The organism is Serratia sp. YC16 (genome assembly GCF_009707615.1).
GTDB classification, from domain to species: Bacteria; Pseudomonadota; Gammaproteobacteria; order Enterobacterales; family Enterobacteriaceae; genus Serratia; species Serratia surfactantfaciens.
This window is the reverse complement of sequence record NZ_WLYN01000010.1, coordinates 1-114,821: the sequence shown is the minus strand read 5'-3', so window position 1 is coordinate 114,821 and position 114,821 is coordinate 1. Positions and strand designations below refer to the sequence as shown.

Sequence of the window (114,821 nt, the reverse complement as noted above, 5' to 3'; positions counted from 1 at the left end):
GTGCTGGTGCTGACCGGCGAACTCGGCACCGACCGGCGCGAATCAGAGATAGCGCAGGCAATGCGTGAGTACGACGTGCTTGGCCCTTACGAAAAACCGGTGCGGCTCCATGTGATCGAAGCCGCACTGCAACGTTGTTTTAATCTTTAGCGGGAAACACCTCGGCCAGCGCGCTCGACAACGCATCCAGCCGGACCGGCTTCATCAGATAGTTGTCGAACAGCGCACGCTGGTCCGCCGTCAGCTGCTCCGGCGTGTAGGCGCTGATGCCGATGATCGGCACATGGCGGTTGGGGCCGCGGCGGTTGCGCAGCTGCCTGGCCAGGGCGGCGCCGTCGATGCCCGGCATCTGCAGATCCAGCAACAGCGCGTCGTAAGGGCGTCTGAGCAGTTTCTGCAGCGCGCGCTCCGGTGAATCGCACAGTTCGTGCTGGTAACCCAGCTTGTCCAGCAGCGCCGCAAAGGCGTCCCCCACCGACTTGTTGTCATCCACCACCAGGACCTGCTGCGGCTTCTGCTGCAAAGAGGCATTGGCGGCGGCGGGCTCGTCGGCGCGCTCTTCTTCACTGATCTGCACCGGAATGCTGACGATAAAGGTGCTGCCCTTCTTGATTTCGCTGTACACCGTGATGGTGCCGTCGAGCAGCGTCACCAGGCCGTGCACGATCGCCAACCCCATCCCGACGCCGGCATACTGCTTGGTATGCGACTGATCCAGCTGGGTAAAGGGTTTGAAAATCTGATCGAGCTGGTCCTTTTCGATACCGATGCCGGTATCGGTCACTTCGATAATCAACGAGCTGCCGCCCGGCTGACGGCGCAGACAGCTGTGCAGCGTAATGCTGCCGCTTTCGGTGTACTTGTAGGCGTTGGTCAGCAGATTGACGATGATCTGCCGGATGCGCAGCGGATCGGAGTGCACCAACAGGTGGCTGCACTCCACTTCGCAGCTCAGTTTGACCTGCTCTTTGCGGGTCAGGGTGGCGATTTCGTTGGCGGTCTCCGCGATCAGCTTCTGCGCGTCGAACGGCACGATGCGCAGCTCCATCATACCGCTGTCGAGGTGCGCGTAGTCGGTCAGATCTTTCATCTGGCTTTCGATTTGCTGCGCGGCGGTTTCCAGCCGTTGGAAGGTGTCCGCATGTTCCGCCGACACCCGGGTGTTCACCAGCACGTCGATGGCCGACATCACGCTCTGCAGTGAAGTGCGCAGCTCGTGGCCGATGGCGCCGAGGAAGGCGTTTTTGGTGCGGGTCGCTTTCTCCGCCTCGATCGCCTTGGCCTGCTGGCGAATGGTCAGCCGCTGCTGACGGAACACGATGAGCGTAATGGCGATCAACGCGATCACCGAGAACATGACGATCACCAGCCCATAGAAAATGATGTGCCGTTTCTCGATGTAGTCCTCATAGGCGGCGGTGCGTTGCTTCACCTCGGCGTGGTCGGTCAGGTTGGCCATTTCGATGGCGTAAGGTTTGATGGCCTTCATGGCCGCGAAAACCTGGCCGAAGTCGATTTTCGGGCTGTCCAGCAGCTTATCGATGCGATCCATCTGCAGGCGCATCTGTTTGACCACTTCCGGGTAGCCCGGTTCGGCGTACAGCGGCTGGGTGGATTCAGAGACGGTTTCCAGCACATAGAAACGCGAATAGAGGATCTCGAACCGCAACCGCAGGTTGTCGCTGTCCACCTGCGGGGCGTGGCTCTGCTGTTCGACCAGCGTGTCGAATTCCGCCAGCTTGATGGAGAACTTGGCGATCGACCAGGAGTAGTTCTCCTGAGTACCGGCGATGGCGTACAGCCCTTTTTTCGACAGCGTGGCGCTGTAGTAATAGAGCGTAACGGTCGAAGCCACCAAAAACAGCGCGGCGAAAATGGCCGGGATCGCCAGCCTGCTGCCGTTCTTAAAGGTCGTCAGTTTCATTTGATCACGATCCGGTCGACTTGCCAGATAAAGCGCGAGTTGTAGAGCGGCGAATTCAGCTCAGGCCCGGCGGCGTCGCGCGGGTAAACCAGGAACAGCGGGCCGAAGTTTCTGAGCTTCAGCATCTCCCCGTCCATCTTGTAGGCCAGGATCATGTTGTACTTCTTGACGTCCGACAGCGGCACGTCGATGTAATAGTCGTTCAGCGCGTAGAAGGTCAGCGTTTCGCCTCTGGCGCCGACGCGCTCCAGAATATCGGCCACCGAAATCCCTTCAAACTTTCTCTGCGGTGTCCAGGAGGTGGAGGTGGTGATGCTGCGCACCGGCATCGCCAACAGTTGCTTATCGGTGAACAGATAGCTTTTGTTGACCGGGTCGGTCACGTTGTCGATCTTGCCCGCCACTTCCAGGGTAAAGCTGAGCGCGCTGCTCTGGGCGATAATCAGGGCCACGCAGGCCATCGCAAGGGTTTTGCATAGTTTGAACAGCATCGGTGTTCTCCAGAGGCGCGGGGAGGTTGTATCAGTCCCGCTAATTTATCAGGCTGAATAATGGCAGAAAAAGCAGGCGGGTGCGAAGGGAATAGTAAACCGCACAAAAAGAACAGGCCGGATAAATACCGGCCTGCGAGTTGGCTAACCGTAGCGGTTAGCGCATGGTGACGAACTCTTCCGCCGCGGTCGGATGGATGGCCACGGTGTTGTCGAAGTCCTTCTTGGTGGCGCCCATCTTCACCGCTACGGCGAAGCCCTGCAGGATCTCGTCCATGCCGAAGCCGATGCCGTGCAGGCCGACGATTTTCTCTTCTTTACCCGCGCACACCAGCTTCATGCGGCACGGCTGGCGGTGCTGCGTCACGGCGCTGTACATGGCGGTGAAGGAGGATTTGTACACCTTCACGTTGTCCGCGCCGAACTTCTCGATGGCTTCCGGCTCGGTCAGGCCAACGGTGCCGATCGGCGGGTGGCTGAACACCACGGTGGCGATGTTGCTGTAGTCCAGATGCTCTTCCGGCTTGTTGTTGAACAGGCGTTCGGACAGGCGGCGGCCGGCGGCCACGGCGACCGGGGTCAGCTCTACCGCGCCGGTGTTGTCGCCCACGGCATAGATGCCTTTGACGTTGGTGTTCTGGAACTTATCGACGTCAATGTAGCCTTGCTCGTTGGTTTTCACCCCGGTGACGCCGAGGTTCAGGTTGTCGGTCGCCGGTTCGCGGCCGATAGCCCAGATCAGGCAGTCGACGGTGAATGCTTTGCCGTTTTCCAGCTGCAGCGTCAGGCTGCCGTCGGCGTTCTTGACGATCGCTTTCGGCACCGATTCGGTGTGCAGGCTCGGCCCTTCGGTGTTCATCACTTCCACCAGGGTTTCGACGATCATCGGATCGAAGCTGCGCAGCGGCGCGTGCTTGCGCACGAACAGGTGCGTTTCGGCGCCCAGCGCGTTCAGCACGCCGGCGATCTCCACGGCGATATAGCCGGCGCCGACTACGGCGACGCGCTTCGGCATGGCGTCCAGCTCAAAGAAGCCGTCGGAGTCGATGCCGTATTCGGCGCCCGGAATAGCCGGATGGCTCGGGCGGCCGCCGGTGGCGATCAGGATGTGGTCGGCGGTGATGGTCTCGCCGTTCACTTCCACGGTGTGAGCATCCACGAAGCGCGCGAAGCCTTTGATCACGTCGACCTTGTTCTTGCCCAGCACGTTATCGTAGGAGTTGTGGATGCGATCGATATAGGCGGTGCGGTTGGCGACCAGCTTTTTCCAGTCGAAGGCGTTGACGGTGGTGTCGAAGCCGTAGTCCGGGCCGTATTGATGGATAGCCTCGGCGATCTGCGCCGCGTGCCACATGACTTTTTTCGGTACACAACCCACGTTTACACAGGTGCCGCCCAGCTCTTTGGCTTCAATCAGCGCACACTTTTGGCCGTACATGGCTGCCCGGTTGATCGATGCGATACCGCCGCTGCCGCCGCCAATTGCTAGATAATCGTAATGTTTCGTCATCTGGGATTTCCATGAGTTGTGAATTTGAAGAGGGTAAGAGTTTAACGCCTGACCGGGGTTTGTCGCAAAGATTGCGTCGATGGCTGCGATAGGTGGAGGCAGGGCGCGGCGAACCGCACCCGGCTGGGGATTATTCCGGTACCACCCAGTTCACCAGATGGTGGCCGATGCCCGACGGCACCAGCACCTTGTGCAGCCACGGCAGCACGTTTTTCATCTGCTGTTCCAGCTTCCACGGCGGGTTGATGACGATCATGCCGGAGGCGGTCATGCCGCGCTGATCGCTGTCGGGCTTCACCGCCAGTTCGATCTGCAGAATGCGGCGAATGCCGGTGGCTTCCAGATCGCGCAGCATGCGTTTGATCTGCTGGCGCATCACGACCGGATACCACAGCGCGTAGGTGCCGGTGGCGAAACGCTTGTAGCCTTCCTGAATGCCTTTGACCACGTCCTGGTAATCGGTCTTCATTTCATACGGCGGGTCCATCAGGATCAGACCGCGGCGCGACAGTGGCGGCAGCTGGGATTTCAGCTGCTGATAGCCGTCGGCGCGCTGCACTTTGGCGCGCTCGTCTTTCTGGAATTCGCTGCGCAGCAGCGGGTAGTCGCTCGGGTGCAGCTCGGTCAGGTGGATTTTGTCCTGCGGGCGCAGCAGCTGGCGGGCGATCAGCGGCGAGCCAGGATAATAGCGCAGCGTGCCGGAACGGTTGAAGTTATGCACCACGCTCATATAGGCCGCCAGCTCTTCCGGCAGATCGTCGCGCTGCCACAGCAAGCCGATGCCTTCCAGGTATTCGCCGGTGCGCTCGGCGTGTTCGCCGCTGAGCTGATAACGACCCGCGCCCGAGTGGGTGTCCAGATACAGGAACGGCTTATCTTTTTCCTTCAGCGACTCGATGATCAGGCTCTGAACGGTGTGCTTGAGCACGTCGGCGTGGTTGCCGGCGTGGAAACTGTGGCGATAACTTAACATGACGGGTGGCGGTTCCTTGTGCTCCGCAGGCGGAGCATTCAATGCAATAAGGCTTATAATCTGCACAGTATAAACTGTCTGGCCGGGAAAAACTGGACTCCGTTGCCGCAGACGTTCACAGAAAGGGACAGGACGATGAGCAAACAGGCGATTTTGGCGAACTACCCCGACGCGGCGCGCTGGGCGTTCGGCGACGGCCCCGAATTGGCCGACGAACTGCTGCAGTTGGTGCTGAGCGGGGAAAAGACCGCCACCTGCAGCTCCTATGCGAGCTATCGCCGGGAGCAAACGCCGATGATCGGCGACGATAATATTATTCTCGACGGCCGTGGCGAACCGGCCTGCGTGATCAAAACCCTGGCGCTGCGTTTGGTGCGCTATGACCGGATGACCGCCGAGATGGCGGCCAAAGAGGGCGAAGGCGACAAAAGCCTGGCGTTTTGGCGCCAGGGGCATCAAGAGTTCTTTACCCGCGAGGGCACTTTTGCGCCGGACATGTGGCTGGTGTTCGAAGAGTTCGAACTGGTTGAAACGCTGTGAATCACAAGGAGAAAGGATGAGCTGCATTTTTTGCGACATCGTGGCGGGCAAGGCACCGTGCCATAAAATCTGGGAAGACGACGACCATCTGGCGTTCCTGTCCATCTTTCCCAACACCGACGGTTTCAGCGTGGTGATCCCCAAGGTGCACCACCCGAGCTACGCGTTTGAGCTGCCGGACGAGGTACTGAGCGCGCTGATGCTGGCGACCAAGCGGGTGGCGAAGCAGCTGGACCGCGCGTTCGACGACGTCGGCCGCTGCGGCATGGTGTTCGAAGGCTACGGCGTCGATCATGTGCACGCCAAACTGATCCCGCTGCACGGCACGGCATCGCTGGAGCAGTGGCGGCCGATCGAATCGACCTCGCCGAAGTTTTTCGAACGCTACGAGGGCTATATCTCCTCCCACGACGCCGCGCGCGCCGACGACGAGCAGCTGGCGGCGCTGGCCGCCCGCATCCGCCAAAGCGCCGTTTAAGGCACGAACGATCAACGCCGGGCATTGATTTTCCTGCTGTCTGGCTCCATGTTAGAGATTCATACGCATTTTAAGGCTCGCCCCCGCGGCGGGCCTCAACGCTAATCAGGACTGCCCTATGACAAATCCGTTGCTGACCCCGTTTTCCCTGCCGCCGTTCTCGGCGATCCGCCCTGAAGATATCGTGCCTGCGGTGCAATCCGCGCTGGCGGACTGCCGCGCCGCGGTAGAGCGCGTGGTCGCGCAGCCGGGGCCGTTCACCTGGGACAATCTGTGTCAGCCGTTGGCGGAGTCGGACGATCGCCTGTCGCGCATCTGGTCGCCGATCGGGCACCTGAACTCGGTGAAAAACAGCCCGGAGCTGCGCGCCGCCTATGAACAGGCGCTGCCGCTGCTGTCCGAGTACGGCACCTGGGTCGGCCAGCACGAAGGGCTGTACCAGGCCTACCGCAGCCTGAAAGAGGGCGCGGCGTTCGAGGCGCTGAGCGTGCCGCAGCGCAAGGCGGTGGACAATGCGCTGCGCGACTTCGAACTGTCGGGCATCGGCCTGTCGGCGGACAAACAGCAGCGCTACGGCGAGATCGTCGCGCGCCTGTCCGAGCTGGGTTCCACCTACAGCAATAACGTGCTCGACGCGACCATGGGCTGGAGCAAGCTGATTACCGACGAAGCGGAACTGAGCGGCCTGCCGGAAAGCGCTCTGGCGCAGGCGCAGGCGATGGCGCAGGCCAAAGAGCAGGACGGCTGGCTGCTGACGCTGGATATGCCGAGCTACCTGCCGGTGCTGACCTACGCCGACAATCGTGCGCTGCGCGAAGAGATGTACCGCGCCTTCGCCACCCGCGCTTCCGATCAGGGGCCGAACGCCGGCAAATGGGACAACAGCAAAGTGATGGCGGAAACGCTGGCGCTGCGCCATGAGCTGGCTCAGCTGCTGGGCTTCGACACCTACGCCGACAAGTCGCTGGCGACCAAGATGGCGGAAAGCCCGGAGCAGGTGATCGGCTTCCTGAGCGATCTGGCCAAGCGCGCCCGTCCGCAGGCCGAGCAGGAGCTGGCGCAGCTGCGCGCCTTCGCCAAACAGCACTATGGCGTGGACGAGCTCGAAGCCTGGGACATCACCTATTACGGCGAAAAACAGAAACAGCACCTGTTCTCCATCAGCGACGAGCAACTGCGCCCGTACTTCCCGGAGCAGCGGGTGGTGGAAGGACTGTTCGAAGTGGTGAAACGTATCTACGGCATCACCGCCAAAGAGCGTAAAGACGTCGAGACCTGGCATCCGGACGTGCGCTTCTTCGATCTGTTCGACGCCGACGGCGAGCTGCGCGGCAGCTTCTACCTCGATCTGTACGCCCGCGAAAACAAACGCGGCGGCGCCTGGATGGACGACTGCGTCGGCAGCCTGCGCAAGGCCGACGGCACGCTGCAAAAACCGGTCGCTTACCTGACCTGCAACTTCAACCGCCCGCTGGGCGATCAGCCGGCGCTGTTCACCCATAACGAAGTGACCACGCTGTTCCACGAATTCGGCCACGGTTTGCATCACATGCTGACGCAGATCGATACCGCCGGCGTCTCCGGCATCAACGGGGTGCCGTGGGATGCGGTCGAGCTGCCGAGCCAGTTTATGGAAAACTGGTGCTGGGAGCCGGAAGCGCTGGCGTTTATCTCCGGCCACTATCAGAGCGGCGAGCCGCTGCCGAAGGAGATGCTCGACAAGCTGCTGGCGGCCAAGAATTACCAGGCGGCGCTGTTTATCCTGCGCCAGCTGGAGTTCGGCCTGTTCGATTTCCGCATGCACTTCGAATACAGCCCGGAAAAAGGGGCGCAGATCCTGCCGACGCTGGCGGAAGTGAAGAAAATGGTGGCGGTGGTGCCTTCGCCGAGCTGGGGCCGCTTCCCGCACGCCTTCAGCCACATCTTCGCCGGCGGTTACGCGGCGGGTTACTACAGCTATCTGTGGGCGGAAGTGCTGTCGGCCGACGCCTACTCGCGCTTCGAAGAAGAGGGGATCTTCAACGCCGAAACCGGCAAATCCTTCCTCGACAACATCCTGTCGCGCGGCGGTTCGGAAGAGCCGATGGCACTGTTCAAACGCTTCCGTGGCCGCGAGCCGCAGCTGGATGCTATGCTGCGCCATTACGGCATTAAAGGATAACCCGACACGTGAGCGTGTGTTTATTGTGTGAAGCAGGCGCCGATCCCGGCGCCTTGTCTGTTTTGGCGCAGCGCTGGCGGCTGGCGTCTGATGACGACGCGCCGATGGCGCTGGTATTGACCCCGCAGCGGCTGGAACTGCGCAAGCGCGACGAGCCGAAGCTCGGCGGGATCTACGTCGATTTTGTCTCCGGCGCCATGGCGCACCGGCGCCGCTTCGGCGGCGGCCGCGGCGAGGCGGTGGCCAAAGCGGTCGGCATCAAGGGCAGCTACCTGCCGGACGTGGTGGACGCCACCGCCGGGCTGGGGCGCGACGCGTTCGTGCTGGCGGCGCTGGGCTGCCGGGTACGGATGCTGGAACGCAATCCGGTGGTGGCGGCGTTGCTGGACGACGGCCTGCAGCGCGGTTATCAGGATGCGGAAATCGGCCCGTGGCTACGCGAGCGCCTGACGCTGCTGCACGCCTCCAGCCTGACGGCGCTGGCGGATCTCAGCCCGCGTCCCGAGGTGGTGTATCTCGATCCGATGTTCCCGCACAAGCAGAAAAGCGCGCTGGTGAAGAAAGAGATGCGGGTGTTTCAATCGCTGGTAGGCAGCGACGATGACGCCGACGGCCTGCTGGAACCGGCGCGCCGTTTGGCGACCAAGCGCGTGGTGGTGAAACGCCCGGACTACGCGCCGCCGCTGGCCGACGTGCCGGCGCACGCCGCCACGCTGACCAAGAGCCACCGCTTCGATATCTACATGCCGCTGTAATCTCTGCCGGGCCCGCGTGTCGGGCCCTCAACGCTGTTCCCGCAAACTTTTCCCTACGCCGCCGCCCGGATGCACCGCCAGCAAGGCGTCCTTGTCATAACCGCTGCGCGCCATCAGGCAGGCGCAGGCGGCGTCGAAGATCGCCAACACCAGCACAATTGAGGTGGTGGCCAGCATGTTCAGCGGATCTATCTCCTTCTGCACCCCGGTAGCGATCGTCAGCTGCGCCGCCTGCGCGATGGCAGAATGCGGATTTTCCGTCACCGCGATCAGCGTCACCCCCTTGGCCTGCAGCGTCGGCAGCAGGCGGGTCAGCTCGTCGGAATTGCCGCCGCGCGAGATCAGGATCAGCAGATCGTCGGCGCGCAGAAAGCCCAGATCGCCATGCGCTGCGCCGGTGGCGTCGAGATAGACCGCCGGCCGCTCCACGCAGGCCAGCATATGGGCTATCTTGCGCGCCGCAATCCCCGAAGTGCCGACGCCAGTGACGGCGATTTTACCGTGGCAGTCGGCCAGCAGCGCCAGCAGGCGCTGCCAGGTGCGCGCGTCGAGGCGCTCGCCCAGCTGCGCCAGCTCCTGGCTGTAGGTTTGCCAGCCCTGCACGGCCTGCCGCCATTCCTGCTGCATCACGCCTCCTCCTGCATCAACCGGCGGTATTTCATGTGGTCGTTGTACAGCTCGTGGAATACCCGGTATTTGCGGTCGTAGTAGCTTTTTATCTGGTTGGTCTGCGGCGTGACCGTCTTGCCGATGCGGCTCATGGCGCTCATCGCCTCCGGCAAGGTGTCGAACACGCCCGCCGCCACGGTGCCCATCATGGCACCGCCCAGCAGCATCGCTTCGCTCTCCTCCGGCAGCAGCATGGCGCAGCCGGTGGCGTTGGCGTGCTCCTGCACGAAGATCGGGTTCTTGGTGCCGCCGCCGCTGGCCATGATGGTGTCGATGCTGTAGCCGCTGTGGTTCATGGTTTCGATGATGTGGCGGGTGCCGAGCGCGATGGCCTGGATGGTGGCCAGGTAGTGCAGCGCCATGTCCTCCGGCGTGCGCGACAGCTTCAGCCCGGTCAGGATGCCGGTCAGCGTCGGATTGGCGCGCGGCGAGCGGTTGCCGTGGAAGTACGGCAGCATATGAATGTCCCGCGTCAGGAAAGCGATGTTCTCCGGCTCACCGGCCATGCGGCGCAGAATGGCGTTCAACACCTCATAAATGGTCTGGCCCTGGGTTTTTGCCTGCGCCAGCAGCTCCGGGTAGCACGGGTGCGACTGGATGACGTGATCGATCAGCGCGCCGGTGGCGGACTGGCCGCCTTCGTTCAGCCAGTATTCCGGCAGGATCGCCGAATAGTACGGCCCCCAGACGCCACCGATAAAGCGCGCGGTGCGCGACATCGCCATATGGCCGGTGGAGGTGCCGCCGATCAGCGCGACACGACGGTTGAAGTCGGCCACTTCACCGGAGACGCCGGTAGCGCCCAGCGTGCCGAGGGTGCCGGCGTGCGCGTCGATAATCGATACGCTCACCGCCGTGCCGGCGATCAGGCCCATTTCGCTGGCGGCGCGCTGGGTCAGGCCGTGGCCCAACGGTTCACCCATCATTTTGACGTCGCTGCCGATCTTGGCCGCGTCGTGTTCCAGCAGGTCTTCCAGCCCGATCTGCTGGAAGTAGCTCTTGTCCCAACGCTGTTCATGGCCGAGATAGGTCCACTTGCACACCGTCGAGCACAGCGAACGGGTGGCGTCCTGGGTGGCGCGCCAGGTGAGGAAGTCCGGCAGATCGAACAGGTAGCCGGCGTTGGCCCAGGTGGTGGGCATGTGCTGTTTCAGCCACAGCAGTTTCGGCGTCTGCATCTCCGGCGAAATGATGCCGCCGACGAAATCCAGCACCCGGTGTTTGGTGGCGTTGATGCGCTCGGCCTGGGCGATCGCCCGGTGATCCATCCACACGATGATGTTCTGCTCGGTGCGGCCTGAAGGGCTGACGGTCAGCGGTTTGCCTTCTTTATCCAGCACCACCAGCGAACAAGTGGCGTCGAAGCCCAACCCTTTAACCTGGATCGGGTTGATGTCGGCCTGGTTGACCGCGTCGCGCACCGCATTGCACACCGCCTGCCAGATGTTATCCGACGACTGCTCGACGAAATCCGCCTTTGGCCGATACAGGTCGATGGCCCGGCTGGCCTGACCGACCATGCGGCCGTTGAGATCGAATACGCCTGCGCGCGCGCTTCCGGTGCCCACATCTACGCCAATAAAATAGCTCGCCATTATCTGTTTTCTCCTAAGCTTTTCGATTCTGTAACGCGATAAACAGGATCAGCACGCCGCCCCACAGAGCCATGGTCAGGTAGCTGCTGACCCCTAGCAAATTGAGGCCGCTTTCCAACATTTGCAGCACGATCAGCGCCAGCACCAGACCCAGAATGCGGCCGAAACCGCCGTCCGGGTTAATGCCGCCCAGCACCGAGGCCAGAATGGTCACCAGCAGATAAGATTCGCCGTAGCCGGCCTTGGCCGAGTTGAACTTGGCCATCATCAGTAGCGCGGCGCCCCAGCCGAGCAGCGCCGACAGGATATACACCGCGATCTGCACCCGCGCGGTGTTCACGCCGCTAAAACGGGTGGCCTGCTCGTTGGAACCGAGCAGGTACAGGCTGCGGCCCAGCGTGGTGTGCTCCAGCAGCAGCCACAGACCGATCGCCACCAGCAGGAACAGGATCAGCGCCACCGGCACGCCGAGCACGGCGCCATTGCCGAGAAATTGAATCGTCGCCGGGAAGCCGGAGATCACGGCGCCGTTGGTCAGCAGGATATTCAGGCCGGTGATCAGGGTCATGGTGCCGAGCGAGGCGAGGATCGGCGACACGCCGATCCAGGCCACCAGCGCGCCGTTGAGCGCGCCGATCGCCACCGCCACCAGCAGGCCGGCCAACAGCGCCAGCACCAGGAACAGCGGCTGGTCGGGATGGCTGACGATGATCGCCGCCATCACCAGCGAACAGGCGTTGGCGCCGGCGATGATCGACAGGTTGATGCCGCCGGTCAGCATGGTGATGCCCATGCCGAGCGCCAGCAGGCCGAGGATCGGCAGTTGCGAAGCGATCGACTGGAAGTTGCCGAGGCTGAAGAAGCGCGATCCGAGCAGCCCGGCGAACAGCAGCGCCACCGCGATGATGATCGCGCCCTGCAGGCGAATGATTCGATCGCTTGGGATCAACCGAGTTAACTGCGTCATGTCAGATCTCCTTGAGCAGCTTGCGTTTTTCGTTCCAGGCGGTGGTGCTGATGCTGATCAAAATGATCGCGCCGCTGAATACCTGGTGCCAATAGGCCGAGACGCTGAGCAGCGTCAGCCCGTTTTGCAGGAAGGCCAGCAGTACCACGCCGAGCAGGGTGCCGGTCAACGACCCGCGGCCGCCGCTCATGCTGGTGCCGCCCAGCACCACCGCCGCCAATACCGTCAGCTCGAAGCCGAGCAGCGAGTTGGGCGCCACCGATTGGGTGATCTGCGCCTGCACCACCGCTGCGACGCCGGCCAGGATGCCCATGTAACCGTAGACGCAGAAGTGCAACCGCAGCAGGTTGAGCCCCAGGCGCGACGCCGCGTCGCGGTTGCCGCCCATGGCGTAGATCTGGCGCCCCAGCCGGGTACGGTTCATCAGCACGCCGGTGACGACGATGGTCGCCAGCAGGCACAGCAGCGGCAGGGTCAGGCCGTAGTCGTAGCCGTCGGCGCCCTGGAACGAGAACCAGTTGATGCCGTTCATGAACCAGTCCGGGAAGCCGTACAGCCAGGTGCCGTTGGTGGCGTACACCAGCAGGCCGTAGAACAGGTTGAGGGTGGCGATGGTGATGATGATCGCCGGCACTTTCAGCCAGTACACCAGAAAACCGTTCACCAGCCCGAGCAGCAGGCCGACGCCGGCAGCCAGGACGAACGCCAGCGGGAAGCTGCCGCCGTGCTGGATCACCCAGCTGGCCATCACATATTGGGCGATGGCGGTGATGGCCGGGAACGAAATGTCGATGCCGCCGGCGATCAGCACCACGAACAGGCCGCAGGCCAGGATGCCGAGAATGGCGTAGCTGGTGGCGACGTCGGTCAGGTTGCCGAGCGTCAGAAACTCGTCGGTGCCGGCGCTCAGGCCGATCGCCAGCAGCAGCACCAGCAGGCCGAGATAAAACTCGTGCCGCCCGGCCAGGCGGGCCAATAATGACTTATCCATTCACCACCTCGGCGATCTGTTGTTCGGTACTCTGGTGCGGCGCGAATTCGGCGATCAGCTCGCCCTTGCGCATCACCATCACCCGATGGCTGTTGTAATAGGCTTCCGGGATCTCGTCGCAGATCATCAGCACCGCCATACCCAGCTGCGCCAGATCGCGGGCGATCTGGTAGATCCCCTCTTTGTTGGCGATGTCTACGCCGACGGTAGGCGAGTCGAGGATCAGGATCTTCGGCTGAGTCGCTACCCATTTGGCGATGGCGATGCGCTGGGCGTTGCCGCCGGACAGGGTCTTCACCGGCAATGCGCTGTCGGACACCTTGATGTTCAAATCGCGGATCAGCCGGTTGACCAGCTCGGTCGCTTTGGCGTGATCCAGCAATCCAAGCGAGGTATGCAGCCGATCGAAGACGGTGACGATGGTGTTGTCGTAGATCGATTGATCCATGATCAGCCCCTGCGTCAGACGATCCTCCGACACATAACCGATGCCGTGGCGCACCGCTTCGCGGTTGTTGTGCAACTGTACCGCCCGGCCCTCGATGCGGATCTCGCCGCTGTCCGGCCGCGTCATGCCGAACAGGCTGAGGCACAGTTCGGTGCGGCCGGCGCCGAGCAGGCCGACGATCGAGACGATCTCGCCGCCGCGCAGCGCCAGATTGACGTTGCGGTATTTCTCGCCGCGGCTGAGGTTGCGCACTTCGAGCAGCGGTGCCTGTTCGGTTGACGGCAGCGGCGGCAGCGGGCTGTAGTGGAAGCGTTGGCCGGTCATCAGGAACGCCAGTTCATGGCTGTCCAGTTCGCTGGCCGGCCAGGTACCCACCAGCTTGCCGTCGCGCATCACGCTGATGCGGTCGGCGACTTCCATCACTTCATCCAATCGGTGGCTGACGAACACCACGCAGATGCCGGCGGCCTTCAGCTCGTTGACCACCCGCAGCAGGCCGTCGACCTCCTGGCGGGTCAGCGAGGCGGTCGGTTCATCCATGATCACCAACCGCGCCTCGGCGGCGATGGCGCGACAAATCGCTACCAGCTGCCGATCGGCGATCGACAGTTTTTCCACTTTTTTATCGGGGTCGATACGCACGCCGACCCGCGCCATGGCGTCCAGCGCCGTCTGGCGCATCAATCGCTGGCGTACCCAGAAGCGGCCGCCGGGCAGGTAGCTGTGGATGGCGATGTTTTCCGCCACCGTCAGGTTAGGGAACAGCGACAGGTCCTGATAGATCACCTGTATGCCGTAATAACCGGACAGCTGCGGCGTCAGGGCGTGGAAAAGTTTGCCTTCCAGCGAAATATTGGCGCCTTTTTCCGGCTGATAGACGCCGGAGATGATTTTAATAATGGTGCTTTTGCCGCAGCCGTTTTGCCCGGCCAGGCAGTGCACTTCGCCTTTATTCAGCGTCAGGTTGATCTGGTCTAATGCCAGCACGCCTGGGAATCGCTTGCTGATATTCTCCAGGGTGATAAATGCGGGGGAGGTTGTCATAACGTTAACCTGTGCTTGCGTAGCGGCCGAAGCCCTGGGCGCAGCAAAGCTGCGCCCCTACGAGGGTTTAACTACTTTCCCGGTGTGGCGAAATTACGCGAAAAATCAGAATCCGAGCGATTGGGCGTTGTCTTTGGTGACTTCCAAAATCTTGTTAAACCGAATCACTTTGTGCTCCATATCGACGTCGGCCTTGCCCAGCCCCTCGATCGACAGATCTTTGTTCACTTCCTTGCCCTGCAGCAGCTGATCGGCCACCGTGACCAGCGCATAACCGGCATCTTTCGGATCCCACAGCAGCGCTTTCTTGATGTCGCCGCGCATCAGGTAAGGGGCGGCCTGCGCCGGCATGGCGATGCCCACCACCGCGATTTTGTCCTTGGCGCGCTTCTTGGCCACCGCCTGGCCGGCACCGATTGGGCCGAGCGAGCCGAAGCCGATGATGCCCTTCATCTGCGGATAGGTTTTCATCAGATCCAGCGTGGTGGCGTAGGATTTGTCGATGCTTTCCGCCACCGGCAACCGCGAGGTGACTTCAAACATGTCCGGGTATTTTTCTTTCTGGTATTTGATGGCGGAATCGGCCCAGGCGTTGTGCAGCGGTACGGTCAGCGAACCGACGTAGATCGCGTAACCGCCTTTGCCGCCCATGTCTTTCGCCAGCTCATCGACGTTGGCCTGCGCGTATTTCTCGCTGTCGATGGTCTCGATGTCCCACTGGCCGATCTGCTGGTCCGGGGATTCATGGGTCAGCACCACGATGCCTTTGTCGCGTGCCTTTTTCAGCACCGGCTCCAGCACCTTGGCGTCGTTCGGCACCACGATGATGGCGTTGACGTTCTTGGCGATCAGATCCTCAATCACCTTGACCTGCGCGGCCGGATCCGGCGTAGCAGGGCCGGTCTGATAGGCGTTGACGTCGAGTTTTTTCGCCGCCTCGTTAACGCCCGTTTCCATGCGGTTGAACCACGGAATGCCGGTCACTTTGGCGACCACGGCGATCTCATATTTATCAGCGGCGAACACAGGTGTTGTCGATAACATGCACGCAGAAACCACACATGCATTTAATAATGCGAGGTTAAATTTCATTAGCTGTACCTTTTTTTATCTGTAGGGGTGGCGGTTTTTCCACCGCTGCAGATTACAAAGGAATGGAAGAGGGGGCGTAGCTGAAGTTAATAAAATGTGATCTGCGCACATTTAAGTAAAATATTGACGGGTTTGTTGTTAAATAAATGTTTAATTATTTGGCAGTGGTAAATTTACTACCGATTAAATGGTAGTTTGAAACCATTTGATAACTTAAGATTAACAAATTGAGATCATTTTGACGGCGTGAGGGCGGAAAAAAATGCCGGCGCAGAGGCCGGCATTGAAGCATTTAATCGATGTGTGAACAAGATCACCTTTGCGGCGATTACAGCACGCCCTGCGCCAGCATGGCGTCGGCGACCTTGACGAAACCGGCGATATTCGCGCCGTGTACGTAGTGAGTTTGCTTGCCTTCGCCGCCGTATTCCACGCAGGCGTGGTGAATATCCGCCATGATATGTTGTAAACGTACATCCACTTTCTCCGCCCGCCAGCCGATGCGCGCGGCGTTTTGCGCCATCTCCAGCCCTGAGGTGGCCACGCCGCCGGCGTTGGCCGCCTTGCCCGGCGCGAACAGCACCCCGGCGTCGAGGAAGGCGTCGGTGGCCTGGATGGTGGTCGGCATGTTGGCGCCTTCCGCCACCGCTTTCACCCCGTTGCGGATCAGCGTCTGCGCCGCGTCGAGATCCAGCTCGTTCTGAGTGGCGCACGGCAGGGCGATATCCACCGGCACGTTCCACGGCTGCTGGCCCGCCAGATAGGTCAGGCCGCGCTCGCGAGCGTAATCCGCCACTCGGCCGTAACGCTGGTTTTTGATCTCCGCCAGGTGCGCCAGCTTCTCGGTGGTGAAACCATCTTCGTCCACCAGGGTGCCGCCGGAATCCGATACGGTGATCACGCGCGCGTCCAGCTCCAGCGCTTTTTCGATGGTGTACTGCGCCACGTTGCCGGAGCCGGATACCGCCACCCGCATGCCTTCAAAGCCCAGGCCGTGGCGTTGCAGCATGGCGTCGGTGAAGTACACCAGGCCATAGCCGGTCGCCTCGGGGCGGATCAGGCTGCCGCCGAAAGAGAGGCCCTTGCCGGTAAACACGCAGGCGGTATTGTTGGACAGCTTCTTCATCATGCCGGTCATAAAGCCGACTTCACGGCCGCCTACGCCGATGTCGCCGGCCGGCACGTCGGTGTCCGGTCCCAGATGGCGATACAGTTCGGTCATCAGCGCCTGGCAGAAGCGCATGATCTCGCCCTGGCTTTTGCCCTTGGGATCGAAATCGGAGCCGCCTTTGCCGCCGCCCATCGGCAAGGTGGTCAGCGCATTCTTGAAGGTCTGCTCAAAGCCGAGAAACTTCAGGATCGACAGGTTTACCGACGGGTGGAAGCGCATGCCGCCCTTGTAAGGGCCGATGGCCGAGTTGAACTGGACGCGGAAGGCGCGGTTGACCTGCACCTGGCCGCGATCGTCCACCCAGCTGACGCGGAACTGAATGACGCGCTCGGGCTCTACCAGGCGCTCCAGCAGCGCCTGTTCGCGATAGCGCGGGTTGCGTTCGATAAACGGCCACAGCGAAGTGAACACTTCGCGCACCGCCTGCAGATATTCCGGCTGGTGGGGGTTATGGCGCTGTAACGAGGACAGGAAAGACTCTACCGATGCGGCATATTCCATGGATAACTCCTTTTAGCATTAAATGTTCCCCCGCTGTTTTTTATAGAAATGGGTTTAGGCGATGCTCGGGGGGAGGATGTTGTGTCTTTAGCGACTATATCATCGGAGGGCGGTTGATTATCAAGCGATTAATCGGTGTGACGGCATGAAAAACGCCCGCATGGCGCGGGCGTTGGGCAGCTTGGTTAGCGGGCGCTTACTTTTTACTCGTCTTCTTCATCGCGCAGCGGCACGATCAGCATGTCGATGTGCACGGTATTGATCAGCTGGCGCGCGGAAGACATCAGCTTGCTCCAGAAGTCCTGGTGGTGGCCGCACAGCACCAGGTCCATATCGTATTTCTTGATGGCGTCCACCAGCACCTGCGCCAGATCGCCGCTGCCGCTCAGGGTCTCGCTGATCGGGTAGCCGGCGTTCTGCGACAGCTCGGTCAGCGCCTGATGGGTTTCCTCGGAGATGCGTTTTTGCATGTCGCCGAGGTTGACGTCGATCAGGCCAGTATAGAGATCGGAATAGTTGACATCGACGTGGATCAGAGAAACTTTAGCGTTGTACGGCCGCGCCATAGAGACGGCTTTCTCTACCAGGATCTTGCTTTCCGGGGATAGGTCTACCGCGATCAATATGTGTTTGTAAGCCATAAGAATACTCCTTCCATAAACATGCCGATTAAAAAGGGTTAGCAGGCGTTCCATGTACCCGCCTGGCGCTTTTGGTTCCATAGTATCATTCGGATAACGCAATGATATGTTGGGGCGATCACACTGCGCCGCATCGAAACGCTCTCCGCCCGATACCTTTCGTTGTACACCCGCGCGGCGTAAAAGCCTATGGGTTATGCGAATGCTGACGGTCTGACCGCTTGAATTATAAGCGTTATTAAACAAAGTATAGCGCTAAATGTGCAATCAGCGTTCCAGATGCGGCTGCAGCAGGCTTTCAAACCACTCGTGAAACACCGCCAGGCGGCGCGAACGCTGGCGGCGATGGGGATAGATCAGCGCGATCGGCATGGAGGCGGGGCGGTAATCGGGCATCACTTCCACCAGTTCGCCGGCGTCGAGCAGATGCTGCACGTCGTAACGCGGGATTTGCATCAACCCCAGCCCGGCACGGCAGCAGGCGATATAGCTTTCGGCGTTGTTGACTACCACCCGGCTGGGCAGTTCGAGCCGCTGCGTGTGGCCGTCGTCGGTCAGGTATTCCCAGGGGGATTCGCGGCCGGTTTTGGGGGAGGCGTAGCCGATGCTCCAGTGTCCTGGCGCGAGATCGCCGGGTTGCTGCGGGTAACCAAATTCGCTCAGGTAGGCGGGGCTGGCGCAGTTGATCTGCGCGATCCGGCCGAGCGGGCGCATCACCAGGCTGCTGTCGTGGAGATCGCCGACGCGCACCGCGCAGTCGACCCCTTCCTGCACCAGATCGATGGCGCGATCGGCGGAGCCGAGCATCAGCTGCAGGTGAGGATGGCGCCGCAGCAGGCCGGGCAGCGCCGGGGCGATCAGCCGGCGGGCGATGCGGCTCGGCACGTCGACGCTGAGCCGCCCGGAGGCCTGGCGCTGGCTGGCCTGAAACGACTGATCGATGTCTTCCACTTCGGCCAGCAGCGGGCGCAGTCGTTCGAGCAGCTGCTCGCCGTCGGCGGTCAGCCGCACCTGCCGCGTGGTGCGGTGCAGCAGGCGCACGCCCAGCTGCGTTTCCAGTTGTTGCACGGCGGCGGACACCGAGGCGCGCGGCACCTCCAGCGCATGGGCCGCCCGGATAAAGCTGCCCATTTCCGCCACCTGCACGAATACGCGGTATTGATTGAATCTGTCCATCTCGTTGACCTGCTGTTCCTTGGCGCCGTTCCCGACAGAAAGTGTAGCCGCATGGCGCGGTTGCGCGCGAGCAGGTGCGGGGGCGATATTTGCCCCCGCCGGGATTATTTGGTGGTGTAGCCGCCGTTGATCAGGATGGTTTGGCCGGTTACCCACCAGCCGTCGCTGACCAGATGGCGGATGAACGGCACCACGTCTTCGATATCGGTCAGGCCGGTTTTGCTGAACGGCGACAGCGCCGCCGCCGTTTTGTGGTAGGCCACGGCGTCCGCGCCTTCCGCCGGGTAGAAGAATGGCGTATCCATCGGGCCGGGGCCGACCGCGGTCACGGAGATGCCGCGTTCGCCGAACTCCTTGGCGGCGGCGCGGGTGAAATGCTCCACCGGCGCCTTGGTGCCGGCGTAAGCGGCGTAGAACGGCGTGAAGGCGCCGAGCAGCGAGGTGACCAGCGTGCAGATTTTACCGTTGTCGTTGAGGTGCTTGCCCGCCTCTTTCAGGAAGAAGAACGCAGTTTTGGCGTTGACCGCCGTCATCTCGTCATACTCGGCTTCGCTGATGTCGACCATCGGTTTTTTCAGCACTTTGCCGACGGTATTGATGGCGATATCCGGCTTGCCGACGGCGGCGATCGCATCGGCGAACAGCTTCTCGACCGCGCCCGCGCTGGTCAGATCGGCCTGCAGCGCGACGCCTTGCGCCCCGGCGGCCTGAATGGCGGCGACGGTTTTCTCCGCCTCGGCTTTGGAAGCGGCGCTGTTGTAGTGGATCACCACCGCTTTGGCGCCTTGTTCAGCCAAATCGCGAGCGATCAGCCCGCCGAGATTTTTGGCGCCGCCAGCGATCAGAACGGTTTTTCCCTTGATTGAATGGTTTGCCATAACAGTTTCCTTGGATGAACGTAACGGAAACCTGAGTCTAGCCAGCGCCGGGGGAAAGATCAGCGGCGTGCGGCGGGATAGACTATCCAGAAAAACCGACTAATTATCGGCCGGCGACAACTCGCTATCTCGCCCCGGCGGGGGGCTTTCGGCGCACGGCGGTAAATTTTATCCACTGATCAGGCCAGTTTGCGTTTCATTAACCTACAATGATGGATATGGGCCTCATCATTTCCCCTCTGAGTAGAACCACGCTGTGCAAGTTTCTCTGTGCGGTGCGGCAACGTCTTCGGAGGCGGTGGGTTATGGGCGTGGCCCGTGCAGGCAAAAAAAGGGGATGAGAGCGGTAAGCTCCAGCAGAGTATCGGGTAATGAGGTAGGGCGGTTGGACCCGGCGGATGGCCGTGGATAACAACGCCTTGAGGGGGTAATCATGATCAGTACCGTCGCGCTGTTTTGGGCCTTATGTGTGGTGTGTGTGGTAAACATGGTGCGGTATTACTCTTCTCTGCGCGCGCTGCTGGTGGTATTGCGCGGCTGTGACCCGTTGCTGTACCAATACGTCGACGGCGGCGGTTTCTTCACCGCCCACGGGCAACCCAGCAAGCAGCTGAGGCTGGTGCGCTATATCTTTGCGCAGCGCTATGTCGAGCACCACGATCCGGAGTTTATTCGCCGCTGCGAGCGGGTGCGCGGGCAGTTTATGCTGACTTCGGCTCTGTGCGGCCTGGTGGTCATCAGCCTGATAGGGCTGATGATCTGGCATTGATGTCTGTCCGTTTCCTTTGATGCAGGCAAAAAAAAGGCGGCCATTCGGCCGCCTTTCTCATGATGCTATCGGTTAGATCAGCTTCAGCGCCACCCAATACAACGCACCGGAAAGCAGAATCGAGATTGGCAGGGTCAGTACCCAGGCCAACAGGATGTTTTTCACGGTTTTGCTCTGCACGCCGCCGCCGTCCACGATCATCGTCCCGGCAACCGCCGAAGAGAGCACGTGGGTGGTGGAGACCGGCATGCCGGTATAGCTCGCTACGCCGATCGACAGCGCCGCGGTCATCTGGGCCGACACGCCCTGGGCGTAGGTCATGCCTTTCTTACCGATCTTCTCGCCGATGGTAGTAGCCACGCGTTTCCAGCCCACCATGGTACCGAGCGACAGCGCCAGCGCGACGGCGACGATGATCCACATCGGCGCATACTCGACGGTCTGCAGCAAATCCTGACGCAGGTTCTTCAGGAAGCGCTGGTCGGCAGATGAGGTTTCCGGCAGCTTGGCGACTTTATCCGCCGTGTCGGTCACGCACATCAGCAGGCGGCGCAGGTGGCTGCGCTGCTCAACCGTCAGCTGATCGTAGCTTTGCAGGTTGGTCAGCATGCCCTGAGCCAGTTCGATCGCCGGCATGGCGCGCGAACTGTCGCAGTGGAACTCGGCCGGCTTGTTAGGTTCGGCTTCGTCATCCGGGCTTGGCACCAGCGGCGTCAACGACACCGCATGCGACAGTGCGTCACCGTGCTGCTGGTAATATTGCTGCAGGTGGGTCACGGCATCACGCGTACGGGTGATGTCATAACCGGTTGCATTCATATTGACCACGAAGCCGGCCGGCGCCACGCCGATCAGCACCAGCATGATTAGGCCGATGCCTTTCTGGCCATCGTTGGCGCCGTGCGAGAAGCTGACGCCAATCGCCGACAGGATCAGTGCGATACGGGTCCAGAACGGCGGCTTGCGTTTGCCGTCGACCTTTTCACGTTCCGCAGGGGTCATGTGGATACGCTGGCGTTTCTTGGTGCCACTCCAATAGCGGCGCAAGGCGAACACCATCACTCCCGCCACCATCATGCCGACCAGCGGCGAGAACAGCAGAGAAAGGAAAATGCCAATCATTTTCGGGACGTTAAGCGCATCCACCACCGAAGTGTGGGTCATCAGGGCGTTGGTTAAACCGACACCGATGATTGCGCCTATCAGCGTATGGGAACTGGAGGCCGGCAGACCGAAATACCAGGTGCCGAGGTTCCAGATGATTGCCGCCAACAGCATGGAGAAGACCATGGCTAATCCGTGTGCTGAACTGACGTTCAACAACAGATCGGTAGGCAACAAGTGGACGATGGCGTAAGCAACACTCAAACCGCCGAGCATTACGCCAAGAAAGTTGAACAAACCTGCCATCACGACCGCAAGTTGCGAGCGCATGGCGCGGGTATAAATAACTGTAGCGACCGCATTGGCCGTATCATGAAAACCGTTGATGGCTTCATAAAACAACACGAACAACAATGCGAGAATTAACATCAGGCCGGTATGGAAATCCAGGCCAGCGAACAAATGCAGCATAAGCGTTACGCCAGTTTGTGGACATGAACGCCGCGCATTATCAGTGACAACCGGGGCCGGGGAAAAGGAAAATATGACGTTTTTTTGATTTGGACATGACGAAACGATGGCGTGTCTATAACAAAAATATGAAATATCAACGCGTTATTCTCCTCTGACCTCTGTAATATTTTCTTACTATGGCGTTGACGGCGCCGGGGCTTTACAATCTGCCGCCGTGAATTTGGCGGTGACCGGCGGCGAAACGGCGTAATATGGCGCTCTTTTGTCGCGATTGTGGTTTTGATAAGAGAGGCTCAGGTGGAACAGTTTGATGTCGTAGTGATTGGGGCGGGCGCTGCCGGCATGTTTTGCGCCGCGCAGGCGGGGCAACTCGGTTGCCGCGTGTTGCTGCTCGACAACGGCAAAAAACCGGGCCGCAAGATCCTGATGTCCGGCGGCGGGCGCTGCAACTTTACCAACATGTATGCCGAACCGGCGGCCTACCTGTCGAACAACCCGCATTTCTGCAAGTCGGCGCTGGCGCGTTATACCCAGTGGGACTTCATCGATCTGATCAACCGCTACGGCATCGCCTACCATGAAAAAACGCTGGGGCAGCTGTTCTGCGACGACTCGGCGCAGCAGGTGGTGGATCTGCTGGTCAAAGAGTGCGAGCTGGGCCAGGTGACGATGCGCCTGCGCAGCGAAGTGCTGGGCGTGGAGAAAACCGCACAGGGTTACGAACTGGCGCTGAATGGTGAAAAAGTGAGTGCTTGCTCACTTGTGGTGGCCAGCGGCGGATTATCCATGCCGGGACTGGGCGCCTCGCCGTTCGGTTACAAGCTGGCGGAGCAATTTGGCCTCAAAGTGCTGCCGACGCGCGCCGGGCTGGTGCCTTTTACCCTGCATAAGCCGCTGTTGGAGCATTTGCAGACGCTATCCGGCGTCTCGGTGCCGGCGGTGATCACCGCCGAGAACGGCGTCAGTTTCCGCGAAAGCATCCTGTTTACCCACCGTGGCCTCTCCGGGCCGGCGGTGCTGCAGCTGTCGAGCTATTGGCAGCCTGGTGAGTATGTGAGCGTTAACTTACTTCCTGAGCTGGATCTGGCAGCTTTCCTCGATGAACAACGCCGGCAACACCCGAACCAAAGCCTGAAAAATACCCTGGCGCTGCAATTGCCGAAGCGGCTGGTGGAATGCTTGCAGACGCTGGGACAACTGCCGGAGGCGACGCTGAAGCAGCTGAATGCCCCGCAGCAGGCGGCGCTGGTGGATCTGTTGCAGAACTGGCGCGTGCAGCCGAACGGCACCGAAGGCTACCGCACGGCGGAAGTGACGCTCGGCGGCGTCGACACCAACGAACTTTCCTCCAAGACGATGGAAGCCCACAAGGCGCCGGGGCTCTACTTCATCGGCGAAGTGGTGGACGTGACCGGGTGGCTGGGCGGTTACAACTTCCAATGGGCCTGGAGCTCGGCCTGGGCCTGCGCCCAGGCGCTGGCGGCGCAGGAACGTTAAAACGCCGCTCAACCTAGAAATGCGCCGGGTCACATTGGCCCGGCATTGAGCTGATTCATTAATTTTGTTTTAGTGTCATCGTCGAGAAAACTCGCCTCCAGCGCCTGCCTGTTACTGCGGTTAAAATCTTCATCGCGCCAGCCGAAGGCGTCGTGCAGCAGCTGATACTCCTTGTTCAGCGTGGTATCGGCGACGGTGCGCGCATCGGTATTCACATTCAGCCGCACCCCCCACTTTTTCAGCCGGTCTATCGGATGATCGTCGATGCTGTCGAACAGATTGCAGGTGAGGTTACAGCTGGGGCAGATCTCGAGCAGCACGCCGGTGGCTATCAGACGCTCGACGAGCGCGGGGTCCTCGATGCTCCGGACGCCGTGGCCGATGCGCGACACCTGCAGCCGATCCAGCGTCTCCCGCACGCTGTCTGCGCCTTTCGCCTCACCGGCGTGGGCGATGACGTTCCCACCGGCCTCACGCACGGCGCGAAAGGCCGCCACATGGTGGGTTAGCGGATAACGCGCCTCGTCGGCGGCCAAATCCAGCGCTACCACGCCACGGCCCAGAAAGTTAACCACGAGCCCGGCGGTTTGCAGGCTGGCGGCCGCATCGAAATGCCGCAGCGTGCACAGGATCAGCCCGGCGGTGATGCCGTAAGTTTGCGCGGCGTCATGCATCGCGGCGAGCACCGTCTCGACCACCGATTCGCCGGTTAATCCCATCCGGGTATGCAGCAGCGGAGCAAAGCGCACTTCCGCATAGATGACGTTATCCGCCGCCAGCTGCGCGAACAAGTCATCGACGGCCAGCGTTATCGCCTGGCATGTCTGCAAGAGGTCTATTTGCGGCGCGATCTTGCTTAAAAAGTCCCCCAGATCGGCGCATCGCTTCGGCGCGATAAATTGCCGATTAAATGCCGCTCTGGTTATTTGCGGGTCGGCCTTCTTTACATAGTGATAGCTTAAACAGGTATCCAAATGGACGTGTAATTCCACCTTGTTTAATTTGCTCGGATCGAAAGTCATGGCGGCCACCTATTTCATTCGCGGTGAGATAACAGCGAGAACAGTTTTTCTTTAAACAGGCCGGGTTTAATGCGGGTAATTACGCGCGCATTGGCCGGTTTGCCGGTTAGGTGGGTGGAATCGATGACGTAATGGCCGTAAGACCCTTCACTTTTATATTCTACCCAGGAATACGCCTCCAGACTGGTCTCGACGATGTCCGGGTAGAGCGCCACCGCCATGGTGGTCGGATCGGGTAAATCAAACCCTATACGCTCGGTGCGCCCGGCGTTAAACGCCATCAGCGTGCGGTTGCAGCGCACGGCAAAGCGCCCCAGCTCGCTGAGATCATTCAATCGAGCTATATCGCGTTGGTCGATAAACGCTTCCCCCATGCCGATCTCCCAGCCGACCAGGGTGAGCGGCAGCCCGGCAGTGAGCACCAGATGCGCGGCTTCGGCGTCGGCGTAAAAATTAAATTCGGCCAGCGGGGTGATATTGCCGGGCATCAGCCCGGAACCGCCCATGACATAAACCCTTTTCACTTGTTCGGCCAGCGCGGGCGCTTTCAGCACCGCCATCGCAAGGTTGGTCAGCGGCCCGAGGGTGACGATTTCCAGCTCGCCATTGAGCCGTGCGGCACAGTCGATGATGGCGTCTACGGCATGAACGGGTTCTGCGCTCAGCTGTGGGTTCGGCAAGGCCATGTCGCCCATGCCGTCTTCGCCGTGAATATGGTGCGAGTGATAGCGCGTGCGGAAGAGCGGTTTCGCCATGCCGGCGTAGACCGGAGGGGCATAGGTTCCCGCTTTTTCCACGCAAATGAGCGCATTTTTGACGCATTGTTCAAGTGGGCAGTTGCCTGCGACGGTGGTGATCGCTTCCACCTTCACGTCGGATTCGCGCAACGCCATCAGCAGCGCGACGGCATCGTCGGAAGCGGTATCGGTGTCTATCAGAATATGTCGCATGGCACTCTCCTTGGGTGGGGTCTGCGGAGAACATACCCAGACGACCCGAGGCAAAAAAGGCCAGATGTCCTTTTTCGTTCTGAAGCGCGCCGGCTATGCTGGGCGCAGCCGAAAAGATAGGATGCAAGACGTTAACGGATAAGCCCCGGGAGTGAATCACCGTGAAAACTGTCGGTGACAGCAAGCTAAAAGAAGCGTTTATCGACGCTCACGATCTGCGAACGGCGCTTTCGCCCCCGTTGCTGGCCGCCTTGCGCCTGGTCAGCGTCGAGGCCGGTGAGCACCTGGTGACGCAAAGCGATCGTTTGAGCCACCTATATTTGCTCGTACAGGGAAAACTGCAGGTGGAGAATTACGACGCGAACGGCATGCACATCGTCTTTTCCTTTGAAACGGATTTTTCCGTAATCGGCGATCTGGAGCTGTTCTCCCAGGCGCAGCGGTCGGTGTTCAGCAGCGTTCAGGCGGTGACGGACGCGCTGATCTTCACGCTGCCCATCGAGGTGATCAGAGAGCGAGCCATGCGCGATCCCGCCTTCCTCACCTTTATGTGTCGGCAGCTGAGCGACAAGCTGCTTAACGCTTCATTGCTGCATGCGAGCGGCGGCTTAACGGCAGAATATAAGTTGCGAAAGTTTCTGTTATTTAAAATAAAAGACGAAGGCGTGCAGATTCAGCTCGAAAATCGGGAGTTGTTGGCGGGCAGATTAGGCATCTCCGTCAGGCAACTGAGCCGCGCACTGGCGCAGCTCGCGGCGGACGGCATGATTCAGTTTAAAAACAAGTCACTGCGGGTGACGGATCGCCAGCGGCTGTCCGGCCTGGAAGACAATCAGAGGGCCTAACCGATCGCCGGCCCCTTCAATTCCACGCGATTGCCGTCCGGATCGCTGAAATAAATGGACGGGCCGTCTCCCTCCGCGCCATAGCGCGATTCGGCGGGATCAACGTCGATCCCCTGCGATCGCAGATAGGCCAACAGCTCGCCCTCGTTGAAAGGATCGATGCGCAGGCAGACGTGATCGACATTTTGCCGGTGAGGATCGGGCGCCGTGCCGCCTTTTTTCCCCAGCACGCCGTTAATGTCCACCAGATCGATCATGGCCGCACCGGCGCGCAGGTGCATCAGCCCCAAATCCGGCCGCTGTTTGGCGATATCACAGCCAACGATCTGGGTATAAAAATGCAGGCTTTTCTGCATATCGCGCACGCGCAGAACCACATGGTCGATAGTCTTCAGGCTGAAAGGGCGCATGATTTTCTCCTGGAATCGCTGCGTTACCCATCAGCATAATCGGCAATGCCCGATTTATCCTGTTTACGCCCTCCTATTGCTGCCAGAGCCGCTGCTTATCTCAGGGCGGCGACGATCGCCGCCAGCTCGGCGCGCTGCTCGTCTGCCAGCGCGGGCTGCGCCTGCGCCGCATTCGCCGCCAGCAAGGTCTGCAGGCCGATCAGCCAGTCATAGATATAAAACGCGGTATTTTTGGTCGGCGTCGGCGCCAGCCGGGTGAGCCGCTGCTGGCCGCTCCAGTCCACTGCCGGCTGCGGCGGCGGGGTAAAGATCGGCTGGCCGGGGTTGACGCGGCTCTCGGGGCGCGTTGCCGCATCGCGCCGCTGGAAGCCGAGCCAGGCGACGAAGTCGCCCAGCAGCGCCAACGCCTGGCTGATCTGCCGATCTTCCCCTTGTTCCGGCAGGCCGCCGGCGCACAGTGCGCGCTGCAGCTCATCATCGAGCTGCAGGCGGCAGGCGGCGCCGATCAGCGCATCGACCAACAGTTCGAGGTGCGGTTTGTCGACGCCGAGCAGGTCCAACAGCTGCCGGTTGTCCGGCAGTGCGCGCAGATGATTGATCCAGTCTGCGAAGATTCGCGCGGCAAAAGGCGATGCCGGCTGTCCGCCCGCCGCCGCGGGTTCTTGCGCGCCGAACAGATCGATATCCAGTCCGAACGGTGAAGGCGTCGCCGTCGGGGTCGGCGCGGCGTGCTGCTGTTGCTGATAGAGCTGGCGCAGCGTATCGCGCTGGGGCAACAATCGTTCCAGCAGTTCGCCGTGGCGGCCGGCCTGCGCCTGCAGCGCGCGCAGCAGCTGTTGGGCGCGTTGTTGGGTCGCGTGCGGATCGGCGGCGGTGAGCCAGTTGCCGAGCAGGCTTTCCGTCAGCTCGCGCTGCAACTCTTCGCGCAGCTCGAGCAAGCGCGCTTGCTTGTGGGACGGGCGCGCCTGTGCGGCCAGGTAGTTCACCATGCGGCGGCAATCCTGCTCATCCAGCGCCAGCAGCGTGGCCCAGCTGTCACCGGGTTCGCCGACCTGGCGCTGAACGGCGTCGTCGGGGCGCGATTTGCCTTCCTGGCGTTGGTCGAACGGCGTGATAGCCCAGATTAAACCGGGCTTGCGGCGCTGGCGCAGCGCCGGGGTTTCCCCCTGGGTGTGGTCGACCCAGCCGGCGAGCGCCTGGCCGATGCGCGCGGCGTCCTGCGGCGTTGCGGCGGCATCGGTCACCAGCAGCAGGCTGGCGTGCAGGCCGTCCGCACAGCGGGTCAGCAAATGGGCGCGCTTCGCCTGCTGCAGGCGCTGCGTTGGCTCTGCCTGCGGGCAGCTGCGGCTGCCGGGCAGGTCGATCAGAGCTACGTCGGCGGGCAGGCCTGCCTGCGCCGCCGGCGGCAGGGCGGTGGTCACTTCAGCGGTCAGCCAGGCCAGATCGCTTAGCCCAATCTCCCGCTCATCGCCTTGTTCGGTCAGCACGGCGAACGCGGCGTTTTCCGGCGCGGTGCTCGCCGTCAGCAGCGCCAGCGCGCGGCGCGGAGCGTGAACCTGCCGGCTGCCGCCGAGGGCCTGCAGCGCGTGCGCCAACTGGCGATAACGCGCCGTCAGCGTCGGATCCTCCCCCCACAGCGGCGCAAACAGGCGCGCGCGATCGTCGATGCTCAACTGCGGCGCCAGCGTCACCGCCTGCGGCCAGAAGTGCCTGTCCAGCGTGTGTTGTGCTTTGCCGCCGTGGCGGCGCAGGCTGTCCCACAGCGCCAGCACATCGTTGCCGTCAAGGCCGTCGACGGCGATCGTCTGGCGATGGCGCGCCAGCGTCTGCAGATGGTCGGCGATCGCGCGGGCGTCCCAGTCCGGGCGGAAGCCGCTCATCGCCGCGGCGTCGAGCGTGATGGCCAGCCACTGCGCTTCATTGAGCAGGGCGAGGGCGATCGGATACTCGGCGGGGCCCGCTTCGGCCGCCGTGCAGTAGCGCACCGCGAGCGAAATGTCCGCGTTGAAGCGCTTTGCGCCCGGCGCCAGCGCCGCCAACAAATGGGCTTTGGCGGCGGCGTTGTGGCCATACAAACCGATGGCGAGCTGTGCAGGCCGGGTGTTTTCCAACCGGGCGGCACGGTTATGGCAACGACGCAGACGCTGTATCAGGCGATCGGCCTCCCGCTCCAGGCGGGGGGATTGGCGGCGTGCGGCGTCTACCCAGTCGATCGCCTGCAATATGCCGGCGCTGAGCGCGTTATTCGGGGCCGCTGGGGCGAAGGTTTGTGTGTTCATCGTGGGTAAATGCTCCCGCTGTCTATCCAGTAGTGGGTCGCACCGGAGGCGCTGGCAGCCAGGGTATTGAGTTTCAGTTGCAGGTGGTGCGCCGGGACGGGGCTGCCGTCGGCCAGCAGCGCCTGCGCGATCTTGACGCTCTCAGCGCCCTGTTCGGCGCTGGCGGTGATGGCCAGCCGCAGACTGATCACCGCGTCGCCGGCCAGCTTGCGCGCCAGCTGGGTGTCATTGATGGTCAGCGTATAGAGCGGCGAGGCCGGCCAGCGTTCGTTGTCCAGCTGGCGGAAGCCCAAACGCAGCGGGCCGCGCAGCTGGAAGCTGCCGGCGGGGTCGAGCGCGAAATCGGCGCGATCCAGATCGATGTCGCGGTAGTAGACGTTATCATCCGCCAGCATGTTGTTGCCGTCCAGCATGCCCAGATAGCGAATGGTGGAATAGGGCTGGAAATCCCCGACGTTGAAGTAAAAGCTTTCCAGCCGTAGATCGATCGCCAGCAGGCACAGCATGGCGCCCACGGCGGCGGTGGATTTGGGATTGTCGATGCGGCCGCGTTTGTTAAACGGATACCAGCTGCGGGTGTGATAGCCCTCAAGCGGCAGAATGCGGCTGGCGGGCAGCGGCTGCAGGTGGCGCAGCAGCGCCTGTACGCCGGGGAAGCGCGCCGGGCGGCCGGTCAGCAGCAGTACGTCGCAGGTATACAGCGCCACCACTTCGGCCAGCAGGCGCAGACAGTGGCCGATGCCGATGCGATCGGACAAGAAGGCGGCGTGCAGGTCGGCCAGACGGATCACCAGCGGCGTGTGCAGGATATCGAAGGCGTCGCTGTCGGCTTCGCGTTGCACTTCGCCGTTGATAAACGCCAGCACCTGCGGCGTCGGCCGTTGCGGCAGCAGATCGCCGAGGCTGGCGGCGATTTCCGCGCGGCTGTCCAGCGGATCGTATTCTTCATAGGCACCGAGCAGCGCGCGCCCGGCAGGCATGAAAATCTGCAGCGCGGCCTGCTGGCGCAGGGTGGAAAGCCCGTCCATGCGCCCTTCGTTGCCGAACAGCTTATCCATCAGCGCCGCTGCGGCGCTCACGCCGGCGGCCTCGAACGCCTGTTGTACGGCGGGCAGGACAAACTGCTGAATGATGTCCAGCAGGATGTCGTCGCCGGCGACCTTAAAGCCCTCGCGGAACAGCAGGCGCGGATTGATTTTTATGTTGCTGCCCACGCCGTCGTCGAGCGAGTAGTGCGTAATCGCCAGATCCGTGGTGCCGCCGCCAATGTCGATAGAGGCGATGCGCAATGTCTTGCCGGCCTGTTCACCCGGCGCCAGCGGCCGATCGGGCCGCGCCATGGCGGCGAAGAAGGCATCGGTGCGGCCGGCGAAGTTCACCTGGGTTTCGTTGTACAGATAGACCATCTGGCCGCAGGTGGCTTCGTCCCACTCGATCTGCACCTGCGGCGCCGGGAAGCGGGTGTGTTCGCCATCGAACGGCGCATCCTGCGGGTGCCAGCCGAGGGCTTTCCACACCAGCCCGATCGCTTCCTGCATTCGGCGGCGGAAGAGTTCGCGCTCCGGCTTTGGCATCGCCGAAGGCAGCGTCAGAATGATGGCGCGCAGACGGCGCGGTGCGGCGGCGTTCGGCATGCGGCTGCGCTGGGCGATGCTGTTGATCTGCATCAGCGCCTGCGCCAACAGCTCGCTCAACATCAGGCTCATCACCGCACTGCGGCTGTAATGGGCGGCGAATACCGGCAGCCGTTGCGCCGTCGGCAGGGCGGACAGCGGTATGCCCTCATCGTTGATCAGCGTGGTCAACGGCGCGGCGGCGGCCATCGGTTCGTGCCGTTCGTTGAAGCGCCAGCCGGGCGCATAGCGCTCCTCATCCCACAGATAGCGGCGCGGGCTGGAGATGCCGGTGGTGCCTTCATGCCCTTCGCGTCGCTGCGCCAATTGCGCGGCTTCGCGGCCGACCCGGGTGATGGAGGGCCATTGGAAGGCGTCGTCGCGCCCGCTCTGGAAAGACAGATGCGGCTTGCCGAAGACGGCCTGAGAAAACTCCACCCGACTCTCGAACAGTTCGTTATAGACGCGATGCGGTTCGGACAGCGATCGCAGCTGCAGCTCATAGGTTTGCTTCAGGCCGTTGCTCTCTTCCGGATGGTCTTCGACCAATACGCCGCAGGTGTGGGAGTTGCCGACGTCCAGCACCAGATCGACGTCGATCGCCGGCTGTTGCAGCGTCGCAGCCGCCATTTTTATCTGCGGCACCGCCAGCTGATGGCCGAGCATGTGCAGCAGGTTGAGGTAGTGCGCCTGGTACTCGAAGGTTTTCAGCCCGGCGTTGATCTCCGCCTCGGCGCGTTGTTCCAGCTCGACGGCGCGCTGGCTGAACGCCTCGCGCAGCCAGCCGTCCACCCAGGTCAGATCGAGAAACTCACCCAGTTCGTGATTGCGGTGCGCCAGCGCGAAGTTAAGGCCGGCGCCGAGATCGCTCTCGCCCGGCGCCAGCGCTTCCTGGGCGGGCGCGGCGGCGCGGGTGTCGAAGGCCAGCACCACGCGCAGCAGGTGACCGTCCTGATCCGGCTCATCCAACTGCACCACCTGCAGGCGCGCCCAGTTATCCGGGCCTGATAAAAACACGCCCGCCGGGGTGTGGCGCAGGAACGGCAACGGCAGCCAGAGCTTATCCAGCAGGCGCAGCGACTGCTGCAGCGGGTAGCTGAACTCCGGCCGTACCACCTCGGCGGCCTGTCCGCCTTCGGCCGGCAACTGGTATTTGCCGCTCTCGGCCTCCCATTGCAGGCGCAGCAACGGGCCACTGGCGGTCTTGCGCACGAATTTGCCGGGAAACTCGGCGTCCAGCAGCGGCGTCAGGGCAAAGTCCAGAAACTGGATGCCGCTGTCCTGAATCAGCGTAATGCCATGTTTGTAGTCCGTAAGAGGTGCCAGCATCATTTACTCTCGCGCTTGAACGTCATGGGATAGGTGGTGTCCGCATCGTAGCGGCCGGTGCACTCCGCCGCCCCGGTCTCGCCCTGGCGGCAGACGATTTCCGGGATCTGGTAGCGGCTGCCGTCGCTGCAGCGTGCCTTGGTTCGGCTGTTGATCACCAGATTGCCGGACTGCATCAGCCCGGCCTCGACCGCCACCCGGCAGCTGACGCCGTCGCCGTAGGCGATGATGGCGTTGCCCTTGCCCGCGTTCAGACGGTATTGCAGGCTGGGGCGTTTGCCGGTGATCGGATCTTTCAGCGCCACCGTGGCGCGCCATTTGCCGTTAAGAAAACGGGTGGAACCGGCCTTTACCGCTTCGGGTGGCAGCACCAGAGCGTTTTTGTCCACCGGCTGCGGGAGGACCGGCGCCGGTGGTGGCGGCATCAGCGTCGCGTGTGCCAGCGGCAAGTGCAGTTTTGGCAACGGTGCGGCCGCCTTCACCGGCGACACCGGCTGCGGTTTTGCGGCCAGCGGTGCCGGCTCTGGCGCAGGCGGGGTCGGCGAACGGCCCAGCCAGCCGGCCAAGGCGCCGCCCAGTAGCAGCATGAGCGGTAACCCTATCCAGATAGCGCGGCGCCGGCGTGGGCGTGCGGCTACCGGGGGCGCGACGGTTTCGGCCGGGGTGGGCACCGGTTCAGGTTCTGCTACCGGAGCCGGTGTTACCGGCTCGGCCATGGCCGGCTTGCGCGGGGCGGCGGCGATCGGCGCCGGTTTTTCCACTTCCGTTTCGGCAGGCCGCAGGCAGGCCAAAGGATCGTCCGGGTTCTGCGCCTGCGGTTTGATAAAGCCCCAAAAGGTCAGCACCGGCCGGTCGTCCACCAGATAGACGTGGTTGGGATCGGGGATATGCATCGCTTTGGCCAGCAGCGCGCCGAACAGGCGGTGGCTGGGGTGATCGGTCGCCTGGGTTTGTTCCGTCAGGCTGCGGAAGGTCGTCAGGCAGTGTTCCAGGTGGCGCACCGCCTGCGCTCGCTGGGCATCGCTCGCCGCCAGCCAGGAGGTGACCTTGCCGGGGAAGGGTGCATACCAGTCGATGCGGGTGCCGCTTTCGTTCGGCTGCGGGATCGCCAGGCAGTCGGCGGCCTGCTGCTGCCGGCGAAGGCGCAGGGTTTCCCGCAGCTGCTGCGCGCAGGCGTAGACCGGTTGCCCGTTCTCGCCTAAAGCCAGCACATCATCCAAACTGCCACTGCGTAAGAAGGGTTTCACCACGGCGCCGCACCTTGTCCTGTTCTACAAAAACGCATAAAAGTCCATGATACCGCGCCGACTGCACCGCCAAACGGCCAAGGACAGCCCGAAAAACGCCCTTCTTTGGCGTTAGCGCCGCGCTTTGCTAACCGGTACAGCGATAATCTCGCTATCTGGACCTGTCTCTGAACCGCTTTATCTGAAAAATAGAACGCAGCCCCGGCAAGCTGCGCTGGGGAACGATGTTCTCTTTCACTTATGGCATCGCCTCGCGGGTTGCCGATTTCGGTATGCCTCAGGCGTGCGGAGCGTTCGCATCATGGACAGCCAGTCTGAAAAAACTCTTGTGGTTACCTCTACCGCTCATCCCGCCGCCGGGCATTCGGCTCAGGGCTGGATGAACGGCTTCATCGGCATGATTATCTTCAGCGGCTCGTTGCCCGCTACCCGGGTGGCAGTGCTGGAGCTCGATCCGCTGTTTTTGACCGCGGTCAGGGCGGCGATCGCCGCCTTGCTGGCCCTGTGCGCACTGCTGCTTACCCGCCAGGCGCGGCCGACGCGGGCCGATTTAGCGCCGCTGCTGTTTGTGGCGCTCGGCGTGGTCATCGGTTTTCCGCTGCTGACGGCGCTGGCGCTGCAGCACACCACCTCGGCGCACTCGCTGGTGTATATCGGCCTGCTGCCGCTGGCGACCGCCGGTTTTGGCGTTTTGCGCGGCGGAGAGCGGCCCAAGCCCGCTTTTTGGGCGTTTTCGGGCGTCGGCGCCGCGCTGGTGGGGGCCTTCGCACTGAGCCAGGGGAGCGGCGGCTCCTGGCTGGGGGATGCGCTGATGGTCGGGGCGGTGCTGCTGTGCGGCCTGGGTTATGCCGAGGGTGCGGTGCTGTCGCGCCGGATCGGCGGCTGGCAGGTGATCTCCTGGGCGCTGGTGGTGGCGTTGCCGTTGACGCTGGCGGCCGCCTGGCTAGCGGCGCCGGCCGGATGGCCCGTGGTCAGCGGCAAGGCGTGGCTGTCGTTGGTTTATGTCTCGGTGTTCAGCATGTGGATCGGGTTTATCTTCTGGTATCGCGGCCTGGCGCAGGGCGGCATCGCCGCGGTTGGCCAGCTGCAGCTGCTGCAGCCGTTTTTCGGCCTGGCGCTGGCGGGCTGGCTGCTGCATGAGACCGTTCAGCCGATGATGATCGCCGTGATGGCCGGCGTGGTAGTTTGCGTGTTCGGCGCCAAACGTTTTTCCCGCTAGGCACCGTTGCGGGCGCATGTTCGGATCACCTCTGCGAGCCGCTCCACCGCCTGTTGTACCTGGCGATCGGCATAACCGCCCAACCCCAGCACCAGCCCCGGTTCGCCGTTGCCGGGTGCATACATCGGCGATACCGCCCGCAGCGCCAGCCCGGCTTGGTTGGCGCGCAGGGCGATCTGTGCGTCGTCGAGATCTTTCCTCAGCCACAGCACCATATGCATGCCCTGATCGCAGGGCTGCACCATCGCCAACTCGGCCGGGATATGCGCGTTGATCGCCTCGATCAGCACCCGGCGTTTCTCGGCGTAGACGCCGCGCATTTTGCGGATATGCCGGTCGAGATACCCTTCGGCGATAAAGGCGGCCAGCACGTGTTGATCTGCGCTGGGCGGATGGCGATCCATCAGGATCCTGGCGCCGCAAAATGCGTCGACCAGCGGCGGCGGCACGATGGCGTAACCCAGCCGCAATGACGGGAACAGCACCTTGCTGAAGGTGCCGAGATAGAGCGTCCGTTCGGGTGCCAGCCCTTGCAGCGAGGGGAACGGATGACCGGCATAGCGCATCTCGCTGTCGTAATCATCCTCCACGATCCAGGCCTGCCGCTCTCTGGCCCAGGCCAGCAGGGCGCTTCTTTTCGCCATGCTCATCGGCATGCCCAGCGGATATTGATGCGACGGCGTGACAAAGGCGGCGCGGGCGTCGGCGGCCAGACGGATGCCCGCGGCGACGTCGATGCCGTCGTCGGCGACGGGCACCCTGACCATGCGGCGGTCGCGAAACAGGCTGTCGAAAATGGCGGTAATGCCGGCGTAGGCGGGGTCTTCCACCCAGGCGCTGTCGCCGGCGTCCAGCAGGATCTGCGCGGCCAGATACAACCCCTGCTGGGTGCCGGAGGTAATGAGGATTTGCTGCGGCGTGCAGTTCACGGAGCGGGAACGCCGCACATAGTCGCAGATGGCTTCGCGCAGCGGCAATGCGCCCAGAGGATCGCCATAGCCCGAAGGTGCGCCGGGGCCGCGTGCCCGGATGCGGTTGCCGAGCCGCCGCCAGACATCGTCGGGCGCGGTATCGCCGATCGGCACCGAGACGGTGAACGGCACCGGCGGCAGCGCCCGCGCCTGAGCGGCAAAGCGCGCCAGATGCTGCGCCTGTGAAGAAAGCGGCATCGCCGGCGGCGGACTGGCCTGTACGGTGGCGTGGGGCAGGCGGCGCGGTGCCTGATAGTGAGCGACCCGGGTGCCGGAGCCGGGCTGCGGTTCGAGAAAACCTTCCGCCGTCAACTGGGCGAACGCCTCCAACACCGTGCCGCGCGCCAGATTCAGCGCCGCCGACAGCCGGCGCGTCGAGGGCAGCAGATCGCCCGCTTTCAGATCGCCGCGGTGGATGGCCTGACGCAGAGCCTGCGCCAGCTGGTGGCTAAGCTGACCCGCCTGGCGATCGAGCTCGCCGAGGGCGGGAACGTCAACGACTTTGGCTGTTCTGGGCATGAATTCCGGTTCGCTTTACGGTGTGAAAATAGACATTCAGAGTAAACCGCTTTTGCCCTGTGCGCTATGCGCCATGCAAGATTGAAAAAAGAACGCGCGCCCGGCGCTGCGGCGCTTATGCTTTTGGCTACGACGACGTTTTTTGCACGGAGATCGCGCGTATGCACCTCATTCTTGCACCGAGCAATCTGGGCCTGCGGCCGTTGCGGCCCGGCCATGTGCCCGGCGTCTGGCGGGCGCCGCAGGCGCTGATGGCGCAGCGGCTGGTGGAAAGGCTGGCGGCGAGCGCGGTCAGCACCTTGCCGCAACGGCCTTATTCGCCGCTGGCGCAGCCCGGCACTCGCATCCGCAATGGGCATGCTATCCGCGCCTTCAATCTACAGTTGGCGGAGGTGGTTGCTGCTGTGCAGGGGCAAGGAGACTTGCCGTTGGTTGTCGGCGGCGACTGTTCGATCCTGTTGGGGGCGCTGGCCGGGGCGCGCCGGGCGGGGCCACTGTCGCTGGTGCATATCGATGGTCACAGCGACTTTCGCCACCCCGGCAACTACGATACCGCACAGCTGCTGGGGGCGGCGGCAGGGATGGATTTGGCGCTGGCGAGCGGTCGCGGCGAGCCCCTGCTGACGACCTGGCCCGGCATCGCGCCGCCGCTGGTGCCGGAACGGCAAATTGTGCAGCTGGGGGAGCGCGAAAACCGAGATGCAGACTTCGCCTGGCCGGATATTGCGCAGACGGCGATCGAGCGCATCGACGTTTTTACCGCCCATCAGATCGGCGAGGCGGAAATTGTCCGGCGTATCGAGCGGGTATTGGCCGCGCAGCCGCAGTGGCGTTTCTGGCTGCATTTCGACGTGGACGTGCTCGACCAAACAGTGATGCCGGCGGTCGATTCGCCGGGGTCACCCGGCATCGATCGGCAATGGCTGGAGAATATCGGCGCGCGTCTGCTGCAAAATCCGCTGTGCTGCGGCATGACGGTGACGGTATTCGATCCCGATCTCGACCCCGCCGGCCATTATGCGGCGCTGCTTGTCGATATGTTGGCGGCGATGTTTCGGCAATCTGACGCATAATGGTGTGTTATCGCCCTCAACCCAAACCCCGCTGATTGAGCAGCACCTTATTCAACTCGCTGTTTTTACGCACGTTCAGCTTGCGCATCGCCGAGCGTTTATGGGCGCTGATGGTTTTCTGGCTGCGTTGCAGCAGGCCGGCGATGCTGCAGGCGGACATGCCGCTGCTCATCAAACCCAGCACCTTTTTCTCGCAGTGGCTGAGCGCGGCGATGCGGCAAGCCTGGCATTTCCACGTGCCGGCGGCGTGCAGCGCCACCCACGGGTGCTGGATGAACTTTTCCAACGCCATTTGCAGCTTGAGGCGGATGGCGTAGGCCGAATCGCGCCGATGAATGCTGAACAGCGGCGGTGAATTTTTTACCTGTTGCTGGGTCGCGTCGTCGAGGATCAGCAGGGTCAGCTGCCGTTGGCGCGGGGTGCCGTAGGGGCTTTGATAGCAGCTGGCGCAGCCCCAGCGCTCTTCCGGCGTGCGAAGCACGATTTCGATGTTATCCAATGCCTGCAGCGCCAGCGGCGAGAACTGCGGGTACAGGCGATGGCATTCGTTCAGGGAGTGCAGATAGTCCTGCAGCAGCAGACGCAGCCCCTGCTGGTAGAAGTTATCGCTGTCGAACAGCGTGAAGCGAATATCTGGCATGGGTGCCTCCTTAAAAGGCCGCGCCGGAGCGAACGGTGACGGCCAATCGCCGGCGATTGCGCGCCGGTCGTTTTCCTGATTTCCCTGGGAAGGTGCGGGGCTTATTGGTACGCCAGCACAAAATTGGCGACGGACGTGAATTCGCCTTCGGTAATGCTTTGGTTTTGAATCGCGCTGGGCCTCCCCTGCACATAGGCGGTGAAGTTCAGGCTGTTGGGGCCGTTTTGCAGTGCGACGGCGCTGGTGGCCTTGTTCAAATCGATGTCCGCGCCCTGATGATCGAACAGGGCGATGGCGGCGCCGTTCGCGCCGTTGTTGATCGCCAGCTTGCCCGGCAGTTCTCCGTCTTCGGTGCCGCTGAAGGTCACGCTGACGGATTTGAACACCGTGGTCTTGCAGTCGGTCAGCTTGATGCTGAACGGCACCGGCGTGGTATGGCCGTAGCGGTACAGGGTTTTGACGATCACCGTGCCCATCTCCACCAGTTGATCGGCGGACTGCGGTTCGATATTGCACGGGCGGCTCACCACGGTACCGTGGAACTGCACCGGCGCGCCGATAAGCTCGGTGTTCGCCGCTGCCGGCATGACGGCAACCCACCAGGGCGCGCAGACCAGCAGCGTTAAAGCGCGTAGACGCATTTTTTTGTTCCTCCCTCGGTTACTGGAATGCCGCCACGATGGTGGCCGACGCGTTGAATTCCCCTTCACCGATCTCCGCGCCGCCGTTGGCGAACGGCGCCGCCACCAGGTTCCAGGAACCGCCGTTGCCGATGTTCGGCACCGGATAAAACTCATTCGGGATGACCAGCTGGCCGTTGTGGGTCAGCCGGATGCCGAGATCGTTCTTGTCGGTTTTGAACACCTCGTTGCTGAAGGAGGCCGCCGTACCCGACACCGCCAGCTTGATGTTCAGCGTGCCGTCCTCGAAGCTGCCGCCCTCGCACTGGAAACGCACCGGGATGCTTTGCGGGTAGTTCGAGCCGTTGAGATCGCTGCCGCCGATCTCGCCGAACTCCACGTTGATCAGCTGGCCTTCGTTCACCACGCATTTATCCGGCACATAAAGGATCGCGGACTGGATAAACACCTGCGCCATCGGATTAGGGCCGAAGCCGCCGTCGGTCGAGCCGAGACGGCCGTACATCTCGATGATCTGCCGATCGTTAATCTCGACGCCGTTGATGATCTTCTTGCGCACCCGGAAGGTGATCTTGCCTTTGGAGCCGCTGCCGTAGTTGTTGACCTGCAGGTACGGTGGGCGGCAGCTGTGTTGGCTCAGCAAATTCGATTCGTTGTAAAAGGGCACGGTGACGTAGGCGTTCTTGTTGCCGGCGATCCACACCTCGGCCTTTAAATCCAGAAAGTCATTCAGCTTTAAATAGCCGTTGCCGTAGTCGGAAGGAGGCAAGGCTGAATCCGATTTGTAAAAGTGTGGGCTGGTGGGGATAGGGGTATCGCAATACACCTTGCCGGTATAGGTTCCGCCGAGATCATAAGGAAATAGTTTGGTGAACCCCACCTGGTTGGTGATGTTGCTTTCATTCAGATCGATATAGAACTGTTTCGGCCCGCCGTCCGGCGTGACATAGCCGTTGGCCCAGGCGGCGGGGGCCGCCAGCGCGATCGCCAGCGGCAGGCAGAGTTTGGTCAGTTGAGTTTTCATTGCGTTCTCGAACCTCACAGGTAAATCACCTGAATATGCGCCACGGCGGCGAACCCGGCCGCCATCACCGCCCGCTGGGTGGATTCCACGCTGGCGCTGAACCACAGGGTGTTGCTGCCGGGCTGCAGAATGTAGGGGCGGCTGCGCTGATTCAGTTCCAGCGCGCGGCCCTGCTGATCTTGCAGCCGCAGGCCGATGCCTTGCACGCCGCCGTTCAGCTTCAGCAGCGACGGATTGTCGACGTCGCTTTCGCCGAGGAACACCAGCGTGGCGGCCTGCTCACCCTGCAGGTAGAGGCGGCCGGCGTCGCCGTTGCGCGGGCCGGCCGGGTTATCCGCCAGCGCTCGCGCGCCCAGCAGGCAGTTGCGGAACGAGAGGCGAAAACGCACCGGCGCACTGCGATCGCCGGTGTTTCGGAAGTCGCGTGCGCTGACGTCGCCCAGATCGACGGCCTGATCCCGGCTATCCGGCGTCAGGCTGCAGGGAGAGCTGAGCAGGCCGCCGTGAAAGCTGACGGTGCCGGTCGTGCCTTCGATCACGCCCAGCGGCGTTGCCGCCAGCGCGCTGCCGCCGCACAGCAGCGCGCCGAACAGCAGCGGACGCAGTCGATCGGTGAATTCAGCCATGCTGGACCTCCTTATTTTTTCTCGGGCACGGCGGTGCAAACGCTGCCGTTGCAGGCGAAGCGCAGCTCGGGGTGGCCGCCGTAGTCGTTGATGTAGGTGATGACGAAGCTGTTCATGCCGGTGTCGTGCAGCTTGAGGCTTTCGCTGGATTTCGGCTTCAGCATCAGCGGTTGAAAACCGCCAATCGCGCCGCCGCCCTGTTTTTGCGTTTGCCGCGTCATGCCGGTCAGGGTGATGTAAAACGGCGTCGGGTTGTCGACGGTGATGGCGCCGCCGCTTTTACGGAACACCAGCTTTTCCTGCCACACTTCACCCTTGGGCGCGACAATCGCCTTCGGCCGGTAGAACAGCTTGATCTGCGTTTGCAGCGCCAGCTGCATCACGTTGGTTTTGGTGCTTTTCGGCGGGATCTCGCGCAGGTTGAAGTAGAACACCGACTCGCGATCCTGCGGCAGACGATCCGCCTCCGGCGTTTTGGTGATGCGCACTACGCTGCGCTCGCTCGGCTCCACGCGCTGCAACGGCGGCAGCACCACCAGCGGCGAGGTGATTTTCTGGTGCTGCTCGTTCTCCAGCCAGGACTGCGCCAGGAAGGGCAGCTCTTTGTTTTCGTTGACGATATTCAGGCTGATCGATTTGGCGTCGCTCACATAGACGGCGCGCGTGCGATCCAGCGATATCGCCGCGTCGGCGGTGGGCAGTACGGCGCTCAAGGCCAGGCCGGCGGCGGTCAGTAGCGTTATCGGGTGTTTGTTCATGTCATCATTTCTCAGCGTTACGGATTACAGGGTGGCGCACGGCAGCAGCAGCTGGTCCAGCGGCTTGGCGGCGCCCGGGATCACGATGCGGCAGCGGCGTTGGCCTTCCCAGGCGACGTCCAATTTTTCCTCCGGCTGCACGCCGGTCAGGTAGACCGAGCCGCCGTCGTTGACCACCGCGACCTCGCGGCCTTTCTCGCTCAGCACCGCAGCGCCGAACGGCGGTTCGCTGCCGTCCGCAAGGCGAATGGTGGCCAGCAGCTTGCTGCCTTTCACCACCTCGAAGTGGCGGTAGCCGATGGCGCCTTCGGTCAGCGTGCCTTGCACTACTGCGCGGGTGGCCTCGACGTCGTCCGCCAGCTTGTTGACGTCGATGCGGGTGTCGGTGTTGTAGTAGCTGGTGATGTCGGAAATCACCGCCAGCCCGAAACGGTTGCTGTAGGCGCGGCCGTTGTTGATCGGCACGCCGGCGATGCCGTCGGTGTCGAGCATCATGCGGCTGCCGCCGTTGCTCGAGTTCTGGTGCGCCGCGATGCCGTACCGGGTAGCGGTGAGGCCGCCGCGGAACGAACCGCCGATCGACGAGTAGCTGTCCTGCTGATAAGAGGCGCTGGCGTTCAGCGAGCCGAACGAGGCGTTGTGGGTGTAGTACCCGCGCGCCAGCGATTTGCCGGACTGATTAAAGCCGCCGCTGACCTGCCAGGTATTGTCCGGATCGCTGTAGTCGTTGTACGACGCGGTCTGCGTAACATCGCCATTGTTGGTTTGCAGCGCATAGCCGACACGGCGGCGATCGCCGATCGGCACGGTGAAGTTGAGCATCACGCTATCGTCGGTGCGGCCCTGGTAATAGGTGCGGTAAGCCGACAGCGAGGCGGTGATGTTGCTGATATCGCCGATGCTGAACAGCTTGCTGGCCGACAGGCCATAACGATCCTGAGTTCGCGCGTCCCAATAGGTCTGGTGCGAGTAGGTCAGGTAGGCGGTGATCGCCTTGGTGGTGTCTTCCGCCATAAAGGTTTTGCTGGCGGTGATGGTGTACAGCTCTTTCTGTCGGCCGTTGTAATTCTTGTCGTAATCACCGTAACGCTCCTGCAGATATTGCGACATGTTCATGAACTTGCGCTGTGAGAAGCGGTAGCCGGCGAAGGTGATCTGGCTGTTCAGCTCGTCGAAGCGTTTGGCGTAGTTGAGCTTGAACGACATGCCGCTGGCGGTTGGCTCGCCGGGCAGACGGGCGATCGACTGGGTGACGTCCAGCGACATGGCGCCGAACACGTTCAGATCGCGGCCGAGGCCGAGCGCCCAGGCGTTATAGTCGCCGCCGAGCAGCGCGCCGCCATACAGCGACCAGGCGTTGCTTAACCCCCAGGAGAAGTCGCTGGCGGAAAACAGCGGCCCCTGAGTGCGGTGGTCGTAGGCCGAGGTCTTGCCCAGCGCCACGTTGTAGCGTACGTAGCCCGGCCGGGTCAGGTACGGAATGGTGGCGGTGTCCACCTGGAAGGTCGAGACGGTGCCGTCCTGCTCTTCCACTTTGACGTCCAGCTTGCCGCGTACCGAGCTGTTGAGATCTTGAATGGCGAACGGCCCGGCGGGCACGGTGGTTTCGTACAGCGTGCGGCCTTCCTGCGAGACGGTGATCTTGGCGTTGCTCTTGGCGATGCCGCGCACTTCCGGCGCATAGCCCTGCAGATTAGGCGGCAGCATGCGCTCGTCGCTGGCCAGGTTGAGGCCGGTGAAGCGATAGGCGTCGAACACCCCGGAGTCGAGATAGATCTCGCCCACCGTCAGCTTGGCGGCCTGCATCGGCAGCGCGCGGTAGGCGTAGATCTGGTTCCAGTCGAAACCGGTGCTGCGATCGCCGGCCTGCTGGTTGTAATTGGACTGGAAGTCCGCGCGCAGACGCCAGGCGCCCAGGTTGGCGCCCAAGGTGCCGTAGCTGCTCAGGTTCTGGGCGGTGTTGTTGTTATGGCTCTGTTTGCCTAGCTGGCCGCTGATGTTGTAATCCAGCAGCAGGCCGGGAATGCCGTCATCCCACTGTTCGGGCGGCGTCCAGTCGGGATCGGAGTATTTCATCCATGCCTGCGGGATGGTGATCGCCAGCACGCCGCCGCCGATGCGATCGGAGACGGTCGCACCTTTGATCGCGCGAATGTCGGCGCACTGGTTGTCGTGCCACAGGGTGACTTTCTTGGCCGCCTCTTCCTTCAACGCCATTTTTTCCACCAGGTCGGGCGGCAGGCACACCTGGCTGCCGCTCTTGTTATCCGGTGACGGTAAATACTGAATGCTGCGCTGAGGCAGCGTTTTCTGGTTGATCTTGATATCCAGCAAATAAGCGCCGGGCATGACGTAGTCGGCGTCGGAGAAGCGCGAAAGATCCACTTTGCTGCGCTCGCCGATATCCAGGACGTCGGTATTGAATTCCGTGGCGGAAAATGCCGGACGCACCCAGAGGAAAGACAGAATGACGAGGAGAGGTAGGTGTTTCCGTGTCAGTAATGACGTCATAACATAATCACTCATGGCAAGTCCGCGCCCAATAGCAGGTCATCCGTACGACCTGAATACGTAATGCTGTGCAGCGCCCGCCGGCGCTAGAGATAAGACAGGGTGAATTTGGCCAGAGAGCTGAAGCCGCCCGCCCGCGCCTTATCGGGATGTATGCGCAGCTGTGCGCCGAAACGCAGCGTGTTGTCGCCGGCAACGATCTGATAATCCGCCGTCGTGCTGCCGAGCGGGATCGGGGCGCCGGCATCGGTCAACAGCTCGATAGCCACGCCTTGCGCCTCGCCATACACGCCCAACAGGGAAGGATCTCGGCTGTCGGCGGTGCCGTCGAACGTGACGTTGGCCGCGCGATAGATAAAGTCGGGCTTCACCTGGCTGGCCAGTTCGCAATTCACCAGTTTGATCGTGAAATGGCGACGGCTGCCGATCAGCACCGATTGCCCGTCCTGTGAGGCGTCGGTCATGGAAATCAGACCGAAATCGACGGTTTGATCCAGGCTGTCGCTGGCGATGCCGCACGGTGTTTCGACGATGGTGCCGCCCAGGCTGACTTTGCCGTGGCCCTGATTTTTCGCTGCCGCCGCGTTGCCTACGCTGAGCGCGATGAGCAACAGACCGCAAAGGCGGATAGTCATGCTGGCGTCTCCCTGTCTTTCCCTGTTCCCTTGCCGCTCTCGTCGGCATGCAATAAAGCGGGGGATGCCCTGCGGCATCCCCTGTGGGGTATTACAGGTAAGCCAGGGTGAAGTTCGCCACGCTGGTGAAGTCGCCCGGCACCACGGCGGCGGAGGCGCTGCTGCCCTGCAGGTAAGCGGCGAATTTCAGCGAGTTGTCGCCGTCGTTCAGGCCCTGACCGTCGGTCGCCGTGCCCAGTTCCACTTCTTTGGAGTGCAGGTTGTCGTAGATCACGATGCCGGCGCCGGTTGCCGTGCCGCTCAGAGCCAGCAATTTGTTGTTGACCGGATCAGGCGTGCCGGTAAAGGTCACTTTGACGTTTTTCATGGTGGAGATGGAGCAATCTTTCAGTTCGATGTTGAAAGGCTGCATGCTGGATTTACCCTGGTTGGCCAGGATGCGGCTGCTGATCTGGCCCATTGGCACGGTTTGGTCAACGGATTCCGGTGCGACGCTGCATGGCGCATCGATAATTTCGCCGGTAAAGGTGACTTTACCGCTGCCCTGATTAGATGCGGCATGAGCAACAGATGCGGAAGCGAAAGCAATCACGGTTGCCAGCATTAATTTATTCAGTTTCATTTCTCAAGTTCCTGTAGAGAGTTTTTAAATAAAAAGAACAGCACATCTAAATCCCCCGCAGCGGCGGCAACGCCATGTCGCCGGCCGTACGGCTGGAGCCAGATCCTTTTGCTCTGGGCAATACGCCAACATCCGTTATTTATGAGAAATAACGAGATTTTGGAAATCAGCAATGGATTTCTTGGTAAATAAAATACGAGTTTTAAGTGTGACGTGTTGCTGGGAATATTCTTGCAAATAATAGTATTGCTTGGAAATAGATTTTATTAAATTAAGTCAAATTCAGAATATAAAACCAAAAGGAAAAAGAAATATATTTGCTTTAAAATCAATAGATCGTATACAAATATTATCCAGTATAAATCACTATATAAATAACGATATGCGAGATATTAGATCGGGGGAAATAGGGTGGCACCTACAATTCACAATATTGTTTTGCTAATATCGCCCTTAGGCAGCAGAGGCTGAATTTCCTTACTGAAACAAAATATAAAACATAATTTATTGTTTTTATTGCTATTTCATGGTTGTTTGTGCATGAGGGAGTGGGGTTTCTTATTCGCGTTTAGCCAGCGTTTAGACCTAATTGGTTAACAATTAAATAACAATTGCACCGGTAGTGAATTATTCTATCGCATTGCGTGATAGGGATTTTTCGCTGCCTAACCCATTTTGATTAATCAAATTAAGGCATGCGTTGCTGCCGTTCGCTACATAATGATGACTTGCGTGACAATTAAAGGATTATAAACGGAATGATAACGATGATTAATGCTTGCGGCGGACGCCGCGCGGTGGGTTTGGCCATATTTTTGTTTTCTGTTATGGCGCTTTCTGGCTGTGCAGGCGGTAGCAAGACAAACCTGAATTCCGTGAAAAAACTTTCACAGAACAATCCTAATGATAAATCTGATGAACAGCGCATCGCGCTTTGTCAGCAACGGGTTAATTCCTTAAAGAATATTAATCCGCAAAGCTATCAAAAACGCATCGCCTATTTTAACGGCCTGCTTTCCAACGCCTCCGGATATGCCGGGGTGCGCGGCAACGTAGATGAAAGCACCCGCAAAGCTATTGATGCGCTTTATCAATATAAAACCGAGAAATTCTGCGCCGACGTCGAACATGAGCTGATGTCCGATCTGTCTGACCGGGTCGAGAATCTGTAGCCGTGAAGCGCAGTGCGCAAGGATGGGGGATAGGGATCCTGCTGTTGGCGGTGAGCGGGACCGTTTGCGCCGATGACGACGGCATTCCTGCCCTGTTGAAGTTTGCCGAACAGCGGCAGGCGCCGCCGGCCGCGCCCAGGGACAATGCCGAGCGCAAACCGGCGTCCGCACCGGCCGCTAAACCGGCCGCCGTCGCAGGCGCAGATGGTGCTCGTTTAACTGCACTGACGCACTCTTTGCAACAGCAGGCGGAGAAAATCCGTCAGTTGGAGTTGCAGTTGGCGGCGGCTCAGGCCGCTGCGGCGCCGAAAAGGGAGCCGGTCGGCGTCGATATTCGGCCGCTTATCAATGCGTTGAAAGGGGGGAAGCAGGCCATTGCGCCGGTGCCTGAGGTGGGCGTGCTGGTCGCCTCGCTGACGCGAGCCGAACAGCGCAGCGCAAGTTTGATCGCGCAGCTGGCGCAGCAACGGCAGCGGATAGAAACCTTGCTGACAGAACGGCGGCAGGCGGCGCAAGCGCCACCGCTGGCCAGCGATGCGGACAAGCAGGCCTATGCCGCCGGCGTATCGCTGGGGCGCGACATTTTGCATCTGCAGCAGGAGAACCAACGGGCAGGGCTGGAGGCGGACAGGCAGCTTTTGCTGGCGGGCATCGCCGATACCCTGGCCGGTCGGTTGCGGTTGGATGACGCCGCCATCGACAGCGCGCTGCGCACGGCGCAGCAGCGTTTGCAGCAGGCGCAGACTCCCCCTGCGGACGGCAAGGCCTACCTGGCCGATTTCGCCCGACAGGAGGGGGTGAAGCGGGATGCGCTCGGCTTCTACTACCGGGTCGACTATGCCGGCAGCGGCGCGATTGGCACCGACGATCGGGTGGACATCGTGGTGCGCGAGAGTTTGCCCGACGGCCGGGTGGTCAAAGATATGGAGCTGGCGGGAACGGTGATCTCGCAGCCGTTGACGCGCTATCCGCCGCTGTTTCGCGCCGCTATCGAGAAGCTGCAGCGCCACGGCTCGATCACCCTGGTGGTGCCGCCTGCGCTGGCATACGGCAAGCAGGGCAGCCCGCCGGCGATCCCCCCGAACGCCACCATGATTTACACCCTGCGCATCGCGGACGTGCAGCCGTGAGCGGGGTGCTCAGCAGTAACCACTCAGGAGGAATGCTATGGCCAAGGTGCCGAATACGTTTGAAAGCAGAAAATCGCTGATGCTGAATGTGTTGCAAGGATTGTGCAGGGATCGTGTGGAAGGGTCAGGGGGCCATCATCCCCCGCCGGAGCAGTGGCCGAAGACGCGCGAGCTGGCAGATAAATGCGGTGAAAACATCTATACCACCCGCACCCTGCTGCTGGCGTTGGAAAAGGAGGGCAAGGTGCGCTGCACCCACCGCAGCATCAATAATTCTCTACGCTGGTACAGCTGCGAAGAACAGGCAGCGATGAAAAAAGAGTGATTCGGCCCTGGCGGTCGCTTTTGACTATTCCTACAGCTAAGCATTAATTAATCTTATCATTTGGCGGGGCTTTCCGCTCCGCCAATCCTCCTTTGCGTTCCCCGCCCGCCGCGCAGGCATTGCTAAGATGTTTTTTGCGGCCATATACTTATCGCTCAGACGGAAACAGGTGTAGGGAGCCGGCATCGTAATGAAGGAAAAGAAAGACATACTGAGATTGGATGATATTCATTATCAAATAGACAACCAGGTGATCCTGGACTCGGTCTCTTTCACCCTGGGTGAAGGCGAGTTCAAGCTGATCACCGGACCTTCCGGCTGCGGGAAAAGCACCCTGCTGAAAATCATCTCTTCCTTAATGGATCCGACCCGCGGAAATATCTATTTCGACGGCCGGGCGATCGCCGAGATGTCGCCGGAGGCGTACCGCAAGCAGGTCTCTTATTGTTTCCAGACGCCGGCGCTGTTCGGCAATACGGTTTACGACAATCTGGCGCTGCCCTATCAAATCCGCCAACAGTCGCCGGACACGGCGAAAATGAAGGCCGATTTGGCGCGTTTCGGGTTGCCGGAGGCGATGCTGACCAAAGGCATCAATGAACTTTCCGGCGGGGAAAAACAGCGCGTGTCCCTGATCCGCAACCTGCAGTTTATGCCGCGGGTGCTGTTGCTCGATGAGATCACCAGCGCGCTGGACGAGGAAAACAAGCGCAACGTCAACGAAATCGTTCATCAGCTGGTGGCGGAGCATCGGCTGGCGGTGCTGTGGGTAACGCACGATACCGAAGAGATAGCGCATGCGGACGAGGTGATCACCCTGCGCGCGCACCGCGCCGAGCAACAGGAGCAACAGCATGAATCAGCATAACATCACCAACGAATCCTTGGGCTTGTCGATGATCCTGGTGGTGGTCGCCATTCTGATCAGCCATCGGGAAAAGCTGGCGCTGGAAAAGGACATTATCTGGAGCATCTGCCGCGCGGTGGTGCAACTGATCATCGTCGGCTATGTGCTGAAGTATATTTTCGACCTGGATAACGCCGTTCTCACCGTGCTGATGGTGCTGTTCATCTGCTTTAACGCAGCCTACAACGCCAAGAAACGCAGCAAGTACGTCGAACACGCCTTCGTGACGTCGTTTATCGCCATCACCACCGGTGCAGTGCTGACGCTGGCGGTGCTGGTGTTGACCGGGTCTATCGAATTTACGCCGATGCAGGTGATCCCGATCTCCGGGATGATCGCCGGCAACGCCATGGTGGCGGTGGGGCTGTGTTACACCAACCTCGGCCAGCGTTTCAAAAGCGAGCAGCAGAAGATTCAGGAGATGCTCAGCCTGGGGGCGACGCCCAAGTTCGCTTCGGCGGCGCTGATCCGCGACAGCATCCGCGCTTCGCTGATCCCGACCGTGGACTCGGCGAAAACCGTCGGGCTGGTCAGCCTGCCGGGCATGATGTCCGGGCTGATCTTCGCCGGCATCGATCCGGTGAAAGCGATCAAATACCAGATTATGGTGACCTTCATGCTGCTTTCCACCGCCAGCCTGTCGACCATAATCGCCTGCTATCTGGCCTACCGTAAGTTTTATAACCAGCGTCACCAGCTGGTGGTCGGCAACCTGAAGTAACGCCATGAAAAACGGCCTCCGCGGAGGCCGTTTTTTTTACCCTTGCAGCAGGGCGATGCTCTGGCGGATTTCCCGTTCGATATCCGCCTCACTCCAGCTGTCCAGCTGGGAAGAGAAAGGTTCGAAGGCATAGATGCCGGCGTAGCCCAGGCGTTCCAGGTTCTGCACCTGACGGCGGCTCTCCAGCCGATCGCCCTCGCTCAGCATGATGCGCTCTTCGTCGCTCAACGCGCCTTTCTCCCGCGCGTCTTCCACGCCGGACAGATGCACCAGGCCGATCTGCGCCACCTGGATTTGGGCGTCGAAATCGGCCTGCGTCACGCCGCTCAGATAGTGGTGGAAAGTATCGAGCACGATGCGGTACGGCGCGCCGGCATCGCGGATGATCGCCTGGGTCAGCAGCGACGATCGCAGCGAACTGATGCCGAAACCCAGCGGTTCGACGTATCCCTGTACGCCATAGCGGGCAAACAGCGGCGCCAGCAGCCGCAATGCGGCGAGGGTGTCATCCCGTTTTTGCTGCTCGCTGCGCTGGTCATCGGCGCTGCAGTGCGGGCACAGTACCAGCGCCCGGCTGTGGATGGCCTGGGCCTGCGCCAGCAGCGCTTCGGCGCGTTGCAGAAGCGCCGCCGGGTCGTCCACCCGGTTGAACATGCCAAGGGCGTTGATCGTGACGATGTCGATGCCGTATTGTGCGGCAAGCGCGCTGAGCTGCGCGTCGCTCAGATCGTCGGTCACCTTGCCGCTGGGCATGTCGTTGCGCAGCTCAACCTTGCTGAGCCCGCAACGTTGCACCAGGCGGAAAAAACTGTCCAGATCGAGATTCGGCGCGATCTTGCGGTTAATGCAGAAGCGGTCCAGCGCAATGGTCATGAGGCATTACTCCAGCGGTCAGGGTGAGAGATCAGGATTTGCCGTTTTCCAGCGGCAGCGGCTTGCCGTCGGGCAGAGGATGGCGGTGGCGTTTGGCCAGCACCACCTGCTCCATTTTTTCCAGTGAGACGCCTTTGGTTTCCGGGATATAACGGCCGATAAACCAGTAGCTGAACAGGCAGCAGGCGGCGAAGATCCACATCGGGAAGGCACCGTGGAAATGCGAGAACAGGTAAGGATGATCGTTGATCATCGGGAATGACTGCGATACCGCGAAGTTGGCGACCCACATGCAGCCGACGGCGATGCTCATCCCCTGCGCGCGCATGCGGTTCGGGAAGATCTCCGACACCAGCACCCAGGCGCCGACGCCCCAGGACAGCGCATAAAACACCATGAAGAACAGCATGCCGAACAGCGCGAAATAGCCGGTGGCCTGGGTGTAGAGCGCGTACGAGGTGAGCAGCAGGCCGGCGATGGCGCCCAGCGTACCGTAACGCATCAGCGGAATACGGCCCATGCGATCCATCAGCATGGCGCCGATCACCGAACCGACCAGCTGCAGCACGCCGATCCAGATGGTCTGGAACAGTGCTTCCTGCGCGTTTTCGGTGACGGTTTTCAACACCACCGGCGCGTAGTACATCATCACGTTGACGCCGGTCACCTGTTGCAGCATGGCGATCATGCAGCCGACGAACAGGATGAACCGCACCCGCACGTCGCCGTAATTCAGTTTCCGGTGTTGTTGCTGCCGATCCTGCTGCAGCGAGTCTTTGATTTCTTTCAGCAGATTCTGCGCGTGGGCAGCGTTGGAGACCTTGGTCAACATCGCCAGCGCCTGATCGTCGCGGCCCATCATCACGTTCCAGCGCGGCGATTCAGGGATAACGAACACCAGGATGCAGAACAGGATGCAGGGGATCACGCCCGAGGCGAACATCCAGCGCCAGCCCATTTCCACCAGCCAGGCTTCGCTGGCGAGGCTGGCGATTTTGAAGTTGACGTAGAAAATCACGATCTGGCCGAACACGATGGCGAACTGCTGCATGCTGAGCGCCCGCCCGCGCATGTCTTTCGGCGACACTTCCGACATGTACATTGGCGACACGGTGGCGGCGATGCCGACCGCCAGGCCGCCGATGATGCGGTAGATGACGAACCAGGTGAAGGTCGGTGCCAATGCCGCGCCGACGGCGGACACGGTGAACAGCAGCGCCGCCAGCATCAGCGCCTTTTTACGGCCCCAGCGCGCCGCCAGCGGCCCGGCGGCGAAGGCGCCGACCACGCAACCGATCACCACGTTGGAGACCGCCCAGCCGGTTTCGGCCGGGCTGAGGCTGAAATAGGTTTTCAGCGCTTCGATGGCGCCGGAGATCACGGCGGTGTCGTAGCCGAACAGAATGCCGCCCAGGGCGGCGATGCCGCAAATTCGCAAGATGTAGCCGGTATTGTGCTTACGCTGATATGACATGTGTTGCTCCGATTTTTATCCTGGCTTCCGTCCGCACGGTTGGGTTATCGGAAAGAGGGCGAGCGGAAGGGTGTGAACCGTGCCTGTCATCAAGGCGATGTCGTCGATAAATGCTGGAACAAACAAGAACATTTATTTCATAATTAGTGAATAATGGAATATTGATTTTTAGATCCAGTTCAAAAAAAACCGTCGCGAGTGGCCCGGACGCTTTGAGCGTTCGGCGCTGGGCGATAGCGACGGCAGGGCAGGTGCAGTGCGGATTTTCTGTAGCAAAGTCAGCGTGCATCACCCACGGTTTCTCTCTCGTCGCGGTATCTGCCCTGGCACGACAATGAAAGCGTCGACCGATCGACACCGCAAAATTGCGACCTCACGCACTAAAAACAAATTTTCCAAAACAATTTATTTGAAACTTTTTTTTCAATGAAATAGAGTTTGCTGCATCCGGTCAGGATTTAGCCGGCTTGCCGACGGAGTGCGGCGAGCGGGACGATTAACGCCGCTGCCGCCTGCGTGTGGCCAGGCGGCAGCGGACTTGAAAAGAGGGCGTGACATGAAAACCGTGGGTAACTTTATTGACGGGCAGGTGTGCCTGAGCAGCAGCAATCAAACCGTCGACGTGCATAACCCGGCCAGCGGGCAGGTTGAGCGGCGCGTCACGCAGAGCACCGCCGCCGAAGTCAAACAGGCCATCGACGTGGCCCATCGGGCGTTCGCCGACTGGTCGCGCACCACGCCGCTGCGTCGCGCGCGCATCATGTTCAATTTCAAGGCGTTGCTGGAACAGCACCGCGACGAGCTGGCCGAGCTTATCGTCAGCGAGCACGGCAAAGTGTATTCGGATGCGCTGGGCGAACTGACGCGCGGCATGGAAGTGGTCGAATTCGCCTGCGGCATCCCACATCTGATCAAGGGCGAGTATTCAGCGGACGTCGGCAGCGGCGTCGACAGCTTCTCGCTGATGCAGCCGCTGGGCGTGGTGGCGGGCATCACCCCGTTCAACTTCCCGGCAATGGTGCCGATGTGGATGTTCCCTATCGCGCTGGCCTGCGGCAATACCTTTATCCTCAAGCCGCCGGCGCTGGTGCCTTCGGCCTCGGTGCGCCTGGCGGAGCTGCTGAAAGAAGCCGGCCTGCCGGACGGCGTGTTCAACGTGGTGCACTGCGCCAATGAAGACGCGGCGCAGCTGTGCACCGATCCGCGCATTCAGGCGGTGAGCTTCGTCGGTTCCTCCACCGTGGCGGAACATATCTACACCACCGCCAGCGCGCACGGCAAGCGAGTACAGGCCTTCGGCGCGGCGAAAAACCAGGCGATCGTCATGCCGGACGCCGATCTGGACGCCACGGTCAACGCGTTGATGGGCGGCGCGTTCGGCTCCGCCGGAGAACGCTGCATGGCGTTGCCGATCGCCGTCGTGGTCGGCGATGATACCGCCGACAAGCTGATCGCCAAACTGAAGCCGCTGATCGCGCAGCTGCGCGTCGGCCCTGGCTTGCAGCAGGGCGGCGAAGAGAATGAAATGGGGCCGCTGGTGTCGTCCGCTCACCAGAAGAAGGTGCTGGGCTACATCGATCTGGGGGTGGAAGAAGGCGCGACCCTGGTGGCCGACGGCCGCAATTATCAGGTGCCGGGCTATCCTGAAGGCTATTACGTTGGTGGCACGCTGTTCGATCACGTGAAGCCGAACATGCGCATTTACCGCGAAGAGATCTTCGGGCCGGTGCTGGGCATCGTGCGGGTGCCGGACTACCGCACCGCCATCGATACGGTCAACGGCCATGAGTTTGGCAACGGCAGCGCCATCTTTACCGGCAGCGGCCACTACGCGCGCCAGTTCGTGCAAGAAGTGCAGGCCGGGATGGTCGGCGTCAACGTGCCGGTGCCGGTGCCGATGGCGTTCCACAGCTTCGGCGGCTGGAAGCGCTCGGTGTTTGGTGCGCTGAACGTGCACGGCACCGATGGCGTGCGTTTCTACACGCGCATGAAGACCGCCACCGCGCGCTGGCCGGCCGGGCAACAGACGGTGTCCGAATTCAGCATGCCAACGCTGGGTTAAGCGATCGCAGAGTATGAGCGGGCCGTTGTTCCTTTGGGGCAGCGGCCTTTGCACGGGGTGTTAACAGGAGAATCGAGATGTCTTCACTGCTTGCCAAATGTCAGACGCCGAACGCCGAGGGGCGTATCCAGCACGTGACGCCGGAAAATGCCGGTTGGCGCTATGTCGGCTTTGACGTTTACCGCCTGGCCGCCGGGCAGTCGCTGCAGTTGGAATGCGGCGACAACGAGCTGTGTCTGGTGCTGGTCGCCGGTATCGCCTCCGTGGCCACGCTGCGCGCCGAATACCCGCATATCGGTAAGCGCATGAGCCCGTTCGAACGCACGCCGCCTTATGCGGTGTATGTGCCGCACCACGATCGCATCGAGGTGCGGGCGGAGACCGAGCTGGAGCTGGCGGTGTGCAGTGCCCCCGGCGGCGGCCACCTGCCTTCACGGCTGATTACGCCGGCGGATATCGGCGTGGAGCGGCGCGGCAAGGGGCGTAACCAGCGGTTGGTGCACAACATTCTGCCGGACAGCGAGCCGGCCGACAGCCTGCTGGTGGTGGAAGTGTATACCGACGAGGGCAACACCAGCTCCTACCCGAGCCACAAGCACGATCGGGAAGACTCGCCGGACGAAACCTATCTGGAAGAGACCTACTATCACCGCATTCAGCCGGAGCAAGGGTTCTGCATGCAGCGCGTCTATACCGACGATCGCACGCTCGACGAGTGCATGCCGGTCTACAATCGCGACGTGGTGAAAGTACCGCGCGGTTATCACCCGGTGGCGACCCTGGCGGGCTACGACAACTATTATCTCAACGTGATGGCCGGGCCGGTGCGGCAGTGGAAGTTCACCTGGGAAAAAGACCACGCCTGGATTAACGGCGAAGGTTACCCCGCCGCGCAATAAGCGCTTGAGGCCCGGCTTGCCGGGCCTTCTCTTTATCAGGGTATAAATTTGCCCTCCATCTTGCTCAAATGATAACCTGTCGGCACGCGTTCGCTCTCTGACTGAGTGAATCCCAATAACCGCTGTGATACAGCGTGATTGCCTATGCGCAGGAGGAACAACCATGACGACCACCATGTCCCAAAAAGCGGCGCGCGAAGGATTAGGTTCGCCCGACCTGTTTGAAGGCGGGGTCTATGTCACAAAAAATGGTGTCGCTGAGCTATTTGTGCAAACGGCGGCTGAGAGAGAGGCCGAAATTCGGGAACGCAATCTCGAGCGCCAGTCCAATGCGTTGTTGAAACTGACTATGATGGCGAAGCAAGAGATTAAGAATCAGCGCGGTCTGTCGCCCGAAGAAACCTTGCAGCGGCTGCGTGACGCGCGGAAATAGGCCCAGGTGCAGGATGCCCCAGGAAATACGTTTTACCGTCGCGCCGGCGGCGGAATGGAGCCTGAAAGACATCGAGTCTTACAAGAGCGGAACGATAGGGGCCGCCGCAGCCGGGGTGTTCGTGGATAACCTGCTGTTATCGTCCCTTGCGGCAATTGCCGACGATCCCGCCCGCTACCGCTTCAACGCCGTGCTGGCGGGCATGGGGGTGCGGTTGCACGAACGATTGGATCCCGACAGCGAATACCGTGTCATCTATGACTACGACGGCCAGACGGTGGAGATTCTGCTTTTCATCAGCATGAAGCAGGATCTGGAAAGCGTGCTCTACCGTTATTTATTGCTGCAATAATCCCGCCGCGCCCGAGCCTGTCTCGGGCGCTTTCGTCAGACGTGCCGCTTACTCGTCCCGGGCGTTATTCAGCGCCAACGAGACCGCCAGCGTCTGCGCCAGGCACATCGAGGCCACCTGCGAACGGAACCCGTCCACCTGCGCTTCGCGCACCACGAAACAGACGTCGCTGAAGGCGGCAAGCGGGCTGACCTGGCTGTCGGTGATGGCGATCTGCTGAGCGCCGCGCTTGGCGCCCAACTCCACCAGTTCCACCGCCTCGCGGGCGTATGGCGAATAGCTGATGGCGATCACCACGTCTTTCGGTTTCACCATGCTCAGCTGTTCGGTGAACATCCCACCCAGCCCGTCGATCAGAAACGCGCGGCGCTCCAGATGGCGCAGCGCATAGGTGAGGTAGGAGGCGACGCTGAACGAGCGGCGCAGGCCGATCACGTAGATGTTTTCGGCGTTGTTGAGCAGATCCACGGCGCGATCCAACTGCTCGGGAGCGATTTGCATCGCCAGCTGCTGCAGCGCCTGCGCGTTGACCATGGTGAATACGTTGAGGATTTCGGCCGGTTTCTCCGGCGCGACGTTGTCGTCGGTGGAGGTCTGGCGGAACAGGCGCGCGCGCTCGGTATAGTTCACCGTCTCTTCCATCAGATGCTGACGGAACACCTGCTTCATTTCGTTGAAGCCGCTGAAGCCAAAGGCGTTGGCGAAACGGATCAGGGTGGAGGGCGGCACGCTGGCCTGTGCGGCGATGGAGGCAACGGTATCGAAAGCGATGCTGTTACTGTTATCCAAAATATAGCGCGCCACCTGCTTCAAACGCTTGCTCAGCGTTTCATAACGGTGGCGGATCTCGTCCTGTAACAGCGAAAGTTGAGTTGGGTTGTTCATCCATTCGGCTCGCAGTGGGGTGAAGGCGCATTGGCCTGACGCCTGACATATTGACAGGGTATTTTAACAGACGGAGTGGAAATTTCATTTCCTCAAAAAGCGATTTATTCGATCGCACGTTGCGCGACTTCACAGAAAATGGGCAAAAAAATCCCCTTAAAGCGGCGAAATGGCCTTAAGGGGACGTGAACTCGCTTCTCGCTGTCAGTGAGCGCCGCTCGTCTGCGGGCGGTACTGGCGCCAGAAATCGATCAGCGTCAGGTATTTTTGTTTCACCTGCTCGATCAGCGCCGCATCGTCGAGTTCCCCCTGCAGCCAACGGCGCGAAGGTTGACCGAAGATGGTGCGGCCGACGGCGAAACCTTTCACCCAACGCGCATCTGCGGCGGCGGCAAAGCCCGCCTTCAGCACCGCCTCAGGGGAGTCGAGCCCCAGGATCAGCACGCCGCGGCAGAAGGGATCGTAGCTGTCGATCAGCGCGCCGACCCGTCGCCAGTTTTCCGCGCTCAGCGGCGGCAGTTTCCACCAGTCCGGCTGAATGCCCAACTGGTAGAAATGCTCAATCATCTCCAGGTAATAACGTTCGTCCTTGTCGGCGTTGCTGTCCGGCAGGATCACCTCCAGCAGCAGCTCATGGCCGGATTTGCAGCAGCCGCGGTAGACGTCGGCGATCAGCTCATCCTGTTCGCGGCGCAGTTCCGCAGCGTCATGCGGGTGATAAAACACCAGGCACTTCACCACGTGCTCCTGCGGCCAGTCGATCAACTGCGAGCCGATATTGCCGTGCTCCAGACGCAGCGGGCGCGAGCTGGGCAGCTCTACCGGCCGGCCGATCCACCATCCCTGGCCGGTGATTTCGTTCAGCGCCGCCTGCCCGTAGGTGGTGTCGGCCAGAATGCCGCTGTTGCCGTTGAGGCCGGCCTGTGCGGCAGCCTGTTGCGCGGCGGTGAGCAGCAGGGTTTTCAGATACGGAATGCGTTCCTCGCCGACGCCGGCCTCGCGCGCCATGTCCGCCAACTGTTTGCGGTGATCGAAGGCGAACACGCACAGTTCCGGCCACTGTTGCTTGCGGGTGGTGACCCGGTGCAGGTGGTTCAGACGCGCATCGCGATCCGGGCGCGTGACCTGCTGTTCACGCTGCAGATAGTCGTCCAGCTCCCGTTTGGTCGGCATGGCCGGCGCGCAGCCGTGGCGCGAGACCACCAATGCGCCGCAGGCGTTGGCGTAACGGCAGGCCTGATCCCAGCCCTCATCGTTCAGATAGCCGCGCAGCAGGCCGGACATAAACGCGTCGCCGGCCCCCAGTACGTTCAGCACCTCAACCCGCACGCCGGCGTGCAGCTTCACCTGCGCCCAGCTGTCGGCTATCTCGCCCTCGAATACGGAGCATCCCTGCGCGCCGCGCTTGCACACCAGCGTGGCTGCCGTGGTGCGGCGCACGTTTTTCAATGCCGTCAGCGTATCAGTGCTGCCGCCGGCGATATGAAATTCCTCTTCGGTGCCGACGATCAGATCGAAATGGTGCAACACCTCTTGCAGCTCGCGGGTCACCTGTTGCGATTCCACAAAGCGGGTTTCGCCGTCGCCCAGCGACGTCAGCCCCCACAGCACCGGGCGATAATCGATGTCCAGCACGGTGCGCAGGCCGTGGCGGCGCGCGTATTCCAGCGCCTTCAGCACGGCGGCGCGGGTGTTCGGGTGCGACAGGTGCGTGCCGGTAATGGCCAGCGCGCGCGAAGAGGCGATGTAGGATTCGTCGATGTCGCTCGGCGTCAGCGCCATGTCCGCGCAGTTTTCGCGATAGAAGATCAGCGGGAAGGTTTCCTGATCCTTGATGCCGAGGATCACCAGGCCGGTTAACCGCTGTTTATCGGTGATCAAGCAGCGGGTATCGGCTCCGACGCGCTGCAGCTCTTCGCGCAAAAAGCGGCCCATGTGCTCGTCGCCGACGCGCGCCAGCATGCCGGATTTTAACCCCTGAATGGCGGTGCCGTAGGCCACGTTGCCGGAAGAGCCGCCGAGGTATTTGGCGAATGTGCCGGCGTCTTCCAGACGCGCGCCGATCTGCTGAGCATAGAAATCGACGGCGATGCGCCCGAGACAAATGACATCAAGCTGTTTTTCTTGTGTAGCCATACCCGTTTCCTTCTGTTTAAGCAAAACTCCGGCGGCGGCCCGAGCGTGGCGCCCTGCTGGAAGCATGTGGACAGTATGGGGAATGAAAATTTCAATTTCAATATAGAATGAAATTTACACCCCAAAAATGTGATGAGTTTAAAACATCGACAAAGGAGAGGAAAAAGCCGATGAAGCGGCTGTGAAACGGCGGCCAGGGGCGCGCGGAAAAGGGGCGTGACGGCAGGATAAAAGGCTGTCGCCTTGCGCGTCGATGGCTTTACCGGCTGATACGCGGCGTGAAGCCGGTGAAGGCCAAGCCACGAGATGAAACGGGCTTTTCATGCAATATGCGATCTTTATCGCAAAATGAAATGTTTCTTCTGTAATGTGATTTTATGAAAAATATATTTGTTTATAATCGCTTCACGTTTCAGGTTGTCGACTTCGTGAGCAGCGGGCATCGCCTGCTCAAGATAATAGCTGCCGCCGCGTAACACAAACACGGGATTGTCGGCTCGGCGCGAGCCCTTTCCGGGGCGGCCCTCAATCTAAAGGGTGAGTAAATGGGCAAGATCAGGCTAACCATGGCGCAGGCGCTCGTCAGATTTCTCGATAACCAGTATCTGCTGGCCGACGGGGTGGAAACCAAATTCGTCGCGGGCATTTTCGCGATTTTCGGCCACGGCAACGTGCTGGGGCTGGGGCAAGCGCTGGAGCAGGATAGCGGTGAACTGCGGGTGCATCAGGGCCGCAACGAACAGGGCATGGCCCACGCGGCGATCGGCTTCGCCAAGCAGAAACTGCGCCGGCAGATCTACGCCTGCACCTCATCGGTCGGCCCCGGCGCCGCCAATATGATCACCGCCGCGGCCACCGCCACTGCCAACCGCATTCCTTTATTGCTGCTGCCGGGCGACGTTTACGCTTCCCGCCAGCCGGACCCGGTGTTGCAGCAAATCGAACAGCCTTACGATCTCAGCATCAGCACCAACGACGCGTTCCGTGCGGTGAGCAAGTATTGGGACCGCATCGTGCGGCCGGAACAGCTGATGAGCGCCTGCATCAACGCGATGCGCGTACTGACCGATCCGGCGGAAACCGGCGCGGTAACGCTGTGTCTGCCGCAGGACGTGCAGGGGGAAGCCTACGACTATCCCGACTATTTCTTCCAAAAGCGGGTGCACCGGCTCGATCGCCGTCCGGCGACCGACGGCATGTTGGCGGACGCGCTGGCGCTGCTGACGGCCAAACGCAAACCCTTGCTGGTGTGCGGCGGCGGCGTGAAGTACTCGCAGGCCGGGCGGGCGCTGCGCGAATTCGCCGAGCGCTTCGGCTTTCCGTTCGCCGAGACCCAGGCCGGCAAAGGCACGGTGCCGAGCGACCATGAATTCAACCTCGGCGGCATCGGCGAAACCGGCTGCCTGGCGGCCAACACGCTGGCCCGGCAGGCCGATCTGGTGATTGGCGTCGGCACCCGTTACACCGATTTCACCACCTCGTCCAAATGGCTGTTCCAACACCCGGACGTCAGCTTCCTCAATATCAACGTCAGCGCCTTCGACGCCGGCAAGCTCGACGGCGTGCAGGTGTTGGCGGACGCCCGCGAGGCCCTGAACGCGCTGGGCGCGCTGCTGGCACAGGCCGATTATCGCGCCGGCTGGGGCGATGCCATCGCCGCGGCGCGCGGTGCCCAGCGCGAAGAGAGCGAGCGTGTTTACTCGGTGGAATACAGCGGTACAGGCTTTGTGCCGGAGATAGACGATCACCTCGACCGTGAGCGGGTGTTCGCCGAATTTATCGCCCAGACCGACTCGGCTCTGACCCAGAGCCGAGTGCTGGGAGTGCTGAACCGCGAACTGCCGCCGGACAGCGTGATCGTCGCCGCCGCCGGCAGCCTGCCGGGCGATCTGCAGCGGGTCTGGCACAACCACGGCGAGCATGGTTACCACGTGGAATACGGCTACTCCTGCATGGGGTACGAGGTCAACGCCGCATTGGGGGTCAAGCTGGCCGAGCCGCAGCGCGAGGTGTACGCGATGGTGGGCGATGGCGCCTTCATGATGCTGCATTCCGAACTGGTCACTTCGATTCAGGAAGGCTGCAAGATCAACGTGGTGCTGTTCGACAACATGACCAACGGTTGCATCAACAATCTGCAGATGGAACACGGCATGGACAGCTATACCACCGAGTTCCGCTTCCGCAATCCACAGGGCGGCAAGCTCGACGGCAAACTGGTGCCGGTCGATTTCGCCATGCTGGCGGCAGCTTACGGTTGTAAAACCTATCGCGTCACCACCGAACAGCAGCTGCTCGACGCGCTGGCCGACGCCCGCAGGCAAACCGTATCCACGCTGCTGGATATCAAGGTGCTGCCGAAGACCATGGTGCACAAGTATCTCAGCTGGTGGCGCGTGGGCGGCGCTCAGGTGGCCGACAGCGAGAAAATCGTCGCAGTGGCGCGCAAGCTGCAGGAAAACATCGATAAGGCGCGCGATTACTGATTCGTTTTCATACATAAATCTCGAGGGTAGCGAAAATGACATTGAACATTGGGGTTATCGGCACCGGCGCCATCGGCCGCGATCATATCCGTCGCTGCAGCAAAGTGTTGCAGGGCGCTCGCGTGGTGGCGGTCAACGACATCAATCGCGACAACGCCGCCAAGGTGGTGAGCGATCTGCAGCTGGATGCGCGGGTGTATGACAACGGACACGATCTCATTAAGGCCGCCGACGTACAGGCGGTGCTGGTCACCTCCTGGGGGCCGAGTCATGAAGAGTTCGTGTTGGCGGCCATCGCTGCCGGCAAACCGGTGTTCTGCGAGAAACCGCTGGCGGTGACCGCGCAGGGCTGCAAAAACATTGTCGACGCCGAAGCGAAGCACGGCAAGCGGCTGGTGCAGGTCGGCTTCATGCGCCCCTATGACCAGGGCTATCGCGCGCTGAAACAGGTGCTGACCAGCGGCCAGATCGGCGAGCCGCTGATGCTGCACTGCGCGCACCGCAACCCGACGGTCGGCGAGGCCTACACCACCGATATGGCGATCACCGACACCCTGATCCACGAAATCGACGTGCTGCGCTGGCTGCTTGACGACGACTACGTGTCGGTGCAGGTGGTGTTCCCGCGCAAGAGCCCGAAGGCGTTTCCGCACCTGAAAGATCCGCAGATTGTGCTGTTTGAAACCGCCAAGGGTACGCGCATCGACGTCGAAATCTTCGTCAACTGCCAGTACGGCTACGACATTCAGTGTGAAGTGGTGGGGGAAACCGGCATCGCCAAGCTGCCGGAACCGTCCTCGGTGCAGATGCGCAGCGGCGCCCGCCTGTCGACCGAAATTCTGACCGACTGGAAGGATCGCTTTATCGATGCCTATGACGTCGAACTGCAGGGTTTCATCAACGACGTGGCCGCGGGCAAGTTGACCGGGCCTTCCGCCTGGGACGGCTACGCCGCCGCGGTGACCGCCGACGCCTGCGTGGCGGCCCAGCTCAGCGGCGAGATCGTGCCGGTGACCCTGCCGGCGCGCCCGGCGTTTTACGGTAAATAACCGCTCGCAGCGCGTAACCACGATTGCAGAGGAGTGACCATGAAGATCGCTTTTGATGTCGACGTTATCCGGGATTTGGGCGTGACCAAAATGGTTCAGCAGGTGGCGGACTGGGGCTATAAGTACATTGAGCAGTCGCCGCACCCGCAGATCAACCCGTTTTACAAACATCCGAAGGCCAGCCGCGAAATCATGGCGGAGTATAAAAACGCCTTGAAAGCGACCGGCGTGGAGATCTCCTCATTTATCGTGGTGTATCGCTGGTCCGGGCCGGGAGAAGATCGCCGCCAGGCGGCGGTCAAAAACTGGCGGCGGATGATCGAAATCGCGGTGGAGATGGGCGTGCAGGTGATCAACACCGAACTGGCGGGCAACCCCAATGAGCCGGAGATCTGCGAGGAGCTGTGGTATCGCTCGATGGAGGAGCTATTGCCGATCGTCGAGCGCGAGGGCATCCGCATGGAGATCCAGTCGCACCCTTGGGATTTCTGCGAGCTGAGCAACGAAACCGCCGATCTGGTGAAGTCGCTGCGCAGCGATCACGTCAAATACCTCTACAGCGTGCCGCACACCTTCTACTACGACAAGGGGCAAGGCGACGTGGCCGGCATGCTGCAGTACGCCGGGGACGATCTGTCCCACGTGCTGATCGCCGACACCATGAACCACACCAAGCATTGCCGCTATATCGTCAACCCGCCGGGCGTTGACGCCGCCGTGCACCAGCACGTCGGCATCGGCGAAGGCGAGGTGGACTTCGATGCCCTGTTCCAGACGCTGCGCGACATGGAATTCGCCAACCGCAGCTTCAAGGCCGGCGGCGAATCGATTATCTGCACCTCGCTGTTCGGCTACCCGGAAAAGATGCCGAGCCAGGCGGTGGCGACCAGAGAACGCATCGAGAGAGAGCTGTTGGGCAAATAATCTTATTCGGCTCGCCGGTGGCGTGTGCACCGGCGGCCCTCCAAGGACCGAGGCAGACCATGAATAAAGACAACGTGAAATTGGCCATTGCGCCGATCGGCTGGACCAACGACGACATGCCCGATCTGGGCAAGGAAAACACCTTCCAGCAGTGCGTCAGCGAAATGGCGCTGGCCGGCTTCACCGGCAGCGAAGTGGGCAGCAAATACCCGCGCGATCCGGCGGTGCTGAAACCGATGCTGGATATTCGCGGCATCCAGATTTGCAACGCCTGGTTCAGCACCTTTTTCGCCGACGGTCAGAAAGACAAAACCATCGATGAATTTATCAACCACATGAATTTCCTGCATGCCATGGGCGCCAGGGTGATCGGCTGTTCCGAGCAGAGCAAGAGCATTCAGGGCACCACCAAAGGGGTGTTCGAAGAGAAGCCTTACTTCAGCGATGAAGAGTGGCAGCGCGTGGCCGACGGTTACAACGAGTTGGCGAAGATCGCCGCTGGCAAAGGCATGCAGGTCTGTCTGCACCACCATATGGGCACCGGCATTCAGACCACGGCCGAAATCGACCGTTACATGAGCATGGTCAACGACGACGTCTACCTGCTGTTCGATACCGGCCACGCCTACTATTCGGAAGGCAGCCAGCAGGCGATGATGGCGATCCTGGAGAAGTATCTGCCGCGCATCAACCATGTCCATCTGAAGGACGTGCGCGATGAGGTGGTAGCGGAAGTGAAGGCCAACAAGCTGAGCTTCCTAGACGGCGTGAAGAAGGGCACCTTCACCGTGCCGGGTGATGGAGTGATCGACTTCAGACCGGTGTTCAAGCTGCTGGACGAGCGCGGTTACAAGGGATGGATGGTGGTGGAGGCCGAGCAGGATCCGGCGCTGGCCAACCCATTCGAGTATGCGGTGAAGGCACGCCGCTATATTCGGGAAACCGCCGGGATTTAAGCGGTGAGGGTCAATAACGATTAAGGGGCGCCGCTGGCGCCCCTTGTTTTATGGCGGCGTGTTAACCGCCGAGCGTTTGCCAGGTTACGACCTGGCTGCCCGGCCATGGCGTGGCGGCATGCACGCCACGGGCGATCGCCCGAGCCAGCGTATCCGCTGCCAGAGCGCCGATTTGCAGCACCGCCAGTTCACGGCTGCCCTGTACCTCGCGCTGGCCGGTGGACAAGGCGAACACCACGTCGCCGTCAAACGGGCTATGCAGCGGGCGGATGGCGCGCGCCATGCCGTCTTGCGCCATGATGGCCACCCGTTTCAACTCCACTCTCGTCAGCGCCAGATCGGTGGCGATGCAGGCCAGAGTGGTGTTTTTTCTGCCGCCCTGCGGCTCTTGCGCCATCCAGTCTTCGCCCTGAGCGCGCAGTTGCGCCAGTGCCGCCGCACCGCCGTTGCCGAATTCACCGTCGATCTCATAGGGTGTCGCCCAGAAGGCGCGGGTGCCGGGCGCCACCACCGAGCCCAGACTGTTGACCGCGACCAGCGCGCCGACGGTAGCGCCGTTGGCGGCGACGATCGACGCCGAGCCGAGGCCGCCTTTCAGCTTGCCCATGCCGGTCATGGCGCCATAGCCGGCACCGACGGTGCCCAGCGGAAAGTCCAATCCGGCCTTGCCGACCGCATCGATGCCCAACTGGCGATACGGCGGCGTGAGCTGCCAGTTTTTGTCGCCGCCGTTGGCCAGATCGTACAGGCAGGCGGTGGGCACGATAGGGGAGACCGGCACGCCAGGCGCCGGGCGCAGCGCGTAGCCCCGGCCCTGTTGCCCCAACCAGGCCGCGACGCCGTCCGCCGCCGCCAGGCCGTAAACCGAACCGCCGCTGAATGTCAGCGCATCGACGGTTTGCACCAGATTGTCTTCACCCAGCGCGTCGGTTTCCCGGGTGGCGGGGCCACCGCCGCGCACATCCACGGCGGCGATCGCCGGGCTATCCGGCAGGATCACCGTCGCGCCAGTGCGTACCCGGCTGTCTTGCGCCACGCCGACCTTCAGGCCCGGCACATCGGTAATCAGGTTGCGGGCGCCTGGGCGCCCGGCGGCGGAAGTTGGCATAGCGGCACCTAATGGGGTGAGAGGAGAGAATATGCCGGCGGCAGCGGTCAGGCCGGCCAGCGCCTGTAAAAAGGTTCGGCGGTTGATATTCAGGGGCCGCTGCAGCGGCCCCTGCCAGTGGGTGAGATCACGCATCGCCGCGCGGCTGCCCGGTGCGAAAACGCGCCATATGGTAGGCGTCGACCAGTACGCCGTCGCGCATGGCATAGGCGCGGCTGGTGCCCTCTATCTCGAAACCGAATTTGCGGTACAGCCCGATGGCCGCCGGGTTGTCGGTGAACACCGTGAGTTCGATGCGCTCGATGGCCGCCCAGTTGTCGCACAGGTCGATCATCGCCTGCATCAGACGGCTGCCGACGCCCTTGCCGTGGTAGCGCGGATCGACGCCGATGCCGAAGGTGGCCACGTGGCGGCGGCGCACGCGCTGATTCAGCATCACCACCAACTGGCCGGCAAGCTGCCCGTCGATGATGGCCGCCAGGTTATGCGTGCCCGGTTCGGGATTGGCGAGGCGTTTCTGCCAGGACTCGACGGACGGTAGCGGGAGCTGCAGCGTATCGCGATAGACGGGCGTCTGAGAATAAAGATGATGCAGGGCTTGTGCATCGGTTGTTTCCACGTGGCGTATCACGATCTCGCTCATGTCGCTGCTCCTGTCGCTTACCGGTTGAATAACCTCTGAATTTATCCGTTTACTGCCTTGAGTCAATATTATTTCAATGGGTCAAAAAAAACGCTTTACAGGTGCGAATGATAATGATTATTATTGCGATGCGTTCCGGGGAGGGCATCAACCCTTGATACTCTCACTGCGAAGGCACGACATTGCTCACATTGCTTCCAGTGTTTACTTAGCCAGCTCGGGTGCTGGCTTTTTTTTTGCCCTTTTTTCAGCCGCTTCCGCCTTCAACAAATCCGCTGCCCTTCCGCTGTTTCATTCCATCGAAATTTTTGAACAGAGGCATGAGTTTTTTACGCTTTCTTATTCTGCTGGCAGGACTAGACTGTAAAAAAACATTGAGGAGAGTTGAATATGATTTATGTACGTAAAGCGGAAGACCGCGGCCACGCCAATCATGGCTGGCTGGATAGCTGGCACACCTTCTCATTTGCCGACTACTACGATCCGAACTTTATGGGGTTCTCGGCGCTGCGGGTGATCAACGAAGACATGATCGACGCAGGGCAGGGTTTCGGTACTCACCCGCATAAAGACATGGAAATCTTGACCTACGTGCTGAGTGGCACGGTGGAACATCAGGACAGCATGGGTAATAAGGAGCAGATCCAGGCTGGCGAATTCCAGATCATGAGTGCGGGCACCGGGGTGCGTCACTCAGAGTACAACGCCAACCAGGATCGCCCGCTGCATCTGTACCAGATTTGGATCATTCCGGATCAGGTCGGGCTGGAGCCGCGCTACGAGCAGCGCATGTTCGACGCGCCGCAAGGTCGTCAGCTGGTGCTGTCGCCGGATGCGCGCGACGGTTCGCTGAAGGTGTTCCAGGATATGACGCTGTCGCGTTGGGCGCTGAATAAAGGCGAACAGGCGGAATACGCGATCGACGCCGGCCGCCGCATTTGGATCCAGGTGGTGCGCGGCAAGGTCTCGGTCAACGGCCAGGCCGCCGGCATCAGCGATGCATTTGCGGTTTGGGATGAATCAACGCTGTCGATTCAGGCCGACGAAGAGAGCGAAATCCTGCTGTTCGATCTGCCGCCGGTGTGATTTAGCGGTAAATATCAAGGGCTCACGATGTGAGCCCTTTTTGCGTTGGCCGTCGCATAACCGACAATATCGGCCCGCCGTTTTTTTTGCTAAAATGGCTGCCCATTCACGGTTAGTCAGTTCATTGATAATGAAGAAAAAACGGCCGGTACTCCAGGATGTGGCGGACAAGGTGGGCGTGACCAAGATGACGGTGAGCCGTTATCTGCGCAATCCCGACCAGGTTTCCGCTGCCCTGCAGCAAAAAATCGCCGTCGCGCTGGATGAGCTGGGTTACATCCCCAACCGCGCGCCGGACATTCTCTCCAACGCCACCAGCCGGGCGATTGGCGTGCTGTTGCCGTCGCTGACCAACCAGGTGTTCGCCGAAGTGCTGCGCGGCATCGAAAGCGTGACCGACGCGCACAACTACCAGACCATGCTGGCGCACTACGGCTATCTGCCGGAGCGCGAAGAAGAGCGTCTGACCTCGCTGCTTTCTTACAATATCGACGGCCTGATCCTGTCCGAGCGCCATCACACGGCGCGCACCCTGAAAATGATCGAGGTGGCGGGCATTCCGGTGGTGGAGCTGATGGACTGCGTTTCGCCGTGCATCGATCTGGCGGTGGGCTTCAACAACTTCGAGGCGGCGCGCCAGATGACCCAGCAGATCATCGCGCACGGCCACCGCCACGTGGTCTATTTCGGCGCCCGTCAGGATGAGCGTACGATCATCAAACAGCAGGGGTATGAGCAGGCGATGCGTGAATCCGGCCTGGAGCCGTACAGCATCATGACCGCCCGCTCTTCTTCCTATTCCGCCGGCGGCGAGCTGCTGCGCCAGGCGCAGCGCGACCACCCGCAGATCGACAGTATCTTCTGCACCAACGATGACCTGGCGATCGGCGCGGCCTTCGAGTGCCAGCGGCAAGGGCTGTCGATCCCGCAGGACATGGCGATCGCCGGTTTCCACGGCCATGACATCGGCCAGGTGATGGTGCCGAAACTGGCCAGCGTGCTGACGCCGCGCGAACGCATGGGCCAGATCGGCGCCGAGCGTCTGCTGGCCCGGCTGCGCGGCGAAACGGTGTGCCCGCGCATGGTGGACGTCGGTTTCACCGTGATCCCCGGCGGCAGCATCTGAGCCATTTTAACGCTCTGTTTTAACTCTCTTTCTTTTTGCAGCGCGCCCTGAGGCGCGCTGGTTATCCCGCCTGTAAGCCCGCTGCTCGTTGCCGGCATAAGTTTGATCTCTGTCCCAGAACGCGAATTTTAGCCGTTTACCCGGTTCCGAGGATTATGTTGTTACCGGTATCATGATACCGGTAACAATGAGCGTGCGGTCACCTTGCTGCAAGACTGAACCTCTGACTTAACAACACCTACAGCTCTTCTTAAACACCGGGAAAGAGCCTAAAAATAAAACAACCGCACGCTTTACGCCTATCGTAAAGAGAGTCGCGATAAAAGGTTGGAGAAAAATTATGCCATTAGTGATTGTTGCAGGCGGCGTAGCGCTGCTGCTGCTGCTGATGATCCGCTTCAAGCTGAACGGCTTTATCTCTCTGGTTCTGGTTGCTCTGGCGGTCGGGATTGCACAGGGTATGCCGGTCGATAAGGTTATCGGTTCCATCAAGGCCGGTGTGGGCGGCACGCTGGGCAGCCTGGCGCTGATCATGGGTTTCGGCGCCATGCTCGGCAAGCTGCTGGCGGACTGCGGCGGCGCGCAGCGCATCGCCACCACGCTGATCGACAAGTTCGGCAGAAAACACATTCAATGGGCGGTGGTGCTGACCGGTTTCACCGTCGGCTTCGCGCTGTTCTACGAAGTGGGCTTCGTGCTGTTGCTGCCGCTGGTATTCACCATCGCCGCCTCTGCACGCATTCCGCTGCTGTACGTCGGCGTGCCGATGGCCGCCGCGCTGTCGGTGACCCACGGTTTCCTGCCGCCGCACCCGGGCCCTACGGCCATCGCCACCATCTTCCATGCCGACATGGGTAAAACCCTGCTGTACGGCACGCTGCTGGCGATCCCGACGGTTATTCTGGCCGGCCCGGTCTATGCCCGCTTCCTGAAAGGCATCGACAAACCGGTACCGGAAGGCCTGTACAACCCGAAAACCTTTACCGATGCGGAGATGCCGAGCTTTGGCGTCAGCGTCGCCACGTCGCTGGTGCCGGTGATCCTGATGGCGCTGCGCGCGGTCGCTGAAATGGTGCTGCCGAAGGGCCATAGCCTGCTGCGCTTCGCCGAGTTCTTCGGCGACCCGGTGATGGCGACCCTGATCGCCGTACTGATCGCCATCTTCACCTTTGGCCTGAACCGTGGTCGCACCATGGATGAAGTGATGGGCACCATCACCGACTCGATTAAAATCATCGCCATGATGCTGTTGATCATCGGCGGCGGCGGCGCCTTCAAACAGGTGCTGGTGGACAGCGGCGTCGAACAGTACATCGCCGGCCTGATGGAAGGCAGCAACGTTTCGCCGATTCTGATGGCTTGGTCGATCGCCGCTGCGCTGCGTCTGGCATTGGGTTCCGCCACCGTGGCGGCGATCACCGCCGGTGGCATCGTGGCGCCGCTTATCGCCACTACCGGCGTCAGCCCTGAGCTGATGGTGATTGCGGTCGGTTCCGGCAGCGTCATCTTCTCGCACGTTAACGATCCGGGCTTCTGGCTGTTCAAGGAGTATTTCAATCTGAGCATCATGGAAACCATCAAATCCTGGTCGGTGCTGGAAACCATCATCTCGGTGTGCGGCCTGGTGGGCTGCCTGCTGCTGGCGACGGTTGTATAATCTTTATCCGGCGCCCTGCGGGGCGTCGGCGTTTATCAGTTGGGACGCGTTTGGCGCGCTCGCGCCAGTTCCCATAAGGGCATGATTATGAGTAATCCGCAGCATCACGTATTTGTTTTGATGGGCGTTTCCGGCAGCGGCAAGTCCGCCGTGGCCAGCGCCGTCGCTCACGAGGCCAACGCCGCCATGCTGGATGGCGACTACCTGCACCCGCGCGCCAACATCATCAAAATGTCCTCCGGGCATGCGTTGGACGACAACGATCGCGCACCGTGGCTGGCGGCCCTGAACGACGCCATCTTCGCCATGCAGCGCACCAACGACGTGTCGCTGCTGGTGTGCTCGGCGCTGAAGAAAAGCTATCGCGATCGCCTGCGCGACGGCAATCTCAACCTGCATTTCCTGTATCTGAAAGGCGATCAGTCGGTGATTGAGGAGCGTCTGAAGCAACGCAAGGGCCATTTCTTCAAGCCGCAGATGTTGATTTCCCAGTTCGCCACGCTGGAAGAGCCGGGCGAGCAGGAGCCGGATGTGCAAGCGATCGACATCAACCAGCCGCTGGACGGCGTGGTTGCCGATACGCTCGCCTATATTCGCCGCGTTACCGCCCGCTAAGCGCGGGCCGTTGTCGGCGCCGCCAGGCGCCTACAGCTTCATGTAAGCCCGCACGCCATCCAGGAACATCTGGGTCGACAGCATCACCAGAATCAGCCCCATCAACCGCTCCAGCGCGCTGACGCCCTTGCTGCCCAGCAGGCGCAGGAACAGGTTCGACATCAGCAAAATAGCCGCGGAGAGGCCCTAGGCGATCAACAGCGCCGCCACCAGATGCGGCAGCTGATGTGGATACTGGTGCGACAGCAGCATCAGCGCCGCTAGAATCGATGGCCCGGCCACCAGTGGGATCGCCAGCGGCACCAGGAACGGCTCCTCGCCGGCGGAGAGCCCGGAGCTGTTCCCCTCCTGCGAAGGGAAAATCATCTTGATGGCGATCAGAAACAGGATGATGCCGCCGGAAATGGAGACGGTTTCGGTGCGCAGGTTGAGGAACGCCAGAATTTTCTCGCCGGCGAACAGGAAGATCAGCATCAGCAACAGGGCGATCAGCAGCTCGCGGATCAGCACCACCCGGCGGCGGCGCGGCTCCAGGTGCTTGAGCACCGACATGAAAATCGGCAGATTGCCCAGCGGATCCATAATTAAAAACAGCAATACCGTAGCGGAAATCATCTCTGTCATGGTGACCTCGTGATCGGGAAAACGCCTCGGCCTTTTCGGCCGCGTCCTTGCCTATAAGAAGGATTGCTGAGAAATCCTCAGCCATCGAATAAATTCACTTTGCGCCCGCGCCGACATTTTGTAAGGTGAGGAGATATTGCACACAACTCGTTATCACCTAATAAGCCCTTATCCGGGCGGGACACAGATATTATGAAAAACGTTGGTTTCATCGGTTGGCGCGGAATGGTTGGCTCGGTTCTCATGCAGCGCATGACGGAAGAGCGCGATTTCGACGCCATTCGCCCGGTCTTTTTCTCCACCTCGCAGCACGGTTCCGCCGCGCCGGCCTTCGGCGGCCAGCAGGGCACGCTGCAGGATGCGTATGACGTCGACGCGCTGAGCGCGCTCGATATCATTATTACCTGTCAGGGCGGCGATTATACCAACGAAGTTTATCCTAAGCTGCGCGCCAGCGGTTGGCAGGGTTACTGGATCGACGCGGCCTCTTCGCTGCGCATGCAGGACGATGCCATCATTATCCTGGATCCGGTCAACCACGCGGTGATTCAGCAGGGCCTGGACAAAGGCATCAAAACCTTCGTCGGCGGCAACTGCACCGTCAGCCTGATGCTGATGTCGCTCGGCGGCCTGTTCGCCAACGATCTGGTGGAGTGGGCGTCGGTCGCCACCTACCAGGCGGCCTCCGGTGGCGGCGCGCGCCACATGCGCGAACTGCTGACACAAATGGGCATGCTGCACGCCGACGTGGCGAAAGAGCTGCAGGATCCGGCCTCCGCGATTCTGGATATCGAACGCAAGGTGACCGAGGCCACCCGCAGCGGCAAACTGCCGACCGATAATTTCGGCGTGCCGTTGGCCGGCAGCCTGATCCCGTGGATCGACAAGCAGCTCGACAACGGCCAAAGCCGCGAAGAGTGGAAAGGCCAGGCGGAAACCAACAAAATTCTGAACACCGGCAGTGTGATCCCGGTCGATGGCCTGTGCGTGCGCGTCGGCGCGCTGCGCTGCCACAGCCAGGCGTTCACCCTGAAGTTGAAAAAAGACGTGTCGCTGCCGGAAATCGAGCAGATGCTGGCGACGCACAACGACTGGGTGCGCGTGATCCCGAACGATCGCGAGCTGACCATGCGCGAACTGACGCCTGCGGCGGTCACCGGCACGTTGAATACGCCGGTCGGTCGTCTGCGCAAGCTGAATATGGGGCCGGAGTACCTGTCGGCGTTCACCGTGGGCGACCAGCTGCTGTGGGGCGCGGCTGAGCCGCTGCGTCGCATGCTGCGCATCCTGCTGTAAACCTGCACTTCCCGGGGGCTGACCGCGTTCGGCCCCCTAAAGCCTCATTTTCCGCTTTTTTGTTCGCCACGCCCCACGTCGGGCAAGGTCATCGCAAGCCCTGCTTCCATGGGCTGTACCCCGCATCTCTCCTCGTCGGCCGCCGCAGGCACGCGCTATCGGGCTGGCAGTTTTCTTAATGAAGAATTTTCCTGAGCAATGCTGAGCAGTTTTTAACAGACATTGGCTATGCTTAACGCATTGGCGAGCAATTTTTCACCATGACTGAAATATTTCAAAAAATAAGCATAAAGAGCGAAATTCAGGTCGGCAGAGTAAAGATTGGTCAATAACCGACCGCAATCACGCTTTAGATACCGAATGCATTGCATGATGACCAAAACGGCCAAGGATTAACCAACAAGCCGTGCTTAGATCATGCTGTTAATCTAAGGAAGAAGACTATGCCTGTACTTCCCGATCGTGACGTGATTGATCAGATCATCGCCGGCCATTACGCCGATCCCTTCGCTCTGCTTGGCATGCATGCGACCGATAACGGTCTGCAGGTGCGGGCGCTGCTGCCGGACGCCAGCGAAGTCTGGCTGGTGGAGCAGCAAACCGGCCGGCGGCTGGCGCAGCTGAACTGCGACGATCCGCGCGGTTTCTTCAGCGCAGTGGTACCGCGGCGCAAAAATCCTTTCCGCTATCAGCTGCAGGTCAGCTGGCGCAATCATCAACAGATTGTCGACGATCCCTACCGATTCGGCCCGCTGCTGCAGGACATCGATAGCTGGCTGCTGGCCGAGGGCACGCACCGGCGTCCTTACGAACGCTTGGGCGCCCATCTTGTTACTCTGGATGGCGTCGACGGCGTCAGCTTTGCGGTCTGGGCGCCCAACGCCCAGCGCGTCTCGGTAGTGGGTGAATTCAACTTCTGGGACGGCCGTCGCCATCCGATGCGTCTGCGGCGCGAGAACGGCATCTGGGAACTGTTCTTGCCCGGCGTGCGGGCCGGCCAGCTGTACAAATATGAAATCGTCGATTGCTACGGCAACACCCAGCTGAAAGCCGATCCTTACGCCTTCGAGGCGCAGATGCGCCCGGACACCGCCTCGCTGGTGGCGCCGCTGCCGGAGGTGGTGCCGTCGACGCAGGCGCGCCGCCGCGCCAACGATTTTGATCGGCCGATCGCCATCTACGAGGTACATCTCGGCTCATGGCGCCGTCACACCGACAACCACTTCTGGCTCAGCTACGGCGAGCTGGCGGTGCAGCTTATCGACTACGTGAAGGATATGGGGTTCACCCATATAGAGCTGCTGCCGGTCAACGAGCATCCGTTCGACGGCAGCTGGGGCTATCAGCCGCTGGGGCTGTATGCGCCGACCCGGCGCTTCGGCACGCCGGCCGACTTCAGGGCGTTTGTGGCGGCGGCGCACCAGGCGGGCATCAACGTGATCCTCGACTGGGTGCCTGGGCACTTCCCCAGCGACGCCTACGGCCTGGCGAATTTCGACGGCACCGCGCTGTATGAATACGCCGATCCGCGCGAAGGCTTCCATCAGGACTGGAATACGCTGATCTACAACTACGGCCGCCACGAGGTGCGCAACTACCTGGCGGGCAACGCGCTGTATTGGCTGGAGCGCTTCGGCATCGACGCGCTGCGGGTCGATGCGGTGGCGTCGATGATCTATCGCGACTACAGCCGCGCCGACGGCGAGTGGGTGCCGAATTATTACGGCGGCAACGAGAACCTAGAGGCGATCGCCTTCCTGCGTTACACCAATCAGACCCTCGGCAAGGCGCAGCCGGGGGCGGTGACCCTGGCAGAGGAATCCACCGACTATCCTGGCGTCACCTTGCCGCCGGACGCCAACGGCCTGGGGTTCCACTACAAATGGAACCTCGGCTGGATGCACGACACGCTCAATTACATGAAGTGCGATCCGGTACACCGCAAGTATCACCACAACCAGATGACCTTCGGCATGCTGTACGCCTATACCGAGAACTTCGTGCTGCCGATATCGCACGATGAAGTGGTGCACGGTAAAAAATCGATCCTCGACCGCATGCCGGGCGACGCCTGGCAGAAGTTCGCCAACCTGCGCGCCTATTACGGTTTTATGTGGGCGCATCCGGGTAAAAAGCTGCTGTTTATGGGCTGCGAATTCGCGCAGGGGCGCGAGTGGAATTTCGATACCAGCCTAGACTGGCATTTATTGGAAGGGCTGGATAACTGGCATAACGGCGTGCAGCGGCTGGTGCGCGATCTGAACCACTGTTACCGGCAGCAGGCGCCGCTGTATGAGCGCGACTACTTCCCGGATGGCTTCGAGTGGCTGGTGGTCGACGATCACGACAACTCGGTGTTCGCCTTTGCGCGCTACGACTCGCAGGGCAATGAGCTGATCGCCATCAGCAACTTTACCCCGGTGCCGCGCTATCGCTACCGCATCGGCATTTCCCGCGCCGGTGACTATCGCGAGATCCTCAATACCGATTCGCACCACTATCACGGCAGCAACGCCGGCAATCAGGGGCGGGTCTCTTCCGAAACGGTCGGCAGCCATGGGCGCGATTTCTCTATCAGCGTGACGTTGCCGCCATTGTCGACCATATATCTGCTGCGGGAGGCGCCATGACCGAGCTGACGGCTGGCCTCGCCGCGCCGCTGGGCGCGCATTACGACGGCGAAGGCATCAATTTTACCCTGTACTCGGCGCATGCCGAGCGGGTGGAGCTGTGCCTGTTCGACGGCCAGCAGCGCGAAGTGCGCCTGCCGCTGCCGGCGCGTAGCGGCGACATCTGGCATGGCTATCTGCCGGGCGGCAAACCGGGGCAGCGTTATGGCTACCGGGTCTACGGCCCGTTTGACCCGGCGAACGGGCAGCGTTTCAACCCCAACAAGCTGGCGCTCGATCCGGCCGCACGCGCGGTGGAAGGGCCGGTGGCGGACCACCCGCACCTGCACGGCGGTTACGAGCAGCCGGATCCGCACGACAGCGCCGAGCTGATGCCGAAATGCGTGGTGGTGGACGAACAGTATGACTGGCAGGACGACCGCCCGCCCGCCACGCCCTGGGGTCAGACGGTGATTTACGAGGCGCATGTGCGCGGCCTGACCCTGCTGCACCCGAAAATCCCGCCGGCGCTGCGCGGCAGCTTTGCCGCGCTGGGGCATCCGGTGATGATCGCCCACTTCAAACGCCTCGGCATCACCGCGCTGGAACTGTTGCCGGTGCAACAGCATACCTCCGAACCGCGTCTGCAGCGGCTGGGGCTGATCAACTACTGGGGCTATAACGTGCTGGCGCCCTATGCGCCGGACAACCGCTACGCCAGCCTGAGCACCGACGGCACGCCGCTGAACGAATTGCGCGATGCGGTCAAGGCGCTGCACAAAGCCGGCATTGAGGTGATCCTTGACGTGGTGTTCAACCACAGCGCCGAGCTGGACAGGGATGGGCCGATGCTGTCGCTGAGCGGCATCGATAACCAGGGCTACTACTGGCTGACACCCGAAGGGGACTACGTCAACGACACCGGCTGCGGCAACACCCTGCGGTTGGATCAGCCGCAGGGCGTGGCCTGGGTGATGGATTGCCTGCATTTTTGGGTGCGCGAGTGTCACATTGACGGCTTCCGCTTCGATCTGGGCAGCGTGCTGGGCCGCACGCCGGGGTTCGATCGCGATGCGCCGCTGTTTCAGGCGATGCTGGCGGACGACCTGCTGTCGCGCTGCAAGCTGATCGCCGAACCCTGGGATGTTGGCCCCGGCGGTTATCAGGTGGGGGCGTTTCCCGGGCGTTTCGCCGAATGGAACGACCATTACCGCGATGACATGCGCCGCTTCTGGCTGCAGAACGGCGTATCGCTCGGCCAATTCGCCCGGCGTTTTGCCGCTTCCAGCGATCTGTACGATCAGCGCGGGCGAGCGCCTTACGCCACCGTCAACATGCTGACCGCCCATGACGGTTTTACTCTGCAAGACGTGGTCAGCTTCAACGAGAAACACAACCAGCTGAACGGCGAAGGCAACCGCGACGGCAGCGATCGCAATTTCAGCAACAACCACGGCGTGGAAGGCCTGGTCGCCGACGACGCCATTGTGCAACGCCGCAGGGCCAGCCAGCGGGCGATGCTCGCCACGCTGTTGTTGTCCCAGGGCACGCCGATGCTGCTGGCCGGCGATGAACAGGGACACAGCCAGCAGGGGAACAACAACGCCTATTGTCAGGACAACGCCACCACCTGGCTCGATTGGGCCACGGCGGACGATGCGCTGACCGATTACGTCGCGGCGCTGATCGCGCTGCGCCGCCAGATCCCCGCTCTGCAGCAGGACTGCTGGTGGCGGCAGGATGACGGCAGCGTGCAGTGGCTGAACGCGCAAGGCCAGCCGCTCGACGCGCAGCAGTGGGAGCAGGGCGAGCTGCTCATGCAGATCCTGCTGTCGCAGCGCTGGTTGGTGCTGGTCAACGCCACGCCGCAAACGACGGAGATGAGGCTGCCGGAAGGCGATTGGCAGGTTGTCGCCCCGTTCACTCAGGAAGACTCACGGGCGGTATTGCCCGCCTGGCACCAGGCCGCGCGCTCGGTTTGCGTACTGGTACAGAAATAATAAAAGGAGTCCGCTATGGTTAGGTTTGAAAATAAAGACCCCCTGATGTTGGCGCGCCAGCTGCCGATTAAATCCGTAGCGCTGATCCTGGCCGGCGGCCGCGGCTCACGTCTGAAAGATTTGACCTCCACCCGCGCCAAGCCCGCCGTCCACTTTGGCGGCAAGTTCCGCATCATCGATTTCGCCTTGTCGAACTGCCTGAACTCCGGCATTCGCCGCATCGGCGTGATCACGCAATACCAGTCGCACACGCTGGTGCAGCACATTCAGCGCGGCTGGTCGTTCCTTAACGAGGAGATGAATGAGTTCGTCGATCTGCTGCCGGCTCAGCAGCGCCTCAGCACCGAACATTGGTACAAGGGTACGGCCGACGCGGTGTACCAGAACCTGGACATCATTCGCCGTTATGAAGCCGAATACGTGGTGATCCTGGCGGGCGATCACATCTACAAGATGGATTACTCGCGCATGCTGATCGATCACGTCGAGAAGGGCGCTCAGTGCACCGTGGCCTGTCTGCCGGTGCCGCGCAGCGAAGCCAGCGAATTCGGCGTGATGAAGGTGGATGAAAGCGACCGCATCATCGAGTTTCTGGAAAAGCCCGCCGATCCACCGGCGATGCCGGGTAACCCGGATATGTCGCTGGCCAGCATGGGCATCTATATTTTTAATGCCGCCTATCTGTTCCAACTGCTGGAAGAGGATATGTCGACCCCCGGTTCCAGCCACGATTTCGGCAAGGATCTGATCCCGAAAATCACCGCGCAGCAGGCGGCGTGGGCGCATCCGTTTACCTTGTCCTGCGTGACGTCCAACCCCGACCTGCCGCCTTACTGGCGCGACGTGGGTACGCTGGACGCCTACTGGCGCGCTAACCTCGATCTGGCGTCGGTGACGCCGGAGCTGGACATGTATGACCGCGCCTGGCCGATCCGCACCCACATGGAGCCGCTGCCACCGGCCAAGTTCGTGCAGGATCGCTCCGGCAGCCACGGCATGACCATGAACTCGCTGGTGTCCGGCGGCTGCATCGTGTCCGGATCGGTGGTGGTGCATTCGGTGCTGTTCCCGCGTGTGCGAGTGAACTCGTTCTGCACCATCGACTCTACCGTATTGTTGCCGGACGTGAACGTCGGCCGTTCCTGCCGCCTGCGGCGCTGCATCATCGACCGCGCCTGCCATATTCCGGAAGGCATGGTGATCGGGGAAAACGCCGATGAGGACAGCAAGCGTTTTTATCGCTCGGAAGGCGGCATCGTGCTGGTGACGCGCGAAATGTTGTCAAAATTGTGAGTTAACGTGGGTGGCGGAACGATAGCCTGCCACCCGATGAACGGTTCGATGGCTTGCGCAACGCGGCACGCATAACAGCGGCAAGCCTGCTTTATTTCTTATCCAGAGGCCTTCGGCCGACTTTCAGGAGTGATAATGCAGGTCTTACACGTATGTTCTGAAATGTTCCCCCTGCTGAAAACAGGGGGGCTCGCAGACGTGGTTGGCGCACTGCCGGCGGCGCAAATCGCCGAAGGCGCCGATGTTCGGGTGCTATTGCCCGCTTTCCCTGACGTACGCAACGGCATTCCGGACACCGTGCTGGTGGCGGAAATCGACTCGTTCGCCGGCCGCGTTGGCCTGCGCTACGGCACCTACCATGGCGTGGGCATTTATCTGATCGACGCGCCCTGGCTGTATGACCGGCCGGGCAGCCCGTACCACGATCAATCCATGTACGCCTACCCCGACAACCACCGCCGCTTTGCGTTGCTGGGTTGGATGGCCTGCGAGCTGGCCAAGGGGCTGGACCGCTACTGGCGCCCGCAGCTGGTGCATGCCCATGACTGGCACGCCGGCCTGACCTGCGCCTATCTGGCCGCCAACGGCCATCCGGCACGTTCGGTGTTCACGGTGCATAACCTGGCCTATCAGGGCCTGTTCTCCGCCCATCACGTGACCGAACTGTGGCTGCCGGCGTCGTTTTACGACGTCTACGGCCTGGAGTTCTACGGCCAGATGTCGTTCCTCAAGGCCGGGCTGTTTTATGCCGACCACGTGACCGCCGTCAGCCCGACCTATGCGCGCGAAATCACCCGGCCGGAGTTCGGCTACGGCATGGAGGGGCTGCTGCAGGAGCGGCAGCGGCAGGGCAGGTTGAGCGGTATCCTCAATGGCGTCGACGACAAGATTTGGCATCCGGCCCACGATCCGCGGCTGACCGCCCGCTATGACGCCGACGATCTGAAAAGCAAGGTCAAAAACAAGCTGCATCTGCAAAAGACCATGGGGCTGAAGGTGGACGAATCGCTGCCGGTATTCGCGGTGGTGAGCCGTTTGACCAGCCAGAAAGGCCTGGACCTGGTGTTGCAGGCGTTGCCCGAACTGCTGGCGCAGGGCGGGCAGCTGGCGCTGCTGGGCGCCGGCGACGCGGTGCTGCAACAGGCGTTTCTGGCCGCCGCCGCCGACTATCCTGAACAGGTTGGCGTGCAGATTGGTTACCACGAATCCTTCTCCCACCGCATCATCGGCGGCGCCGACGTGATTCTGGTGCCGAGCCGCTTCGAGCCCTGTGGGCTGACGCAGCTCTACGGCCTGAAATACGGCACGCTGCCGCTGGTGCGCCGCACCGGCGGGCTGGCGGACACGGTGGTGGACTGCGCGCTGGAAAACCTGGCCGACGGCACCGCCAGCGGATTCGTGTTCGACGATTGCGACGCCGTCGCGCTCGGCAATGCCATTCGCCGCGCCATGGTGCTGTGGAGCCGGCCGAAACATTGGCGCCACGTTCAGCGTCACGCCATGAGCGTGGACTTCGGCTGGCCGGTGGCGGCGAAAGAGTATCTGTCGCTTTATCAACGCTTGTAGCCCGCGTTTCGCGTCTCGGGTTGACGCGCGGCGGGCAGCCGTTTGGGTTGATTGTCGGGGCGCGGCGTGCCGCGTCCATGTTCAGCGGGGCCAGCTATTCCGCGGCGGATGGCTGGGCTCCCTACAAGGGATTAAAAAGCCATGACTTCACCGTTTAGTTACACCTCACCTACGGTCAGTGTGGAAGCGCTGAAACACTCCATCGCCTATAAGCTGATGTTTATCGTCGGCAAGGATCCGGCCATCGCCAACCGGCACGACTGGCTGAACGCCGTGCTGTTCGCGGTGCGCGATCGCATGGTGGAGCGCTGGCTGCGCTCCAACCGCGCCCAGCTGTCGCAAGACGTGCGGCAGGTGTATTACCTGTCGATGGAGTTCCTGATCGGCCGCACCCTGTCGAACGCGCTGCTGTCGATGGGCATCTATCAGGACATCGACAACGCGCTGAACGAAATGGGCCTGAGTTTGGCGGAACTGCTGGAAGAAGAGAACGACCCCGGCCTCGGCAACGGCGGTCTGGGGCGCCTGGCGGCCTGCTTCCTCGATTCGCTGGCGACGCTGGCGCTGCCGGGGCGCGGCTATGGCATTCGCTACGAGTACGGCATGTTCAAGCAAAACATCGTCAACGGCCAGCAGATGGAATCGCCCGACTACTGGCTGGAATACGGCAATCCGTGGGAGTTTCCGCGCCACAACACCCGCTACAAGGTGCGCTTCGGCGGCCGCGTGCAGCAGGAGGGCGCCAAGGCGCGCTGGCTGGAGACCGAAGAGATCGTGGCCATCGCCTACGATCAGGTAATCCCCGGTTTCGACACCGACGCCACCAACACCCTGCGGCTGTGGAGCGCGCAGGCCAGTAACGAGATCAACCTCGGCAAATTCAACCAGGGCGACTACTTCGCGGCGGTGGAAGATAAAAACCACTCGGAAAACGTGTCGCGCGTGTTGTATCCGGACGACTCGACCTCTTCCGGGCGAGAGCTGCGGCTGCGGCAGGAGTATTTCCTGGTGTCGGCCACGGTGCAGGATATTCTCAACCGCCATTGGTTGATGCACAAAACCTTCGACAACCTGGCGGACAAGATCGCCATTCACCTCAACGACACCCACCCGGTGCTGTCGATTCCCGAGCTGATGCACCGGCTGATCGACGAACACAAATTCCAGTGGCTCGACGCCTGGGAAGTGGTGGAGCAGGTGTTCTCTTACACCAACCACACGTTGATGAGCGAGGCGCTGGAGACCTGGCCGGTGGATATGCTGGGCCGCATCCTGCCGCGCCATCTGCAGCTGATTTTCGAAATCAACGATCACTTCCTCAAGATGGTGCAGGAAGTGGCGCCGGGCGACAACGATCTGCTGGCGCGCGTCTCGATCATCGACGAAACCAACGGCCGCCGGGTGCGCATGGCGTGGCTGGCGGTAGTGGCCAGCCATAAGGTCAACGGCGTTTCCGCCCTGCATTCCGAACTGATGGTGCAGTCGCTGTTCGCCGACTTCGCCCGGCTGTTCCCCAATCGTTTCTGCAACAAAACCAACGGGGTGACGCCGCGCCGTTGGCTGGCGCTGGCCAACCCGCCGCTGGCGGCGGTGCTGGACGACTGCATCGGCCATAATTGGCGCACCGATCTCAGCCAACTGAGCGAGATCAAAGCCAACATCGATTACCCGAGCTTCCTGCAGGCGGTGCAGCGCGCCAAGCGGCAGAACAAGGAGCGGTTGGCGCTGCATATCGCCAAAACGCTCAACGTGGTGGTCAATCCGGATGCGCTGTTCGACGTGCAGATCAAGCGTATCCACGAGTACAAACGCCAGTTGCTCAACGTGCTGCACGTCATCACGCTGTATAACCGTTTGCTGGACGATCCGGAAATCGAGCGCGTGCCGCGGGTGGTGATCTTCGCCGGTAAGGCTGCCTCGGCCTACTATGCCGCCAAACAAATTATCCGCTTGATCAACGACGTGGCCAAAGTGATCAACAACGATCCGCGCGTGCATACTCAGCTGAAGGTGGTGTTCATTCCGAACTACGGCGTCAGCCTGGCGCAGATCATCATTCCGGCGGCGGATCTGTCGGAACAGATCTCGCTGGCGGGCACCGAAGCCTCGGGCACCAGCAACATGAAGTTCGCGCTGAACGGCGCGCTGACCATCGGTACGCTGGACGGCGCCAACGTCGAGATGCGCGAGCACGTGGGGGAGGAGAACATCTTTATCTTCGGCAATACCGCCGAGCAGGTCGAGGAACTGCGCCGCAACGGTTACAACCCGCGCCAGTACTATGAGCAAGACCCTGAGCTGCATCAGGCGCTGACGCAGATCGCCACCGGCGTGTTCAGCCCGGAGGAGCCGAAACGCTATGGCAATTTGTTCGACTCATTGGTGAACCTCGGCGACCACTATCAGCTGTTGGCGGATTACCGCAGCTATGTGGACACGCAGGACAAGGTGGACGAGGTGTATCTCAATCAGGACGAGTGGACGCGGCGTGCGGTGCTGAATATCGCCAATATGGGCTACTTCTCATCCGATCGCACCATTCAGGAGTACGCGGATGAAATCTGGCACATTCAGCCGGTGAAACTGTAAAGCGTGAGAGCAAAAGAAAAGGGCCGGATAACCGGCCCTTTTTTGTGACGCTGCGGCTCAGGAAGCCAGAGACAGCGCTTTCGTTTTCGCGTGTTCCGCCAGCCAGGCTTTCACGCGCGCCTGCTGCGCCTCGTCCAGCCACATGCCCAGCTTGGTGCGGCGCCAGATAGCGTCGTCCAGTTCTACGACCCACTCTTTCTCGGTCAGGTAACGCAGCTCGGCTTCATACAGACCGTGGCCGAAATCTTCGCCCAGATCGGCGAGGCCATTAGCGCCGGCCAGGATCAGCTCGCTCTGGCTGCCGTAGGTGCGGGCATAGCGACGCGCCAGGGCTTCCGGCAGCCAGCCGTGCGCGCGGCGCAGTTTGGCCGCGTAGCTGTCGCGGTCACCGTCGATGTCACCGCCCGGCAGCGTGGCGTTTTTGGTCCACGCCGGGCCGCAGCCTGGGTAGTAATGCGCCAGTTTTTCCATCGCATGTTCGGCCAGCTTGCGGTAGGTGGTCAGCTTGCCGCCGAAGACCGACAGCAGCGGCGCCTTGCCTTGTTCGTCGTGCACGTCCAGCGTGTAATCGCGGGTGATCGCCTGCGGTGAGTCGGATTCGTCATCGCACAGCGGACGCACGCCGGAATAGGTCCAGACGATGTCGTCGCGGCCCAGCTGCTTCTTGAAGTGGTCGTTGTACACTTTCAGCAGATAAGCGATTTCGTTCTCGTCGATCTTCACGTCTTTCGGATCGCCTTTGTACTCCACGTCGGTGGTGCCGATGATGGAGAACTCGTCATTCCACGGGATCACGAACACGATGCGGTGGTCTTCATTCTGCAGAATGTAAGACTGCGGCTGATCGTGCACGCGCGGCACCACGATGTGGCTGCCTTTGATCAGGCGGATGCCGTAAGGCGATTTCAGCTTCAGGCCGTCGTCGAAGAAGTTTTTCACCCACGGGCCGGTGGCGTTCACCAGGCCTTTGGCGCGCCAGGTGAAGGTTTTGCCGCTGTCGATATCGACCGCTTCCACCATCCACAGGCCGTTTTCACGCCATGCGCGGGTCACTTTGGTGCGGGTGCGCACTTCGCCGCCGCGTTTTTCCACTTCCTGCGCGTTCAGCACCACCAGGCGAGCATCGTCAACCCAGCAGTCGGAATATTCGAAACCGCGCTTCAGTTCAGGCTTCAGCACTGACTCTGGTCCAAAGCGCAAGCCCTTGCTGCCCGGCAGGCTGGTGCGTTTGCCCAGGTGATCGTACAGGAACAGGCCGATGCGGATCATCCAGGCCGGACGCAGGTGCGGCTGGTGCGGCAGGCGGAAACGCATCGGGAACGCGATGTGCGGCGCCAGCTTCAGCAGCACTTCACGCTCGGCCAGCGCTTCGCTCACCAGACGGAATTCGTAGTGTTCCAGGTAGCGCAGGCCACCGTGGATCAGTTTGGAACTGGCGGAAGACGTAGCACAGGCCAAGTCTTGCGCTTCCAGTAGCAGTACCGACAGCCCGCGCCCGGCAGCATCCGCCGCGATGCCGGCACCGTTGATGCCGCCACCGATAACGATCAAGTCTTTGGTTTCCACGTCATCTTCCTCCAGATGTTCGAAATAGCTCTTTCATGTTCGTTTTCGCTCATGATTGTAATCAAAAACCAACAAGCAAGCCAAGAGTTAACCAAACAAAAACATTTAGGCGTGATAGAGGTAACAGTTTGGTGATGATAGTCACATAATTGATGTGGATATGGCGCGGGCGCGCAGGCAGCGCTGGGCAAGGCGAGTAGAGGGGCGTGAAACGGGGCGGCGGTGCGCCCCGCAGGTTAAGACCGGATCAGCACAGCTCCAGCTGCACGTCGTACTGCTCGATGATTTTCATCACGCTCGGCGGCGGTAACTGATCGGTAAACAGGTAGTCGATCAGGTTCATGTTGCCCAGGTTGACCATGGCGTTGCGGCCGAATTTGGAGTGGTCGGTCACCAGCATCACACAGCGGGAATTTTCGATAATCGCGCGTTTGGTGCGCACTTCGTGATAGTCGAATTCGAGCAGCGAGCCGTCCATATCGATACCGCTGATGCCGAGAATGCCGTAATCGAGGCGGAATTGGGAGATGAAGTCCAGGGTGGCTTCGCCCATGATGCCGCCGTCGCGGGTGCGCACTTCACCGCCGGCCAGGATCAGGCGGAAGTCTTCCTTGGCGGTCAGCAGGGTGGCGACGTTGAGGTTGTTGGTGACCACGCGCAGGTTCTTGTGGTTCATCAGCGCATGGGCCACCGCCTCCGGCGTGGTGCCGATATCGATGAACAGCGTGGCGCCATCCGGGATTTGGCTGGCGACGCGCTGCGCGATGCGGGCTTTCTCTTCCGACCACATCACCTTGCGATCGTTATAGGCAGCGTTGACCGAGCTGGAAGGCAGCGCCGCGCCGCCGTGGTGACGCTGGATCTTGTTCTGGTCGGCCAGGTCATTCAAATCGCGGCGAATCGTTTGCGGGCTGACGTCAAAATGTTCGACCAGCTCTTCCGTGCTGACGTAACCCTGCAGGCGCACCAGCTCGATAATTGCGTCATGACGCTGTGTTTGCTTCACGATAATCCCCTAAAACGCCCGCTATGCCCGCTGGGGCATAGCTCCCGGCTGTTATTGTTCGTTGTGTGCGCGATGACGCGTATCCCAAAATGCCATCAATAACCCTAACACTAAACCGGCTACGTGTGCCGCGTTGGCGATCGACATTCCTAACATATCGAAATATCCGGCCACCAGCCACAGCACCGAGAACGCCATCAGGCCGCGCGGCAGCATCAGGCCGCGCTCCGGCGCCCGTTCGCCCGAGAGCCAGACATAGCCCATCAGCGCATAGACCACGCCCGACAGCCCGCCGAACAGCGCGCCGCTGAACAGCGATTGCGCCCAGCCGCTGAAGAAGGCCGACACCACCGCCAGCACGAACAGCTTGCCGGCGCCGAGGCGTTTTTCCATCTGGCCGCCGAGATACCACCACCACATCAGGTTAAACAGAATATGCAGCAGGGAGAAATGCAGGAATGCATGGCTGATCCAGCGCCACAGCTGTAAATACTGGCTGCTGTCTTGCGGCCAGGAAAGCCAGTACATCACGGTGTCGTCGCCCAGCACCTGCATCAGGATATAGACCGCGATGCACAGCACCATCACGCCGAGCGTCAGCGGCCCGGCCTTGCTGCGCAGGGTGTGCAGGTAGGATTCGCTCTGATAATGCAGGCCGGCGTCGGTATGGCCGGTCTGCCAGCTGGCTGCCTGATAACGGCGGTTGAGCGGATCGGCCAGAAACTGCTGCAGCTCGTGTTGCACCTGCTCGAGGTGGCCGTCGTCGGCCAACCAGATTTCCGCCGCTTCGCCGCTGTTGCGCAGCTCAAGCCGGATGCCCTGGGTCGCCATATAGTCGACAAAGGCCAGCGCCAGGCGCGGGTTGGATATGGCGATTACTCTAACCATTGCTCTTCCGTCGTAAGTGAATGATTTTGGCCGCGGCTTGCGCGCCGGCGACCCTGACGGCCGATTATAACGTCGAAATCCTGAGCGCTGGCAAACGGATCTGCGAAAAACCCGCGAAAACGCTCACAAAAACGCAGGGGAAGCCCGCCGATGCACGGCGGGCGGAGGGAATCAGGCGGAGGTTTCCACGTCTTGCGGATACTGACGGGCCCAGGCCTCGAAGCCGCCATCGATGCTGTAGACCGCGTCGAACCCCTGGTGCAGCAGGTATTGCGCCGCGCTGCGGCTGCTGTTGCCGTGGTAGCACATCACCATCACCGGCCGCTCGAAGTCGTTTTGCTGCATGAAAGCCGACAGGGTGGCGTTGGTGAGGTGAAAGGCGCCCGGCGTATGCCCGGCTTCAAAACTTTGCGGATCGCGGATGTCGACCAGGGCGGCGCTGCCCTCTTTCCAGCGGGCGTAGGCCTGCTCAACGTTGATCGCTTCGAACTGTTCCATACTGCTGACTGCCTCGTTATTGGGGGACGCCGCTATTGTAACCAACTCTGCGGCGTTTAAGACCAGAGCAAGGTTGTGGTTTTGTCACACCAGCAGCACTTCAACGCCTTGCTGACGCAGTTGCTCAACGATCGCGGGATCGGCGGCGCGGCCGGTGATCACCATGGCGATTTGCTCGGTGCGGCTAAACAGCATGCCGGCGCGTTGGCCGACTTTACTGCTGTCGACCAGCACTACCAGTTTGCCGACGTAGTTGAGCATCTTCTGTTCTGCCATCGCGGTCAGCATATCGGTTTTATACAGACCGTCAGCGGTGAGGCCGATACCGCTGGTGAACATCCAGTGGCCGGCGTACAGGGTTGCGTCGCCTTCCTGAGGCGCCAGCGTAATCGACTGAGTTTTGTTGTACTGGCCTCCCATGATCACCACGCTGTCGTGATCCTGATCGATCAGGTAATTGGCCAAGGGCAGATAATTGGTGATCACCTGAACCTGCTTACCGCAAATTTCACGCCCCAGCAGAAATGCGGTGGAGCCGCAGTTGATCACCACGCTTTCACCCGGCTGGCAGAGCTGCGCCGCCGCCGCCGCGATGCGCATTTTCTCGTCCAGATGCTGGGTCTGGTGAATATTGAGCGGCGTCCAGGCCGGACGAGGGGTTTGCGTGGCTTCAGCGCCGTTGCGCACTTTGCGCAATTTGCCGATTTCATTCAGTTTGTTGATGTCCCGGCGCGCCGTGGCCGGAGAGATGTCAAACGCCGCGATGACGTCCGCCACGGAGATTTGCCCCTTGCGCTGCAAGAGATTGAGAATGGCATTGTGGCGTTGGGACTCAGTCATGCGGGCTCCATCGGAAAGAGGGGGAACATAGTAGCGTTGATTATATGCGCGCCGTTTGACGATTTGAATCATTGCCGTTCAAAAGCGCGCATCGTTGTGCGGGGTTGCTTCAGCCCGCCGATTACAGGAAGGATTTGAAAGGCAGGTCGGGCTCGATGGTGAAGCAGTCGTCAAAGCCGCGCGGGTAGTGATATTCCAGATTGTCTTTGTCCTGCGGCCAGATGAACTTGCCGCCAACCTGCCAGATAAACGGTTTGAAACCGTACTTGAGCCGGTCCTTTTTCATCTCCCACAACACGCGGATCTCCTGCGGGTCTGCCTGGAAATTCGACCAAATATCGTGGTGGAAGGGGATCACGACCTTGGCGTTCAGCGATTCCGCCATGCGCAAGATGTCTGCGCTGGTCATCTTGTCGGTAATGCCGCGTGGGTTCTCGCCGTAGGAGCCGAGGGCGACATCGATCTGGTGATCGTTGCCGTGCTTGGCGTAATAGTTGGAGTAGTGAGAATCGCCGCTGTGATAAAGGTTACCGCCCGGCGTTTTGAACAGGTAGTTGACCGCCCGCAGATCCATGCCGTCCGGCAGTACGCCCGCGGCCTTCTGTTCCACCGGCAGCGTGATCAGCGCCGTACGATCGAAAGCATCCAGCGCATGGATTTCGACGTCCTTGATTTTTATCACGTCGCCAGGTTTGACGGTGATGCAACGCTCCGGCGGCACGCCCCAGCCAATCCAGATATCCACGCAGCTTTTCGGTCCGATAAACGGGACGGTGGGGGCGCAGTTCTGCAGCACTGCCGCCGCGACGTTCACATCGATATGATCATTGTGATCGTGAGTGGCCAATACGGCGTCTATCTGGGTAATGGCGAACGGATCGAGCACGAATGGGGTAGTGCGCAGGTTCGGTTGCAGTTTCCGCACCCCGGCCATGCGCTGCATTTGGTGGCCGGTTTTCATCAGCGGGTTGCCGTGACTCTGCTTGCCGGTGCCGCACCAGAAATCGACGCACAGGTTGGCGCCCTCTTCGGACTTGAGCCAGATGCCGGTGCAGCCCAGCCACCACATGGCGAAAGTGCCGGGCGCGACGTTCTCCTGCTCTATCTCTTCGTTCAGCCAGGTGCCCCATTCGGGAAAGGTGTTCAATATCCAGGACTCGCGGGTGATGTCGTTGACTTTACTCATGATGCGCTCCTCGTTGGCAGTGATTTCCTGTGTGATAAAATCACAAATAATCAAATAAAGATTTTTTGTGATCTATTTTGACGAAATCTAGCACCGTTCGTTGACGCTGGCAACGATCGAAATCGCGCATTCTCTCCCTTCACTGGCGCTTGCTCGGACGTTTTATGCCGTATTGTCTGGGCTGAAGGCTCAACTCGGTCTCCGCGGCAAAACGAAATGGTTAATGTGTAATACATTGAAAATAAGTGATATTTGTTTTTATCTTGCGAGCTTGCTCACAAATGGTCATGTTTAATCTTTTTGTGATTATTGGTGATTGGTATGGTGGATGCGTTACCTGCATGCCAACCTTTCCGGGAGAGCCGTATGGAAACTCTTTACACCATCTTCACCGTCTTTTTTAACCAGGTGATGACCAATGCACCGCTGCTGTTGGGGCTGGTTACGCTGTTGGGTTACACGTTGCTGCGCAAAAGCGCGGCGGTCATTATCAAAGGCACGATCAAGACCATTATCGGTTTCATGTTATTGCAGGCAGGTTCCGGCATCCTGACCGGCACGTTCAAACCGGTCGTGGCGAAGCTGTCCGAGGTGTACGGCATCAACGGAGCCATTTCGGATACCTACGCCTCGATGATGGCCACCATCGAGCGCATGGGGGATGCCTATAGTTGGGTCGGCTACGCGGTATTGCTGGCGTTGGCGCTGAACATTGTTTACGTGTTGCTAAGGCGCATTACCGGCATTCGCACCATCATGCTCACCGGCCACATCATGTTTCAGCAAGTTGGGTTGATCGCGGTATTTTTCTACATTCTGGGCTACGGCATGTGGACGACGGTATTGTGCAGCGCGCTGTTGGCTTCACTGTACTGGGGCATCACGTCCAACATGATGTTCAAGCCGACGCAGGCGGTGACGGAAAACAGCGGTTTCTCCATCGGGCACCAACAGCAGTTCGCTTCGTGGCTGGCCTACAAGGCCGCGCCGTACCTCGGTAAAAAAGAGGACAGCGTGGAAGATCTGAAGCTGCCCGGGTGGCTGAACATTTTTCATGACAATATCGTGTCCACCGCCATCGTGATGACGCTGTTCTTCGGCATCATTCTTTGTTCGTTCGGCCTGGACACCCTGCAGGCGATGGCCGGTAAAACCCACTGGAGCATCTATATCCTGCAAACCGGGCTGATGTTTGCGGTGGCGATTTTCATCATCGTGCAAGGCGTGCGCATGTTCGTCGCCGAATTGACCGAGGCCTTCAACGGTATTTCCCAACGTCTGATCCCCGGCGCGGTACTGGCCATCGATTGTGCCGCCATTTACAGCTTCGCGCCCAACGCCGTGGTGTGGGGGTTTATGTGGGGCACCATCGGCCAGCTGATCGCCGTCGGCATACTGTTGGCGCTCGGTTCTTCCATCATGATCATTCCCGGTTTCATTCCCATGTTCTTCTCTAACGCCACCATCGGCGTATTCGCTAACCACTTTGGCGGCTGGCGCGCGGCGATGAAGATCTGTCTGGTGATGGGGATGATAGAGATCTTCGGCTGCGTGTGGGCCATCAAACTGACCGGGTTGAGCGCCTGGATGGGAATGGCGGATTGGTCGATTCTGGCGCCGCCGCTGATGCAAGGGCTGAGCCTCGGCCTGTGGTTTATGGGCGTGGTTATCGTTATCGCGCTGCTCTACATGTTCTTCGCCGGGCGTACGCTGCGTGCAGAAGAAGATGCTGAAAAACAATCGGTTGAACCAGCGTCACGTTAATAGGAGTGCAGATTATGACGGTACGAATCCTGGCGGTATGCGGGTGCGGGCAAGGCAGCTCCATGATCATGAAAATGAAAGTCGACCAATTTTTAACGCAGCAAGGCGTAGATCATTCGGTCAACAGCTGTGCGGTGGGGGAATACAAATCCGAGTTGAACGGAGCCGACATCATCATCGCTTCTACCCACGTCGCGGATGAGATCGTCGTCAGCGGCAACAAATACGTAGTCGGGGTGCGCAATATGCTCTCGGCGGCGGACTTTGGCCCGAAGTTGATGGAAGTCATCGGTGCGCATTTTCCGCAAGATTTGAAGCCGTGAGGAGCGAGTGATGAAACTGAGCGATTCGTTGGCGCAGAACAACGCTATCCAACTGCAGGCTGAAGCTGCCGACTGGCGGCAGGCGGTGCGGCTGGGCGTCGATCTGCTGGTGGCTGCCGGGGTGGTGGAACCGCGTTATTACGACGCCATCCTGGCCGGCGTCGAACGGCATGGCCCTTACTTCGTGTTGGCGCCGGGTCTGGCGATGCCGCACGGTCGGCCGGAGGAAGGGGTGCTGAAAACCGGCTTCGCCTTGGTCACCTTGAAAACGCCGGTGTGTTTCGGCGATGAGGACAACGATCCGATAGACATCTTGATCACCATGGCGGCGGTGGACGCCAAAACGCATCAGGAGGTGGGCATCATGCAGGTAGTGAACCTGTTCGAAGATGAGGCGAACTTCGATCGCTTGCGGGCCTGCCGTCGCGCGAGCGAGGTACTGGCGTTGATCGACAAAACGTCCGCTGCGGCGGCGAATTGAGGGAGACAAGCAATGAACACGCATTTACCGATGTTGCAGGTGGCGCTGGATAACCTGTCGATGGCGGAAGCATACAAGACGACCCGCCTGATCGCGGCGGAAGTCGACATTATCGAGGTGGGCACCATTTTGTGTGTGGCGGAAGGCGTGCGAGCCGTGCGCGATCTGAAAGCGCTGTATCCGGATCGCATCGTGTTGGCGGACGCGAAAATCGCCGACGCGGGCCAGATTCTGGCGCGCATGTGCTTTGAAGCACACGCCGATTGGATCACGGTGATCTGCTGTGCCGACATCAATACGACCAAGGGGGCCCTGCAGGTGGCGCATGAGTTCGGTGGCGACGTGCAGATCGAACTGACGGGATTTTGGACCTGGGAACAGGCGCAGGCGTGGCGTGAGGCGGGGATTGAACAAGTGGTGTATCACCGCAGCCGCGACGCGCAGGCCGCAGGCGTCGCCTGGAGCGATGACGATATCCGCGCGGTACGTCGCCTGAGCGAGATGGGTTTCAAGGTGACGGTCACCGGCGGTTTGGCGCTGGAAGACTTGCCACTGTTCCAGGGTATTCCCATCCATGTCTTTATCGCCGGGCGCAGTATTCGCGATGCCGCCGATCCTGTCGCCGCGGCGCGGGAATTCAAATCCGTCATTGCCCAGCTGTGGGGCTGAGGAGCGGTTATGTTGCACAAATCCGTGCCGTTAGGCATCTATGAGAAAGCGTTGCCGCCGGGTGAAGACTGGCTGGCGCGCCTGCAACTGGCGGGTGAATTGGGATTCGATTTCGTTGAAATGTCGATCGATGAAAGCGACGGCCGCCTGGCGCGGCTGGACTGGAGCGCCGAACAGCGGCTCGCGTTGGTCAACGCCGTTGCGGCGAGCGGCGTGCGGGTGCCTTCACTGTGCCTCAGCGCCCACCGGCGTTTTCCGTTGGGCAGCGAAGACGACGCGGTGCGCGACCGGGGACTGGAGATCGTGCGAAAAGCGATTCGGCTGGCGCAGGATACCGGCATCCGGGTGATCCAACTGGCCGGGTATGACGTTTATTACCAGCGGTCTACTGAGCAGACCCGTGCCCGGTTCCGCGCCGGATTGGTGCAGGCGGTAGAGATGGCCAGTCGCGCTCAGGTCATGCTGGCGATGGAAATCATGGACTATCCGCTGATGAATTCGATCAGCAAGGCGCTGGGCTATGCCCACTACCTGAATAACCCGTGGTTTCAGCTGTACCCGGACATCGGCAATTTGTCTGCCTGGGACAACGATGTGCAGATGGAGCTCATGGCCGGACGCGGGCACATCGTGGCGGTGCACGTTAAGGATACGCGGCCGGGAGAATTTAAGAATGTGCCGTTCGGCGAAGGCGTGGTCGATTTCACGCGCTGCTTCGAAACGCTGCTTGCGAGCGGCTATCGCGGCCCCTATCTGCTCGAAATGTGGAGCGAGAAGGCACCCGATCCGCGGCAAGCGGTGCGGGAGGCGCGCGCTTGGGTGGTTGCACGCATGGCCGCGGCCGGATTGGAAATAGGGGGGGAGCATGCTGGAACAACTGAAATTGCAGGTCTACAAAGCCAATATGGCGTTGCCTGAACACGGGCTGGTGACCTATACCTGGGGCAATGTCAGCGGCATCGATCGGGCCGGCAAGCTAGTGGTGATCAAACCCAGCGGCGTCCCTTATGAAACGATGCGGGCTGAGGATATGGTGGTGGTGAATCTGCGAGGAGAGGTTGTTGAGGGGCAACTGCGTCCTTCATCCGATACGCCGACCCATTTGGCGCTATACCGGGCATTTCCTCAACTCGGCGGTGTCGTGCATACGCATTCCACCCATGCCACTGCCTGGGCCCAGGCGGGGGCGGCGATACCGGCGTTCGGCACCACCCACGCCGACTATTTTTCCGGCGACATTCCTTGTACCCGTGCGCTGACGGCGGAAGAGGTGGCGCGGGAATATGAACTGAACACCGGTAGGGTGATCATCGAAACCTTGAAAGGACTCGAACCGTTGCACATTCCCGGCATCCTGGCATATCAGCATGGCCCGTTCAGTTGGGGCAGCTCGCCGGATGAGGCGGTGCATAATGCGGTGGTGCTGGAGGAGGTGGCGAAAATGGCGTGGATCAGCCGGGGTATTAACCCCGGCCTGAGGCGGATCGATGAACACCTGTTAGCGAAGCATTTCAGCCGCAAACATGGTGCCGGCGCTTATTACGGCCAGCGTTGACTATCAGGCACCGTACCCCATCATCTTCAACAGCTGCTGCGCCTGCTGCACCGCTTCCTGGCGATGGGCCACGCCCAGTTTCTGGTACAGATTGCGGATGTGCGTCTTGATGGTGGTGGCCGCCACGTCCAACTCGCCGGCGATCTGGTCGTTGCTGTAACCGGAATAGATCAGCCCCAGCACCTGCCATTCGCGTTGGGTCAGCGGGCTGGTGCGGATAAGTTCCGGCACCTGCGGATGGGTCAGCAGTTTATCGACGAAGTTCTCGTCAAAATGCGCGAACTTGTGCCGATGATGCTGGTTGATGTCGCGCAGGATGCGCTGGGCGCGATGCTGCTCCAGCTCCGGCAGCGTGTTGAGCTGGATCAGCTGACGCAGCTGCTGCGCCATCGCTTCGCCCTCGATGACGAAGTGGCTGATAAAGCCGGTGCGGTTGGCCAGCGATAGCGCTTCGATCAACGCCTGCTGCGCTTCGCCTTTGCGCTCTTGCAGCCAGTAAAGCTGGTTGCTGAGCAGCAGGTTGCGGTTGAGATCGCTCACCAGTCGCAAGCGGCGAGCGTTTTCGTTCAGTTCATCCAGCACCACCCCTGCCTCTTCATACTGGCCGAGCAGGATCTGCACCCGCGCGATGTTGCGCCATTGGCCCTGCGTGAAGTGGTTGTCCGCCATGCCGGGTTTTTCGGTGTGGCGCAGCCACTGGGCGGCGGCGGCGGTGTCGCCGGTCATCTGCCAGTGGATCACCCGCGATTTGTCGGTATTGGTCAGCCAGTCGCGATGGTAGTGGGCGCCGTGCAGCAAGGTTTCGCAGCGCTGCAGGTGGGTGTTGGCGTTGTCCAGATCGCCGCGCGCCAGCGAGCATTTGGCTAACATGGCAATGCACTGCAGCTGCTGTTGCGGCTGGTAGTTCGCCAGGATTTTCAACCCGCTGCGCGCCGCGTCTTCAGCCTCGTCCAGCCGCGACCACGACCACAGGATCTGCGCGCGGATGCGCAGCAGGAACTCGTGCATCGGCAGCTGTTCCAGGTGCTGCTCGCGGATCAGTTCGAACGCCTTGTCCTGGGTTTCGTAAGCGGCCTGCAGAAAGCCTTGGGCGATAAGAATTTCGCTCTGCTGCAGCAGCGCCCAGAGCGCGTAATGGTTCGCCTGATGGCGTCGCGCCATCTGCTCGGTCTGCTGCATCATCGGCAGCGCGCGCGCCAGTTCGCCCTTGCAGTGGTGCACTTCGCCGGTCACCGAGGTGGCGACGATGCGGCTGTAATAGCTCGACAGCGGCAGGAATTTCAACGCTTCGGTCGCCAGCCGTTCGGCTTCTTCCGGTTTGCCGGCGTTGATCGCCACCTGGGCGCGCAAGGCGTCGAACTCGGCGTGCAGCGTTTGGTCTATCTCGATTTTCTGTTCGCGCATGGTGCGCTCGGCGCGCTCCAGCAGGGTGTTGACCTCACTGTAGCGGTGCTGGCTCTGCGCCAGCCAGGCCTGCAGCAGCGCCAGCTTGGGGTTTTGAATCAGGCGCTCATAAGGCAGCGCGTTGAGGCACTCCTCCAGCAAAGCCAGTTCGCTGTGGTGGAACAGCGACCAGGCGTGTTGCAGCAGGATATCGCGCAGCATGCTGACGTCGCTGGCCGCCAGCGCGTGGTGAATGGCCTCCGCCGGATACCCCAGCGCCAGCCAGCCTTCGGCGGCGGCACGGTGCAAGCCCGGCAGCTCCAGCGCCAGTTCCCACTGGCAGCGCTGGCGCAGGAAAGAGGCGAACAGCGGGTGGAAGTTGAACCACTCGCCGGTGTCGTCCATGCGGTGGATAAACAGCCCCTGGCGCTCCAGCTCCTCCAACCGTTGCTGGCCGTTGTCTTCGCCGGTCAGCCGCACGATCAGCGCATCGTTCATCGAGCGCAGCACCGAACAGCGCAGCAGGAAGGCGCGCGCATCGGCATCGACGTGGTCCAGCACTTCATCCACCAGGTAGTCGGACAGATGGCTGGCGTTCAGCCCCGCCAGCCGCTTGGCCGACAGTTGGGCCGACGAGGCGGATTGGCGGGCCGACAGCGCGATCAGCTGCAGCGCGGTGGCCCAGCCTTCGACTTCATCGCACAGACGGCTGCTGTCCTGCTGTTCCATCGGCGCCGCCAGGCGGCAATCGAAGAACTGTTTGGCTTCCTGGTGGGTGAACGCCAACTGTTGCGTCCCCATTTCCAGCAGTTGATCGCGCACCCGCAGATTGGCGATACCGAGCGGCGGCAGGGTGCGCGAGAGCAGGATCAGCGTCAGGTTCTCCGGCTGATGGCGCAGGAAAAAGCGCATGGCTTCGTGGATGGCGTCGTTGGTGATCAGGTGGTAGTCGTCAATGACCAGATACAGCGGCTGGTGCCAGTCGGCCAGCTCGATAAACAGCTGGGCGAACAGCGCCGACAGGCTGGCGTACTGGTGTTTCTGGCTCAGCGCCTCGCTCTTGACGCAGCGGCCGCCGCTGGCCTGCTGCAGCGCGGCGATCAGGTAGCTGGCGAAGCGCTCCGGCTGGTTGTCGCTCTCATCCAGGGAATACCAGCCCAGATCGGCTTTGCCGGCCGCCCATTGGGCGATCAGCGTGGTTTTCCCGTATCCCGCCGGGCAATTGACCAGTGTCAGGCGATAGTTGCCCGCGCTGGCCAGTTTGGCCAGCAGGCGATCGCGGATCACGGTATTTTGCAGCCGTACCGGGCGGCTCAGTTTTGATGGGATCAGCATAGTATTCCAGGGTATAAATCGCGGTTCCCGCCGGGATTGGAGTGGCGCTAATTATTTTATGGTTCGTAATTAATAGCTCCCCCTAACTTCTGCCAACCCTAAACGTATTGCAACAAGCTTCCGCATCGGCTTGGAGTTAAGTTGCTGCCGATCACACTTTTTTACGTTTGGCGCCGGCGCGCGGCGATGCGATGGCGGATCGCATTTCCGGCCATGGACAAAACTTCAGCAGCGCGAATACTTGTGCTAACGTCATGGTTAACGTTCTCAGTGCTCGCCGCACGCGTTGGCGGGCTTTTTTGCATCGTTGCAAGGGAGTCAAAAAGTGCCTGAGATCACAATTCCAGCTACGCCCCAATCCTCCTCCCCAGCTAATCCCCAGGCGGGATGATGCCGTCAGGCTTTCTCACCGGCACGATAGCGGCAATTTGACCCACTTACTGGATAGAGAGTTTTCCTTATGTCACAGCCTACGCTCAAGAAGGATGCTTTTCTGGCGGCGCTTGCCCGCCAGTGGCAACGGTTCGGCCTCAGTTCCGCACAGCAGATGACGCAACATCAATGGTGGGAAGCCGTCAGCGCGGCACTGGCCGAGCAGTTGGCCACACAGCCGGCGCCGCGTAAAAGCGCCAAGCCGCTGCGCCACGTGAACTACATCTCGATGGAGTTTCTGATCGGCCGATTGACGGCGAACAACCTGATCAACCTGGGCTGGTACGACACCGTCGAGCAGGCGCTGGCGGAGCAGAACATCAAGCTGGCGGACCTGCTGGAACAGGAAACCGATCCGGCGCTGGGCAACGGCGGGCTGGGGCGCTTGGCGGCCTGTTTCCTCGATTCGATGGCTACGGTGGAACAACCGGCCACCGGCTATGGGCTGAATTATCAGTATGGGCTGTTCCGCCAGTCGTTCCGCGATGGGCAGCAGCAAGAGGCGCCGGATAACTGGCAGCGCGAGAGCTATCCGTGGTTCCGCCACAACGCCGCGCTGGCGGTGGACGTGGGCATCGGTGGCAAGCTGGAAAAGCAGGCCGACGGCCGCGAACTGTGGCGTCCGGCCTTCACCCTGCGCGGCGAAGCCTGGGATCTGCCGGTTCTGGGGTATCGCAACGGCGTGGCGCAGCCGCTGCGCCTGTGGCAGGCGACTCATCAGCATCCGTTCAACCTGAGCGATTTCAACGACGGCAAGTTCCTGCAGGCTGAGAAGCAGGGCGTAGAAGCCGACAAGCTGACCAAGGTGCTCTACCCGAACGACAACCATCAGGCCGGCAAACGCCTGCGCCTGATGCAGCAGTATTTCCAGTGTGCCTGCTCGGTGGCAGATATTTTACGCAAGCACCATCAGGCCGGCCGCAAGATTGAAGAACTGCCGAAGTATGAAGTGATCCAACTGAACGACACCCACCCGACCATCGCCATTCCGGAAATGCTGCGCATTCTGCTGGACGAGCACCAGTTGGAGTGGGAGGCGGCTTGGGCAATCACCAGCAACACCTTCGCCTATACCAACCATACCCTGATGCCGGAAGCGTTGGAGTGCTGGGATGAGAAATTGGTGCGCAGCCTGCTGCCGCGCCATTTCTCTATCATCAAACAGATCAACGTCAGGTTCAAAAAGCGGGTGGATAAGCACTGGCCGGGCGACGAGGCGGTGTGGGCCAAGCTGGCGGTGCACCATAACAAGCAGGTGCGCATGGCCAACCTGTGCGTGGTCAGCGGCTTTGCGGTCAACGGCGTGGCGCAGCTGCATTCGGATCTGGTGGTGAAAGATCTGTTCCCGGAATACCACCAGCTGTGGCCGAATAAATTCCATAACGTCACCAACGGCATCACGCCGCGCCGCTGGCTGAAACAGTGCAACCCGGCGCTGTCGGGCTTGATCGACGAGACGTTGAAGCTGGAGTGGGCGAACGATCTTGACGCGCTGCGCGGGCTGGAGAAATTCGCCGACGACGCGGCGTTCCGCCAGCGTTATCAGCAGATCAAACGCGACAACAAGGTGGCGCTGGCCCATTACGTGCACGACGTGATGGGGCTGACGCTCGACCCGGATGCGATCTTCGATGTGCAGATTAAGCGTTTGCACGAGTACAAACGCCAGCACCTGAACCTGCTGCACATCCTGTCGCTGTATCGCCAGCTGCGCGACAACCCGAATCTGGACATCGTGCCGCGCGTCTTCCTGTTCGGCGCCAAGGCGGCGCCGGGCTACTACCTGGCGAAGAACATTATCTACGCCATTAACCAGGCGGCCGAGAAGATCAATCACGATCCGCTGGTGAAAGATCGCCTGAAAGTGGCGTTTATTCCCGACTACCGCGTGTCGGTAGCCGAACTGATGATCCCGGCGGCGGATATCTCCGAGCAGATCTCCACCGCCGGTAAAGAGGCCTCCGGCACCGGCAACATGAAGCTGGCGCTGAACGGCGCGCTGACGGTGGGGACACTGGACGGCGCCAACGTCGAAATCGCCGAGCAGGTGGGCGAAGACAATATCTTCATCTTCGGCAATACCGTGGAGCAGGTGAAGGCGATATTGGCGAAGGGCTACGATCCGCTCAGCTATCGCAAGAAAGACAAGCACCTGAAGGCGATTCTGGACGAACTGGCGAGCGGCGCGTTCAGCCACGGCGACAAGCACGCGTTCGACATGATGCTGCACAGTCTGCTGGAAGGCGGCGATCCCTATCTGGTGCTGGCGGATTTCGCCTCGTACTGCCAGGCGCAGAGCCGGGTCGATGAACTGTACCGCGATCGGGATGAATGGACGCGGCGGACTATCCTTAACACCGCGCGCGTCGGCATGTTCAGTTCGGATCGCTCGATTCGCGATTACCAGCAGCGCATCTGGCAAGCCAAACGTTAAGGAGAGCGAATGGATCGCAAGCGTATCGATCAGGCGGCAGCGCAGGCGGGGATCGCTGCCGATTTCATCAATGCCCACGGCAAGCGGCAGGCGATTGAACCGGAGACCAAGCGCAAGCTATTGGCGGCCATGAACTGGGGCGCTGCCGAGCGGGAAAGCGCGCCGCCGCCGTTACCGGCGGTCAAGGTGTTCTATCAGGGCGCGCCGTTGGCGCTGACGCCGGCGGGCGAAGGCGAATATCTGTGGGCGCTGCAGCGTGAAGACGGCGAATGCTTGCAGGGCCGCGCCGGCGCGCGCAAGACCCTGACGCTGCCCGGCGATCTGCCGGCGGGTTACCACCAGTTGACGTTGAGCCAGGGCGCCCAGCAGTGGTCATGCCGGGTGATCGTCGCGCCGAGGCGCTGCTTTGAGCCGGACGCCTTGCTGACCGGCAAAAAACTGTGGGGCGCCTGCGTTCAGCTGTATACGCTGCGTTCCGATCGCAACTGGGGCATCGGCGATTTCGGCGATCTGCGCCTGATGGTAGAAGAGGTGGGCGAGCGCGGCGGCGCTTTTGTCGGTCTCAATCCGATCCATGCGCTGTACCCGGCCAACCCGGAGAGCGCCAGCCCCTACAGCCCCTCGTCGCGCCGCTGGCTGAATCTGGCGTACATCGATGTTAATGCCGTGGAGGATTTCCAACGCAGCGAAGCGGCGCAGCGCTGGTGGCAGAAGCCGGCGACGCAGAAGCTGCTGGCCAAGGCGCGCGCCACGGAGTGGGTGGATTATACCGCCGTGATGCAGCTGAAACTGGCGGCGCTGAAGCTGGCGTTCCCGCTGTTTCAGGCGCGCAAGCCGAACGACGCGCAGCGTCAGGCGTTCGAGCTGTTCGTGACGGACGGCAGCGACAGCCTGTATCAGCAGGCGGCGTTCGACGCGCTGCATGCCCATTTGGCGGCGGAGGACGTCAGTCAGTGGGGGTGGCCGGCCTGGCCCGAGCGTTATCGGCAGGGGGATGGCGAAGCGGTGCGGCAGTTCTGCGCCGAACATCAGGAGGCGGTCCGTTTTTACCTGTGGCTGCAATGGGTGGCGGCCACGCAGTTCGCGCAGTGTTTTGAGCAGAGTCAGCAGCAGCAGATGCCGATCGGCCTGTATCGCGATCTGGCGGTCGGCGTGGCGGAAGGCGGAGCGGAAACCTGGTGCGACCGCGAGCTGTACTGCCTGAAAGCGTCGGTCGGTGCGCCGCCGGATATTCTGGGGCCGCTGGGGCAAAACTGGGGCCTGCCGCCGATGGATCCGCACGTGATGGCGGCGCGCGGCTATCAGCCGTTTATCGATCTGCTGCGTGCCAACATGACCAGCTGCGGCGCGCTGCGTATCGATCACGTGATGGCGCTGCTGCGGTTGTGGTGGATCCCTTATGGCGAAACCGCCGATCGCGGCGCCTACGTCAAATACCCGGTGGACGATCTGCTGGCGGTGCTGGCGCTGGAAAGCCAGCGTCATCGCTGCATGGTGATCGGCGAGGATCTTGGCACGGTGCCGGTGGAGATCGTCGGCAAGCTGCGCGACAGCGGCGTCTACTCTTACAAAGTGCTCTATTTCGAAAGCGACGGCGAGCACCATTTCCGCGCACCGCAGGCCTATCCGGTGCAGGCGATGGCGACCATCACCACCCACGATTTGCCGACGCTGCGCGGCTATTGGCAAAGCGACGATCTGACTCTCGGCAACCGGCTGGGGCTTTATCCGGACGCGGCAATACTGCGGGAGCTGTTCGCCGACCGGGAACGCGCCAAGCAGGGGTTGCTGGATGGGTTGCATCACTACGGCTGCGTGCCGCAGAAGGTGGGCAAAAGGGCGGCGCTGCTCGGCATGAGCCCGCTGCTCAATCGCGGCCTGCAACGTTATGTCGCCGACAGCGCCAGCGCCTTGCTCGGCCTGCAGCCGGAAGACTGGCTGGACATGGCCGATCCGGTCAACATTCCCGGCACCAGCGATCAATACCCTAACTGGCGGCGCAAGTTGACCCAGACGCTGGAGGAGATGTTCGCCGATCCGCGGATAAACCGGCTGCTGAAGGATTTGGATAAACGGCGCCGCAAGGTGTCGGTGGGCTGAAAACGACAATGCCGGAACGGGTTCCCCCTTCCGGCATTGTGTTATCTATCGTGGCGCGAGCGCCGGGTATCAGTAGTAAGAGTGCTCACCGCGCTGGTGCTCGGTGAGATCACGCACGCCTTTCAGTTCCGGGAACTTCTGCAGCAGCTCTTTCTCGATGCCTTCTTTCAACGTGACGTCCACCATCGAACAGCCGTTGCAACCGCCGCCGAACTGCAGGATGGCCATGTTGTCGTCGGTGATCTCCATCAGCGTTACGCGGCCGCCGTGGCCCGCCAGCTGCGGGTTGATCTGCGATTGCAGCACGTATTCCACGCGCTCCATCAGCGGTGCGTCGTCATCGACCTTGCGCATCTTGGCATTCGGCGCTTTCAGCGTCAGCTGAGAACCCAGCTGGTCGGTCACGAAGTCGATTTCGGCGTCTTCCAGATACGGCGCGCTCAGCTCATCGACATAGGCGGACAGCTTGTCGAACTTCAGTTCGGTATCCGTCGCTTCTACCGCGTCCGGCGGGCAATAAGAGACACCGCATTCGGCCGTCGGCGTGCCCGGGTTGATCACGAATACGCGGATTTGGGTGCCTTCTTCTTGATTTGCCAGCAGTTTGGCAAAGTGTTCCTGTGCAGCATCTGTTATACGGATCATAGCATTAGCTCAATAGTTGACTTCTATAGTCGGTTATAATACGCCCATTGCCGTGGCACTACAACGTGCGGCAAACGCACCATATCTGCACCGAGGCGGCGCCTTGCCGCCGCAGCAGCGCCGCGATCGCCGAGACGGTGCTGCCGGTGGTCACCACGTCATCCACCAGGGCGATATGCCGGCCGGCGACCGGCACGGTACAGGCGAACGCGCGCTGCAGATTGCACCTGCGGGCCGAGGCGCTCAGCCGCTGTTGCAGGGCGGTTTTGCGTACCCGGCGCAAGGCGGTGGGCCGATAGGCACAACCCAGCCAGCGCGCCAGCCGCCGGGCCAACAGATCGCTCTGGTTATAACCCCGGCGCCAGCAGCGCGTTGCATGCAAAGGTACCGCTAAAATCAGGTCGGGTCTGTTCAGATACTGCTCTGCGCGCGCCTGCCGCCACCGCAGCAGCATCAGGCGCGCCAACGCCGGCGCCAATTCGGGCGCACGGTGAAATTTGAACCTTTTTACCAGCAGGCTGAGCGGCGTCACGTAGTCGCCGACGAACACCAGCCGCTGCCAGGGCGGCGGCCGTTGCAGGCAGCGGCCGCAGGGCGTTTGCGTATCACCGGCGGGCAGCCCGCAGCACGGGCAACACGGCGGCCTGGCCGGCAGATGGCGCAAACAGCAGCTGCAGATGCCATGACGCATCAGGCTTAATGGCTGCCGGCATAGCCAACAGCGGCCGCGGGTTGATAGCATAGCGTCTCCGAGACGAATAGGCATGAAAGGACAATAACCAATGACAGCGCTGTACTGGCAAACGATAGGTGAAGGCGAACGCGATCTTGTGCTGCTGCACGGTTGGGGATTGAACGCTGAAGTGTGGAGTTGCATTCAGGCGCGACTGACGCCGCATTTTCGCCTGCATCTGGTCGACCTGCCGGGATACGGCCGCAGCCAGGGATTCGGCGCTCTGTCGCTGGAGCAGATGACGGAGATTGTGCTGGCGGCCGCCCCGCCGCAGGCCTGGTGGCTCGGCTGGTCGCTCGGTGGGCTGGTGGCCAGCCAGGCGGCGTTGATGCAGCCGCAGCGGGTCAATGGGCTTATCACCGTGGCTTCCTCGCCATGCTTTGCCGCTCGCGATGAGTGGCCGGGGATCCGTCCGGACGTGCTGAGCGGTTTCCAGCACCAGCTGAGCCTGGATTTCCAACGCACCGTCGAGCGTTTTCTGGCGCTGCAGACGCTGGGCACCGAAAGCGCGCGTCAGGATGCGCGCCAGCTGAAAGCGGTGGTGCTCAACCAGCCGACGCCGAGCGTCGAGGTGCTGAACGGCGGGCTGGAGATCCTGCGCACCGCCGATCTGCGTGCGCCTCTGGCGGCGCTGGATCTGCCGCTGCTGCGGATCTATGGCTATCTGGACGGGCTGGTGCCACGCAAGGTCGCCGAGCTGCTCGATACCGCCTGGCCGAACTCCACGTCGCAGATGGTGGCTAAGGCCGCTCATGCGCCGTTTATCTCTCATCCCGACGAATTTGTGACGACGATCGAAGCGTTTATTGCAGCACATTGAATGCGGCGGCAAAACGCACAATAAGGTGCGAAAAAAAACACCGCCGGGTGGATAAAAGACAAAGCTGTTCGATACTTAGTGAGTCAATGCGTTGGCTGCAAAATGAAAAGACCGTACGCGGCGCTTTTCATTTTGGCGTTTCGTCTCTGGGAAACAGGCACCGTCAGGGAAAGCAACGGAGCCTGAGGATGTCGCGGCAGCCTGATGTACTACGCATGGATTCTTGACGGCTTTCATAACAGATAAATTATCCATTGAGAGGTTAGTGTCATGAAATCATTGAAGATGATTATTGCAGCGGCAGTGCTGGGTTCGGTGTCTTTCGGCTCCATGGCGGCAACCCTGCTGACCAAGGAGGATCTGGATAAAAACCCGGGTAAATACGAGAAGATCGGCACCGTGACCACCACGGCGCAGACCACGTCGCCGATGGATGCCAAGGAAGAGCTGTCCAAACTGGCGGACGAAAAGGGCGGGCAATATTACGTGGTTCTGGCGGGTCGCGAACACGGTAAATTCAGCGCTATCGCCGAAGTTTACAAAGACAAGAAATAAGCCTTCAACGGCAAAGGGGCGCCCGCCGTGGCGCCCCCGATCTTCAGGCCTTCAACCGGTAGGTAACCGTGCCGCACCCCTGGCCCTGCGGGCAGCTTTTGCAGCTGCCGCTCAGACAGGCGCCCTCATCCTGTTCGATACGCTCCACTTTCCCCATCGCCGCCAAACGGTCCAGCATCGCCTGCACCAGCGGCAGCGGCGTCGCCAGCGATTGGCTGAGCTGCTGCGCCTGGGCGCTGCCGAGCAGCGCCAGCGCATCGCGCACCTGCAGCAGCCCGGCCATCAGTGGCAATTCCCTTTGGCGCCCTGGCAGCAGGCCGCCGGCGTGGCGTTGCCCAGGCGTACCGTGACGCGACTGCGCGCCCGGCGCAGGCCGAACAGTACCAGCAGATTCACCGCCACCACGGCCAGGATCGCCGTCAGGCTGTACTGCGGGTGTTGGTTGAAGGTCGCCGCCTGATAGAACAGCGTTGCCAGCGAATAGGCGACGTTCAGCCCCCACAGGATGGAGAATGTCATCCAACCGCGGCTCGATTCACGGGCGATGGCGCCCATCACCGAGACGCAAGGCACATATAGCAGCACGAAGATCAGGTAGCTGTAGGCGGAGATGCCCGAGCCGAATTTGCTGCTCATCACCCCCATCGAGCCGACGCCCATCTCGCCGTCGCCCTTGCTGGCTTCGATCGGGTTGGAGAGCACGCTCAGGCTGAAGGTGTTTTTCAGGCCGTCCCAGGTTTCCTGCAGCGCGCCGCCCAGCTCATCGAGCAGATTGAAGTTGGCGGCGTCGAACGCTTCTTTGTTGATATGCTCGGCGGTATACAGCGTATTCAGCGTGCCGACCACCACTTCTTTTGCCATCGCGCCGGTCACCAGCCCGACGGTGGCCTGCCAGTTGTCGCTGTGGACGCCCATCGGTTGCAGCAGCGGCGTCAGCACCTTGGAGACCGAGGCCAGCGCGGAGTCGTTGATGTTATCGACCGTCTTGCCGCTGAACGAGAAGCTGTTCAGGCCGCCGATAAATATGCTGGCCACCACGATCACCTTACCGGCGCGCAGCACGAAACCTTTCAACCGCTGCCAGGTTTGCAGCAGCAGGCTTTTCAGGTGCGGCACGTGATAGACCGGCAGCTCCATCACGAACGGCGAGGCTTCGCCGCGCATGATGGTGTATTTCAGCACCAGGCCGGTGAGAATCGCCACCGCGATGCCGAGCAGGTACAGCGAGAACACTACCCCGGCGCCGTCCTGGCCGAAGAAGGCGGCGGCGAAGACCGCGAAGATAGCCAGACGCGCGCCACAGGACATGAACGGCGCCATCATGATGGTGATCAGCCGCTCTCGCTGGGCGTCCAGCGTGCGGGCGCCCATGATGGACGGCACGTTGCAGCCGAAGCCGACGATCAGCGGCACGAAGGATTTGCCCGGCAGCCCGAGCGCCTGCATCAGGCGGTCCATCACGAACGCCGCGCGTGCCATATAGCCGGAATCCTCCAGGAACGACAGGAACAGGTACATCATGCCGATCTGCGGCACCAGCGGCAGCACGGTGTTGATGCCGCCGCCGACGCCCTGCGCCAGGAAGACGGTCAGCCAGTCGGGGAAGTGCAGGGTATAACCCAGCCACTGAATGCCCTGGATGAAGATCGCCGCCGAGCCGATATCGAAGATCGGCTGCAGCGCGCCGCCGATGTTGATCGCCAGCAGGAACATCAGGTACATCACCAGCAGGAAGATCGGCACGCCCAGCCAGCGGTTGAGGATCACTTTATCCAGCAGCTCGGTCAGGCGGTTGGGCATCGCCTGCTGCGAGTTGCTGACCGCGTCGCACAGGGTGGCGATAGACTGGTAGCGCGCGTCGGCGATCACCAGTGCCGGGTCTTCTTGCTGCTGCTGTTGCAATGCCTGGGTAGCCGCAGGCAGCAACGCGACGGCGGGGCCGGCCAGCCGGTGGCTGTAAATGTCGCCTTCCAGCATCTGCAGCGCCAGCCAGCGGCGCTGCGCCGCCGGCAGCGTTTGCGGCATGGCGTCGCTCAGCGTGGCGACCTCTTTCAGCAACAGCGGCGGGTAGTTCACCAGCGCCTGCTGCTCGTTGATGTGATGATTGTCGATCATCTGCTTCAGCACGCCGATGCCGTCGGCGCGGGTGGAGACCATCGGCACCACCGGGCAGCCGAGGCGTGCCGACAGCGCGGCGACGTCGATATCGATATGCTGGCTTTTGGCGATGTCGAGCATGTTCAGCGCCACGATGCAGGGAATGCCCAGCTCCAGCAGCTGCAGCGTCAGATAGAGATTGCGCTCCAGGTTGGAGGCGTCGACCACGTTGATCAGCAGATCGGCGTCGCCGCTCAAAATGTAGTGGCAGGCGATCTGCTCATCGAGCGAGGTCTGTTCCGAGATGGTGGTGAGGGAGTAGGTGCCGGGCAGATCGACCAGCCGCACGTCGGACTGCGGGGTAGTGAAATGGCCTTCTTTGCGTTCGACCGTCACGCCCGCCCAGTTGCCGACCCGTTGGCGCGCGCCGGTCAGCTGGTTGAACAGCGTGGTTTTGCCGGAGTTCGGGTTACCGATTAAACCGATGGTGAGTTTTTTCATAGTTCAGCGTGTCGTCTTCAAGGAGAACAGCGCCGGCGCAAAGGCGCGTCGGCAAACGGAGGGCGCGCCGGCTCAGGACTGACCGTCGAGTTGCAGCAGCGCCAGATCCTTCCTGCGCAGCACCAGGCTGACGCGGCGAGTTTTAATTTCTATCGGATCGCCCAGCGGTGCGACGCGCACCACTTCGAATGAAGAGCCGGGCAGCATGCCGAGCGATAACAGTTTCTGGCGATAGGCCGGCGCAATTTCACTGGAAAAGCCGGCGATTTTATACGTGTGTTTAGGTTGAAGCTGCATGTGATTAACCTTCCGGGTGCCGATGAACATCGGGCTGATAATAATTGGACGTTGCCGGCGAAAATGCCACGCCGTCGGCGCTATTCATCCATAAGGTCATGCAATAAATTGAGCGCAAATAATAGTAATTATCATTATCGCGTTCAATACAAAAAGTAAGGGTATTGTAACCAATTATTATGGCGGCGGCAGTTTTTGGTTGTGTCGCTTTGATAAGCCCCGTTTTACCACTGCTTTTACTCGGCGACAAATGAGAATGGTGAGTTAAATCAGTTGCGTATTTGTAGCCGAATTTTCTCGTTTGCAAATATTGATGGCGTTTTTCCCTTATTTATTTCTGATGAAAGGCAATTCAATAACATTATTCCGCCGTAATACGAGCGGTAACCATTTGTGTTTCGCTCACAATTCGCAAAATGAAAAATGCGTGTTAACGACGTTGTTAATAAACGGCTACAGAAGGGATTTTTGCCGCTTTAACAATGGGAGGGCGGTCACGCAGCAACGGGAAATAAAAAGATGAAGGTTTATTGAGTCGGGTCAAAAAATGCCGCAAGTTTTCTTTCTCGGCAAGGGCGGAGCAGGCTCCGCCCTGACGGTTCTGGCTTAGCGTTTCTTACCGAACGCCGCGGCCAGCGCGTCGCCCATGGCGCTGTTGCCGGCCGGCGCCGCGTTGCGCGGTTTGGCCTTGTTGCCGCCCGCCGAACGATTGGCGTTGTCGCGCGTTTGCGCCGGCGCATTGCCGCCGCGGCGCGGCGAACCTTCGCCCGGTTGCTCATCCAGCCGCATGCTCAGCGCGATGCGTTTGCGTTGCAGATCGACTTCCATCACCTTCACTTTGACGATGTCGCCGGCCTTCACCACGGTATGCGGATCTTCAACGAACTTGTCCGCCAGCGAGGAGATGTGCACCAGGCCGTCCTGATGCACGCCGATATCCACGAAGGCGCCGAAGTTGGTGACGTTGGTGACCGATCCTTCGAGGATCATGCCCACCTGCAGATCGTTGAGGGTTTCCACGCCTTCGGCAAAGGTCGCGGTTTTGAACTCCGGACGCGGATCGCGGCCCGGTTTCTCCAGCTCTTTCAGGATGTCGGTAACCGTCGGCACGCCGAACTTGTCGTCGGTGAAATCGACCGCTTTGAGACTGCGCACCGCCGAAGCGTTGCCCATCAGGTCCTGCAGCGCCTGCTCGGTAGCGGCCAGAATGCGTTGCACCACCGGGTAGGCTTCCGGGTGAACGGTCGAAGCGTCCAGCGGATTGTCGCCGTGGTTGATGCGCAGGAAGCCGGCGCACTGTTCGAAGGCCTTCGGCCCCAGACGGCTGACCTTCAGCAGCTGTTCACGGTTGCTGAAGCGGCCGTTCTCGTCGCGCCAGTTGACGATGTTCTGGGCCATCATGCGCGTCAGGCCGGCCACGCGGGTCAGCAACGGCACCGACGCAGTGTTCAGGTCGACGCCGACGGCGTTCACGCAGTCTTCCACCACCGAGTCCAGCTTCTTCGCCAGCTGGCTCTGGCTGACGTCATGCTGATACTGGCCGACGCCGATGGATTTCGGGTCGATCTTCACCAGCTCCGCCAGCGGATCCTGCAGGCGACGGGCAATGGATACCGCGCCACGCAGCGACACGTCGAGATCCGGGAATTCCTGCGCCGCCAGTTCGGACGCGGAATACACCGACGCACCCGCTTCGCTGACGATCACTTTCTGCGCCCGGACGTCGCTGAACTGCTTTTGCAGGTCGAGATAGAAACGCTCGGTTTCACGCGAAGCGGTGCCGTTGCCGATCGCCACCAGTTCCACGTGGTGTTTGATGCACAGCGCCGCGACGATGGTGGCGGCTTTGGCCGCTTGCCCGGTGTGCGGGTAGACGGTGTCGGTGGCCACCAGCTTGCCGGTCGCGTCGACCACGGCGACTTTCACCCCGGTGCGCAGGCCAGGATCGAGGCCCATGGTGGCGCGCATGCCGGCCGGTGCGGCCATCAACAGATCATGCATGTTGCGGGCGAAAACGTTGATCGCTTCGTCTTCCGCGCGTTCGCGCACCGTGCCCATCAGCTCGGTTTCCAGGTGCAGCAGCACCTTGATGCGCCAGGTCCAGTTGACCACCGCCTTGCGCCAGGCGTCGGCCGGGGCGTTGTTCAGACGCAGGTTGAGGTGGTTGATGATGATCAGCTCCGCCTGGCTTTCGCGCGGCGCTTCCTCAAACTGCGGATCGGCGTTCAGCGCCAGCTGCAGCACGCCTTCGTTGCGGCCGCGGAACATCGCCAGCGCTCGGTGCGAAGGCACCTGAGAAATCGGTTCGTGGTGATCGAAGTAGTCGCGGAACTTGGCGCCTTCTTCTTCCTTGCCTTCGACCACTTTGGACACCAGATGGGCGTTTTTCCACAGGTAGTCGCGCACCTTGGCCAGCAGCGCGGCGTCTTCGGCGAAGCGCTCCATCAGGATATAGCGCGCGCCGTCGAGGGCGGCTTTGACGTCCGCCACGCCCTTGTCGGCGTCGACGTAGCGTTCGGCCAACTGCTCCGGCTGCTGCTGGGGATCTTGCCACAGCGTGTCCGCCAGCGGTTCCAGACCGGCTTCGATGGCGATCTGGCCGCGGGTGCGGCGCTTCGGTTTGTACGGCAGGTAGAGGTCTTCGAGTTCGGTCTTGCTCAGCGTGGCGTTGATCGCCCCCGCCAGTTGTTCGGTCAGTTTGCCCTGTTCATCGATCGACTTCAGGATAGTCTGGCGACGATCTTCCAGTTCACGCAGATAACCCAGGCGGGTCTCCAGCTGGCGCAGTTGGGTGTCGTCCAGGCCCCCGGTGACTTCCTTACGATAGCGTGCAATAAAGGGCACGGTATTACCTTCATCCAGCAGACGGATGGCGGAGTCGACTTGCTCCGGCCGGGCCTGCAGTTCTGTTGCAATAATGCGGCTCAGTGGGTCATTCATAGGTCTGGTATCTGTATTGAGAACGGTGAATAAACAGGGGACAGTTATACGGATTGATCGGGGAAAATGCCAGCGGAGCGGGCCGCCGCCGCGCGGCCGCGGCGTAGAGAACTGCGCAGGCGGCGGCGTTGGCGGCGGTTCGGAAAAAGCTGAAAGCTTACTTCGGGTAGTCTATCTCGTTAACGTACCACTGCGCTTCGCCCAGCGGGGTATTGACGGTGGCGATGTCCCCGACCTCTTTTTTCAGCAGGGCGCGCGCCATCGGCGCGTCGATGGAGATGTAATCCTTGCGGCCGAAAATCTCGTCGTAACCGACGATGCGAAAGCGTTTGATCTCGCCGTCGTCGTTCTCCACTTCTACCCAGGCGCCGAAGAACACCTTGCCTTCCTGCTGCGGGGAGTAATCGACGATCTTCAACTGCTCCAGGCATTTGGTCAGATAGCGGACGCGGCGGTCTATTTCGCGCAGCCGCTTCTTGTTGTATTGGTAGTCGGCGTTTTCGCTTCTGTCGCCCAGGCTGGCGGCCCAGGTCACTTTCTTGGTCACCTCGGGGCGTTCTTCGCGCCAGAGGTAATCCAGCTCTTGTTTGAGCTTGTCATACCCTTCACGGGTTATCAGTTGAGTTCTCATCGTGATTTATCTTTATGGGGCCACCGCCACAGTGTACGTGAATGCGGAAGGCTTTAAAAATGGCGCGCGGGCCTGCGCCTTGTCGCACGGTTTTTATTCAGTTTGCGCAGCTTTTAACAATCGGGAGTATGCTTAGCGATAGCGGAAAAGGAATGTGACGAAAGGAGGATATCTGGCGAGAGAGACAAGGAATTTTGGCGCACAACCCAACACATTGAAGGTATTACCGCATGGAATTTAAAGATTACTACGCAACGATGGGCGTCGAGCCCAACGCCGATCTGAAAACCATCAAAACGGCCTACCGCCGGCTGGCGCGTAAATATCACCCTGACGTGAGCACCGAAGAAGACGCCGAGAGCAAGTTCAAGGAGCTGGCCGAAGCCTATGAGGTACTGAAGGACGAAGAGCGCCGCGCCGAGTACGATCAGATCCGGCTGCACCGCAACGATCCGAACTTTGGCCGCCAGGCGCGCGGCGACCACGGTGGCTATCAGCAGAGCGCTTCATGGCACGGTGGCGGCGACGCACAAGACTTCTCCGATTTCTTCGAGAGCATGTTCGGCGGCCGGACGGCGGGCAGCCACCGTTCCTCTGCGCATTCGCACGGCGGGCACGGCTTCCGCGGCCAGGATCTGGAGATGGAAGTGCCGCTGTTTCTCGAGGAAACGCTGCATGGCCAAAGCCGCGAGATTTCCTACAAGCTGCCGGTGTACGACGAGCTGGGGCGGCAGGTGAGCGAAGCCAGCAAAACGCTGAACGTGAAAATCCCGGCGGGCGTCGGCGACGGCGAACGCATTCGCCTCAAGGGGCAGGGTGTCGCCGGTGTGGGCGGCGGCCAGAACGGCGATCTGTATCTGGTCATCCGCCTCGCGCCGCATCCGCTGTTTGAGATCGACGGCCACAACCTGAGCATCGTGGCGCCGCTCGCACCGTGGGAAGCGGCGCTCGGCGCCAGCATCGAGGTGCCGACGCTGACCGGCAAGATCGCGCTGACCGTGCCGGCCGGCAGCCAGAGCGGCAAACGGCTGCGGGTCAAAGGCAAAGGGCTGGCGGGCAAGAAAGAGCCCGGCGATCTGTACGTCATTCTCAAGGTGGTGATGCCGCCGAAACCCAACGAGAAAGCCAGCGCCCTGTGGCGAGAACTGGCCGAGCAGGCGCCGTTCAACCCACGCGCGGAATGGGAGTAAAGCACATGATGAAGAAAGAGATCACCTTCACCGTGGTGGAATTGTGCCAACGGGTGGAAATTTCAGAGGATGAGCTGGTCGAGATCGTCGGCCTGGGCGTGATCGTGCCGCTGGAGCCGGCGCAGCCGAGTTGGGTGTTCGATTATCCGGCGCTGAGCCATCTGCAGCGTGCGCGCAGGCTGCGGGCCGAACTGGATCTGGACTGGCCGGGGATCGCCATGGCGCTGACGCTGCTCGACCGGGTGGATGCGTTGCAGCAAGAAAACCGTCAGCTGCGTAGGCAGCTGGCGCGTTTCCTGCAGACTTCCTGACCCGATATCAAAACGCCACCGTGCGGTTCGCCGGTGGCGAAATTGCGTAAAATTGGGCCGCTGCCCCACATTGCGCCGATAAAGGGCGAAATTTTGACGAACCCCCGTCGACATTCGATGAAAATTGTTGATAAATGGGGAAAAGAATAAGCTTTGTAACAATTTCGTCTAGAATACATACCATTAAACGCTGTCTCAAATGGCAAGGTTTTCTAACAATATTCGAGTCAGGCAATAAAGCCTTTGGGAGTAATACCATGCAAGAGAATCATAAGATCCTGGTTGTCGATGATGACATGCGCCTGCGCGCGCTTTTAGAACGTTATTTAACCGAGCAGGGCTTCCAGGTTCGCAGCGTTGCCAACGCTGAGCAAATGGATCGCTTGCTGACCCGTGAATCCTTCCATCTGATGGTGCTCGATCTGATGTTGCCGGGCGAAGACGGTCTGTCCATTTGCCGCCGCCTGCGCAGCCAGAGCAACCCGATGCCGATCATTATGGTCACCGCCAAAGGCGAAGAGGTCGATCGCATCGTGGGGCTGGAAATCGGCGCCGACGACTACATTCCTAAACCGTTCAACCCGCGTGAGCTGTTGGCTCGCATCCGCGCGGTGCTGCGCCGTCAGGCTAACGAACTGCCGGGCGCGCCTTCGCAGGAAGAGGCGGTGATCGCGTTCGGCAAATTCAAACTGAACCTCGGCACCCGCGAGATGTTCCGCGAAGACGAGCCGATGCCGTTGACCAGCGGCGAGTTCGCGGTCCTGAAGGCACTGGTCAGCCACCCGCGTGAACCGCTGTCGCGCGATAAGCTGATGAACCTGGCGCGTGGCCGTGAATACAGCGCCATGGAACGTTCCATCGACGTGCAGATCTCTCGTCTGCGCCGCATGGTTGAAGAAGATCCGGCGCATCCGCGTTATATCCAGACCGTTTGGGGTCTCGGCTACGTGTTCGTTCCGGACGGCAGCAAGGCATGAGGCGATTGCGCTTTTCACCGCGTAGCTCGTTTGCCCGAACCCTGTTGTTGATCGTCACCTTGCTGTTCGTCAGCCTGGTGACGACCTATCTGGTGGTGCTGAACTTCGCCATCCTGCCCAGCCTGCAGCAGTTCAACAAGGTGTTGGCTTACGAAGTGCGTATGCTGATGACCGATCGGCTGCAGCTGGAGGATGGCACGTTGCTGGAAGTGCCGCCGGCGTTCCGTCGTGAGATCTACCGCGAGCTGGGCATCTCTCTCTACACCAATTCGGCGGCGGAAGAGAGCGGCCTGCGCTGGGCGCAGCACTACCAGTTCCTCAGCCAGCAGATGGCGCAGCAGCTTGGCGGGCCGACCGATGTGCGGGTGGAGGTGAACAAGAACTCCCCGGTGGTGTGGCTGAAAACCTGGTTGCAGCCCGATATCTGGGTACGCGTGCCGCTGACGGAAATCCATCAGGGCGACTTCTCTCCGCTGTTCCGCTATACGCTGGCGATCATGCTGCTGGCGATCGGCGGCGCCTGGCTGTTTATCCGTATTCAAAACCGCCCGCTGGTGGAGCTGGAACATGCGGCGCTGCAGGTGGGCAAGGGCATTATTCCACCGCCGCTGCGCGAATATGGCGCTTCCGAAGTGCGCTCGGTGACTCGTGCGTTCAATCAGATGGCGTCGGGCGTCAAGCAGCTGGCGGACGATCGCACCTTGCTGATGGCCGGGGTCAGCCACGACCTGCGCACGCCGTTGACGCGCATCCGGCTGGCGACGGAGATGATGAGCGCCGAAGACGGCTATCTGGCCGAGTCGATCAATAAAGACATCGAAGAGTGCAACGCCATCATCGAACAGTTCATCGATTATCTGCGCACCGGGCAGGAAATGCCGACCGAAAGCAGCGATCTGAACGCCATTTTGGGCGAGGTGGTCGCGGCGGAGAGCGGTTATGAGCGGGTGATTGAAACCGCGCTGTCGCCGGGCGAGCTGATGATGAACGTACACCCGCTGTCGATTAAGCGGGCGGCGGTGAATATGGTGGTGAATGCGGCGCGTTACGGCAACGGCTGGATCAAAGTCAGCAGCGGCCGCGAGCTGCAGCGCGGCTGGTTCCAGGTCGAGGATGACGGCCCGGGCATCAAGCCGGAAGAGTTGAAGCACCTGCTGCAGCCGTTCGTACGCGGCGACAGCGCGCGCAGTACCAGCGGCACCGGTCTGGGGCTGGCGATCGTGCAGCGTATTATCGATGCGCACGACGGGGCGCTGGATATCGGCACCAGCGAACGCGGCGGGTTGTTGATCCGCGCGTATATCCCGCTGCCGATGGAGAAAAAAGAGTCGGCCAACGGCCATCAAACGGCCAGGGAAAACGCCTGACCCTCCTGGCGCGGGCTGCCTCGCTGCGGCCCCGTCAGGACTTCCTGCTCATCACGTAATATTCCGCCGCATCCTCATGCAACCGACGGCCGGTCGGCGCCTGCCACGGATCGATGAGCTCGATGCCGCAGTGGAGGAAGGCTTTGGTATTGCGGGTGGCCAGGACGGCACCGTAATGCAGGCAGGTGGCGGCGATTTGGGTATCCGGCATGCTCATCGCTTTACCCAGAAGCCGATTCTTTGCCGTCAATTCCGCGTATTGCATCGCGCACAACCCATCAAACGGCAATATCTGCCCCTCGAACTTCAATTCAATCGCGTCCGCCAATTTGAGCTTGAGATCCCGCTGGCGCTTGCCGTCAGGCATGCAGGCGACGCCGCTGAACAGTTCGGCCAGGACAATGGCGCTCAGATAGAGCTCGTCATTGTCCTTTTCATTTAACCAGTTAATGACGTTGTAGTACGGACTGGGGCGCAGTGTTTCTGAAATGACGTTGGTGTCGAGAATAATCATGCGTTGTCATCTTCATCGTCAAAGGTGACGATGCGCGGTGGCACGGCGTCACGCGGTGGGATCTCCAGCTCGACGCCACCGAACTCGGCGAAGTGCTGATGCATCCAGGTACCCAATCCATAGCGTGGCGGCTTTTTCACCAGCGCCTGCTTCAGGATCATGCGCGCTTCCTCTTCCATGGAATGGCCGTTTTTCGCCGCTGAAATACGCAGCAGTTCTTTGATTTCGTCGTCCAGATTTCTGACGGTGATAGTAGCCATTGAAACCTCCTTTGCTATCAATGATTGCATTGACTTATTTTCTCGTCTCGCTGGTTAAAAAGCAATCACGGAAAATGAAAAAAGGCGCGGGATCCGCGCCTTAGCTGAAGAGGTAATGCTACCGAATTACAGCTTCGGGCCGGCGCTGACCAGCGCGGCGCCTGCAGGCGTATCGGTGTATTTGTCGAAGTTGGTGATGAAACGCTCGGCCAGATCCTGCGCTTTTTCCTGCCACTGCTCGAGGCTGGCGTAGGTATTGCGCGGATCGAGGATCTCCGGATTCACGCCAGGCAGCGCGGTCGGCATCGCCAGATCGAAGATCGGCAGGGTTACGGTTTCCGCCTTGTCGATCTCACCGCTCAGGATGGCGTCGATGATGCCACGCGTGTCTTTGATTGAGATGCGCTTGCCGGTGCCGTTCCAGCCGGTGTTGNCAGGAACGCGGCGCCGAAGCAGGCGGAGAAGGTTGGCGTCGGCTCGGTCACGCCGCGCTCGGTGCCGGCCAGCTTGGCGGTGAAGCCGGACAGGAAGTGGTACTGCGTCTGGTTGGCGGTCAGGCGCGATACCGGCGGCAGCACGCCGAAGGCGTCGGCGGTCAGGAAGATCACCTTGGTGGCGTGACCTGCCTTGGACACCGGTTTGACGATGTTCTGGATATGGTAGATCGGATAAGAAACGCGGGTGTTCTCGGTTTTAGAACCGTCGTTGAAGTCGATGGTGCCATCGGCCAGCACGGTGACGTTT

Annotated in this window: 99 protein-coding genes and 2 pseudogenes (1 of these 101 running past the window's edge); 47 read left to right on the top strand and 54 right to left on the bottom strand. The window is 61.0% G+C overall.

Annotated features, from left to right (window positions below; all coding sequences use genetic code 11):
• Positions 1–150: the final stretch of a helix-turn-helix domain-containing protein gene (locus GKN89_RS20815; protein ID WP_019455248.1), read on the top strand. Its footprint begins 702 nt before the window's first position; only the last 150 of its 852 coding nucleotides appear in the window; the start codon falls outside the window, past its left edge; it ends in the stop codon at positions 148–150.
• Here the strand turns inward: GKN89_RS20815 and GKN89_RS20810 are convergent.
• The 4 genes from GKN89_RS20810 to GKN89_RS20795 form a co-directional block, all read right to left on the bottom strand.
• Positions 140–1,924: an ATP-binding protein gene (locus GKN89_RS20810; protein ID WP_063918348.1), complete on the bottom strand. Its 1,785-nt coding sequence runs from the start codon at positions 1,922–1,924 to the stop codon at positions 140–142. The two genes, GKN89_RS20815 and GKN89_RS20810, sit on opposite strands and share 11 nt — an antisense overlap.
• Entirely contained in the window at positions 1,921–2,415 is a 495-nt protein-coding gene (locus GKN89_RS20805) for a molybdopterin-dependent oxidoreductase (RefSeq protein ID WP_063918349.1), read from the bottom strand. Before GKN89_RS20805 ends, GKN89_RS20810 begins: the two co-directional genes overlap by 4 nt.
• Positions 2,416–2,572: 157 nt before the next feature.
• Positions 2,573–3,925 carry a glutathione-disulfide reductase gene (gorA, locus tag GKN89_RS20800; RefSeq protein ID WP_019455245.1) on the bottom strand — a complete coding sequence of 451 codons (1,353 nt, stop codon included), beginning with the start codon at positions 3,923–3,925 and terminating at the stop codon, positions 2,573–2,575.
• A gap of 130 nt (positions 3,926–4,055) precedes the next feature.
• On the bottom strand, positions 4,056–4,898 hold the full coding sequence (locus GKN89_RS20795) for a 23S rRNA (adenine(2030)-N(6))-methyltransferase RlmJ (RefSeq protein WP_154747669.1): 843 nt from the start codon (positions 4,896–4,898) through the stop codon (positions 4,056–4,058).
• Positions 4,899–5,033: 135 nt separating this feature from the next.
• On the opposite strand from GKN89_RS20795, the gene GKN89_RS20790 reads away from it, so the two are divergent.
• The 4 genes from GKN89_RS20790 (at position 5,034) to rsmJ (ending at position 8,832) form a co-directional block, all read left to right on the top strand.
• Positions 5,034–5,438, top strand: a complete 405-nt coding sequence (locus GKN89_RS20790; protein WP_019455244.1) for an ASCH domain-containing protein — start codon at positions 5,034–5,036, stop codon at positions 5,436–5,438.
• Positions 5,439–5,454: 16 nt separating this feature from the next.
• Positions 5,455–5,916 carry an HIT family protein gene (locus tag GKN89_RS20785; protein ID WP_154747668.1) on the top strand — a complete coding sequence of 154 codons (462 nt, stop codon included), beginning with the start codon at positions 5,455–5,457 and terminating at the stop codon, positions 5,914–5,916.
• Between the two features lie 118 nt (positions 5,917–6,034).
• Positions 6,035–8,077 (top strand): oligopeptidase A, encoded by a 2,043-nt coding sequence (gene prlC, locus GKN89_RS20780; protein ID WP_154747667.1) that lies wholly within the window; start codon positions 6,035–6,037, stop codon positions 8,075–8,077.
• 8 nt (positions 8,078–8,085) lie between these two features.
• Entirely contained in the window at positions 8,086–8,832 is a 747-nt protein-coding gene (rsmJ, locus tag GKN89_RS20775; RefSeq protein ID WP_004931005.1) for a 16S rRNA (guanine(1516)-N(2))-methyltransferase RsmJ, read from the top strand.
• A gap of 27 nt (positions 8,833–8,859) precedes the next feature.
• On the opposite strand, the gene GKN89_RS20770 is transcribed toward rsmJ, so the two are convergent.
• The 10 genes from GKN89_RS20770 to GKN89_RS20725 all read right to left on the bottom strand — a co-directional run bounded on the left by GKN89_RS20770 (position 8,860) and on the right by GKN89_RS20725 (position 20,005).
• Positions 8,860–9,459: an SIS domain-containing protein gene (locus GKN89_RS20770; protein WP_154747666.1), complete on the bottom strand. Its 600-nt coding sequence runs from the start codon at positions 9,457–9,459 to the stop codon at positions 8,860–8,862.
• Positions 9,459–11,096, bottom strand: a complete 1,638-nt coding sequence (locus GKN89_RS20765) for an FGGY-family carbohydrate kinase (RefSeq protein ID WP_154747665.1) — start codon at positions 11,094–11,096, stop codon at positions 9,459–9,461. Before GKN89_RS20765 ends, GKN89_RS20770 begins: the two co-directional genes overlap by 1 nt.
• 13 nt (positions 11,097–11,109) lie before the next feature.
• Positions 11,110–12,063: an ABC transporter permease gene (locus GKN89_RS20760; RefSeq protein ID WP_019455238.1), complete on the bottom strand. Its 954-nt coding sequence runs from the start codon at positions 12,061–12,063 to the stop codon at positions 11,110–11,112.
• A gap of 1 nt (position 12,064) precedes the next feature.
• Positions 12,065–13,054 carry an ABC transporter permease gene (locus GKN89_RS20755; protein WP_154747664.1) on the bottom strand — a complete coding sequence of 330 codons (990 nt, stop codon included), beginning with the start codon at positions 13,052–13,054 and terminating at the stop codon, positions 12,065–12,067.
• Positions 13,047–14,546 (bottom strand): sugar ABC transporter ATP-binding protein, encoded by a 1,500-nt coding sequence (locus tag GKN89_RS20750; RefSeq protein WP_025159884.1) that lies wholly within the window; start codon positions 14,544–14,546, stop codon positions 13,047–13,049. The genes GKN89_RS20755 and GKN89_RS20750 overlap by 8 nt, the downstream gene beginning before the upstream one ends.
• Positions 14,547–14,651: 105 nt before the next feature.
• Positions 14,652–15,638, bottom strand: coding sequence for an autoinducer 2 ABC transporter substrate-binding protein (locus GKN89_RS20745; protein ID WP_025159885.1), 987 nt, complete (start codon positions 15,636–15,638; stop codon positions 14,652–14,654).
• A gap of 328 nt (positions 15,639–15,966) precedes the next feature.
• Positions 15,967–17,310: an NADP-specific glutamate dehydrogenase gene (gene gdhA, locus GKN89_RS20740; protein ID WP_019455234.1), complete on the bottom strand. Its 1,344-nt coding sequence runs from the start codon at positions 17,308–17,310 to the stop codon at positions 15,967–15,969.
• A gap of 203 nt (positions 17,311–17,513) precedes the next feature.
• Positions 17,514–17,951, bottom strand: coding sequence for a universal stress protein UspA (uspA, locus tag GKN89_RS20735; protein WP_019455233.1), 438 nt, complete (start codon positions 17,949–17,951; stop codon positions 17,514–17,516).
• Between the two features lie 267 nt (positions 17,952–18,218).
• Positions 18,219–19,127 carry a LysR family transcriptional regulator gene (locus GKN89_RS20730; RefSeq protein ID WP_019455232.1) on the bottom strand — a complete coding sequence of 303 codons (909 nt, stop codon included), beginning with the start codon at positions 19,125–19,127 and terminating at the stop codon, positions 18,219–18,221.
• Positions 19,128–19,231: 104 nt separating this feature from the next.
• Positions 19,232–20,005 (bottom strand): SDR family oxidoreductase, encoded by a 774-nt coding sequence (locus GKN89_RS20725; protein WP_019455231.1) that lies wholly within the window; start codon positions 20,003–20,005, stop codon positions 19,232–19,234.
• A gap of 433 nt (positions 20,006–20,438) precedes the next feature.
• Here GKN89_RS20725 and uspB point away from each other — a divergent pair, with 433 nt between their 5' ends.
• Positions 20,439–20,774, top strand: a complete 336-nt coding sequence (gene uspB / locus GKN89_RS20720; protein WP_019455230.1) for a universal stress protein UspB — start codon at positions 20,439–20,441, stop codon at positions 20,772–20,774.
• A 72-nt stretch (positions 20,775–20,846) separates the two neighbouring features.
• Here the strand turns inward: uspB and pitA are convergent, their stop codons facing one another.
• Entirely contained in the window at positions 20,847–22,349 is a 1,503-nt protein-coding gene (gene pitA, locus GKN89_RS20715; protein WP_019455229.1) for an inorganic phosphate transporter PitA, read from the bottom strand.
• Positions 22,350–22,649: 300 nt separating this feature from the next.
• On the opposite strand from pitA, the gene GKN89_RS20710 reads away from it, so the two are divergent.
• Positions 22,650–23,849 (top strand): NAD(P)/FAD-dependent oxidoreductase, encoded by a 1,200-nt coding sequence (locus GKN89_RS20710; protein ID WP_198637099.1) that lies wholly within the window; start codon positions 22,650–22,652, stop codon positions 23,847–23,849.
• 29 nt (positions 23,850–23,878) lie between these two features.
• On the opposite strand, the gene add is transcribed toward GKN89_RS20710, so the two are convergent.
• Positions 23,879–24,871 carry an adenosine deaminase gene (gene add, locus GKN89_RS20705; protein ID WP_154747663.1) on the bottom strand — a complete coding sequence of 331 codons (993 nt, stop codon included), beginning with the start codon at positions 24,869–24,871 and terminating at the stop codon, positions 23,879–23,881.
• Between the two features lie 14 nt (positions 24,872–24,885).
• On the bottom strand, positions 24,886–25,821 hold the full coding sequence (locus tag GKN89_RS20700) for a nucleoside hydrolase (protein WP_154747662.1): 936 nt from the start codon (positions 25,819–25,821) through the stop codon (positions 24,886–24,888).
• Positions 25,822–26,060: 239 nt separating this feature from the next.
• Here GKN89_RS20700 and GKN89_RS20695 point away from each other — a divergent pair, with 239 nt between their 5' ends.
• Positions 26,061–26,666 (top strand): Crp/Fnr family transcriptional regulator, encoded by a 606-nt coding sequence (locus tag GKN89_RS20695; RefSeq protein WP_230329017.1) that lies wholly within the window; start codon positions 26,061–26,063, stop codon positions 26,664–26,666.
• Here the strand turns inward: GKN89_RS20695 and GKN89_RS20690 are convergent.
• The 4 genes from GKN89_RS20690 to GKN89_RS20675 form a co-directional block, all read right to left on the bottom strand.
• Positions 26,663–27,076: a VOC family protein gene (locus GKN89_RS20690; RefSeq protein WP_154747661.1), complete on the bottom strand. Its 414-nt coding sequence runs from the start codon at positions 27,074–27,076 to the stop codon at positions 26,663–26,665. The genes GKN89_RS20695 and GKN89_RS20690 overlap by 4 nt on opposite strands.
• Before the next feature lie 95 nt (positions 27,077–27,171).
• Positions 27,172–29,355 carry a virulence factor SrfC family protein gene (locus GKN89_RS20685; protein WP_154747660.1) on the bottom strand — a complete coding sequence of 728 codons (2,184 nt, stop codon included), beginning with the start codon at positions 29,353–29,355 and terminating at the stop codon, positions 27,172–27,174.
• Complete coding sequence (locus GKN89_RS20680) at positions 29,352–32,297, bottom strand: virulence factor SrfB (RefSeq protein ID WP_063918423.1); 2,946 nt, start codon at positions 32,295–32,297, stop codon at positions 29,352–29,354. Before GKN89_RS20680 ends, GKN89_RS20685 begins: the two co-directional genes overlap by 4 nt.
• Positions 32,297–33,547: an SrfA family protein gene (locus GKN89_RS20675; protein WP_370520268.1), complete on the bottom strand. Its 1,251-nt coding sequence runs from the start codon at positions 33,545–33,547 to the stop codon at positions 32,297–32,299. Before GKN89_RS20675 ends, GKN89_RS20680 begins: the two co-directional genes overlap by 1 nt.
• A 298-nt stretch (positions 33,548–33,845) precedes the next feature.
• Between GKN89_RS20675 and GKN89_RS20670 the strand changes: the two genes are divergently transcribed.
• A complete protein-coding gene (locus GKN89_RS20670) occupies positions 33,846–34,763 on the top strand; it encodes a DMT family transporter (RefSeq protein ID WP_063918364.1) in 918 nt (305 codons plus the stop codon).
• Here GKN89_RS20670 and GKN89_RS20665 read toward each other — a convergent pair.
• On the bottom strand, positions 34,760–36,253 hold the full coding sequence (locus GKN89_RS20665) for a PLP-dependent aminotransferase family protein (protein ID WP_063918365.1): 1,494 nt from the start codon (positions 36,251–36,253) through the stop codon (positions 34,760–34,762). The genes GKN89_RS20670 and GKN89_RS20665 overlap by 4 nt on opposite strands.
• A 161-nt stretch (positions 36,254–36,414) precedes the next feature.
• Here GKN89_RS20665 and GKN89_RS20660 point away from each other — a divergent pair, with 161 nt between their 5' ends.
• Positions 36,415–37,326 carry an arginase family protein gene (locus tag GKN89_RS20660; protein ID WP_154747659.1) on the top strand — a complete coding sequence of 304 codons (912 nt, stop codon included), beginning with the start codon at positions 36,415–36,417 and terminating at the stop codon, positions 37,324–37,326.
• 16 nt (positions 37,327–37,342) lie between these two features.
• Here the strand turns inward: GKN89_RS20660 and GKN89_RS20655 are convergent, their stop codons facing one another.
• The 8 genes from GKN89_RS20655 to GKN89_RS20620 form a co-directional block, all read right to left on the bottom strand.
• A complete protein-coding gene (locus GKN89_RS20655; RefSeq protein ID WP_019455217.1) occupies positions 37,343–37,966 on the bottom strand; it encodes a LuxR C-terminal-related transcriptional regulator in 624 nt (207 codons plus the stop codon).
• Between the two features lie 101 nt (positions 37,967–38,067).
• Positions 38,068–38,607: a fimbrial protein gene (locus GKN89_RS20650; RefSeq protein ID WP_019455216.1), complete on the bottom strand. Its 540-nt coding sequence runs from the start codon at positions 38,605–38,607 to the stop codon at positions 38,068–38,070.
• Positions 38,608–38,626: 19 nt separating this feature from the next.
• Positions 38,627–39,631 carry a fimbrial protein gene (locus tag GKN89_RS20645; RefSeq protein ID WP_154747658.1) on the bottom strand — a complete coding sequence of 335 codons (1,005 nt, stop codon included), beginning with the start codon at positions 39,629–39,631 and terminating at the stop codon, positions 38,627–38,629.
• Positions 39,632–39,645: 14 nt separating this feature from the next.
• Positions 39,646–40,257: a fimbrial protein gene (locus GKN89_RS20640; RefSeq protein ID WP_154747657.1), complete on the bottom strand. Its 612-nt coding sequence runs from the start codon at positions 40,255–40,257 to the stop codon at positions 39,646–39,648.
• An 11-nt stretch (positions 40,258–40,268) separates the two neighbouring features.
• Entirely contained in the window at positions 40,269–41,015 is a 747-nt protein-coding gene (locus GKN89_RS20635) for a molecular chaperone (RefSeq protein WP_016930416.1), read from the bottom strand.
• A 24-nt stretch (positions 41,016–41,039) separates the two neighbouring features.
• A complete protein-coding gene (locus GKN89_RS20630) occupies positions 41,040–43,541 on the bottom strand; it encodes a fimbria/pilus outer membrane usher protein (protein ID WP_154747656.1) in 2,502 nt (833 codons plus the stop codon).
• Between the two features lie 71 nt (positions 43,542–43,612).
• The gene (locus GKN89_RS20625; RefSeq protein WP_019455212.1) at positions 43,613–44,161 is read right to left on the bottom strand and encodes a fimbrial protein; all 549 of its coding nucleotides are present in this window, start codon (positions 44,159–44,161) and stop codon (positions 43,613–43,615) included.
• Between the two features lie 91 nt (positions 44,162–44,252).
• Positions 44,253–44,783, bottom strand: a complete 531-nt coding sequence (locus GKN89_RS20620; protein WP_019455211.1) for a fimbrial protein — start codon at positions 44,781–44,783, stop codon at positions 44,253–44,255.
• A gap of 758 nt (positions 44,784–45,541) precedes the next feature.
• Here GKN89_RS20620 and GKN89_RS20615 point away from each other — a divergent pair.
• From GKN89_RS20615 to fetB, 5 genes are all read left to right on the top strand, one after another.
• A complete protein-coding gene (locus tag GKN89_RS20615) occupies positions 45,542–45,955 on the top strand; it encodes a hypothetical protein (protein WP_063918369.1) in 414 nt (137 codons plus the stop codon).
• Positions 45,956–45,957: 2 nt separating this feature from the next.
• Positions 45,958–47,085: an FKBP-type peptidyl-prolyl cis-trans isomerase N-terminal domain-containing protein gene (locus GKN89_RS20610; RefSeq protein ID WP_370520267.1), complete on the top strand. Its 1,128-nt coding sequence runs from the start codon at positions 45,958–45,960 to the stop codon at positions 47,083–47,085.
• A 37-nt stretch (positions 47,086–47,122) separates the two neighbouring features.
• A complete protein-coding gene (locus GKN89_RS20605; RefSeq protein ID WP_154747655.1) occupies positions 47,123–47,410 on the top strand; it encodes a FaeA/PapI family transcriptional regulator in 288 nt (95 codons plus the stop codon).
• 190 nt (positions 47,411–47,600) lie between these two features.
• Positions 47,601–48,278 (top strand): iron ABC transporter ATP-binding protein FetA, encoded by a 678-nt coding sequence (fetA, locus tag GKN89_RS20600; protein WP_019455207.1) that lies wholly within the window; start codon positions 47,601–47,603, stop codon positions 48,276–48,278.
• On the top strand, positions 48,265–49,038 hold the full coding sequence (gene fetB, locus GKN89_RS20595; RefSeq protein ID WP_019455206.1) for an iron export ABC transporter permease subunit FetB: 774 nt from the start codon (positions 48,265–48,267) through the stop codon (positions 49,036–49,038). The genes fetA and fetB overlap by 14 nt, the downstream gene beginning before the upstream one ends.
• A 36-nt stretch (positions 49,039–49,074) precedes the next feature.
• On the opposite strand, the gene GKN89_RS20590 is transcribed toward fetB, so the two are convergent.
• Both GKN89_RS20590 and GKN89_RS20585 read right to left on the bottom strand, forming a co-directional pair.
• Positions 49,075–49,911 carry a TIM barrel protein gene (locus tag GKN89_RS20590; RefSeq protein ID WP_154747654.1) on the bottom strand — a complete coding sequence of 279 codons (837 nt, stop codon included), beginning with the start codon at positions 49,909–49,911 and terminating at the stop codon, positions 49,075–49,077.
• Between the two features lie 31 nt (positions 49,912–49,942).
• Positions 49,943–51,385 carry a sugar porter family MFS transporter gene (locus GKN89_RS20585; protein WP_154747653.1) on the bottom strand — a complete coding sequence of 481 codons (1,443 nt, stop codon included), beginning with the start codon at positions 51,383–51,385 and terminating at the stop codon, positions 49,943–49,945.
• 556 nt (positions 51,386–51,941) lie between these two features.
• Here GKN89_RS20585 and GKN89_RS20580 point away from each other — a divergent pair.
• The 4 genes from GKN89_RS20580 to GKN89_RS20565 all read left to right on the top strand — a co-directional run bounded on the left by GKN89_RS20580 (position 51,942) and on the right by GKN89_RS20565 (position 55,131).
• On the top strand, positions 51,942–53,447 hold the full coding sequence (locus tag GKN89_RS20580) for a CoA-acylating methylmalonate-semialdehyde dehydrogenase (protein ID WP_019455203.1): 1,506 nt from the start codon (positions 51,942–51,944) through the stop codon (positions 53,445–53,447).
• Positions 53,448–53,524: 77 nt separating this feature from the next.
• Entirely contained in the window at positions 53,525–54,346 is an 822-nt protein-coding gene (gene iolB, locus GKN89_RS20575) for a 5-deoxy-glucuronate isomerase (protein WP_063918374.1), read from the top strand.
• A 163-nt stretch (positions 54,347–54,509) separates the two neighbouring features.
• Positions 54,510–54,779 (top strand): hypothetical protein, encoded by a 270-nt coding sequence (locus GKN89_RS20570; RefSeq protein WP_004930864.1) that lies wholly within the window; start codon positions 54,510–54,512, stop codon positions 54,777–54,779.
• Positions 54,780–54,792: 13 nt separating this feature from the next.
• Positions 54,793–55,131 (top strand): type II toxin-antitoxin system RelE/ParE family toxin, encoded by a 339-nt coding sequence (locus GKN89_RS20565; RefSeq protein WP_063918375.1) that lies wholly within the window; start codon positions 54,793–54,795, stop codon positions 55,129–55,131.
• Between the two features lie 48 nt (positions 55,132–55,179).
• Here the strand turns inward: GKN89_RS20565 and GKN89_RS20560 are convergent, their stop codons facing one another.
• On the bottom strand, positions 55,180–56,016 hold the full coding sequence (locus GKN89_RS20560; protein WP_019455199.1) for a MurR/RpiR family transcriptional regulator: 837 nt from the start codon (positions 56,014–56,016) through the stop codon (positions 55,180–55,182).
• A 204-nt stretch (positions 56,017–56,220) separates the two neighbouring features.
• Entirely contained in the window at positions 56,221–58,152 is a 1,932-nt protein-coding gene (gene iolC, locus GKN89_RS20555) for a 5-dehydro-2-deoxygluconokinase (RefSeq protein WP_154747652.1), read from the bottom strand.
• 545 nt (positions 58,153–58,697) lie between these two features.
• On the opposite strand from iolC, the gene iolD reads away from it, so the two are divergent.
• From iolD to iolE, 4 genes are read left to right on the top strand one after another with little or no spacing between them, the layout of a single operon-like run.
• Positions 58,698–60,638 (top strand): 3D-(3,5/4)-trihydroxycyclohexane-1,2-dione acylhydrolase (decyclizing), encoded by a 1,941-nt coding sequence (gene iolD / locus GKN89_RS20550; RefSeq protein ID WP_154747651.1) that lies wholly within the window; start codon positions 58,698–58,700, stop codon positions 60,636–60,638.
• 35 nt (positions 60,639–60,673) lie between these two features.
• Complete coding sequence (locus GKN89_RS20545) at positions 60,674–61,687, top strand: Gfo/Idh/MocA family protein (RefSeq protein ID WP_004930848.1); 1,014 nt, start codon at positions 60,674–60,676, stop codon at positions 61,685–61,687.
• Positions 61,688–61,726: 39 nt separating this feature from the next.
• Positions 61,727–62,611, top strand: coding sequence for a sugar phosphate isomerase/epimerase family protein (locus GKN89_RS20540; RefSeq protein ID WP_063918378.1), 885 nt, complete (start codon positions 61,727–61,729; stop codon positions 62,609–62,611).
• Positions 62,612–62,670: 59 nt separating this feature from the next.
• Complete coding sequence (gene iolE / locus GKN89_RS20535; RefSeq protein ID WP_019455194.1) at positions 62,671–63,567, top strand: myo-inosose-2 dehydratase; 897 nt, start codon at positions 62,671–62,673, stop codon at positions 63,565–63,567.
• Between the two features lie 61 nt (positions 63,568–63,628).
• Here iolE and GKN89_RS20530 read toward each other — a convergent pair whose 3' ends face one another.
• Positions 63,629–64,810: a P1 family peptidase gene (locus GKN89_RS20530; protein WP_154747650.1), complete on the bottom strand. Its 1,182-nt coding sequence runs from the start codon at positions 64,808–64,810 to the stop codon at positions 63,629–63,631.
• A complete protein-coding gene (locus GKN89_RS20525; protein ID WP_154747649.1) occupies positions 64,803–65,318 on the bottom strand; it encodes a GNAT family N-acetyltransferase in 516 nt (171 codons plus the stop codon). Before GKN89_RS20525 ends, GKN89_RS20530 begins: the two co-directional genes overlap by 8 nt.
• Positions 65,319–65,708: 390 nt before the next feature.
• Here GKN89_RS20525 and GKN89_RS20520 point away from each other — a divergent pair, with 390 nt between their 5' ends.
• The 4 genes from GKN89_RS20520 (at position 65,709) to gntK (ending at position 69,802) form a co-directional block, all read left to right on the top strand.
• Complete coding sequence (locus GKN89_RS20520) at positions 65,709–66,404, top strand: pirin family protein (protein ID WP_019455191.1); 696 nt, start codon at positions 65,709–65,711, stop codon at positions 66,402–66,404.
• 130 nt (positions 66,405–66,534) lie between these two features.
• Positions 66,535–67,530 carry a gluconate operon transcriptional repressor GntR gene (gntR, locus tag GKN89_RS20515; protein ID WP_154747648.1) on the top strand — a complete coding sequence of 332 codons (996 nt, stop codon included), beginning with the start codon at positions 66,535–66,537 and terminating at the stop codon, positions 67,528–67,530.
• A 340-nt stretch (positions 67,531–67,870) separates the two neighbouring features.
• A complete protein-coding gene (gene gntT, locus GKN89_RS20510; protein ID WP_016930400.1) occupies positions 67,871–69,187 on the top strand; it encodes a gluconate transporter in 1,317 nt (438 codons plus the stop codon).
• An 87-nt stretch (positions 69,188–69,274) separates the two neighbouring features.
• Positions 69,275–69,802, top strand: a complete 528-nt coding sequence (gene gntK, locus GKN89_RS20505) for a gluconokinase (RefSeq protein ID WP_025159893.1) — start codon at positions 69,275–69,277, stop codon at positions 69,800–69,802.
• 30 nt (positions 69,803–69,832) lie between these two features.
• Here gntK and GKN89_RS20500 read toward each other — a convergent pair.
• A pseudogene (locus GKN89_RS20500) lies at positions 69,833–70,426 on the bottom strand (YhgN family NAAT transporter).
• Positions 70,427–70,618: 192 nt separating this feature from the next.
• Between GKN89_RS20500 and asd the strand changes: the two are divergent.
• From asd to glgP, 6 genes are all read left to right on the top strand, one after another.
• Positions 70,619–71,722 carry an aspartate-semialdehyde dehydrogenase gene (gene asd, locus GKN89_RS20495; RefSeq protein WP_063918383.1) on the top strand — a complete coding sequence of 368 codons (1,104 nt, stop codon included), beginning with the start codon at positions 70,619–70,621 and terminating at the stop codon, positions 71,720–71,722.
• Between the two features lie 443 nt (positions 71,723–72,165).
• Positions 72,166–74,352 carry a 1,4-alpha-glucan branching enzyme gene (gene glgB / locus GKN89_RS20490; protein ID WP_154747647.1) on the top strand — a complete coding sequence of 729 codons (2,187 nt, stop codon included), beginning with the start codon at positions 72,166–72,168 and terminating at the stop codon, positions 74,350–74,352.
• Complete coding sequence (gene glgX, locus GKN89_RS20485) at positions 74,349–76,331, top strand: glycogen debranching protein GlgX (RefSeq protein ID WP_154747646.1); 1,983 nt, start codon at positions 74,349–74,351, stop codon at positions 76,329–76,331. The genes glgB and glgX overlap by 4 nt, the downstream gene beginning before the upstream one ends.
• 15 nt (positions 76,332–76,346) lie before the next feature.
• Positions 76,347–77,624, top strand: a complete 1,278-nt coding sequence (gene glgC / locus GKN89_RS20480; RefSeq protein ID WP_019455185.1) for a glucose-1-phosphate adenylyltransferase — start codon at positions 76,347–76,349, stop codon at positions 77,622–77,624.
• Positions 77,625–77,759: 135 nt separating this feature from the next.
• Complete coding sequence (glgA, locus tag GKN89_RS20475; RefSeq protein WP_063918386.1) at positions 77,760–79,190, top strand: glycogen synthase GlgA; 1,431 nt, start codon at positions 77,760–77,762, stop codon at positions 79,188–79,190.
• Positions 79,191–79,331: 141 nt separating this feature from the next.
• Positions 79,332–81,779 carry a glycogen phosphorylase gene (glgP, locus tag GKN89_RS20470; RefSeq protein WP_025159897.1) on the top strand — a complete coding sequence of 816 codons (2,448 nt, stop codon included), beginning with the start codon at positions 79,332–79,334 and terminating at the stop codon, positions 81,777–81,779.
• 57 nt (positions 81,780–81,836) lie between these two features.
• Here glgP and glpD read toward each other — a convergent pair whose 3' ends face one another.
• The 6 genes from glpD to ulaG form a co-directional block, all read right to left on the bottom strand.
• Entirely contained in the window at positions 81,837–83,345 is a 1,509-nt protein-coding gene (glpD, locus tag GKN89_RS20465) for a glycerol-3-phosphate dehydrogenase (RefSeq protein WP_019455182.1), read from the bottom strand.
• A gap of 247 nt (positions 83,346–83,592) precedes the next feature.
• A complete protein-coding gene (locus tag GKN89_RS20460; RefSeq protein WP_004930797.1) occupies positions 83,593–84,351 on the bottom strand; it encodes a DeoR/GlpR family transcriptional regulator in 759 nt (252 codons plus the stop codon).
• Between the two features lie 51 nt (positions 84,352–84,402).
• The gene (gene glpG, locus GKN89_RS20455; RefSeq protein ID WP_019455181.1) at positions 84,403–85,239 is read right to left on the bottom strand and encodes a rhomboid family intramembrane serine protease GlpG; all 837 of its coding nucleotides are present in this window, start codon (positions 85,237–85,239) and stop codon (positions 84,403–84,405) included.
• Between the two features lie 171 nt (positions 85,240–85,410).
• Positions 85,411–85,737 (bottom strand): thiosulfate sulfurtransferase GlpE, encoded by a 327-nt coding sequence (gene glpE / locus GKN89_RS20450; RefSeq protein WP_019455180.1) that lies wholly within the window; start codon positions 85,735–85,737, stop codon positions 85,411–85,413.
• An 84-nt stretch (positions 85,738–85,821) separates the two neighbouring features.
• A complete protein-coding gene (gene ulaR / locus GKN89_RS20445) occupies positions 85,822–86,577 on the bottom strand; it encodes an HTH-type transcriptional regulator UlaR (protein WP_154747644.1) in 756 nt (251 codons plus the stop codon).
• Between the two features lie 121 nt (positions 86,578–86,698).
• Positions 86,699–87,763, bottom strand: a complete 1,065-nt coding sequence (gene ulaG, locus GKN89_RS20440) for an L-ascorbate 6-phosphate lactonase (protein ID WP_019455178.1) — start codon at positions 87,761–87,763, stop codon at positions 86,699–86,701.
• A gap of 366 nt (positions 87,764–88,129) precedes the next feature.
• On the opposite strand from ulaG, the gene ulaA reads away from it, so the two are divergent.
• Genes ulaA through GKN89_RS20410 form a run of 6 tightly spaced genes read left to right on the top strand, consistent with a single transcriptional unit; the run spans position 88,130 to position 92,555 of the window.
• Positions 88,130–89,527, top strand: a complete 1,398-nt coding sequence (ulaA, locus tag GKN89_RS20435) for a PTS ascorbate transporter subunit IIC (protein WP_019455177.1) — start codon at positions 88,130–88,132, stop codon at positions 89,525–89,527.
• 14 nt (positions 89,528–89,541) lie between these two features.
• The gene (gene ulaB, locus GKN89_RS20430) at positions 89,542–89,850 is read left to right on the top strand and encodes a PTS ascorbate transporter subunit IIB (protein WP_025159898.1); all 309 of its coding nucleotides are present in this window, start codon (positions 89,542–89,544) and stop codon (positions 89,848–89,850) included.
• Positions 89,851–89,860: 10 nt separating this feature from the next.
• Entirely contained in the window at positions 89,861–90,331 is a 471-nt protein-coding gene (gene ulaC / locus GKN89_RS20425; RefSeq protein WP_019455175.1) for a PTS ascorbate transporter subunit IIA, read from the top strand.
• 12 nt (positions 90,332–90,343) lie between these two features.
• Complete coding sequence (locus GKN89_RS20420) at positions 90,344–91,000, top strand: 3-keto-L-gulonate-6-phosphate decarboxylase UlaD (RefSeq protein ID WP_154747643.1); 657 nt, start codon at positions 90,344–90,346, stop codon at positions 90,998–91,000.
• A gap of 9 nt (positions 91,001–91,009) precedes the next feature.
• Positions 91,010–91,918: an L-ribulose-5-phosphate 3-epimerase gene (locus GKN89_RS20415; protein ID WP_154747642.1), complete on the top strand. Its 909-nt coding sequence runs from the start codon at positions 91,010–91,012 to the stop codon at positions 91,916–91,918.
• Positions 91,869–92,555 carry an L-ribulose-5-phosphate 4-epimerase gene (locus tag GKN89_RS20410; RefSeq protein WP_154747670.1) on the top strand — a complete coding sequence of 229 codons (687 nt, stop codon included), beginning with the start codon at positions 91,869–91,871 and terminating at the stop codon, positions 92,553–92,555. The genes GKN89_RS20415 and GKN89_RS20410 overlap by 50 nt, the downstream gene beginning before the upstream one ends.
• A gap of 3 nt (positions 92,556–92,558) precedes the next feature.
• Here GKN89_RS20410 and malT read toward each other — a convergent pair whose 3' ends face one another.
• On the bottom strand, positions 92,559–95,273 hold the full coding sequence (malT, locus tag GKN89_RS20405; protein WP_033631899.1) for an HTH-type transcriptional regulator MalT: 2,715 nt from the start codon (positions 95,271–95,273) through the stop codon (positions 92,559–92,561).
• 460 nt (positions 95,274–95,733) lie between these two features.
• Between malT and malP the strand changes: the two genes are divergently transcribed.
• Both malP and malQ read left to right on the top strand, forming a co-directional pair.
• Positions 95,734–98,139 (top strand): maltodextrin phosphorylase, encoded by a 2,406-nt coding sequence (malP, locus tag GKN89_RS20400; protein ID WP_154747641.1) that lies wholly within the window; start codon positions 95,734–95,736, stop codon positions 98,137–98,139.
• Positions 98,140–98,148: 9 nt separating this feature from the next.
• Positions 98,149–100,239 (top strand): 4-alpha-glucanotransferase, encoded by a 2,091-nt coding sequence (malQ, locus tag GKN89_RS20395; RefSeq protein WP_154747640.1) that lies wholly within the window; start codon positions 98,149–98,151, stop codon positions 100,237–100,239.
• A gap of 69 nt (positions 100,240–100,308) precedes the next feature.
• Here malQ and nfuA read toward each other — a convergent pair whose 3' ends face one another.
• Together nfuA and gntX are read right to left on the bottom strand one after the other, a co-directional pair.
• Positions 100,309–100,884, bottom strand: a complete 576-nt coding sequence (nfuA, locus tag GKN89_RS20390; protein ID WP_004930777.1) for a Fe-S biogenesis protein NfuA — start codon at positions 100,882–100,884, stop codon at positions 100,309–100,311.
• A 58-nt stretch (positions 100,885–100,942) separates the two neighbouring features.
• Positions 100,943–101,626 (bottom strand): DNA utilization protein GntX, encoded by a 684-nt coding sequence (gntX, locus tag GKN89_RS20385; protein WP_154747639.1) that lies wholly within the window; start codon positions 101,624–101,626, stop codon positions 100,943–100,945.
• Positions 101,627–101,666: 40 nt separating this feature from the next.
• Between gntX and bioH the strand changes: the two genes are divergently transcribed.
• Both bioH and GKN89_RS20375 read left to right on the top strand, forming a co-directional pair.
• On the top strand, positions 101,667–102,437 hold the full coding sequence (bioH, locus tag GKN89_RS20380; protein ID WP_019455165.1) for a pimeloyl-ACP methyl ester esterase BioH: 771 nt from the start codon (positions 101,667–101,669) through the stop codon (positions 102,435–102,437).
• A gap of 270 nt (positions 102,438–102,707) precedes the next feature.
• Positions 102,708–102,992: a YdgH/BhsA/McbA-like domain containing protein gene (locus tag GKN89_RS20375; RefSeq protein WP_019455164.1), complete on the top strand. Its 285-nt coding sequence runs from the start codon at positions 102,708–102,710 to the stop codon at positions 102,990–102,992.
• Between the two features lie 43 nt (positions 102,993–103,035).
• Here GKN89_RS20375 and GKN89_RS20370 read toward each other — a convergent pair whose 3' ends face one another.
• From GKN89_RS20370 to greB, 5 genes are all read right to left on the bottom strand, one after another.
• On the bottom strand, positions 103,036–103,275 hold the full coding sequence (locus GKN89_RS20370) for a FeoC-like transcriptional regulator (RefSeq protein ID WP_154747638.1): 240 nt from the start codon (positions 103,273–103,275) through the stop codon (positions 103,036–103,038).
• On the bottom strand, positions 103,275–105,590 hold the full coding sequence (feoB, locus tag GKN89_RS20365; protein WP_019455162.1) for a Fe(2+) transporter permease subunit FeoB: 2,316 nt from the start codon (positions 105,588–105,590) through the stop codon (positions 103,275–103,277). Before feoB ends, GKN89_RS20370 begins: the two co-directional genes overlap by 1 nt.
• Before the next feature lie 72 nt (positions 105,591–105,662).
• On the bottom strand, positions 105,663–105,887 hold the full coding sequence (feoA, locus tag GKN89_RS20360) for a ferrous iron transporter A (protein ID WP_025159900.1): 225 nt from the start codon (positions 105,885–105,887) through the stop codon (positions 105,663–105,665).
• Positions 105,888–106,493: 606 nt separating this feature from the next.
• Complete coding sequence (locus GKN89_RS20355; protein WP_019455160.1) at positions 106,494–108,827, bottom strand: Tex family protein; 2,334 nt, start codon at positions 108,825–108,827, stop codon at positions 106,494–106,496.
• Between the two features lie 157 nt (positions 108,828–108,984).
• Positions 108,985–109,458 (bottom strand): transcription elongation factor GreB, encoded by a 474-nt coding sequence (gene greB / locus GKN89_RS20350; RefSeq protein ID WP_019455159.1) that lies wholly within the window; start codon positions 109,456–109,458, stop codon positions 108,985–108,987.
• 230 nt (positions 109,459–109,688) lie between these two features.
• Between greB and cbpA the strand changes: the two genes are divergently transcribed.
• From cbpA to envZ, 4 genes are all read left to right on the top strand, one after another.
• Positions 109,689–110,648, top strand: a complete 960-nt coding sequence (cbpA, locus tag GKN89_RS20345) for a curved DNA-binding protein (protein ID WP_019455158.1) — start codon at positions 109,689–109,691, stop codon at positions 110,646–110,648.
• Positions 110,649–110,653: 5 nt separating this feature from the next.
• Positions 110,654–110,959, top strand: coding sequence for a chaperone modulator CbpM (locus GKN89_RS20340; RefSeq protein WP_019455157.1), 306 nt, complete (start codon positions 110,654–110,656; stop codon positions 110,957–110,959).
• Between the two features lie 257 nt (positions 110,960–111,216).
• Positions 111,217–111,936, top strand: coding sequence for a two-component system response regulator OmpR (gene ompR / locus GKN89_RS20335; protein WP_004709363.1), 720 nt, complete (start codon positions 111,217–111,219; stop codon positions 111,934–111,936).
• Positions 111,933–113,303, top strand: a complete 1,371-nt coding sequence (gene envZ, locus GKN89_RS20330; protein WP_025159901.1) for a two-component system sensor histidine kinase EnvZ — start codon at positions 111,933–111,935, stop codon at positions 113,301–113,303. The genes ompR and envZ overlap by 4 nt, the downstream gene beginning before the upstream one ends.
• A gap of 34 nt (positions 113,304–113,337) precedes the next feature.
• On the opposite strand, the gene GKN89_RS20325 is transcribed toward envZ, so the two are convergent.
• The 3 genes and pseudogenes from GKN89_RS20325 to GKN89_RS20315 all read right to left on the bottom strand — a co-directional run.
• On the bottom strand, positions 113,338–113,817 hold the full coding sequence (locus GKN89_RS20325) for a type II toxin-antitoxin system VapC family toxin (RefSeq protein ID WP_154747637.1): 480 nt from the start codon (positions 113,815–113,817) through the stop codon (positions 113,338–113,340).
• Complete coding sequence (locus GKN89_RS20320) at positions 113,814–114,077, bottom strand: plasmid stability protein (protein WP_004930730.1); 264 nt, start codon at positions 114,075–114,077, stop codon at positions 113,814–113,816. Before GKN89_RS20320 ends, GKN89_RS20325 begins: the two co-directional genes overlap by 4 nt.
• Before the next feature lie 126 nt (positions 114,078–114,203).
• Positions 114,204–114,821 (bottom strand): annotated as a pseudogene (locus GKN89_RS20315) (phosphoenolpyruvate carboxykinase (ATP)); the annotation flags it as partial.

Coding starts and splice junctions, on each gene's coding strand:
- GKN89_RS20580 (WP_019455203.1), top strand. CDS start 51,942: ATGAAAACCGTGGGTAACTTTATTGACGGGCAGGTGTGCCTGAGCAGC.
- ulaG (WP_019455178.1), bottom strand. CDS start 87,763: ATGAGTAAAGTCAACGACATCACCCGCGAGTCCTGGATATTGAACACC.
- GKN89_RS20770 (WP_154747666.1), bottom strand. CDS start 9,459: ATGCAGCAGGAATGGCGGCAGGCCGTGCAGGGCTGGCAAACCTACAGC.
- feoB (WP_019455162.1), bottom strand. CDS start 105,590: ATGAAAAAACTCACCATCGGTTTAATCGGTAACCCGAACTCCGGCAAA.
- ulaR (WP_154747644.1), bottom strand. CDS start 86,577: ATGACTGAGTCCCAACGCCACAATGCCATTCTCAATCTCTTGCAGCGC.
- GKN89_RS20645 (WP_154747658.1), bottom strand. CDS start 39,631: ATGAAAACTCAACTGACCAAACTCTGCCTGCCGCTGGCGATCGCGCTG.
- iolD (WP_154747651.1), top strand. CDS start 58,698: ATGGGCAAGATCAGGCTAACCATGGCGCAGGCGCTCGTCAGATTTCTC.
- iolE (WP_019455194.1), top strand. CDS start 62,671: ATGAATAAAGACAACGTGAAATTGGCCATTGCGCCGATCGGCTGGACC.
- GKN89_RS20570 (WP_004930864.1), top strand. CDS start 54,510: ATGACGACCACCATGTCCCAAAAAGCGGCGCGCGAAGGATTAGGTTCG.
- GKN89_RS20565 (WP_063918375.1), top strand. CDS start 54,793: ATGCCCCAGGAAATACGTTTTACCGTCGCGCCGGCGGCGGAATGGAGC.
- glgB (WP_154747647.1), top strand. CDS start 72,166: ATGCCTGTACTTCCCGATCGTGACGTGATTGATCAGATCATCGCCGGC.
- pitA (WP_019455229.1), bottom strand. CDS start 22,349: ATGCTGCATTTGTTCGCTGGCCTGGATTTCCATACCGGCCTGATGTTA.
- iolC (WP_154747652.1), bottom strand. CDS start 58,152: ATGGCTACACAAGAAAAACAGCTTGATGTCATTTGTCTCGGGCGCATC.
- iolB (WP_063918374.1), top strand. CDS start 53,525: ATGTCTTCACTGCTTGCCAAATGTCAGACGCCGAACGCCGAGGGGCGT.
- GKN89_RS20560 (WP_019455199.1), bottom strand. CDS start 56,016: ATGAACAACCCAACTCAACTTTCGCTGTTACAGGACGAGATCCGCCAC.
- uspA (WP_019455233.1), bottom strand. CDS start 17,951: ATGGCTTACAAACACATATTGATCGCGGTAGACCTATCCCCGGAAAGC.
- GKN89_RS20685 (WP_154747660.1), bottom strand. CDS start 29,355: ATGAACACACAAACCTTCGCCCCAGCGGCCCCGAATAACGCGCTCAGC.
- gntK (WP_025159893.1), top strand. CDS start 69,275: ATGAGTAATCCGCAGCATCACGTATTTGTTTTGATGGGCGTTTCCGGC.
- fetA (WP_019455207.1), top strand. CDS start 47,601: ATGAAGGAAAAGAAAGACATACTGAGATTGGATGATATTCATTATCAA.
- GKN89_RS20660 (WP_154747659.1), top strand. CDS start 36,415: ATGCACCTCATTCTTGCACCGAGCAATCTGGGCCTGCGGCCGTTGCGG.
- GKN89_RS20325 (WP_154747637.1), bottom strand. CDS start 113,817: ATGATTATTCTCGACACCAACGTCATTTCAGAAACACTGCGCCCCAGT.
- glpE (WP_019455180.1), bottom strand. CDS start 85,737: ATGGAACAGTTCGAAGCGATCAACGTTGAGCAGGCCTACGCCCGCTGG.
- GKN89_RS20665 (WP_063918365.1), bottom strand. CDS start 36,253: ATGCCCAGAACAGCCAAAGTCGTTGACGTTCCCGCCCTCGGCGAGCTC.
- GKN89_RS20745 (WP_025159885.1), bottom strand. CDS start 15,638: ATGAAATTTAACCTCGCATTATTAAATGCATGTGTGGTTTCTGCGTGC.
- ulaC (WP_019455175.1), top strand. CDS start 89,861: ATGAAACTGAGCGATTCGTTGGCGCAGAACAACGCTATCCAACTGCAG.
- GKN89_RS20785 (WP_154747668.1), top strand. CDS start 5,455: ATGAGCTGCATTTTTTGCGACATCGTGGCGGGCAAGGCACCGTGCCAT.
- GKN89_RS20620 (WP_019455211.1), bottom strand. CDS start 44,783: ATGAAACTGAATAAATTAATGCTGGCAACCGTGATTGCTTTCGCTTCC.
- GKN89_RS20670 (WP_063918364.1), top strand. CDS start 33,846: ATGGACAGCCAGTCTGAAAAAACTCTTGTGGTTACCTCTACCGCTCAT.
- GKN89_RS20730 (WP_019455232.1), bottom strand. CDS start 19,127: ATGGACAGATTCAATCAATACCGCGTATTCGTGCAGGTGGCGGAAATG.
- fetB (WP_019455206.1), top strand. CDS start 48,265: ATGAATCAGCATAACATCACCAACGAATCCTTGGGCTTGTCGATGATC.
- GKN89_RS20605 (WP_154747655.1), top strand. CDS start 47,123: ATGGCCAAGGTGCCGAATACGTTTGAAAGCAGAAAATCGCTGATGCTG.
- malQ (WP_154747640.1), top strand. CDS start 98,149: ATGGATCGCAAGCGTATCGATCAGGCGGCAGCGCAGGCGGGGATCGCT.
- GKN89_RS20650 (WP_019455216.1), bottom strand. CDS start 38,607: ATGCGTCTACGCGCTTTAACGCTGCTGGTCTGCGCGCCCTGGTGGGTT.
- gdhA (WP_019455234.1), bottom strand. CDS start 17,310: ATGGAATATGCCGCATCGGTAGAGTCTTTCCTGTCCTCGTTACAGCGC.
- prlC (WP_154747667.1), top strand. CDS start 6,035: ATGACAAATCCGTTGCTGACCCCGTTTTCCCTGCCGCCGTTCTCGGCG.
- GKN89_RS20625 (WP_019455212.1), bottom strand. CDS start 44,161: ATGACTATCCGCCTTTGCGGTCTGTTGCTCATCGCGCTCAGCGTAGGC.
- glpG (WP_019455181.1), bottom strand. CDS start 85,239: ATGGTTAGAGTAATCGCCATATCCAACCCGCGCCTGGCGCTGGCCTTT.
- GKN89_RS20370 (WP_154747638.1), bottom strand. CDS start 103,275: ATGGCCGGGCTGCTGCAGGTGCGCGATGCGCTGGCGCTGCTCGGCAGC.
- GKN89_RS20635 (WP_016930416.1), bottom strand. CDS start 41,015: ATGAACAAACACCCGATAACGCTACTGACCGCCGCCGGCCTGGCCTTG.
- GKN89_RS20725 (WP_019455231.1), bottom strand. CDS start 20,005: ATGGCAAACCATTCAATCAAGGGAAAAACCGTTCTGATCGCTGGCGGC.
- glgA (WP_063918386.1), top strand. CDS start 77,760: ATGCAGGTCTTACACGTATGTTCTGAAATGTTCCCCCTGCTGAAAACA.
- malP (WP_154747641.1), top strand. CDS start 95,734: ATGTCACAGCCTACGCTCAAGAAGGATGCTTTTCTGGCGGCGCTTGCC.
- GKN89_RS20690 (WP_154747661.1), bottom strand. CDS start 27,076: ATGCGCCCTTTCAGCCTGAAGACTATCGACCATGTGGTTCTGCGCGTG.
- GKN89_RS20530 (WP_154747650.1), bottom strand. CDS start 64,810: ATGCGTGATCTCACCCACTGGCAGGGGCCGCTGCAGCGGCCCCTGAAT.
- uspB (WP_019455230.1), top strand. CDS start 20,439: ATGATCAGTACCGTCGCGCTGTTTTGGGCCTTATGTGTGGTGTGTGTG.
- GKN89_RS20525 (WP_154747649.1), bottom strand. CDS start 65,318: ATGAGCGAGATCGTGATACGCCACGTGGAAACAACCGATGCACAAGCC.
- GKN89_RS20765 (WP_154747665.1), bottom strand. CDS start 11,096: ATGGCGAGCTATTTTATTGGCGTAGATGTGGGCACCGGAAGCGCGCGC.
- GKN89_RS20545 (WP_004930848.1), top strand. CDS start 60,674: ATGACATTGAACATTGGGGTTATCGGCACCGGCGCCATCGGCCGCGAT.
- GKN89_RS20520 (WP_019455191.1), top strand. CDS start 65,709: ATGATTTATGTACGTAAAGCGGAAGACCGCGGCCACGCCAATCATGGC.
- GKN89_RS20655 (WP_019455217.1), bottom strand. CDS start 37,966: ATGCCAGATATTCGCTTCACGCTGTTCGACAGCGATAACTTCTACCAG.
- ompR (WP_004709363.1), top strand. CDS start 111,217: ATGCAAGAGAATCATAAGATCCTGGTTGTCGATGATGACATGCGCCTG.
- GKN89_RS20805 (WP_063918349.1), bottom strand. CDS start 2,415: ATGCTGTTCAAACTATGCAAAACCCTTGCGATGGCCTGCGTGGCCCTG.
- glgP (WP_025159897.1), top strand. CDS start 79,332: ATGACTTCACCGTTTAGTTACACCTCACCTACGGTCAGTGTGGAAGCG.
- GKN89_RS20615 (WP_063918369.1), top strand. CDS start 45,542: ATGATAACGATGATTAATGCTTGCGGCGGACGCCGCGCGGTGGGTTTG.
- feoA (WP_025159900.1), bottom strand. CDS start 105,887: ATGCAGCTTCAACCTAAACACACGTATAAAATCGCCGGCTTTTCCAGT.
- GKN89_RS20700 (WP_154747662.1), bottom strand. CDS start 25,821: ATGCGACATATTCTGATAGACACCGATACCGCTTCCGACGATGCCGTC.
- GKN89_RS20355 (WP_019455160.1), bottom strand. CDS start 108,827: ATGAATGACCCACTGAGCCGCATTATTGCAACAGAACTGCAGGCCCGG.
- GKN89_RS20415 (WP_154747642.1), top strand. CDS start 91,010: ATGTTGCACAAATCCGTGCCGTTAGGCATCTATGAGAAAGCGTTGCCG.
- asd (WP_063918383.1), top strand. CDS start 70,619: ATGAAAAACGTTGGTTTCATCGGTTGGCGCGGAATGGTTGGCTCGGTT.
- ulaA (WP_019455177.1), top strand. CDS start 88,130: ATGGAAACTCTTTACACCATCTTCACCGTCTTTTTTAACCAGGTGATG.
- GKN89_RS20420 (WP_154747643.1), top strand. CDS start 90,344: ATGAACACGCATTTACCGATGTTGCAGGTGGCGCTGGATAACCTGTCG.
- GKN89_RS20790 (WP_019455244.1), top strand. CDS start 5,034: ATGAGCAAACAGGCGATTTTGGCGAACTACCCCGACGCGGCGCGCTGG.
- GKN89_RS20680 (WP_063918423.1), bottom strand. CDS start 32,297: ATGCTGGCACCTCTTACGGACTACAAACATGGCATTACGCTGATTCAG.
- GKN89_RS20795 (WP_154747669.1), bottom strand. CDS start 4,898: ATGTTAAGTTATCGCCACAGTTTCCACGCCGGCAACCACGCCGACGTG.
- GKN89_RS20340 (WP_019455157.1), top strand. CDS start 110,654: ATGATGAAGAAAGAGATCACCTTCACCGTGGTGGAATTGTGCCAACGG.
- GKN89_RS20540 (WP_063918378.1), top strand. CDS start 61,727: ATGAAGATCGCTTTTGATGTCGACGTTATCCGGGATTTGGGCGTGACC.
- GKN89_RS20375 (WP_019455164.1), top strand. CDS start 102,708: ATGAAATCATTGAAGATGATTATTGCAGCGGCAGTGCTGGGTTCGGTG.
- gntR (WP_154747648.1), top strand. CDS start 66,535: ATGAAGAAAAAACGGCCGGTACTCCAGGATGTGGCGGACAAGGTGGGC.
- GKN89_RS20640 (WP_154747657.1), bottom strand. CDS start 40,257: ATGGCTGAATTCACCGATCGACTGCGTCCGCTGCTGTTCGGCGCGCTG.
- GKN89_RS20320 (WP_004930730.1), bottom strand. CDS start 114,077: ATGGCTACTATCACCGTCAGAAATCTGGACGACGAAATCAAAGAACTG.
- GKN89_RS20630 (WP_154747656.1), bottom strand. CDS start 43,541: ATGAGTGATTATGTTATGACGTCATTACTGACACGGAAACACCTACCT.
- glgX (WP_154747646.1), top strand. CDS start 74,349: ATGACCGAGCTGACGGCTGGCCTCGCCGCGCCGCTGGGCGCGCATTAC.
- GKN89_RS20755 (WP_154747664.1), bottom strand. CDS start 13,054: ATGGATAAGTCATTATTGGCCCGCCTGGCCGGGCGGCACGAGTTTTAT.
- GKN89_RS20750 (WP_025159884.1), bottom strand. CDS start 14,546: ATGACAACCTCCCCCGCATTTATCACCCTGGAGAATATCAGCAAGCGA.
- GKN89_RS20590 (WP_154747654.1), bottom strand. CDS start 49,911: ATGACCATTGCGCTGGACCGCTTCTGCATTAACCGCAAGATCGCGCCG.
- ulaB (WP_025159898.1), top strand. CDS start 89,542: ATGACGGTACGAATCCTGGCGGTATGCGGGTGCGGGCAAGGCAGCTCC.
- GKN89_RS20810 (WP_063918348.1), bottom strand. CDS start 1,924: ATGAAACTGACGACCTTTAAGAACGGCAGCAGGCTGGCGATCCCGGCC.
- bioH (WP_019455165.1), top strand. CDS start 101,667: ATGACAGCGCTGTACTGGCAAACGATAGGTGAAGGCGAACGCGATCTT.
- envZ (WP_025159901.1), top strand. CDS start 111,933: ATGAGGCGATTGCGCTTTTCACCGCGTAGCTCGTTTGCCCGAACCCTG.
- add (WP_154747663.1), bottom strand. CDS start 24,871: ATGACTTTCGATCCGAGCAAATTAAACAAGGTGGAATTACACGTCCAT.
- GKN89_RS20760 (WP_019455238.1), bottom strand. CDS start 12,063: ATGACGCAGTTAACTCGGTTGATCCCAAGCGATCGAATCATTCGCCTG.
- gntX (WP_154747639.1), bottom strand. CDS start 101,626: ATGCTATCAACCCGCGGCCGCTGTTGGCTATGCCGGCAGCCATTAAGC.
- malT (WP_033631899.1), bottom strand. CDS start 95,273: ATGCTGATCCCATCAAAACTGAGCCGCCCGGTACGGCTGCAAAATACC.
- cbpA (WP_019455158.1), top strand. CDS start 109,689: ATGGAATTTAAAGATTACTACGCAACGATGGGCGTCGAGCCCAACGCC.
- greB (WP_019455159.1), bottom strand. CDS start 109,458: ATGAGAACTCAACTGATAACCCGTGAAGGGTATGACAAGCTCAAACAA.
- GKN89_RS20585 (WP_154747653.1), bottom strand. CDS start 51,385: ATGTCATATCAGCGTAAGCACAATACCGGCTACATCTTGCGAATTTGC.
- gntT (WP_016930400.1), top strand. CDS start 67,871: ATGCCATTAGTGATTGTTGCAGGCGGCGTAGCGCTGCTGCTGCTGCTG.
- gorA (WP_019455245.1), bottom strand. CDS start 3,925: ATGACGAAACATTACGATTATCTAGCAATTGGCGGCGGCAGCGGCGGT.
- nfuA (WP_004930777.1), bottom strand. CDS start 100,884: ATGATCCGTATAACAGATGCTGCACAGGAACACTTTGCCAAACTGCTG.
- glgC (WP_019455185.1), top strand. CDS start 76,347: ATGGTTAGGTTTGAAAATAAAGACCCCCTGATGTTGGCGCGCCAGCTG.